The 115,343-nt window shown below is 37.3% G+C and carries 105 protein-coding genes and 1 rRNA gene (2 of these 106 cut by a window edge); 56 read left to right on the top strand and 50 right to left on the bottom strand.

The window, feature by feature from the left end; all coding sequences use genetic code 11:
* From H7A25_24900 to H7A25_24865, 8 genes are all read right to left on the bottom strand, one after another.
* A protein-coding gene (locus H7A25_24900; GenBank protein ID MCP5503161.1) for an FAD-binding oxidoreductase crosses the window boundary here: on the bottom strand, positions 1-26 show its 5' portion. The gene continues 1,408 nt to the left of window position 1, outside the view; the window shows 26 of its 1,434 coding nt (coding positions 1-26); the start codon lies at positions 24-26; its stop codon lies off the left edge, out of view.
* Between the two features lie 3 nt (positions 27-29).
* On the bottom strand, positions 30-773 hold the full coding sequence (locus H7A25_24895) for an SDR family NAD(P)-dependent oxidoreductase (protein MCP5503160.1): 744 nt from the start codon (positions 771-773) through the stop codon (positions 30-32).
* Between the two features lies 1 nt (position 774).
* Complete coding sequence (locus H7A25_24890; GenBank protein MCP5503159.1) at positions 775-1,980, bottom strand: thioredoxin domain-containing protein; 1,206 nt, start codon at positions 1,978-1,980, stop codon at positions 775-777.
* A 37-nt stretch (positions 1,981-2,017) separates the two neighbouring features.
* A complete protein-coding gene (hisA, locus tag H7A25_24885; protein ID MCP5503158.1) occupies positions 2,018-2,761 on the bottom strand; it encodes a 1-(5-phosphoribosyl)-5-[(5-phosphoribosylamino)methylideneamino]imidazole-4-carboxamide isomerase in 744 nt (247 codons plus the stop codon).
* Complete coding sequence (gene hisH, locus H7A25_24880; GenBank protein ID MCP5503157.1) at positions 2,758-3,390, bottom strand: imidazole glycerol phosphate synthase subunit HisH; 633 nt, start codon at positions 3,388-3,390, stop codon at positions 2,758-2,760. Before hisH ends, hisA begins: the two co-directional genes overlap by 4 nt.
* Positions 3,387-3,971, bottom strand: a complete 585-nt coding sequence (gene hisB, locus H7A25_24875) for an imidazoleglycerol-phosphate dehydratase HisB (GenBank protein MCP5503156.1) — start codon at positions 3,969-3,971, stop codon at positions 3,387-3,389. Before hisB ends, hisH begins: the two co-directional genes overlap by 4 nt.
* 104 nt (positions 3,972-4,075) lie before the next feature.
* A 5S ribosomal RNA gene (gene rrf / locus H7A25_24870) occupies positions 4,076-4,192 on the bottom strand.
* 66 nt (positions 4,193-4,258) lie between these two features.
* Positions 4,259-5,224 (bottom strand): hypothetical protein, encoded by a 966-nt coding sequence (locus H7A25_24865; GenBank protein ID MCP5503155.1) that lies wholly within the window; start codon positions 5,222-5,224, stop codon positions 4,259-4,261.
* A 160-nt stretch (positions 5,225-5,384) separates the two neighbouring features.
* On the opposite strand from H7A25_24865, the gene thrS reads away from it, so the two are divergent.
* The 7 genes from thrS (at position 5,385) to H7A25_24830 (ending at position 12,125) form a co-directional block, all read left to right on the top strand.
* Positions 5,385-7,301: a threonine--tRNA ligase gene (gene thrS / locus H7A25_24860; protein MCP5503154.1), complete on the top strand. Its 1,917-nt coding sequence runs from the start codon at positions 5,385-5,387 to the stop codon at positions 7,299-7,301.
* Positions 7,302-7,317: 16 nt separating this feature from the next.
* A complete protein-coding gene (locus H7A25_24855; protein ID MCP5503153.1) occupies positions 7,318-8,364 on the top strand; it encodes an alpha/beta fold hydrolase in 1,047 nt (348 codons plus the stop codon).
* A 128-nt stretch (positions 8,365-8,492) separates the two neighbouring features.
* Positions 8,493-9,134, top strand: coding sequence for a YceI family protein (locus H7A25_24850; GenBank protein ID MCP5503152.1), 642 nt, complete (start codon positions 8,493-8,495; stop codon positions 9,132-9,134).
* Positions 9,135-9,175: 41 nt separating this feature from the next.
* The gene (locus tag H7A25_24845) at positions 9,176-9,757 is read left to right on the top strand and encodes a CDP-alcohol phosphatidyltransferase family protein (GenBank protein MCP5503151.1); all 582 of its coding nucleotides are present in this window, start codon (positions 9,176-9,178) and stop codon (positions 9,755-9,757) included.
* A gap of 21 nt (positions 9,758-9,778) precedes the next feature.
* Positions 9,779-11,164, top strand: a complete 1,386-nt coding sequence (locus H7A25_24840; GenBank protein MCP5503150.1) for a sodium:solute symporter family protein — start codon at positions 9,779-9,781, stop codon at positions 11,162-11,164.
* Positions 11,165-11,419: 255 nt separating this feature from the next.
* Positions 11,420-11,680 carry a hypothetical protein gene (locus H7A25_24835; protein ID MCP5503149.1) on the top strand — a complete coding sequence of 87 codons (261 nt, stop codon included), beginning with the start codon at positions 11,420-11,422 and terminating at the stop codon, positions 11,678-11,680.
* Position 11,681: 1 nt separating this feature from the next.
* Positions 11,682-12,125 (top strand): PIN domain-containing protein, encoded by a 444-nt coding sequence (locus tag H7A25_24830; GenBank protein ID MCP5503148.1) that lies wholly within the window; start codon positions 11,682-11,684, stop codon positions 12,123-12,125.
* 161 nt (positions 12,126-12,286) lie between these two features.
* On the opposite strand, the gene H7A25_24825 is transcribed toward H7A25_24830, so the two are convergent.
* Together H7A25_24825 and H7A25_24820 are read right to left on the bottom strand one after the other, a co-directional pair.
* Positions 12,287-15,346: an efflux RND transporter permease subunit gene (locus H7A25_24825; protein MCP5503147.1), complete on the bottom strand. Its 3,060-nt coding sequence runs from the start codon at positions 15,344-15,346 to the stop codon at positions 12,287-12,289.
* A 110-nt stretch (positions 15,347-15,456) separates the two neighbouring features.
* Positions 15,457-20,043 (bottom strand): hypothetical protein, encoded by a 4,587-nt coding sequence (locus tag H7A25_24820; GenBank protein MCP5503146.1) that lies wholly within the window; start codon positions 20,041-20,043, stop codon positions 15,457-15,459.
* A gap of 168 nt (positions 20,044-20,211) precedes the next feature.
* Here H7A25_24820 and H7A25_24815 point away from each other — a divergent pair, with 168 nt between their 5' ends.
* The 6 genes from H7A25_24815 (at position 20,212) to H7A25_24790 (ending at position 27,423) form a co-directional block, all read left to right on the top strand.
* Positions 20,212-21,732 carry a hypothetical protein gene (locus tag H7A25_24815; GenBank protein ID MCP5503145.1) on the top strand — a complete coding sequence of 507 codons (1,521 nt, stop codon included), beginning with the start codon at positions 20,212-20,214 and terminating at the stop codon, positions 21,730-21,732.
* A gap of 92 nt (positions 21,733-21,824) precedes the next feature.
* A complete protein-coding gene (locus H7A25_24810) occupies positions 21,825-22,715 on the top strand; it encodes a hypothetical protein (protein ID MCP5503144.1) in 891 nt (296 codons plus the stop codon).
* Between the two features lie 69 nt (positions 22,716-22,784).
* Positions 22,785-24,194 carry a von Willebrand factor type A domain-containing protein gene (locus H7A25_24805; GenBank protein MCP5503143.1) on the top strand — a complete coding sequence of 470 codons (1,410 nt, stop codon included), beginning with the start codon at positions 22,785-22,787 and terminating at the stop codon, positions 24,192-24,194.
* Between the two features lie 23 nt (positions 24,195-24,217).
* Positions 24,218-25,639, top strand: a complete 1,422-nt coding sequence (locus H7A25_24800; GenBank protein MCP5503142.1) for a hypothetical protein — start codon at positions 24,218-24,220, stop codon at positions 25,637-25,639.
* A 120-nt stretch (positions 25,640-25,759) separates the two neighbouring features.
* Entirely contained in the window at positions 25,760-26,716 is a 957-nt protein-coding gene (locus H7A25_24795; protein ID MCP5503141.1) for a patatin-like phospholipase family protein, read from the top strand.
* A complete protein-coding gene (locus H7A25_24790) occupies positions 26,713-27,423 on the top strand; it encodes a polyphenol oxidase family protein (protein MCP5503140.1) in 711 nt (236 codons plus the stop codon). Before H7A25_24795 ends, H7A25_24790 begins: the two co-directional genes overlap by 4 nt.
* Positions 27,424-27,533: 110 nt before the next feature.
* Here H7A25_24790 and H7A25_24785 read toward each other — a convergent pair whose 3' ends face one another.
* From H7A25_24785 to H7A25_24770, 4 genes are read right to left on the bottom strand one after another with little or no spacing between them, the layout of a single operon-like run.
* Positions 27,534-27,956: a response regulator gene (locus tag H7A25_24785; GenBank protein ID MCP5503139.1), complete on the bottom strand. Its 423-nt coding sequence runs from the start codon at positions 27,954-27,956 to the stop codon at positions 27,534-27,536.
* 12 nt (positions 27,957-27,968) lie between these two features.
* Positions 27,969-29,045: a 3-isopropylmalate dehydrogenase gene (leuB, locus tag H7A25_24780; protein ID MCP5503138.1), complete on the bottom strand. Its 1,077-nt coding sequence runs from the start codon at positions 29,043-29,045 to the stop codon at positions 27,969-27,971.
* A 16-nt stretch (positions 29,046-29,061) separates the two neighbouring features.
* On the bottom strand, positions 29,062-30,282 hold the full coding sequence (locus tag H7A25_24775; protein ID MCP5503137.1) for an acetylornithine transaminase: 1,221 nt from the start codon (positions 30,280-30,282) through the stop codon (positions 29,062-29,064).
* 9 nt (positions 30,283-30,291) lie between these two features.
* Entirely contained in the window at positions 30,292-32,055 is a 1,764-nt protein-coding gene (locus H7A25_24770) for a phospho-sugar mutase (GenBank protein ID MCP5503136.1), read from the bottom strand.
* Positions 32,056-32,263: 208 nt separating this feature from the next.
* Between H7A25_24770 and H7A25_24765 the strand changes: the two genes are divergently transcribed.
* Positions 32,264-33,121, top strand: a complete 858-nt coding sequence (locus H7A25_24765; GenBank protein ID MCP5503135.1) for a hypothetical protein — start codon at positions 32,264-32,266, stop codon at positions 33,119-33,121.
* 69 nt (positions 33,122-33,190) lie between these two features.
* Here the strand turns inward: H7A25_24765 and H7A25_24760 are convergent, their stop codons facing one another.
* Positions 33,191-34,723: a hypothetical protein gene (locus H7A25_24760; protein ID MCP5503134.1), complete on the bottom strand. Its 1,533-nt coding sequence runs from the start codon at positions 34,721-34,723 to the stop codon at positions 33,191-33,193.
* A gap of 281 nt (positions 34,724-35,004) precedes the next feature.
* Here H7A25_24760 and H7A25_24755 point away from each other — a divergent pair, with 281 nt between their 5' ends.
* Positions 35,005-35,262 carry a hypothetical protein gene (locus H7A25_24755; protein ID MCP5503133.1) on the top strand — a complete coding sequence of 86 codons (258 nt, stop codon included), beginning with the start codon at positions 35,005-35,007 and terminating at the stop codon, positions 35,260-35,262.
* 175 nt (positions 35,263-35,437) lie between these two features.
* Here H7A25_24755 and H7A25_24750 read toward each other — a convergent pair whose 3' ends face one another.
* Positions 35,438-36,352, bottom strand: coding sequence for a mechanosensitive ion channel family protein (locus tag H7A25_24750; protein MCP5503132.1), 915 nt, complete (start codon positions 36,350-36,352; stop codon positions 35,438-35,440).
* 122 nt (positions 36,353-36,474) lie between these two features.
* Here H7A25_24750 and H7A25_24745 point away from each other — a divergent pair, with 122 nt between their 5' ends.
* The 5 genes from H7A25_24745 to H7A25_24725 all read left to right on the top strand — a co-directional run bounded on the left by H7A25_24745 (position 36,475) and on the right by H7A25_24725 (position 42,153).
* Positions 36,475-37,110: a class I SAM-dependent methyltransferase gene (locus H7A25_24745; protein ID MCP5503131.1), complete on the top strand. Its 636-nt coding sequence runs from the start codon at positions 36,475-36,477 to the stop codon at positions 37,108-37,110.
* Positions 37,111-37,270: 160 nt separating this feature from the next.
* On the top strand, positions 37,271-39,679 hold the full coding sequence (locus tag H7A25_24740; GenBank protein ID MCP5503130.1) for a PAS domain-containing protein: 2,409 nt from the start codon (positions 37,271-37,273) through the stop codon (positions 39,677-39,679).
* A gap of 82 nt (positions 39,680-39,761) precedes the next feature.
* Positions 39,762-41,147, top strand: coding sequence for a 3-isopropylmalate dehydratase large subunit (leuC, locus tag H7A25_24735; GenBank protein MCP5503129.1), 1,386 nt, complete (start codon positions 39,762-39,764; stop codon positions 41,145-41,147).
* A complete protein-coding gene (gene leuD / locus H7A25_24730; protein ID MCP5503128.1) occupies positions 41,147-41,764 on the top strand; it encodes a 3-isopropylmalate dehydratase small subunit in 618 nt (205 codons plus the stop codon). Before leuC ends, leuD begins: the two co-directional genes overlap by 1 nt.
* Before the next feature lie 35 nt (positions 41,765-41,799).
* Entirely contained in the window at positions 41,800-42,153 is a 354-nt protein-coding gene (locus tag H7A25_24725; GenBank protein ID MCP5503127.1) for an FKBP-type peptidyl-prolyl cis-trans isomerase, read from the top strand.
* 87 nt (positions 42,154-42,240) lie between these two features.
* Here the strand turns inward: H7A25_24725 and H7A25_24720 are convergent, their stop codons facing one another.
* The 7 genes from H7A25_24720 to dusA all read right to left on the bottom strand — a co-directional run bounded on the left by H7A25_24720 (position 42,241) and on the right by dusA (position 51,709).
* On the bottom strand, positions 42,241-44,019 hold the full coding sequence (locus tag H7A25_24720) for a VWA domain-containing protein (protein ID MCP5503126.1): 1,779 nt from the start codon (positions 44,017-44,019) through the stop codon (positions 42,241-42,243).
* Complete coding sequence (locus tag H7A25_24715) at positions 44,016-45,062, bottom strand: hypothetical protein (protein ID MCP5503125.1); 1,047 nt, start codon at positions 45,060-45,062, stop codon at positions 44,016-44,018. Before H7A25_24715 ends, H7A25_24720 begins: the two co-directional genes overlap by 4 nt.
* The gene (locus tag H7A25_24710; GenBank protein ID MCP5503124.1) at positions 45,032-46,612 is read right to left on the bottom strand and encodes an AAA family ATPase; all 1,581 of its coding nucleotides are present in this window, start codon (positions 46,610-46,612) and stop codon (positions 45,032-45,034) included. The genes H7A25_24715 and H7A25_24710 overlap by 31 nt, the downstream gene beginning before the upstream one ends.
* A 40-nt stretch (positions 46,613-46,652) precedes the next feature.
* A complete protein-coding gene (locus H7A25_24705) occupies positions 46,653-47,939 on the bottom strand; it encodes an adenylate/guanylate cyclase domain-containing protein (GenBank protein ID MCP5503123.1) in 1,287 nt (428 codons plus the stop codon).
* Positions 47,926-48,675 carry a 1-acyl-sn-glycerol-3-phosphate acyltransferase gene (locus tag H7A25_24700; protein ID MCP5503122.1) on the bottom strand — a complete coding sequence of 250 codons (750 nt, stop codon included), beginning with the start codon at positions 48,673-48,675 and terminating at the stop codon, positions 47,926-47,928. The genes H7A25_24705 and H7A25_24700 overlap by 14 nt, the downstream gene beginning before the upstream one ends.
* Positions 48,676-50,544 (bottom strand): GAF domain-containing protein, encoded by a 1,869-nt coding sequence (locus H7A25_24695; GenBank protein MCP5503121.1) that lies wholly within the window; start codon positions 50,542-50,544, stop codon positions 48,676-48,678. It lies immediately after the preceding gene.
* Positions 50,545-50,725: 181 nt separating this feature from the next.
* Entirely contained in the window at positions 50,726-51,709 is a 984-nt protein-coding gene (gene dusA, locus H7A25_24690; protein ID MCP5503120.1) for a tRNA dihydrouridine(20/20a) synthase DusA, read from the bottom strand.
* Positions 51,710-51,870: 161 nt separating this feature from the next.
* Between dusA and H7A25_24685 the strand changes: the two genes are divergently transcribed.
* A complete protein-coding gene (locus tag H7A25_24685; protein MCP5503119.1) occupies positions 51,871-52,443 on the top strand; it encodes a hypothetical protein in 573 nt (190 codons plus the stop codon).
* 102 nt (positions 52,444-52,545) lie between these two features.
* Positions 52,546-52,842, top strand: coding sequence for a hypothetical protein (locus H7A25_24680; protein ID MCP5503118.1), 297 nt, complete (start codon positions 52,546-52,548; stop codon positions 52,840-52,842).
* A gap of 37 nt (positions 52,843-52,879) precedes the next feature.
* On the opposite strand, the gene H7A25_24675 is transcribed toward H7A25_24680, so the two are convergent.
* From H7A25_24675 to H7A25_24660, 4 genes are all read right to left on the bottom strand, one after another.
* The gene (locus H7A25_24675) at positions 52,880-53,638 is read right to left on the bottom strand and encodes a hypothetical protein (GenBank protein ID MCP5503117.1); all 759 of its coding nucleotides are present in this window, start codon (positions 53,636-53,638) and stop codon (positions 52,880-52,882) included.
* Between the two features lie 2 nt (positions 53,639-53,640).
* Positions 53,641-54,768, bottom strand: coding sequence for an N-acetylmuramoyl-L-alanine amidase (locus H7A25_24670; GenBank protein ID MCP5503116.1), 1,128 nt, complete (start codon positions 54,766-54,768; stop codon positions 53,641-53,643).
* On the bottom strand, positions 54,735-56,360 hold the full coding sequence (locus H7A25_24665) for a DEAD/DEAH box helicase (protein ID MCP5503115.1): 1,626 nt from the start codon (positions 56,358-56,360) through the stop codon (positions 54,735-54,737). Before H7A25_24665 ends, H7A25_24670 begins: the two co-directional genes overlap by 34 nt.
* A gap of 104 nt (positions 56,361-56,464) precedes the next feature.
* Positions 56,465-57,265 carry a class I SAM-dependent methyltransferase gene (locus tag H7A25_24660; GenBank protein ID MCP5503114.1) on the bottom strand — a complete coding sequence of 267 codons (801 nt, stop codon included), beginning with the start codon at positions 57,263-57,265 and terminating at the stop codon, positions 56,465-56,467.
* A 357-nt stretch (positions 57,266-57,622) separates the two neighbouring features.
* Between H7A25_24660 and H7A25_24655 the strand changes: the two genes are divergently transcribed.
* Positions 57,623-58,177, top strand: coding sequence for a hypothetical protein (locus H7A25_24655; GenBank protein ID MCP5503113.1), 555 nt, complete (start codon positions 57,623-57,625; stop codon positions 58,175-58,177).
* Positions 58,178-58,221: 44 nt separating this feature from the next.
* Here H7A25_24655 and H7A25_24650 read toward each other — a convergent pair whose 3' ends face one another.
* Entirely contained in the window at positions 58,222-58,782 is a 561-nt protein-coding gene (locus H7A25_24650) for an isoprenylcysteine carboxylmethyltransferase family protein (protein MCP5503112.1), read from the bottom strand.
* A 558-nt stretch (positions 58,783-59,340) separates the two neighbouring features.
* Between H7A25_24650 and H7A25_24645 the strand changes: the two genes are divergently transcribed.
* Complete coding sequence (locus H7A25_24645) at positions 59,341-59,703, top strand: hypothetical protein (GenBank protein ID MCP5503111.1); 363 nt, start codon at positions 59,341-59,343, stop codon at positions 59,701-59,703.
* A 378-nt stretch (positions 59,704-60,081) separates the two neighbouring features.
* On the opposite strand, the gene H7A25_24640 is transcribed toward H7A25_24645, so the two are convergent.
* Positions 60,082-60,411 (bottom strand): type II toxin-antitoxin system RelE/ParE family toxin, encoded by a 330-nt coding sequence (locus H7A25_24640; GenBank protein ID MCP5503110.1) that lies wholly within the window; start codon positions 60,409-60,411, stop codon positions 60,082-60,084.
* A 68-nt stretch (positions 60,412-60,479) separates the two neighbouring features.
* Entirely contained in the window at positions 60,480-60,722 is a 243-nt protein-coding gene (locus H7A25_24635; GenBank protein MCP5503109.1) for a hypothetical protein, read from the bottom strand.
* A gap of 238 nt (positions 60,723-60,960) precedes the next feature.
* Here H7A25_24635 and H7A25_24630 point away from each other — a divergent pair, with 238 nt between their 5' ends.
* Positions 60,961-61,149, top strand: a complete 189-nt coding sequence (locus H7A25_24630) for a helix-turn-helix transcriptional regulator (protein ID MCP5503108.1) — start codon at positions 60,961-60,963, stop codon at positions 61,147-61,149.
* Positions 61,150-61,381: 232 nt separating this feature from the next.
* Here the strand turns inward: H7A25_24630 and H7A25_24625 are convergent, their stop codons facing one another.
* The gene (locus H7A25_24625; GenBank protein MCP5503107.1) at positions 61,382-61,531 is read right to left on the bottom strand and encodes a hypothetical protein; all 150 of its coding nucleotides are present in this window, start codon (positions 61,529-61,531) and stop codon (positions 61,382-61,384) included.
* A gap of 216 nt (positions 61,532-61,747) precedes the next feature.
* On the opposite strand from H7A25_24625, the gene H7A25_24620 reads away from it, so the two are divergent.
* From H7A25_24620 to H7A25_24585, 8 genes are all read left to right on the top strand, one after another.
* The gene (locus tag H7A25_24620; GenBank protein ID MCP5503106.1) at positions 61,748-64,588 is read left to right on the top strand and encodes a CHAT domain-containing protein; all 2,841 of its coding nucleotides are present in this window, start codon (positions 61,748-61,750) and stop codon (positions 64,586-64,588) included.
* Positions 64,585-65,337 (top strand): hypothetical protein, encoded by a 753-nt coding sequence (locus H7A25_24615; GenBank protein MCP5503105.1) that lies wholly within the window; start codon positions 64,585-64,587, stop codon positions 65,335-65,337. Before H7A25_24620 ends, H7A25_24615 begins: the two co-directional genes overlap by 4 nt.
* 97 nt (positions 65,338-65,434) lie before the next feature.
* Positions 65,435-65,683, top strand: coding sequence for a hypothetical protein (locus H7A25_24610; GenBank protein MCP5503104.1), 249 nt, complete (start codon positions 65,435-65,437; stop codon positions 65,681-65,683).
* Complete coding sequence (locus H7A25_24605) at positions 65,671-66,009, top strand: XisI protein (protein ID MCP5503103.1); 339 nt, start codon at positions 65,671-65,673, stop codon at positions 66,007-66,009. The genes H7A25_24610 and H7A25_24605 overlap by 13 nt, the downstream gene beginning before the upstream one ends.
* Positions 66,010-66,146: 137 nt before the next feature.
* Positions 66,147-66,389, top strand: coding sequence for a nucleotidyltransferase domain-containing protein (locus H7A25_24600; GenBank protein MCP5503102.1), 243 nt, complete (start codon positions 66,147-66,149; stop codon positions 66,387-66,389).
* 213 nt (positions 66,390-66,602) lie between these two features.
* Positions 66,603-66,896: a hypothetical protein gene (locus tag H7A25_24595; GenBank protein ID MCP5503101.1), complete on the top strand. Its 294-nt coding sequence runs from the start codon at positions 66,603-66,605 to the stop codon at positions 66,894-66,896.
* On the top strand, positions 66,893-67,225 hold the full coding sequence (locus H7A25_24590) for an immunity 53 family protein (GenBank protein MCP5503100.1): 333 nt from the start codon (positions 66,893-66,895) through the stop codon (positions 67,223-67,225). The genes H7A25_24595 and H7A25_24590 overlap by 4 nt, the downstream gene beginning before the upstream one ends.
* 180 nt (positions 67,226-67,405) lie before the next feature.
* On the top strand, positions 67,406-67,867 hold the full coding sequence (locus tag H7A25_24585) for a DUF4375 domain-containing protein (GenBank protein MCP5503099.1): 462 nt from the start codon (positions 67,406-67,408) through the stop codon (positions 67,865-67,867).
* 585 nt (positions 67,868-68,452) lie between these two features.
* Here H7A25_24585 and H7A25_24580 read toward each other — a convergent pair.
* The 4 genes from H7A25_24580 to H7A25_24565 all read right to left on the bottom strand — a co-directional run bounded on the left by H7A25_24580 (position 68,453) and on the right by H7A25_24565 (position 73,298).
* On the bottom strand, positions 68,453-69,967 hold the full coding sequence (locus tag H7A25_24580; GenBank protein ID MCP5503098.1) for a hypothetical protein: 1,515 nt from the start codon (positions 69,965-69,967) through the stop codon (positions 68,453-68,455).
* A complete protein-coding gene (gene sucD, locus H7A25_24575; protein ID MCP5503097.1) occupies positions 69,964-70,839 on the bottom strand; it encodes a succinate--CoA ligase subunit alpha in 876 nt (291 codons plus the stop codon). Before sucD ends, H7A25_24580 begins: the two co-directional genes overlap by 4 nt.
* Positions 70,840-70,851: 12 nt before the next feature.
* The gene (gene sucC, locus H7A25_24570; protein ID MCP5503096.1) at positions 70,852-72,018 is read right to left on the bottom strand and encodes an ADP-forming succinate--CoA ligase subunit beta; all 1,167 of its coding nucleotides are present in this window, start codon (positions 72,016-72,018) and stop codon (positions 70,852-70,854) included.
* Between the two features lie 221 nt (positions 72,019-72,239).
* The gene (locus tag H7A25_24565; GenBank protein MCP5503095.1) at positions 72,240-73,298 is read right to left on the bottom strand and encodes a 3-deoxy-7-phosphoheptulonate synthase; all 1,059 of its coding nucleotides are present in this window, start codon (positions 73,296-73,298) and stop codon (positions 72,240-72,242) included.
* Between the two features lie 279 nt (positions 73,299-73,577).
* On the opposite strand from H7A25_24565, the gene fliF reads away from it, so the two are divergent.
* Genes fliF through fliH form a run of 3 tightly spaced genes read left to right on the top strand, consistent with a single transcriptional unit; the run spans position 73,578 to position 77,181 of the window.
* Positions 73,578-75,278 (top strand): flagellar M-ring protein FliF, encoded by a 1,701-nt coding sequence (fliF, locus tag H7A25_24560; protein MCP5503094.1) that lies wholly within the window; start codon positions 73,578-73,580, stop codon positions 75,276-75,278.
* Entirely contained in the window at positions 75,275-76,255 is a 981-nt protein-coding gene (locus H7A25_24555) for a hypothetical protein (GenBank protein ID MCP5503093.1), read from the top strand. Before fliF ends, H7A25_24555 begins: the two co-directional genes overlap by 4 nt.
* Positions 76,256-76,257: 2 nt before the next feature.
* Positions 76,258-77,181: a flagellar assembly protein FliH gene (fliH, locus tag H7A25_24550; protein MCP5503092.1), complete on the top strand. Its 924-nt coding sequence runs from the start codon at positions 76,258-76,260 to the stop codon at positions 77,179-77,181.
* A 53-nt stretch (positions 77,182-77,234) separates the two neighbouring features.
* Here the strand turns inward: fliH and H7A25_24545 are convergent, their stop codons facing one another.
* The 5 genes from H7A25_24545 to H7A25_24525 all read right to left on the bottom strand — a co-directional run bounded on the left by H7A25_24545 (position 77,235) and on the right by H7A25_24525 (position 80,011).
* Positions 77,235-77,375, bottom strand: a complete 141-nt coding sequence (locus H7A25_24545) for a hypothetical protein (GenBank protein MCP5503091.1) — start codon at positions 77,373-77,375, stop codon at positions 77,235-77,237.
* Between the two features lie 6 nt (positions 77,376-77,381).
* Positions 77,382-77,936 (bottom strand): TetR/AcrR family transcriptional regulator, encoded by a 555-nt coding sequence (locus H7A25_24540; protein ID MCP5503090.1) that lies wholly within the window; start codon positions 77,934-77,936, stop codon positions 77,382-77,384.
* 84 nt (positions 77,937-78,020) lie between these two features.
* Positions 78,021-78,377, bottom strand: coding sequence for a Cys-rich protein (locus H7A25_24535; protein MCP5503089.1), 357 nt, complete (start codon positions 78,375-78,377; stop codon positions 78,021-78,023).
* A gap of 6 nt (positions 78,378-78,383) precedes the next feature.
* On the bottom strand, positions 78,384-78,980 hold the full coding sequence (locus tag H7A25_24530) for a hypothetical protein (GenBank protein ID MCP5503088.1): 597 nt from the start codon (positions 78,978-78,980) through the stop codon (positions 78,384-78,386).
* A 23-nt stretch (positions 78,981-79,003) separates the two neighbouring features.
* Positions 79,004-80,011, bottom strand: coding sequence for a glycosyltransferase family 39 protein (locus H7A25_24525; protein MCP5503087.1), 1,008 nt, complete (start codon positions 80,009-80,011; stop codon positions 79,004-79,006).
* Between the two features lie 127 nt (positions 80,012-80,138).
* Between H7A25_24525 and H7A25_24520 the strand changes: the two genes are divergently transcribed.
* Positions 80,139-81,281 (top strand): hypothetical protein, encoded by a 1,143-nt coding sequence (locus tag H7A25_24520; protein ID MCP5503086.1) that lies wholly within the window; start codon positions 80,139-80,141, stop codon positions 81,279-81,281.
* A 45-nt stretch (positions 81,282-81,326) separates the two neighbouring features.
* Entirely contained in the window at positions 81,327-82,277 is a 951-nt protein-coding gene (locus H7A25_24515) for a PEGA domain-containing protein (GenBank protein ID MCP5503085.1), read from the top strand.
* A 4-nt stretch (positions 82,278-82,281) separates the two neighbouring features.
* Here the strand turns inward: H7A25_24515 and H7A25_24510 are convergent, their stop codons facing one another.
* Positions 82,282-87,180 (bottom strand): hypothetical protein, encoded by a 4,899-nt coding sequence (locus H7A25_24510; GenBank protein MCP5503084.1) that lies wholly within the window; start codon positions 87,178-87,180, stop codon positions 82,282-82,284.
* A 134-nt stretch (positions 87,181-87,314) separates the two neighbouring features.
* Positions 87,315-87,923, bottom strand: coding sequence for a hypothetical protein (locus tag H7A25_24505; GenBank protein ID MCP5503083.1), 609 nt, complete (start codon positions 87,921-87,923; stop codon positions 87,315-87,317).
* A 146-nt stretch (positions 87,924-88,069) separates the two neighbouring features.
* Between H7A25_24505 and H7A25_24500 the strand changes: the two genes are divergently transcribed.
* From H7A25_24500 to H7A25_24470, 7 genes are read left to right on the top strand one after another with little or no spacing between them, the layout of a single operon-like run.
* Positions 88,070-90,712, top strand: a complete 2,643-nt coding sequence (locus tag H7A25_24500) for a transglycosylase domain-containing protein (protein ID MCP5503082.1) — start codon at positions 88,070-88,072, stop codon at positions 90,710-90,712.
* Between the two features lie 10 nt (positions 90,713-90,722).
* Positions 90,723-91,697: a hypothetical protein gene (locus H7A25_24495; GenBank protein ID MCP5503081.1), complete on the top strand. Its 975-nt coding sequence runs from the start codon at positions 90,723-90,725 to the stop codon at positions 91,695-91,697.
* Between the two features lie 10 nt (positions 91,698-91,707).
* Positions 91,708-92,226, top strand: coding sequence for a hypothetical protein (locus H7A25_24490; protein MCP5503080.1), 519 nt, complete (start codon positions 91,708-91,710; stop codon positions 92,224-92,226).
* Positions 92,226-93,077: a M50 family metallopeptidase gene (locus H7A25_24485; protein MCP5503079.1), complete on the top strand. Its 852-nt coding sequence runs from the start codon at positions 92,226-92,228 to the stop codon at positions 93,075-93,077. The genes H7A25_24490 and H7A25_24485 overlap by 1 nt, the downstream gene beginning before the upstream one ends.
* Entirely contained in the window at positions 93,067-94,014 is a 948-nt protein-coding gene (locus H7A25_24480) for an SDR family oxidoreductase (GenBank protein MCP5503078.1), read from the top strand. The genes H7A25_24485 and H7A25_24480 overlap by 11 nt, the downstream gene beginning before the upstream one ends.
* Positions 94,015-94,017: 3 nt before the next feature.
* Positions 94,018-94,548 (top strand): hypothetical protein, encoded by a 531-nt coding sequence (locus H7A25_24475; GenBank protein ID MCP5503077.1) that lies wholly within the window; start codon positions 94,018-94,020, stop codon positions 94,546-94,548.
* A 1-nt stretch (position 94,549) separates the two neighbouring features.
* A complete protein-coding gene (locus H7A25_24470) occupies positions 94,550-94,771 on the top strand; it encodes a DUF167 domain-containing protein (GenBank protein MCP5503076.1) in 222 nt (73 codons plus the stop codon).
* Here the strand turns inward: H7A25_24470 and H7A25_24465 are convergent.
* The 3 genes from H7A25_24465 to H7A25_24455 all read right to left on the bottom strand — a co-directional run bounded on the left by H7A25_24465 (position 94,768) and on the right by H7A25_24455 (position 99,009).
* Positions 94,768-95,964, bottom strand: a complete 1,197-nt coding sequence (locus H7A25_24465) for a hypothetical protein (GenBank protein MCP5503075.1) — start codon at positions 95,962-95,964, stop codon at positions 94,768-94,770. The genes H7A25_24470 and H7A25_24465 overlap by 4 nt on opposite strands.
* A gap of 117 nt (positions 95,965-96,081) precedes the next feature.
* Positions 96,082-98,202 (bottom strand): response regulator, encoded by a 2,121-nt coding sequence (locus tag H7A25_24460; GenBank protein MCP5503074.1) that lies wholly within the window; start codon positions 98,200-98,202, stop codon positions 96,082-96,084.
* A gap of 3 nt (positions 98,203-98,205) precedes the next feature.
* Positions 98,206-99,009, bottom strand: coding sequence for an aldolase (locus H7A25_24455; GenBank protein MCP5503073.1), 804 nt, complete (start codon positions 99,007-99,009; stop codon positions 98,206-98,208).
* A 307-nt stretch (positions 99,010-99,316) separates the two neighbouring features.
* Between H7A25_24455 and H7A25_24450 the strand changes: the two genes are divergently transcribed.
* Positions 99,317-100,297 (top strand): SpoIIE family protein phosphatase, encoded by a 981-nt coding sequence (locus H7A25_24450; protein MCP5503072.1) that lies wholly within the window; start codon positions 99,317-99,319, stop codon positions 100,295-100,297.
* On the opposite strand, the gene H7A25_24445 is transcribed toward H7A25_24450, so the two are convergent.
* A complete protein-coding gene (locus H7A25_24445; GenBank protein ID MCP5503071.1) occupies positions 100,286-101,614 on the bottom strand; it encodes a serine hydrolase in 1,329 nt (442 codons plus the stop codon). The two genes, H7A25_24450 and H7A25_24445, sit on opposite strands and share 12 nt — an antisense overlap.
* Here H7A25_24445 and H7A25_24440 point away from each other — a divergent pair.
* The 4 genes from H7A25_24440 (at position 101,587) to H7A25_24425 (ending at position 105,279) form a co-directional block, all read left to right on the top strand.
* Entirely contained in the window at positions 101,587-102,168 is a 582-nt protein-coding gene (locus H7A25_24440; GenBank protein MCP5503070.1) for a hypothetical protein, read from the top strand. The two genes, H7A25_24445 and H7A25_24440, sit on opposite strands and share 28 nt — an antisense overlap.
* A gap of 151 nt (positions 102,169-102,319) precedes the next feature.
* Positions 102,320-103,870: an IS21 family transposase gene (locus H7A25_24435; protein MCP5503069.1), complete on the top strand. Its 1,551-nt coding sequence runs from the start codon at positions 102,320-102,322 to the stop codon at positions 103,868-103,870.
* A gap of 36 nt (positions 103,871-103,906) precedes the next feature.
* Positions 103,907-104,392, top strand: a complete 486-nt coding sequence (locus H7A25_24430; GenBank protein ID MCP5503068.1) for an ATP-binding protein — start codon at positions 103,907-103,909, stop codon at positions 104,390-104,392.
* 101 nt (positions 104,393-104,493) lie between these two features.
* On the top strand, positions 104,494-105,279 hold the full coding sequence (locus tag H7A25_24425) for a transposase (GenBank protein ID MCP5503067.1): 786 nt from the start codon (positions 104,494-104,496) through the stop codon (positions 105,277-105,279).
* Positions 105,280-105,426: 147 nt separating this feature from the next.
* On the opposite strand, the gene H7A25_24420 is transcribed toward H7A25_24425, so the two are convergent.
* Entirely contained in the window at positions 105,427-105,927 is a 501-nt protein-coding gene (locus H7A25_24420) for a hypothetical protein (GenBank protein ID MCP5503066.1), read from the bottom strand.
* A 331-nt stretch (positions 105,928-106,258) separates the two neighbouring features.
* Here H7A25_24420 and H7A25_24415 point away from each other — a divergent pair, with 331 nt between their 5' ends.
* The gene (locus H7A25_24415; GenBank protein ID MCP5503065.1) at positions 106,259-107,773 is read left to right on the top strand and encodes an IS1182 family transposase; all 1,515 of its coding nucleotides are present in this window, start codon (positions 106,259-106,261) and stop codon (positions 107,771-107,773) included.
* A gap of 208 nt (positions 107,774-107,981) precedes the next feature.
* Here the strand turns inward: H7A25_24415 and H7A25_24410 are convergent, their stop codons facing one another.
* Positions 107,982-108,911: a hypothetical protein gene (locus H7A25_24410; GenBank protein MCP5503064.1), complete on the bottom strand. Its 930-nt coding sequence runs from the start codon at positions 108,909-108,911 to the stop codon at positions 107,982-107,984.
* 112 nt (positions 108,912-109,023) lie between these two features.
* Between H7A25_24410 and H7A25_24405 the strand changes: the two genes are divergently transcribed.
* From H7A25_24405 to H7A25_24390, 4 genes are read left to right on the top strand one after another with little or no spacing between them, the layout of a single operon-like run.
* Positions 109,024-110,904 carry an ABC-F family ATP-binding cassette domain-containing protein gene (locus H7A25_24405; GenBank protein ID MCP5503063.1) on the top strand — a complete coding sequence of 627 codons (1,881 nt, stop codon included), beginning with the start codon at positions 109,024-109,026 and terminating at the stop codon, positions 110,902-110,904.
* Positions 110,905-110,960: 56 nt separating this feature from the next.
* Positions 110,961-111,863, top strand: a complete 903-nt coding sequence (locus H7A25_24400) for a hypothetical protein (protein MCP5503062.1) — start codon at positions 110,961-110,963, stop codon at positions 111,861-111,863.
* 3 nt (positions 111,864-111,866) lie between these two features.
* Positions 111,867-113,159 carry an adenosine deaminase gene (locus H7A25_24395; GenBank protein MCP5503061.1) on the top strand — a complete coding sequence of 431 codons (1,293 nt, stop codon included), beginning with the start codon at positions 111,867-111,869 and terminating at the stop codon, positions 113,157-113,159.
* Positions 113,156-113,701 carry a manganese efflux pump gene (locus tag H7A25_24390; GenBank protein ID MCP5503060.1) on the top strand — a complete coding sequence of 182 codons (546 nt, stop codon included), beginning with the start codon at positions 113,156-113,158 and terminating at the stop codon, positions 113,699-113,701. The genes H7A25_24395 and H7A25_24390 overlap by 4 nt, the downstream gene beginning before the upstream one ends.
* Here H7A25_24390 and H7A25_24385 read toward each other — a convergent pair.
* Positions 113,690-114,118, bottom strand: coding sequence for a hypothetical protein (locus H7A25_24385; GenBank protein ID MCP5503059.1), 429 nt, complete (start codon positions 114,116-114,118; stop codon positions 113,690-113,692). The two genes, H7A25_24390 and H7A25_24385, sit on opposite strands and share 12 nt — an antisense overlap.
* A gap of 14 nt (positions 114,119-114,132) precedes the next feature.
* Positions 114,133-114,948, bottom strand: a complete 816-nt coding sequence (locus tag H7A25_24380; GenBank protein ID MCP5503058.1) for an SDR family oxidoreductase — start codon at positions 114,946-114,948, stop codon at positions 114,133-114,135.
* Positions 114,949-115,079: 131 nt separating this feature from the next.
* Here H7A25_24380 and H7A25_24375 point away from each other — a divergent pair, with 131 nt between their 5' ends.
* A protein-coding gene (locus tag H7A25_24375; GenBank protein MCP5503057.1) for a ChaN family lipoprotein crosses the window boundary here: on the top strand, positions 115,080-115,343 show its 5' end (the start). Its footprint extends 588 nt past the window's final position; 264 of the gene's 852 nt are visible here — the first part of the coding sequence; its start codon is at positions 115,080-115,082; its stop codon lies off the right edge, out of view.

Raw genomic sequence — 115,343 nt, 5'->3', positions numbered from 1 at the left:
TGAAAATCACTCTGCCTGACACTCATAAATTATACAGATAACTTTTTAAAGATGAAGGAAGGTATGTTGCGGATAATAAACATGACAAGCCTCCAGCGGGCCGGAACATAAATATCCTCACAATTTTTTTCAGCAGCTTTTATAATAGTTTTTGCGGCTTCGTTTGCAGAAATTAACCAGAAAAGCCCTTCCATTCCCTTTGTCATTTCGGTATCCACAAAACCGGGTCTGACAGTTAAAACGGTGATTTTTCCTTTTTTATTCAGGCGATTCCGTAAAGATTCGAGGTAGGTGGTAAAACCTGCCTTAGCTGCGTGATAGGAAGGGTTTTTTACCCTTCCCCTGTCTCCTGCCACCGAAGAAACTCCGATGATTTTACCCTCACCTTTTCGCTGAAAATAATCGGCAGCCGGATTTAGCCAGGCAAAAGCTCCTCCGAGGTTTACATTCAGGGTGCGAATATCTTTTTCGGTAGAATACTCCTCAATTCTGATAGACTCCATTAGACCGGAACAGTAATAAATTTCATCCAGACCGCCCATGGTATCTACCGCTTTATTAAAGGCTGTTTCTACTGAAGAAAAATTTGTAACATCGTTGATAATGGAAATAGCTTTTATTTCTCCATTTTTATTAAACTCTTCTGCGAGGGCTTTGAGTTTATCCTGACGGCGTGCAACGATACAAACGCTGTCTCCGTTTTTCAGTTTTTCCCTGGCAATTTCGGCTCCCATTCCGCTCGAAGCCCCGACTACAATAATTTTCTTTCCCATTTTATGATTGCTTCATCAACTCTTTGATGAGTTCCCTTAAGAAGTTTGGATCCGGAGTTCCGGGTGTGAGGGGTTTATTGTTAATATAAAGAGATGGAGTGCTCTGAATATTCAGTTTCTCTGCTTCATCTACTTCCCGGTTAATTTGCTCTCTGACTTCTGCTGAATTCAGGCAGGTTTGAAAAGAAGGAATATCCAGCTTAATTGATTTCGCAATTTCCATAGTAGTAGCGGCAGTATGATACCCTCCGGACTCATTTACCCCATAAAGACCTGTGTACATTTCCAAAAATTTACTCTGTTTATTGGCACAGATAGAAGCACTGGCAGCGATACAGGAGCTACCATTGGGGGATTTCCTCTGGACGAGGCGGTTACAATTTCCATCGAGAGGAAAGTTTTTATAATAGACCTTAATGATCCCGCTGAATTCAGACAACATACGTTTTAAAATTTTACTGGCGTGCATACAGTGTCCGCAGTTGTAATCGGCATACTTGACTATCGTAATCCTTGCGTTTGGATCTCCCAGCATGGAGGCTTTATCGGTACTGATATTTACAACAGGAGCCGATTTATAGGCCTGTATAGCAAGTTTAATTTCCTCTTCGTTAGCATCACCGCTGGCTATGGATTCCTTATTCGTTCCCTGTGAAAATTGCCCGATTCCGAGCCCGCAGGCGAAAAAGGCGAGAGATACAATCAGAAAGTTTAAAATATTCATTTTAAGACCGCGGGTAAAATAAGTCATAAGGCTTTCATTCCTTTTTTCTTTTTGGTATTGTATAAAAAATAAGAGAAGAAGCACAAGGCTTACTCCGTAAGTAATGGCACAGAGAGGACAGACGGCTCCTATGATTCCGACCGAAACATAGAGTAGAATCAAATCAATAAATAGGGCTACCGTAGAGAGAAATGTGCCGAATCCTATATAGGAAAGACGTTCATTATCATCATCTACCCGGCTTATCATGAAAAATAGATAGCCAATAAAACCATAAAAGGTGAAACCAAAGAGGGCGACGGGAATTTTACCTAAAAGGGGGATACTGAAACCGGAATAGGCACTTTCCGCTACTTTTTTACAACCGCTTCCATCTCCGGCGGCAGAACAGAGCGAATTTGCCAGGGAACCGGCATTGCCAAAGTATTCCTGTATAAGCAAAACACTCAGTACCAGACCGACAAAAGCGGTAAGTATTCCAATATAAGACAAAAAAGGGCTTCGTTTTTTTTCCAAGGATTTATCCTTCCTCTCTGGTATTCATAGTTAAGGCCTGTTTCAGATCTACGCGACCTTCATAAATAGCTTTTCCGGTGATAACACCGTAGACTTTTTTCTTTCCTTCTAACTGGGAAAGTTCTACAATATCTTTAATCGATGAAATTCCGCCGGAAGCTATAAGGTCAAATGAAAATCTGTCCAGTATTTTTTTATAAGAGTCAACATTGGGACCGGCCAGGGTTCCATCAAGAGAAATATCCGTAAATACAATTCGCTTGACCCCCTGTTTCTCCAGGTTTTCTAAAAACTCCTCGTAGTGAATTTTTGAGTCTTCTTCCCATCCACTGATTCGCACAAGGCCATCCCTTGCGTCTACTCCTACAATAATTCTATCATTGCCCATGAGTTCCAGGGCCTCGTCTATAAATGCAGGATTTCGAACCGCTGCGGTTCCGAGAATAAATCTGTCGATGCCGATGGAATCGTAATATTTCAAGCGATGCATATCCCGAATTCCACCACCCAGTTGGATCTTTACACTACAGGCGTTCCGGATTTTCAAAATGCAATCACGGTTTGCAAAATCAGAAGAATCTCTGGCTGCATTTAAATCCACAATGTGAATGAGACCGGCACCATTCTGGTAAAAGGCTTTTACCAGCTCCCAGGGTTCCTCGCTGTAGACTGTCTTTTGAGAGTAATCCCCTTTATAAAGTCGTACAGCTTCTTTATCATATAAATCAATAGCGGGTATAATTTTCATTCTTCAACCAATCGAATAAAGTTTTCTAAAATTTTCAATCCTTCCGTATCGGATTTTTCGGGGTGAAACTGGGTTCCGAAGATGTTTCCATGCTCGACGACAACCGGAAATCTTTCTTCATAGTAGTTACAACTTGCGGCTACAAATTCATCCTCTACATCGACCGCCCGGTAGGAGTGTATAAAATACATAAATTCTTTATTTTTAATTCTTTTTAAAATCCGACTTTTTCGGTTATCCAGAAAAATCTCATTCCAGCCCATGTGAGGTACTTTGAATGCTTTGTCGCGAAACCGGCGAATACTGCCCGGCACAAAACCCAGCCCTTCGATTATCTGTCCTTTTCCGGAAAGGTCTTCATCGGAATCCTGAAACAGGAGTTGAAAGCCAATGCAAATTCCAAAAAGCTTTCCCCCGTTTTGCAAATATTCCTTCAGGGGTCTAATAAAATTTTGTTCCTGTAGATTAATCATGGCTCGGTCAAAAGCTCCATCCCCGGGAAGAACCACTCCTTCTGCTCCGGACATTTCTTCGGGATTTGTAATTAATTTATAATTCGAGGTATAACGTGAAATAGCTTTCAGGCAGGAGTGTAAGTTTCCCATTCCAAAATCAATTACGGCTATCATTCAAGAACTCCTTTGGTAGAGGGAATATGTTCTGCGTTCTGTGAGTCTATAGCTACTGCCATCCGAATCGCTTTTCCGAGGCATTTAAAAATGGATTCATGGATATGATGACGATTTTCTCCGTAGTGAACCAGAACATGAAGGTTCATCCTGGCGTTCATGGCGAGTTTTTGTAAAAATTCCAGACTGAGTTCTGCATCATAGATTCCGAATTTTCCTTCCAGCACAGGTCCGGTATACCGAAAAGCATATCTGCCTCCAAAATCGAGGGCTACCGTTGTAAGGGTTTCGTCCATAGGAAGGGTAAAATGCCCGTAGCGAAAAATGCCTTTTTTATCCCCCAGGCTTTTGTGAATCATTTCTCCTAAGAGAATGGCTGTGTCTTCTACACTGTGATGACAGTCTATCCCGATGTCTCCCCGCAGGTGGAGCTCCAGATCTATAAGGCCATGTTTGGAAATATGGGAGAGCATATGCTCGAAAAACGGGATTTCTGTATCAAAAGAATACTTTCCAGTTCCCCTGAGATTCAATTTTAAGCGTATGTCTGTTTCTGAGGTTTTCCTCGCGCTTTCTAACATTACCAGTATTCATTTCAAAAAGCACCTTTACTGTCAATCTACTTCTATATTTGAATAGTAAGCTAAGCTTTGGAAAACAGATTGTGGAGGGAAAAATAAAAAGTGCCTGGCGGCGTCCTACTCTCCCATGCAGCGAACCGCATAGTACCATTGGCGATGAAGGGCTTGACTTCTGTGTTCGGGATGGGAACAGGTATTTCCCCTTCTCCATAACTACCAGGCAAGGACAGTATTTTTGAACTATTATCTGAAGTCAAACCCTTTTTATAAAAATTGTGTTCCGCTATTTATTTTTTCTTAAATTTCCATTGGGCACTGAGCCAGCCCGGTTCGATAGGTTCGGCTTCGAGTTCTCCTCTTTCTATATGAATACAATGATTTGCCTTCCATACATTGCAAATATTGTAAAACCCTGTTTCTGCTTTTTCTATTTTCCATTGGGCACTGAGCCAGCCCGGTTCGATAGGTCCGGCTTCAAGATTTCCTTTTTCTATATGAATGCAGTGAGCTAATTTCCAGACGTTACAAATATTAAAAAAACCCGTTTGGGCTTTCTCTATTTTCCATTGAGCACTCAGCCAATCCTCTTTAATCGCAGCGGCTTCGAGTTTTCCTCTTTCCATATGAAGATTCCATTCTTGTTTCCAGACATTGCCTATCTGGTATTTCCCGGTTTTAAAAATAGACTCCTGCTTTTCTGCTATAGGTGAAGTTTTTGTTTCTTTTGGGGTCGGAGGGATTGTAAGCTGCTTTATCTGCTCATCTTTTTTTAGGGCAACCGACATGACAGCTAATATTTCACCATTTTCTGTATTAACGATTCTTCCATTTACATCAATTACTTCTTTCATATCCGTTAAGGTTCCAATAAGTAAAGCATTGGCTCCGGTTAGTCTTCCAACTTCTTTTATGGTTCCTTTATCGATTAAACCGTTTTGATGGAAATTCAATTCCTTCAAAACTTTATTCAACTGGTTTCTCTCGATAACGGTGATTCCTTTAACATCGAACATGGTAAAGATAAGTTTTTCGGATAAGTATTTTCCTAAGTCTACTTTTTTGCCGCTGAGATCTGTGAAGTCAAGAATGGCAATACTTTTCTTATTTCCTTCTTTTAAGGAACGCTCTATCTGTGTTCTCATTTCTATTAAACCATTTTCAAGGTTCTTTTCTTTTACATCTGCACTTTTACAATAGCTGATACCTAAAAATAAAGGTAGTAAAAAAAATATAAGTTTATATAACTTTGGCACAATATACTTCCTTTGTAAAATTATTTATTATAAAGAATTATTCTACGTTAATAATTGTCTATTCATTCTACTTTATTGGAAAAGGCATTTGAGGTATTTAAGGACAGGAATTTTCTATTTGACTTCAAACGAAAGCGGGTAAATCTGAACCTGTTATTCTATGGAAATTTGTAAAATTACTCTACCCGATGGTTCTGTACGTGAAATTGAAAAGGGAAAACCGGTTTTTGAATTTGTAAAAACTCTGGGTAAGTCCCTCGAAAAAGCGGCTCTCGCTGCCAAAGTGGATGGGAAAGAAGTTGACCTGAGCTTCCCTCTTGAAGCTGACCACAGCCTCGAAATTCTCACCTTTGAAACACCGGAAGGTAGAGAAGTTTTCCATCACTCCAGTGCTCACCTTTTAGGTCAGGCCGTTCAGAGGATTTTTAAAGGCGCCCTTTTAACGATTGGCCCCGTAGTTGAATCCGGCCCCGGATTCTTCTATTATGATATTGATTTTGGTGAGACAGTTATCACACCGGAAGACCTTCCTAAAATCGAGAAGGAAATGCAGAAGATCGTGAATGAAAACCTTCCTGTTTTCAGAAAAGTTTTGAGCCGTGAAGAAGCGGTGGAAGAATTCAAGAAAATGGGAGAGAAATATAAGGTAGAGCTTATACAGAGTTTCGATGCCGACACCGTTTCTATTTACGGGCAGGGAGAATGGTCGGATCTCTGCCGGGGACCCCACGTTCCGAACACAGGTAAACTTAAGGCTTTTAAGCTTACCGCTATTTCCGGTGCCTATTGGAAAGGGGATAGAGACAATAAGATGCTACAGAGGATCTACGGAGTCGCTTTTCCTTCTAAGAAAGAACTGGATGATTATATCTTTCAATTAGAAGAGGCGAAGAAACGAGACCACAGAAAACTCGGTAAAGAAATGGATCTCTTTTCTTTCCAGGAAGAAGCTCCCGGTTTTCCTTTCTGGCACCCCAAGGGAACGATTCTCTGGAACGGCCTTGCAGATTATATTCGGCGGGAATGTACCTTAAGAGGATATAGCGAAATCCGTACACCGGCTATTCTGGACTCGAAGCTCTGGAAAAAAAGCGGTCACTGGGATAACTTCCGAGAAAATATGTATTTTACTGAAATCGATGAAACCGAATTTGCAGTGAAGCCCATGAACTGTCCCGGCTGTACTCTTGTTTACAGGCATAATATGCACTCATACAGGGATTTACCCTTACGTTATGCGGAACTCGGAACCGTTCACCGTCATGAGCTTTCCGGGGTTTTACACGGACTTTTCCGGGTGAGAGCCTTTACTCAGGATGATGCCCACATTTTTGTAACAATCGACATGTTGCAGGATGAGATTATAGAACTGATAGATTTTACTTTTAGTGTGTATAAGAAATTTGGCTTCCAGGAGTTTAAAACTTATATCGCTACCCGTCCTGAAAAATCCATAGGAAGTGAAGAAGACTGGTCAAAAGCAACCGAGGCTCTAAAAGAAGCTTTAAATATAAAGAATATTCCTTTTGAAATTAAAGAAGGGGAGGGAGCCTTTTACGGACCGAAGATTGAGTTTAATATCAAGGATAGTATCGGAAGGATGTGGCAGTGCGGAACGATTCAGATTGACTTTTCTATGCCGAACAGGTTCGGTCTGGAATACGCCTCAAGCGAGGGCACAAAAAAACAACCGGTCATGGTTCACAGGGCTATCTATGGTTCTTTAGAGAGATTCATCGGGATCCTGATTGAACACTATGAAGGCAAATTTCCGCTCTGGTTATCCCCTGAACAAATTCGGATTCTTCCCGTTTTAGAAAGCCATATCCCCCGTGCAAAAGAATTACATAAGGAACTGATACAATTAGGGTTTCGTTCAGATATAGACGAGAGAAACGAAAAGATAGGTTTTAAAATACGCGATTCTATTCTTAGAAAAGCTAACTATATGCTCATATTAGGAGATAAAGAAGTTGAATCGGGTAAAGTATCTGTAAGAAAACGCGGAGAAGAAAAAACTCTTACTTATGACTGGCCCGAGTTTCTTGACTTATTAAGAAACGAAGTTAATGAGTGATTTATAATATACGAATATGAGAACCAAGCATAGCTATACAGAAGCCATTGACGGACAACAGACAGTAGAATATTACAGACATCTACATGAAGTAAGAACAAAAGACGGGATGAAGCTGGTCATGACCCAGAAGATTCCTGTTAACCAGAAACCCAAAGCTTCCGTGATGCTGGTTCACGGACTCGGACAGAATCGTTATACCTGGACACAGACAAAACGTAGTTTTGAACATTTCCTCGTAGCCAATGGTTTTCAGACTTTCAATGTAGAGCTACGCGGTCACGGCATGAGCCGTGCCAATGGAAGTGAGCACCCGGAATCTTTCGAGTGTTACCTGAATTGGGATATACCGGCTTTCATAGAAGAAATTACGGAACTCTCCCACGATAAGAAAATTTTTTATATCGGTCATAGCCTCGGAGCAACCATTTCATACTGCATTGGTGCTGATTTTCAGGATAAACTTGCAGGGATTATCGGCATAGCCGGCCCGTATAATATGGGAAAAGGCAACCCGTATATGAAAGCTCTCGGGCAGAGTCTGGAAGGTCTGAAGGGTATTATTCCGTTACACCGCATTCTTCCTGAGACTTTTTATATAGACCTTATCGGTTTGCTTGCATCTCACGGACTTGAACTTATTGACAATGACAGTTTTCCGATACCCGTGCATGTCTGGTATCCGGAGAGTATAGAAAGAGATATTTTGAAAGAAAGAGTTCGCCGGGGTTTTGATAGAACCAGTCTCTCTGTTGTGTCTTTACTCATTGAGTGGACGGCTAAGGGAAGACTTTTTAACTCGGAAAATAATCGAGACTACGAAAAACACATCGAAGATATACAAATTCCTTTTTGTTTTATCGCCGGAAATGATGACTATGTGGTTTCTCCTGAAGATGTAAACGAAGCCTATTTAAAAGCCGGTTCAAATGATAAGGTTTTTAAAATATTCGGAAGTAAAGATACGTTTCCGAAGTTCGGACATATTGACCTGATTAGCGGAAAAGCGGCTCCTGCAAACTCCTGGAAGTATATGCTCGAATGGTTAGATTCGAGAATATAGGTAATTCCCCAACTTTCCCAAAACCCTCCGGTTTGGGAAAAAGTGCTCTTCATATTACTGCATATTTTTTCCTTTACGTAAAAGCAAGGCATAAGAAAGTTGGCAAAATTAGATTTTGGAGATGATGAATGAAGAAATTCTCGATTCTGTTAATACTTTTATTCAGTTTGAGCCTTGTAAATTGCGAAAAAGCACCGGATGCACCTAAAGCCGACACCCAGGCACCTGTTGAAAATACAAAGCCCCAGGCAGATGCAAAACCGCTTAAGTTAGACCTCGCAAAAAGCACGATTAAGTGGATTGGAACCAAGGTTACAGGAAAGCACAATGGAACGATTAAACTGAAGTCCGGTGAGGTTTTGGTTAGCGGACAAAAAGTGGTAGGTGGAAAATTTGTAGTAGATATGACTACTCTAGAAGATCTCGACTTAGAAGGAAATGATAAGTTTAAAGAGAAGTTAGAAACTCACTTGAAAAGCGATGATTTCTTTTCTGTTGAAAAATTCCCTGAAACTAAATTTGAGATTACTTCTGTTAAAGAAGAAGGTAATAACAAAGTAAACATTACCGGAAACCTGACGATTAAAGATGTAACCAAAAGCATTAGCTTTCCGGCAAGTATTGAAGTCGATGCAAACAAGAATCCGGTTGCAGCTAAAGCCAATTTCAACATTGATAGATTTCAATGGGGAGTGGTTTACAAAGGCAAAGCTGACGACTTAATTAAAAGTGAAATCAACTTTGATCTCGATTTAAAAGTCGGTATGTAAATTTTATAAGGGGCTGTATAAAAGCCCCTTTTTACCTCCTCTTGAAAGACCTGCTTTTACTTCCCAACATTCTCACTCTTCTTCGAATTCTCTTAGTAATTCCTTCTATAGCTTTATTCGAATATGGACATATTTATTATGCTCTTCCGCTTGTAGTCTTTCTTTTTTTAACCGATTTTTTGGATGGCTGGATAGCAAGAAACTTCGAGATGAAGTCCTATATAGGTTCGATTTTAGACCCGGTAGCCGATAAGCTGGTTGTTCTCAGCTTTTTTTCTTATTTTTATTACAGGGGAGAAATTATTTTGTGGTATTATCTCTTAATTCTTATCCGGGATATTGCCCAGCTTCTATCTATCCCCATATTATTACTCTGGAAAAAAATAGCCTTTCAGGTGAAACCCAAACAGATTCCGAAATGGGGAACAGCATTTAATTTTATTATATTAGGATTGCTTGCAAGCCGGTTTTACACGGGTTCTGAGTTCTTTAATCAGTTTGTGAAATTTTATCTTTTTTATCCCTTACTCATCCTATCTTCAGTAATAGAGCTTTATATCCTTTTTACTTATATTCCGAGGTTTATACAAATTTACAGGGGAACTCATGATACATTTGAATAAAATTTTTTAGGAGATTCTTATATGCTGGATATATTTGTATTTATTTCTATGATGCTTTTACTTCTCTATATAGGCTGGAGAAATGTAAAGAAAGTCAATTCAGAAACAGCCTACCTTTTAGCCAATCGAAGCACCGGTCTTTTTAGTCTGACGGCTACTCTTGTGATGACGGAATTCAACCCTTCTACTCTTATCGGCTTCTCGGCTGCCGGCTATGTAGCCGGACTCTATGCACTTTTTTTACCCTTTGTCTTCTTTTTCGGTCTGGGTTTTTATACTATCAGTGTTGCCAAAAAATGGAAGCAGTTAAATGGAATGAGTGTTGCAGAACTTTTTACGATGCGCTATGGTAAAGGAGTCGGTCGATTAGCCAGTGTTTTTTTACTTCTGGCAATGCTCGGTTTTAGTGCCAATTATATCAAATCTTTGCTGTTTATCTTTCATCCCATATTTCCCTTTCTTTCAGACACTGTATTTTCTTTGGTTATTGTTCTTACAGTACTTATACTGACTCTCAGGGGAGGACTTTTTTCTATCATTTCAACCGATGTTGTAAGTTTTATAGCTACTCTTATCATAATTCCTTTAATATTCTATTTCTCTTATGAGTCTTCTCAGTCCGGTTTTCAAGGCCTACAGGTGCAATTCCCCCTGGAAAAAAGTAAGGAATTGCTTCCTCCTAAATATATACTTTCTTTGATTCTCCTGACTACTTTTACTTATATAGCCGCTCCCTGGTACGGACAGAAAATTTTCTCAGCAAAAAATGAGAAAACTGCTTTTATGGCAGTCGGTCTTTCTGCTATTCTGGTTTTTTTTCTGTATTCTTTTCCGCTTCTTTCCGTTTCTTTTTTGAAGTTAAAAGGAGTAGTCTTAGCATCTCCTGATTTAGCTTTTCCTTATATTATAAAGAATCTTCTACCGGATGGACTCAGAGGTTTCAGTTATGCACTTCTATTTGCAGCGGGGATTACAACTTTATCCGGTGTCTGGAGTGCTATGGTTACTATGATAATCGCCGATTTCTTGGGGTATCAGGATAAAGAAGCAAGGGCTGAAAAGCGGGGAATCTATCTTACTCTTATTATAGCGGTTTTGACTTACCTCGTTTCTATCACCTTTATAGACAGGATATTAGACAAACTTATCCTTGCCAATATTCCTGTTGCGGCCCTATCCTTTTCTCTTCTGGCCGGATTTTACTGGGATAAGGCTTCGAAGGTCGGTGCTATTAGCAGTATTATTACGGGCTTTATTTGGGGAAGCGGCTGCTATTTATACTTCGGAGAAAAAGGAATGTACACCTGGTATTGGTCTTTTTATGGCATCCCCCTCATTTTTCTTGTAGGAATTGTATTCTCCTATATTATCCCTGATAAGAGTAAGAAACCTCTAAAGAGGAGGTAAGCCACAGGGAGCCATCGCTCACCCACAGCAAGCTCATCCTTTCCCACGACCTGTGCATAAAGAAAGCAAAAGAACTCGGCTTTCATTTATATCTCTAACGGATATAAAGACCATGTTCATCTTCTCATCGCATGAGTGCGGAAGACCGACGACATATCTTTTAAAAACCTATGTCGTTTCAGTTGTAGCCATCAGAAAAACACTTGCATTTTTTATTATCAGATAGTCAGATAGAAGAAAGAAGGAGGGTTTACCATGAAAACAATTACGTTATCCATTGAAAATGATGAGTTTGCTGAAATTCTGGTGAGAATGCTCGAACAAATGCAGTTTGTACAAATTCACGCAAAACAAAAAGAGGAAGCTGAAAACATAGAATTACTTTCTATGACTGAAGAACCTAAATGGGATCATAAAAGCATAGAAAATAATTATTTTTTTAACAGAGCATCAGTTGTTGGACGACTCGATTGTGAGCTTAGTGCTAATGAGTTAGTTTCTATGCTGAGTGTATAAAATGAAATATATTTTCGATACAAATATCATTCTTCACATGATGCGAAACTCAGAAATATGGAAAAGAGTAGAGCGTGAATTTAGTTTTGAAAATCAAAATAATAAGATATATATTTCGATTGTTAGTGAGGCTGAAATATTATCTCTTGCAAGACAATTAGCTTGGAGTGAAAAGAGAGTAAATACATTAATAGACATATTAGATAATATTTATACATTATATATTAATAAAGAAGTCGTAAAACATTATGTAGAAATAGATGTTTATAGTCAGGGAAAACATCCTACAAAAAAGTTACCTGCAAATCTGAGTTCTCGCAATATGGGAAAAAATGATATATGGATTGCAGCAACCGCAATAGCTGCAAAAGCAGAACTTATCACAACCGATAAAGATTTTAATCATTTAAATGGAGAATTTCTAAAGATAAATTATATACAATAATATCTTTTCTATCGCACAAAAAGTTTTCAAATACTACATTTTTCATTGCTGCCTAATCTGTGTGTGTGAATTCGTTCCCGGTCTACAATACAGTCGTTATAGAGTGAACTACCTCAGTCTATGGTTAGTTTATTCGAGTAAATTCAACCATAAAAAGATAGCTAATCTACTTCTTCTTTTCTTCTCCATTTTAGGAAATCGATTAAGATACTCGTAAAGATAGGAATTAAGACCAGAACGATAAAGGTTCCAAAAAGTAGACCGTAAGCGAGGGCAATACACATTTGTTCAAAAAATGGATCACTTCCACCAATCCCATAAGCTGTTGGTAATAAACCCAGAACGGTTGTAATCGTAGTCAGAAGAATCGGTCGCAAACGACTTACAGCTCCTTCCACTATCGTATCACGATTTAAGTTGTTAATTTCATCTTTTGAGAATATTGTATATACCATTACAATTGAATCGTTTACTACTACTCCGGATAAACCCACAATCGCAAGGCCTGCAAAGATAGAAATAGGCATATTATGTAAATATAAAGAATACATAACACCGATAATACTGAAAGGAATAGCCAGCATAATTAGAAAAGGTTTGGCAAAAGAATCGAATATTAGACTTATCACAAGGTAAATTCCGAGTATGGCTATCATAGCAGCAGAACCGAGATTACTAAATATCTTTTGTGACTCTACAGGTTGTCCGCTAAAAGAAATTCGAACTTTTCCCGAAGATGGAAATTCTTTTGCAACTTCTAATAGGACTTTGGATATATTCACTTTTCGTATATCTACACTTCCGAATATAGTAGTCGTTTGAATGCGATTAACATGTACGATTTCACCACGAGAAGGCTTTTCTTCCATCCAGACAAATTCTTGAAGTGGAATCATGTAATCTCGGTTGTTTAACAGGGGCAATTTAGATATAAAGGCTTCATCGGCTCTGGCTTTCTCATTCAATCGAAGTCGAATATCTTTCGTTTTGTTCTCATGATTCATGGAGCTGACTATCATTCCATCAAAGGCAATTCGCAGAGTGGAGAGAACATCCTCAACAGTAAGACCGGCACGAGATAGAAGGTCATGTTTGAATTTTAGATTTATTTCATCTTTCCCTATCACCTTATCATCTTTTATTTCCAGGAGACCTTCCTTTTTGGAAAGATATTCAATAATTTTTTTAACGGTCTCCTCTCTCTCTTTTTCATACTCAGAGCTAACACGGATTTCAAAATCTTTTCCCATAGGAGGGCCGATTCTCATTAGATCCATAAGGAAAGTAACCCTGCCTTCAGGATAAATTCTACGAATATCTTCCCGCATTTGTTTTATTATCTGGAAAGCCTGTCTTTTTCTCTCATTAAAGGGTGTGAGATAAATAAAAGCAGTAGCAATATTGTCAAGACTTCCCCTATCTGTAGTAGGATCCAGGCTATGTGTTCCGAAGCGTAAACTAAATCCTGCCACATCTTCTTTTGGACTGGATATAAGAACTTCTTCAAATTTTGTTAATTCTTTTTCTACCTTATCCATACTATAGCCATGCGGAAAAGTGAATTGAACTGTTATACCTTCTGAGGAGTCCTGCGGAAAAGGATCTTTTCGTATTTTTTCTTTTGCCAGATAAAGCGAAGAAATAAACAGGAGTATAAATAAAACAAGAATTACATAACGAAACTTTAATATTTTAAGTAGAACTGACTGATAAAAGTTTTCAAGAGAATGAACAAATTTTTTCTTTTCTATTTTTTTTACCTTTCCGTGGCTCAAATGTGAGGGAAGTAAAAAATAAGCATCAAATAGAGAAACACTGAGAGCCAGAATCACAATTAAGGGTAGAACCCAGACAAATTTTCCCGGGAGACCTCCGAGAGAAACGAGAGGACTGAAAGCAATCATTGTTGTTGTGGAGGAAGCTAAAACAGGTTTCCATACGTGTTCTACCGCTTTCTTGGCTGCTTCAAAGGAAGACATACCTTCTTCTTTATACGTGCTGATTTCTTCCGCGACAACAATGGCATCATCTACAAGCATACCGATAACGACAATAAAACCTCCGAGAGTGAGTGCATTCAGTGTAATTCCCATATTATACAGAATAATATAAACTCCAAATAGGGAAAAGGGGATACCGAAAGCCGTCCAGAAGGAAGTCTTCATATCAAAGGTAAAAAATAAAATAATAAATACCAGAATAAATCCGGCTATTGCATTGCCTGTGACTAATTGCAACCTTCCTCTTGTAAATCTCGATTGATCGTTAAATAAAGAATAAGATAGACCTTTTGGAATCTCAATTTTTTTTAGCATGGACTGTATGCCATCTATTGTTCTTAATACGTCCTTATCCTTTTTATTTTTTACTAATATAGAAAGCCCCGGCTTCCCATTATTACGCACCCTCAGTTTTTGTTCTTTGTTATTGAGATTCAGAGTCGCTATGTCTCTCAACTTGGTGCCGAGCCCATCCTCCGACATGCGAACATTTGTATCAAGGATTTCGTCAAGGGATTGAAATTTACTAAAAGATACAACTTTTTTCTCAGATAAAAAAGACTCAAGAACACCTCCACTCCCTTCAAGATTTCGTTTTTGAATAGCATACGCAATTCGGCGAAGGTCAACCAGTTTATTCCTCGCTTTAAGCGGATCAACTAAAACTTCAATTTCTTCGTCCGGAAAACCTACAATTTCAACAGAAGCAACACCTTCCACTTCCAAAAGTTTGGCTTTAAAATAGTCTACAAATTTTCTTAGTTCCGGGGTTTTTCCAAAGAGGGCAATTTCTAAAACGGGTAGATCAAAACTGGTAATTTTCTTCAAAGAAGGTCTTCCTTCTATACCGGAAGGCAATGTGGATATCTTACTAATTTCTCTATCCAGATCATCAAAAACTTTGTTAATGCCGACTTCATCTGCATCTTCATCAATAGATACAACTATATTTGAATACCCTTCATTCGAGTACGAGGTAATTTCATCAACTCCGCTCAAACCCTCTATGGATTCCTCAATTTCCCTTGTTACATTTAATTCTACATCCCTCGCGGAAGCACCGGGGTAGATAGTGGTGATAATTACCTTGTTTACCGTTATTGTGGGGAAAGCTTCCTTCCGCATTTTTAAAACAGATTGTAAACCTAAAAAAAAGACCGCGATAATAATGACATTTACCAGGGTAGGACGTTTTAAAAAATAATCTACCAGTGCCTGCATTGATTTCCCCCTTAGAAATTGAATACAACTTAATTCACAAGACTATAGTTTTTAGTAATTTCTGTAAAGAGATAATTTTTATAAGACCTTTATTTTTTAAAACTCCATATTTATTTTCTTTTTATAATTCCAAATCTTGCATTAACTTCGATCCAGGGAAATACATGTCTATCTTTAGGTGTATCATAGATAGCAAGTTCTAAATCTCTCTCTGTGGTTAAAAAGTCCACCTCTTTAAATAGCGGTGCCCAGTGATGAGTTGCCTGTATAAAAGAACCCATATCATTTTTCTTTAATAATCTGGAACTTTTTGTATCAGCATGTGTAAAATAAGGAACTGCATCTTCCACTTCAACCTGCGTATCATGGTTTTTATTTCCGCTTTGGATAGAGAGAAGATTACTCAACATCTCGTTGGCTTCTGGCAGAGTTGATTTGTCTACAACACCTCTTACCGAAGAACTGGGAACTGTATCATCAAATTGCCCGTAAAGGGCCAGATTTATACTGGCCTTACTTGAAACGGAACTCATTCCCCCGGTTATGTGAACAAAACGACGACTGACCATCAGGAGTGATATAGCTTCGAACATAAGCTCCTGCAAATAGGGCGAAAAATTTCGTTTGTAATCCCTGGCTAATAACTCAATCTGTTTGGTAAAACGAAAATATTTTAAATTTGCCGTATCTCCGTGAACTGAACCATTTGTTGCACCGTATAAGAAATTTCTGGATTTCAAATATTCCATTTTTTTTCTTTGATCCGGAGTTCCCCCTCTCATCAAGGCTTCAGCAGTAAGGGCATTGGCACAACCCTGACTGTAGCCCAGAAGGCCAAAAGGTGTTTTTACTTTTTCAATAGTTTTTTCAATCCACCTTGCATTCGAACGCAGAGAACGCATGATTTTTGTATCGGTTCTGTAGGTTTCTATTCCCCGTTTTTTCTTGAGTCTCTCGAAAGTTTCTTCCAACTCAGTTCCTTCCGAACCATAGGTGATAATGCCCATACAACTCACAATACTGAAATCATATTTTCCGGGAGCCGGATCTATTAGTAGACGAACTAAAGGATCATTCTTAAGAGTTTCCTTATCTTTATTCTTTTTATATAATACATCTATAATGGTTTCTAATAAGACTTGCTCGTTATGAAAGCTCGATTTACCTGATTGTACATGCAGCCAGTTTCTTACACTGTCAATATTCTTCTGGTAGTTCCGAACCACAGTTAAAATAACAAGGGCTTCATGGTTTCGATGCCAGAACTTCTTAAACCAGGCTAATTGGAACGCTCTGGGATTCAAGTCGAGAAGTTTTGTACAGGTTTTAAAAGACTTCTCATAAAGCTTTATGGCTGCGCTTTCTTTTTCCTCGCTTCTATGGTTGAATGAAAGTTTAGCGGCATAGGTGTCGGCTTCTGCTATACTATCTATGGCTTCTTTTTCTAAGTTTGCGGCCTCAGGTGAGATAGTGATAGGATACTCAGAATATTTATATATTTGAATATATTTTTTTATTAAATCGTATTCTTCTCGATTTTTAAGAATTTTCGTGGCCAGCTTTGATAACTGTTGATAATAACTTTTACTGATAGTATTTTCAATTTCTTTTTTTATTGGAATCTGTAAACCGAGTCCTCTTTCAAAGATTTCACGGAAATCCAACTTTTCCTTGAGTATATCCTGGCGAAAGTTAAAGAGTCGATAAAGAAGCTGGGTTAGAACCCTTACGCTCTCATCGCTTAATTCAATTAACGTAAACTGCAAAAATTTCTCTTCTTTTCGGCTAATAAGTTCAAATAAATATTTTAGATTTAATTGAACATTTCTTCCTTCAAAAGGAGAGGATAAAATCGCCTGCAAAAGTATGGCTGCTTCCGAAGGACCAATATAGCCTTTACGAATGAATCCTCTTCTTTTATTTTCCGGTCTGAGGTCTTGCAGGCTCAGTATTTCACTTAAATCAGATAAGAAAAAATTAATATAGATTTCCTGAGGTAAATAAGCGAGGCCTCCGAATTGTTCTCTGGCAAGGTGAATCCTTTGTTTTAGATTATATACATTTAAGAGGTGTCGTGCCAGGGTAGATGAAGAACGATAGGGGTTTTGTTTTAGTATCCATTCTAACTGGGAAATGCGTAAATAATGAGCAATGTTCTCCAATTTTTCATGAAATTCTTCAGTCCATCGATCTTCTTCCAGACTTGCATAAATTTCATTTGCAGAAAGATAGGCAGAGAAATCAGATTCTTCTGTTATACTTAGTTTACGTTTTCTTTTTTCTCGATTTAATAAAATTGGTTCGACAAGAGTCGAGAGAATATTAATTATTTTATGAATTTCATTTTTATATTCTTTGTATGTTTCAGGGCGAAGCCTTTTAAAAATACTTTTCGAAAGGGATTTTGAAAGCCCTCTACCGGCCAGAAGTTGCTGAAGCAGGGTCTTAAAATCTTTCTCTAAATCTTTTCTGCCACTAAAACGGGTAAAGACCCTGATAAGATTCTTATAAGGGATGATGTCCCCTGCTTCGGTAACATTTTCTCTTTTAAAGGCTTTTCGTAAAAGGGTAGCTATTTTCCTGAGTTCGTATATAAGTTCTCCGGTTTTTTTAGAAAAGAAAGAGCTGAGCTTGTGAAAATGTTTGCCTACTATTGGATTTTCCAGTGTATCCAGCCACCTATCAAATTTTTCTTCCGGATAGAGAATCGCACTGAATATTTGTCCATCAAACATTCCCTTACTTTCACTTACAATGTCCAGTTTTCCCCCGGTTCCGATTAAAAGGTTTACTCTTCCCTTACGGGGTTTTTTATAAAAGAGAGGTATCGATTCTTTTTCTTTTCTCAGAATTGGGATTTGCTCCTCTAAATCCCAGACCAATTCAAGATTTAAGTTTCCTAAGCCGGTAGAATCCAGTTTTCCTTCTTTCACCATGGCTGTTAAAAGTAGACTGGAAGGAAAATCAATCGTATAACGATTCAGTTGAATATTAACTTTTCGGGCTTCAAAACCAAAACTGGAATTCCTTATATTTCCTTTCATGAAATTGTGCTTATCAAAATTTAAAAGGGTTTCCAGATGATACTGCAATTTACCAAAAACCATAGCCTGAAGCGTATCGCTTTGAATGTCTAATTCCGGGATTGCAGGGTGTTTCCATTTTAGGATAGAATCAATATCTACCATTCCGTCTAATTCTAATTTTAAGAGTTTTGCTGAGCGAAATTGTATTCTTCCGTTCACAAAACCATTTTGTAAACTGGCTTCCAGAGAAGTCTTGTTCTCGTTAAACCCGGCTTTTTTCGCTCCGTATTCACCGGAAAATTCCATACAGGTCTGATAGGATTGAAAGTAGTTTGTTCCCGGATCTGAGACAAGTTTTGCCTGTCCGTGACAGAAAAGCTTTGAAAAATTTAATTCAGCTTCCATTTCACCGAGAAGGTCCGGATGCTGGGCGTTTAAATTTACACTCCATCCATCAAGATAAGATTTCTCTAATATAATGAAAGAAACTTCTGACTCGGCTTCTACTTCTCCCCAGGTCCTGCCCTGCAAAAGAGATAGAATAGCCTCTACGGGTAAACGTTCTTCTTTACCCTTATAAATCAATTTGGCTTCCATTTTACCCTGGATCTGAGAAGTTTTTCCCTGAATCTTTAAATCCTCTACATTCAGACACATTTCCTTCTGCGTATTTTTCCCGACAAAATTACCGGATAGATGATGAGAATCTGTATTAAATAATCTAAGTGTATATTGAGAGTGATCCTGAAGAACAAGACGCAGTAAAGCTCTCGGAATTAAACCTTCTAAAACAAATTCCCCGCTAAAGCTTTCTGTAAATCGGAAAAACTCCCTACAGAGGCCCTCCACATCGATAATGTCAGTTTTTAGCCTGGCGGAAGATAAGGGTTTATGACTGAATAGACCTCCCAGTTCTGCATGTAAGGCCGGGATTATCATATAAGGAAGTTTGACTTCTTTAAAATGCCGAATGGTTGTATCCAGATAGTTTACTTTTCCGCTAAAGCTTAAATCCAGATTCCAGTGTTTATTTTTTTGAATTGGTTTACCTTTTACTTTTTCCAAATATACTAATGGCATGATTGCAGAGCCTTCTTTCTCTTCGAGCCTGTTGCTTACTTCTTTTTTGCGAGAGCTTAAATTCAAATTTTTAAAATTATTACTAATGAAATGTTCAATTCCCGAAATGAAAGTAAATGTGTTTTCTATTTTCTGTGTAATATCTTTACCCAGATGGTCTACGCTTTTGAGAATTTTTTCTCCACCGATAACATGTAAGAAATTCTTAATCTCTTCCACATTATTATCATCAAAGATTTCCGGGAGGGTAGCTAAAATCGGGAGAACCTTATCCAGAATAATAGGTTTTGTAAACTCTAACTCGAAGTCGGTAATAATAGTATTGACTTCTTTTTTTTGTTCGATCTGGGCTGTGCTTATAAACAGATTGCAAACAGTTTCTTCCTTGATTTCAACCAGCAGATGGTTCCCTTCCGTAATGGGTAATTTATAATTACCGGGCTTTAGTTTGAGTGAAGCTTTCGTATGAAAAAAATGAATATCTTTACCGGAAAACTCTTCGAGTCCTCCGCCAATTTGTCTCGTTATTTTAATGGGTCCGAATTTTTGGCTTGCCTTCGGTTGCAAGGTAAATTGAAGTTTAGAATTCATTTTTAAAATACTCCCTGCATAATGATTTTATTTTACAAAAGCTATGTCCACAACATTTTTCAAAAAAAATAATGGTTTAGAAGTATCTTATGTACTATTTTTTTATCTAATGCTCTTCTTAGAATAGATAATTCTTGTTTTCTGGAAAGCTTTCTTTGAACTGGAATTATGCAATTTTTGCGTATGAAAACAGCCCTGTTAGTATGTATATTTTTGTCTTTTTTATTCTCTCTCTATTCTTTTGAAAGTAAAGCTCTCAATGGTATCCCTATTTCTTCGATTCGAATTAGCGGCTTATATAATTACAAAGAATCCTATATAAAAAATAAATTACAAAGCAAGGAAAATAAGCCTTATTCGGCCTCCATTCTAAACCGGGATCTGAAGCGACTCTACAGAACAAAACGATTTTATAATATTGCTGTTTATTCTGAAATAAAAGAAGGACAGCTAAGTCTGAACCTTATTTGCAAAGAGAAACCCTTACTCGGTAGAATTCTCTGGACAGTCCGTGGGAAAGATAATATTTCCTTTCCTTCTCATTTGAAGCAACTTGAAGGAAAAATATTTAAAGATGATATGGTGAATCTTATAAAAGAAGAAACCATACTGGCCCTGAAAAAGCAGGAATATGTAGATACAAAGATTTTTGCAAAAACCTTTTTTAAGAAGGAAAAAAATTTGTATTTCATTGAACTGAGTATTCAAGCGGGAAAGAAATATAAATTTGGTTCCGTGAAAGTAAACGGCTTACACGCAAGTTTTGAAAAGCTTCTATCGGAAGAAATGCAGGAGAGGTTTTTTCGTTTTGAGATGTTTTCATTATATCGTGCAAAGCTTGCGAAGGATTACCTGCAAGATTATTTTATCGAAAAAGGTTTTAAGGATGTAGAAATTTCTCCGCCGGAAAGCTCCTATAAGGTTGCAAAAGCCGGTTTTTTTACACCGGAACAGATAAGTCTGAATTTTCGTGTAAAAACAGGAAAACGATACTTTTTGAATGGATTAAGTTTAAGCTACCCGGAAACCAGGAAAAAAAGTATACATCCTGAATATAATAAAAAAAGAATATACCTCCCTGATTTGAGAGAAACTTATCTTATACAAAAAACTTTTGGGAAACCTTCAATAAATTTAAGGCCCTATAGACAAATTAAAGATAGAATATATTTCAATAATCTAAGAAATCAAATGATCCGGGAAGCAAGACTTCTCAGTAAAATAGAAGAAAATGAGTATATCTTTTCTCTCGAACCTAAAACTATTGAACTTTTTCAAACCTGCAAACATCCGTCTATTCCGAAAGGTTTTTTGAGCTGTACCGAACTGAGAAAAGAGCTAAACCTTAAAAACTTACAGAAGCTTTTACAGCATAGAAAACGATATTATAAGCAAATACTTATACATAAGAGCTACAAACTATCGAATAATGAAATGCAAAAATTAGGTGCATATCATTTTGTCGGCTTTAAAAAGCAGGAGAAGCAAAAACTTTTAAAAGATTTAGACGCTGTAAAAGATTCTCACTCCTTTTTTCGTTTCTTTCGTAAAATGCAGAAACTATCAAGTTCTGATACAAAGTTTCCGAAAGTCGAGATAAAGTTTCTGCCTTCAGACAGCAGGGGAAGGGCGAATATTGTCTTTATACGAAAGGAAATGAACGATAATTTAGAAAAGAGTAATTTATAAACCCTTATGTCTCTTAAACCTCTCTAAAATTGTAAAAAAAAACTCTCCCTGACTCGATACTTGTACTAAGAAATTTTTAAAGAGAGTATGGTATGCGTAGTATAATAAACGGTACAATCCTGTTGCTTGCTGCATCATCATTGTTAGCAAGACCTACGACCCTACAAAAATCAGAGAAACACGAGCTAAGGTACATAGAGAGCCGGAGAACAGAAGGCTTCGGAGACCGTGAAATCGATAGATTGCACACCTCTATTGCTTCCATCCTGGCAAAAACTAAAGTGTTTTTAGATAAAGGGTTTTATGAGAAGTCAAAACTTTATATGGACAGTGAGCCTGTAGAAGGGCATATGGTTTACCTTGCGGATACAGAAAATATGATGTATTACGATAAGTCTATCTTCTTCAAAGATGGTGAGGGCAAGCCCTATGTAGTGATTGATCTCGGACAGGGACTTTCCTGGAACGATTATCCAACTTCTTTTACTTATGAAAGTAAGGCTTTTGTGTATCCTTCCGATGACTTTAAATCTCTCGCGAAAGTTATCATGCAGTTCAAGAGAACCAATGCAGATAAGGTCCCGCATATCAGGGAGATGAGAAGGCTTGTTAATGAAACAGCGGTTTCTGCAAGCCCGGTTCAGTTTGAGGGAGAAGAAGATAAAAATCTCCCCAAAGTTCAGGAAGAGAATGTTGTGGACACAAAAGCAAAAAAAGATAATAATGCAGATATTCGACTGGAATACTATACCAGTAACGATGGGGTAAATTTCTGGCCGGATAAACCAGACATTCAGCAAAAACCGGGGATGGTTGCAAAGCTACACGATCTGGAAGATGTTCTTTCCTATGATAACCAAAAAAATATGTTCGATAACTACAAGACCTCCCTCCAAAAAATAGAAAAAACCTTAAAGAAAAGGTTATATATTATGGAGCTGAACAAGCGTGGTACAAATCGTAAAATGTTGATTAATTATTAATCCCTGAGGGAATAATGATTCAATAAAAATCAATTTGCTATTTTCAAAGGCCTCTGGAGAATAGAATCCATGAAGGCCTTTTTTGTTTTTTTATGCACGGGTTTCCTTTTATTTCATTGTTCCAGTTCAGAAGAATCTTATTCTTCTAATTCCTATAATACCTACTACAATAAACTCTATAATTATTCTTACTACACTACTTCCAAAAATCCGATTTCGGATTTCCCTGTACTAGTAGGTGATAAGGCTTTTTTAGAGTTAAAGCTGATGTCAGAAAGAGATCAAATTCCTTATACTTCAAGCATTGCTACTGAAGAATTGATAAATAGCATTCCCTATCATTACGATTTTGAAGAGGAGGGAGGACCTTTGCAGGTTTATACCGAAACCTCTGCCTCTCCTTTTGATAAGAAAAAAGTGGTAAGTCTCATCGCCCTGAAAACAAAGAGTAAGAACGTGGTGGAAGTTAAAATTCCTCCTCGAAATCTTGTAATTGTAGCCGACACCTCCGGTTCTATGTCGGGAGATCTCCGCATCGGACTATTAAAGAAAACCTTAAAAGACCTGAGTCATACCTTAAATGAAAAAGATGTTTTTAGCCTGATAAGTTTTGAATCGGAAGCTAAAATTCTTATCAAGGAATTAAATGGCAAAGAAAGTATGGTATTACAAAAATCTATAGCTGCTTTAGAAGCCAATGGTGGAACCAATGCCTGGCCTGCTATACAATTAGCCTACAAAATAGCCAGATCACTACATGAGCCGAATCAATACACCAAAATTATTTTTGCTACCGACGGAGACTTCGGGGGTGTGAATGAAAAAGAGTTTTATACATTAATAGCTAAAGAGAAAAAAGCAGGAATCGAGTTTTCCGTTTTAGGCTATGGTGTAGAGAGTAATAACAAGGTTATGGATACGCTTATCGAAAAGGGTCTCGCCACTTGTAATTATATACAAACCGAAACTATAGCAAGAAGTTCTCTATTCAAAGAAGTTTTAAGTCCGTATTCGTTGAGCCTGAAAGATCTGAAAGTAAGCCTTGAGTTTAATCCGAAACTTGTAAAGCTACACAGACTTATTGGTTTTGAAAAAAATTATGTTTATAAAAAACCTGTTCCGAATGAGCTTCCGGGAGATTATACTGTAAGTACATTTTATGAAATGCTTATAGATGAAACCTCTACAGAAAAAGAACTATTCAAAATAAAGCTGAACTATATGGAGAACAATGGGAACTTAGGGAGTATTCAAAAGAATGTATATAAGGATACGAATTCTGCATTTGATAAATCAGCGGATTTTCGTTTTGCTCTTGGGGTAGCCGGTTTCGGAATGTTCTTAAACCGTTATCCGATTACAGATGCAGTTGATTATAACCTTGTAATACATCTCATGCAGGATGCTCTTGATTATGACCCGCAGTCCTATCGTTCAGAATTATTTAAGATTGTTCTAAAATATAGAAATATGCAATAAGGTTCATTGATTATAGGTATAGAATGAAAATTTTACTTATTTTAATTTGTTTTTTGAGTAGTTTTAGTTTGTATGCTGATTCGTATCACTATTATAATAGTCTCTTCGGCGACAGGGCCGCCGGAATGGGAGGAGCCTATTCGGCAATAGCGGACAGTCCTTCCGGAATTTACTATAATCCGGCCGGAACAAGTCTTGCTCCTGATAATTACCTGACTGTTTCATCGAATATGTATACAGAGGTAAGCAAGCGTTATCAAAATGTATTTGGTAGGGGAGAAGATTATGTGCGGAAATCAAAAAGTTTTAATCCAAATTTTATCGGAACCATAAAGAAAATATCTAAATTTTCTATCGGAATTGCCATTATCAACCCTGTAAATGAAAAATTTGACCAGGCAGACCAGTTTAACCTGCCTCCCTATTTTCCTGACTTCACCCGCTCTTTTGTTGATTATACAGAAGAGAATCAGAACCTTCAGGCCGGATTGAGTCTTGCCTATCCGCTTTCCAGGAAATTACAGATAGGAATGACGGCTTTTTATTTTGATGACAGTTCCAAAATTGTTCTCGAACAAATTGTTGAAAAGAAAGATCGTTCTTTTATAAAGGCGACTTATAGAGAAAGAAGAAATACAACTGGCCTTATTCCTGTATTAGGAGTTCTTTATGATTTTACAGAAAAGTTGTCCCTGGGCGCAACCATTCGAAAACCCAAAGTTCTTAAGAATAGCCAAATTATTAGCGGAGACCGAATTAGCGATAAAACAAAAACCGTTGAAAACCTGATTTATAATTATAATACAACCGTACTTTCGAGTACAACACAAAACGAAAAGGTCTATATGAGCGGGGGGCTTCCGGTGAGTATTCCGGAAATTTTTGAATACAGAGTGGGTCTTGCTTATTTTTTATCCAGTTCTTTTATTATGAGTGCTGATTTGATCCAGTATGATTCTTTTCGAAAAAATAGAAATCGTAGTGAATGGGAACCCTTCAGTGGAGAATTAACAATGCGAGATAGAAGAGACCCGGAGCTGGATAGAGAAAAGGTTTTAAATTATGCCTTCGGTTTTGAGTATTTTTTATTACCCACAGTTTCTTTGCGAATTGGAACTTATAGTAATAATGCCAATACGAGTTCCTATAACTGGAAGCGTGCTGTGGGTGAGTTTATCCTTGCGAATCAACAGAAAAACTATATTGATCTCGGCAATAACACGGTTTATTATCCGGAAATACTTCAGAGAAAAACTCGTTATGAAAATGTCGATCTTCGAGGTTATACGATAGGTATTAGTTTCGAATCCAATATTTCAGCTTTATCATTAACCTATGTATATGAATACGGAAAGGGAGCCTCTCAGATCAGTGCTTCTCAACTTCCGCAGTCCCTGATTTATGCGAATAAATCGATTTATATTATTGCCAGCAGTCATAAGTAAAGAAGAAACACCGGAGCCTTTTGCAAGCCGACCTGGGAATTTTCATTTTTCTTCTTTCCCTGAAACTAAGGCAGTCTAAACTGTGACAGAATAGGAAGGAACTTGGATCAACTACCGACCATACAACAATTAAAAGATAAACTTAACGGTTTTGCTTCCCGTTATCTCTATGAAACCTGCCTCGGAATTTCAGGTGGAGGTTGTAAGGCCATTTATGCTTTAGGAGTTGGTTTTCGCATTCGTTCATGGGGAGTGCGTATTAAAGAAATTTCCGGTGTAAGTGCCGGGTCTGCCATGGCCTTTTCGATTCTTTCTGAAACAGAAGAAGAAGTCATTGAATACATGATGGCTCTCACCAGGCGAAACGAAAGTAATATTAACGTTTCCAACCTGTTAAAAGGAGAGAGGCTTTTTCCTCACGAAAATATCTACCGCAGGGCCGTTCGTTACGGTTTAAATCTCGACAAGATTCGCCAATCCGAAACGAAAATTCATATTTTAAGTGTTAAAGCAGTTCCCTATAAAGGAAAATTTCCTCTTTTTAATAAGGCCAAGCTTATTTCCGAAACAGCCCAGGCCTATTTGAAGGACGATGCCGATAGAGAAAAAGGTATTGCCGGTACTCGTGTCGAAAGTATTATGAAGAAGTGGAACATGAAAGAGGTAATTTTCACCAATAAAGACCTGGAAAATCCGGCTGTAATCGAACAGATTATTATGAACTCTTCCACCATACCTCCTGTAGTCTCCTTTAAGGGGGATGATAGGATCTACTACCTTGATGGAGGGCTTACCAATAATCTTTTATTAGAATGCTTTCCGCGAAATTCCAAAATCATCGGTGTTCACTACGACGATACAACCATTTTTGGTAAGGATCCGGATATCTTAAAGCAATGCTACCTGATACGTCCCTCCGGCAATATTCCTGTCAAAAAATTTGATTATACCGACCCTGTAGGCATCAAAGAAGCCTTTGAAATGGGAAAAGAAGATGCTGAAAGGCAAAAAGATAAAATTTTAGATTACTGTAAAAGACGTTTTTCTATCGAAGAAATAAAAAATAGTATAACATGATAGAACTAGAATTTCCAGCAAAAGACAACACCATTATTCACATAAAGGTTCTCGGCAAAGAAGAGCTTTCTTCTTTTGAAAACCAGAATGTTTCTCCGGAAGAGATTTCTCATTTCTATAGGAAAACGATTCAGAAACATACCGGCATCACCCGTGAAAAAATTTTTCTTTTGAACCAGGAACATGGAGATAATTATTATTCCACCCGGGCTCTTAAAGAAGAAGGAATAGACCGGGGAGATGGGATGTTTAGCCTGAATACAGGAGAAGCCCTGGCGATTAAAACAGCCGATTGTATGCCCATTTTTCTCTTTTCTCCCTCTACCGGCCTGATTGCAGCCCTACATTCCGGTTGGAGGGGAACTATGGCGGGGATCAGCGAAAAATTTCTATTCGGTGAATTTCCTGATACCTTTCCCCCCGATTTAAAAATGTATATCGGTCCCTGTATCCGAAAAGATAGTTACGAAATTAAGGAAGATGTAGCCCGCTATTTCATGGGTTATCTCGGTAAGGCTATGGAGGAGAAAAGAGGTTCGTATTACCTCGGTCTGGATGAAGTTTTAAAAATTCGAGTAAGGAAGGTTCATGCCGAGCTGGAAATCCTCGATTCTGAAATTGATACCATGAGCAATTATGAATATTACAGCCACAGGAGAAATGAGAAAGGCAGGAATTTGAATGTTATTTATAGAGAAGCACCCTAGGTTTATTGCCGCCCTTCGATACGGTCGCCGATTGGTGAGTAGGTGAAGCTGTATCGAACCATGGCGACCTACTCAGGGATCGGCTTTTAAACCCACCGGTATGCAACAAATCAACGGAAGGTAGGGTTTACCTTGTCGATGGCTTCCTTCACCCTTTCCAGAATTTTCTCTCTTTTGATGGGTTTTATCATGTAATCTACAGCCCCATTTTCTATCAGGTTTTTAGAAACAGCCGGGGTGTTTTCATCCGTCACAAAGAAGATTTTCGGGAGTATGGCAGAAGCTTCTTTTAGATCCCAGAAGGTAGCATAACCATCCATAACGGGCATATTGAGTTCCATAATAATCAGATCTACCTGTTTGTTGGCACTGTAGGCCTCCATCACTTCTTTTCCATTGGCGGCCATAGACAGCACTTTGTAGCCTTCTGATTCCAGAATTTGCTGTAGCTGTTTGGCCTGAAATTTGGAAGCTTCCCCGATAATAATCGAGTAGGGTCTTCCATTTGGTGATATTCCCTGAGGATTTGACATAGTTAGTATCCTTTAGAGCAGTTTTTCGATTTCACTGGCAATTTCTTCAGTACCTACAAGCTTAGAGCCTTCTTCTGCAATATCACGGGTTCTGAAGCCTTTTTGGATAACAGTACGAACTGCATTTTCTATCTTATTACATTCTTCGTCCAGAGAGAAAGAATATTTAAGCATTAGTGCTGCACTTAAAATTTGTGCGATTGGATTGGCAATTCCCTGGCCTGCGATATCAGGTGCAGAACCTCCAGAGGGTTCATAAAGTCCGAAACCGGAGGAGGAAAGGGAAGCGGATGGCAGCATTCCAATAGAACCGGTGATGATGGAAGCTTCATCAGATAAGATATCTCCGAACATGTTTCCGCAGAGTACTACATCAAACTGGTTCGGTTTCAGAACGAGTTGCATGGCCGCATTATCCACATACATGTGATTCAGTTCTACTTCCGGAAATTCTGCTTTATGCAGGGCTGTAACCACTTCTCTCCAGAATACGGAGGTACTGAGAACATTGGCTTTATCGATGCTGGTAACTTTATTTTTTCTTTTTTTTGCGGCTTGAAAGGCAAGCCTTGCAATTCTCTCAATTTCGCGCCGGGAATACTTCATAGTGTCGTAGCCAAATTCTTCCTCTCCGCTACCTTCTCGACCTTTTGGTTGACCGAAATAGATTCCGCTGGTTAATTCCCGCATAATCAGTACATCGATTCCCTTTCCAATAATGGAAGGTTTAATAGGTGAAGCATTGGTAAGTTCCGGGTATATAATGGCCGGACGCATATTAGCAAAAAGGTCAAAGTGTTTTCGCAGAGGAAGTAAGGCTCCTCGTTCCGGTTGAATTTGCGGAGGGAGGTTTTCCCATTTGGGTCCTCCCACCGAACCGAAAAGAATGGCATCGGAATTTTCGCAGAGTTTCAGGGTACTTTCCGGCAGCGGTTTTCCGGTCAGGTCAATAGCAGCTCCTCCAACGGGTGCTTCTTCAAAATGGAATTCTTCCTTGGAACTTTTTAAAACGGTTTGAAGGATTTTTAAAGTTACCTTCATCACCTCCGGACCGATACCATCACCGGGCAGTACTGCTACTCTTTTCATAAATCTCCTGGTTCTTCTATTTATTTTGAAAACGAGATATGCTATCCTCAAGGATTCCCAGAGCTTCATTGACTCTTTCGAGGGAAACATTCAAAGGAGGCATTATTCTGATCACTGTATTTGCTGTTGAGTTCAAAAGCAAACCATTTTTCATACAATCTTCTACTACCGGGCCGGAAGGAATGCTTAAATCCAGACCGATATGCAAACCTACTCCCCGAACTTCCCGAATGATTGAATACTTGGATTTCATGATATTCAAATGGGTAAACATATAATCTGAAATGGCCGCGGTATGCTTGAGAACATCCCGACTCAGAATCACTTTCAAAGTCTCGTAGGCTACAGCCGCTGCCAGGGGGTTTCCGCCAAAAGTCGAACCATGAGCACCCGGACCCAGGATACCGGCATAAGAATCTGCAATCAAAACAGCTCCAATCGGAAAACCAGAACCCAGTCCTTTGGCAAGAGTCATAATATCGGGAGTAAAACCATAGTGTTCGTAAGCAAAAAGTTTGCCTGTCCGGCCCATACCGGTTTGAATTTCATCGAAAACAAGTAAGGCTCCGGCTTCCTTGCAGAGATTTCTCACAACTTCAGCAAATTCCCTTTCTATGGGAATGATTCCGCCTTCTCCGATAATCGGTTCCATGAAAAAAGCGGCTACCCGACCCTTATATTTTTGAAATTTCTGATGCAAATCGGTTTCATCATTGGGCTGAACATAGTCAACACCGGAGGCCAGCTCTCCAAATCCCTTATGAATTTTTTCCTGACCTGTGATAGACATAGACCCAAAACTTCTACCATGAAACCCGTTTTTCAAGCTCAGTACCACGGGTCTTTCTATGCCTTTTTCTACACCGTATTTTCTGGCGAGTTTAAAGGCGGCTTCATTGGCTTCAGTCCCGGAATTGCAAAAGAAAACCTTCGAGGGAAAAGAATTCACCACCAGAGCCTCAGCCAGAAGGGCTGTCGACCTGGAATAAAACAGGTTGGATGTATGAAAAAGTTTATCGGCCTGTGTACGCAGAGCATCAATGATATCTGCTTCACCGTGGCCGAGATTTGTAACCGAAATCCCGCAGAAAAAATCTATGTACTGCCGGTTTTCCGTGTCAAAAAGAAGCTCTCCTACGCCATATTCGAAAGCGAGATCGTAACGCTTGTAGTTTCCAAGGATATACTGTTCTGTTTTGTCTTTTATCTCATCCAGTTCTGATTTCATTCCGGTCATTTCTTGCATTTAGTTTAATCCTGTAAGCTTAATAAACTCTGTTTCGGCTGCTTTAAGTTCCTTTAATAAACTCTCTTTTAAAGTAGTGATTTCTTCTTTAGAAGAGGGTTTTTGTAATGATTCATAGGAGCCATAAACCTTCACTTTGGGCTCAGTTCCGGAAGGACGAATGGTGATTCGGCCATTCCCTTCCATTTTGAGTTGAATTACGTTGGAAGAAGGCATACCGCTGAAAATGGATTTCTTTGCATCGCCCTTGACTACCTTGTTCTTGTAATCGATGAAAGCACTTACTTTCCGGGTTCCGAGTTGTTTTCCTATTAGATCTGTATTACGCAGGATTTCCATGCTATCCACGATCTTCTTCTGTCCTTCTGATCCTTTCATCGTAATGGATTTCAGGGATTCCATAAAGAGTCCGTATTTCATGTAGACTTCATCGAGATAAGTTAGGATGTCTTTCTTTTCACTCAGGATTTCTAAAATTAGAAGTGCTGAACTTAAAGAGTCCTTGTCACGAACAAACTCAACCGGCAGATAACCATAGGATTCTTCTCCACCGAAAAGAAACTTATCTTCTTTTTTCTCATCGAGGGCTGCCATTTGCTCGGCTATAAATTTGAAGCCGGTCAGAACATTCTTGCAGGCAACACCGTTTTTCTTTGCGATATTTTCCTGCAAGTCAGTAGTGACGATGGTCTTAAAAATATGATACTTGGTTTTAGTTTTTGACTCTTTCACTTTTTCTGCCAGGTAAGCACACATGATACTTCCGACCTGGTTTCCATTCAGAAGCTCATATTCTCCATCAGGTCTTTTGATACCTACACCGAGTCTGTCTGCATCCGGGTCGGTTGCGATGAATATATCTGCTTTCTTTGCTTTCGAGGTTTTAATAGTTAATTCAAGAGCTTCTTTTTCTTCCGGGTTCGGATATTTTACAGTAGGAAATTCTCCATCCGGCTTTTGCTGTTCTTTAACGAAATAAAACTTGGAGTAACCCGCAGCCGTGAGAAGGCCTTTCATGTATTCTCCTCCGGTTCCGTGTAAGGGAGAGTATACAACTTTAACAGATGACCTGTCATTCTCGCTTAATTTTTTGTTATAGATACCGGATTTAAATACAAGGGTCTTGTATTTTTCAAATACTTCCGGTTCTACATCTGAAACCATTTTTTTATAAATTGGATCAGACTTCTTCAGAAGCTTCACTTCTGACCAATCCTGAATTTTATTTACCGAATCAATAATTTTCTTATCATCGGGTGCTACCAACTGCCCTCCATCGGAAAGATAGGCTTTAAACCCATTGTATTCGGGAGGATTATGAGAAGCTGTAATCATTACTCCACCGGTAGCTTTATAATGACGAACGGCAAAAGAAAGAATAGGTGTAGGTGCAAGTTTGGAAAAAAGTTTTACTTTAATGCCCAGAGAAGCAGCAATCCCGGCAGTCACAGAAGCAAACTCGGTAGACTTTCTTCTGGAGTCATAAGAAATCACAAGTACAGGTTTTTTGGACATATTCAAAAGGTAGCGACAAAAACCGAGAGCCACTCTACCTACTGTGTATTCGTTCATGCGACCCATACCATACCCGATAACACCCCGTATGCCACCGGTTCCGAATTCGAGAGGAAGGGTATAGCCTTCGATATCAAGGCTTGACTTTCCGGCACGTAGGTCTTCTAAGATTGCAGAGGCTTCTTTGCGAATATTGGAGGGAAAAGGTTCTACCGTCCAGGGTAGGATGAATTTTTCTTTTTCGGTAATCTCATTGTTTGCCATATTATTACTGTCCTGTAAAAACTATACTAAAACATTAGTTTCCTAAAGCCTTGCAAAAGGGGATAATTATGTCAAGTTAAACTTATATCCTTTCAGATACGAAAATGATGATTTTCTCCTTGCTCCCGGTGATGGGCATTGTAGTTTATTTAACTTGACAGAGCCCTATGAAAAGAATAATCCAAGAATTACGATGAAAAAATATATTAGCTTATCCTTAAACGCCTTTTTTCTCTCTTCTGTTCTTGTTGGTTGCAAAAGTCTGAATAACTTGCTCTATTTACCTAAAACCACACCGGAAGAATGGTGTAAGATGCGACCCTGTGTAGACCTGGGTTCTTTTATCCTGAATGAACCTCTGGGAACCCTTCTTGTATTCCTTCTTGCCTTTTTATGGATAGGTTCCGGGGTTTATTTTCTAAAAGATAGCAGGGGGCAAAAATCAAGGTTCTGGTTTGGTATTTCACTTATTTTAGGTGGTATCGGAGCTGCTCAGGCCGGGATAAGTTACCAGGCTTTTAGTTATGAGCTAAAATGTGCCGGTTTAGAATATTGTAAATTAACCAATGAGTTTGAAATTGGCTATAGTTTAACCCAGGCGGCGAGTGCCAGTGCCATGCTTTCCGCGGTAGCTTTGGCCTGTAGTAAGGGTTGGTTTCGTGTCGGACTCATCTGGTATTGTATACTAAATACAATTATTTACCTTGTTCTTACGATTATCGGGGTAGCCACATTAAACAAGGTTTTACTTTCTTTTGAAGTCCTGATGTTATTTGCTTTACCGGGAGTTTTGTTTGTTCTTCTCATTTCGGGAAGCAAGTATTTTAAAACAAAATCTAAATTAGATGGTTCTCTTTTCTTTGCAGCCGTATATTTTATATTGGTACAGGTAGCCTACTTTGCTTATTATGCAGCCGGTATTACCCAGACTCTATGGAAAAATGGGAGTGGATTTTATTTATCTGAAAATGATGTTTTGCACGTCGGGATGATCTTCTGGCTTATCTATATTATTAAAACTGTAGGAAAAGAACTACGAGATTATGCCTGAAGATACCATGCAGGCGAGAAAGCGCTTTCTCGCCTGCATGAAAATATTTTATGTAAATAAACAGCGGGTTTAAAACCCACTGCGTAAATCTTTTAAAGTTGCATAATATTTCAGGGTTTGTGGAACCTGCTTTGTTACCCAGCGGTTCTGTAAATCTATCATACCACATTTGTGTTTTGCTGTTTGAACGGAAGTGATAGGCGAATCCACATACTTTTTATCTTCGAGACTGGAATTGAAAATTAAGTATTCTGAATTTCCCTGCACAATTACCGTATCTGTTACGGCAGAACTTACCGTCCCTTTTACTCGATATACCTGAGAAGGTTCTAAGATAAAACGTTTGGCATCCACTGCCTGTATACTGGAGGGATACTCGCTGAGTTGACGTAAATCTGAAGGATAAGTGTAACGTGCCTGCAAAGAAGTACTGGCTACGGCTGTACTATTTCCATCATATATATTAGCTGTAGAAGGAAAAGAAAGAGTCTGGGCTAAAAAGAGGGCGTACATCCGCTTGTAGATACTCAGGTTATCCGTGCCCAGAAGACTTGAGTCGTAATTCTCTGTAGTTTTATAGAGTTCAAAGAAGTTTTTGGTGGTATTGGCCCTGTAGCCGAGACTGTTTCCTTTTAAGCTCTCTAAGAAAAACTTGTTTCTACCCGAATCGCTTGTGGAAGAATTATAGTAGAGATACTTCATAAAGGCATAGGCAAAGGAATAATTTAAAATTGAAGAAGACCACTTTAATAAAGGCTTTCCGTTAAAACCTCCGCTGCAACCCCCTGTCGGGTCCCCCATAAAGCATTCCATCCGTGAGTACTGCGGCCCGTAACCGGAAATATCACTGGCTACTTCGCTGGTTCCTTCGTTTATCCAGATTGTATCAAATGTAAGACTCTGAAAATAATAATACTCAGACTGGGTTCTGGGAAGAGGAATGTAAGAAGTAAGCCCTGGCTTTTTAAATTCATAGGGTAAACGTAATAGATGTTGCAATTCATGGGATAGAGTAGAGTAAAAGGAGTCAGGTCGTCCTTCCTGTAAACTTAGCTTTTTGGAATAAAGTAAGTAGAAGCCATCTATATATAAGATTTCTCTCATGTTTGAACGAAGATCTACACCGCTTCCATAGTCTTCGATATAGTTTACCGGGTCAACATAGCCGGCTACATAAGTCCCGGTGTATTCTCCGAGATTGTTGTCCACTATGAAAAGAGTGAGCTTACCATCTTTATTGATGTCTGTAATTTCACCAAAAGTCGAACTTAAAGCAGGGTAAATTTTGGTGGAATAAATATTTAGAACTTCGGTATAATTCACAGGACTTAAGCCATAGCTGGCTTGTTTTTCTTCTAAGCCTGATTGTATATAGATTTCCAGTTTGTCATTGGAAGCTTTTTTGATAGCTGCTACACAATGGTAGAGATTCGTTTGAAAGTCTATGGCCCAGAACCCATTACAGCGATTCGCTGCATCGGCATTGATTAGGGCTGCAAGGAGAAGGGTTTCGGTGTCTTTGTTGTCTTTTTTCTTTTTAACAACATTACAGGAAAAGAGAAAAAGAAGGGAGATTAGGAAAAGAAAAAGTTTTGATTTCATATAGATGTCCGGAATACAGTTTTTTTAATAATTCAGGGAAATGGTATTTTTTGTAAAGTAGATAAGCGATCCGCCTGCTGCTCTATTTCAGGTACTCAGTCCTGAGAAGCCGGAAATCAGCAATTCTCGGTGAAAAACAAAGAGCATTCAAATGGTCGTTTAGCTGTATAAAACATCACCTTCAGGAATATATCAAAAATAATTTCGTAAAGGAATTACAAAATTATTGTACATATAAACGGTTTTTCCATCGTATCCAAAAGCTTATTTAGGGGAAGAGCATGGATACCGGAATAAAAGAAAGAAAACATCTAAACTTTGAATCGTTATTATCTTACATGAAAGAAACTTTTAGCAAAGTAAATGATAGCAGACAAGTTGGAAAAGTAAAATACAGCATGGAGGAAATTCTAACTTCGGCATTCGGCTGTTTTTACTTTCAGGAGCCTTCTTTCCTACAATATCAGCTAAAAATGCAGGAAGGAACTTCTCAAAGAAACTTTAGTTTCGATTGTTGCCGTCTGGCACGACAAACGTAACCAGAAGTCTTTGAAAAAAAGAAAATAAATAATCTACCCACGAAAGCGACCCACCGGTGGGTCGTCTGGTGCGGTGCCTTTTTTCCCAGCCGGATGTTTTAGCGTCCGGCTGAACGGGGGATAGGTAAAAAGCTGATGGCTGCTTAGCTGAACGCTGGTAGCTACATCCAAACCTCTAATTACCATTCCCTTTTTTCTTTTCTTTAGGATTATAATATATTCTTTGTGTAGGGTAGGCAAAGTCAATATCCGGATGCGGAGAAAATTCGGTTAGGATTTCTTCCCATATATGTTCTTCGGAGTTTCGTTTCTTTCGTGGTTCTGTGAGATAGCGAAGACTTAGAAGCACGCCGCTATCTTTTACATTTGTATAAACCTTCGGACTTAAGTTTGAATAATAAATCATGTATTTTTTACTGGCTTCCCGGATCTTTTCGGCGGCATGTTTGTTTACTCCCTCCGCGTGTTTTTCTGCAATCTTTTGTAAAATAGATTTGGCCTTCTTCCAATCACTCTCAAACGTAAGTAATACATCGATTTCGTTCCATATATAAGCAAAACCGCTGGTATAGTTTGCAGTGGATTCGGTAAAAACGATTGCGTTGGGAATGTGGATGACTCTACCGGTACTTTGTTCAGCACCAATGCGGTTTCCGATTTCTAAAAGAGAAAATTGAAACAGGCGAACATCAATCACGTCTCCTTTCATTTTCGCAATTTCAATTCTATCCCCCACGACAAAGGGTCTCCTCCAGAGGATAAATATCCAGCCGGCAATCGATTTGACGAGATCCTGTAAGGCAAAAGCGAGACCCGCAGAAAATAATCCAAGAACAGTAGCAATAGAATCAAATCCCTTGAACCATACTCGACCTACCAATAAAAGAACAATGGTATAAAACAAGTAGGTGGTAATATTCTTCCAGCGATAGCGAACTTGTACATCTTCTACTTTTCGCCATATAATTCTCGTAATTACAAACCTGAGAAACCCGAAAAAAACCAGTATCAGGAAACTGGCTATCAATCTATGCTGATTATCCGGGCTTACACCGGTTAAGAATTCTAACCATTGCTTTATATGATTCATCAATTTATGGAATTTCAAAAATAAATCCGGTTTTTGTAAAGTATTTTAAATACTTTACTGAATAAAATGCTTGCAGACTTTTAATTAAATCGTAACCCTGAAAGAAACGAGAAGGGAAAACTTTGCAAATAAAGAAACAATATTCCAATAAGACCTACAGAACGATAGAGTTTGGTGATTATCAATACAGCGGAACGGATAATAAAGACCGAAGTGTCGATTATATCTTTCGTCTACTTCCCTCGGATGAATTCCGAGGAAAAAAAGTTCTGGATCTGGGTTGTGCTGCCGGAGCGGTGCTATTTCGTTCTTTAGATTTCGGTATCCAAAAAGGACTGGGGGTTGATTTTGAACCCAGGCGAATTGAAATTGGTAATCAAATCATCAGAGATCATAATATTCCATCTTTAAAGCTCATAAATCAGGATCTGGAATCATTTTTACAGGAAAAAGAAGAATTATTTGATATAGTTTTTCTCTTAAATATTCTCCATCATTTTTCCAAACCTCTCGAAATTTTAAAACAAGCTATTAAATGGGCACAGGACTGGCTTATCATCGAATATCCGGATTCTCTACGTTATAAGCCGGTTCGTTATGAAATTAACCCGGAAAAAGAGACTTCTATTTCTATGGAAGAAATAATTTCCGAGTTAGAGAAATCAAGATTCAGGTTAATCAAACAGGAAATCAGCGAGTGCGAAAATTTTGCAGGTGGTAGTAGAAGTTTATACTTGTTTCAAAAGTTTTCGTCTTAGTATCCTATGAGAAAAGATTCGGTGCCCTATGTTATGCCAAATTTTAAATTTAAGCTTTGATGTTTTTTATTAGCTTTGGCCTGGGGGTATTCACGAACGTTTTCAGATTTTTTAATAAAACGTTTCCAAAAAAGCAAGTCCGATATATTAGGTTGTAATTGTGCTAAATTTATTTGATATGCAACTTACACGGTATTCCTTATCTATGATTTTCGATTTTATCTTCGAAATCTCCTGCTTTACTGCCCTTTTCTTAATACCTAATAAAAGAATTTACACGCCTTATCTGTCCTACTACTTTTTATCCGGGGGTATAGCTGCACTGGGCTATTTTCTCAGTCACAGTCTGCTCCATGAAGTAAGTTCTCTGGGCCGCCTGTTTGTTTTATCTGCAATGCCTATTAACTTCCATTTGTTCTTTTTATTTTTACATGTATTTAATCGAAGAAAATTTTCCTATTCGGTTATTATTTATACGACTTTACAAATTATATTTATTATAATAGTATCTGTGTACATAATTAGTCGATACATTTCGAGTGAGGCTTTTTTAGATAAGGAAATGGATTACTATGAATTCCTTCCTATCGGCTTCATTAAGCAATATTTAAATTACACATTGTTTATGGTTTCCACAGCTTTTCTTTACAGTGTCTATGTGTTTTTTTCTACTCGAAAAGTAAGCATTTTACTATTGGGTCTTTCCTTTTTTGTTTCCAATCTTCTTCCGGCTCTTACCTTTCATTTTTCCAATCGCTCTTTATATATGCTCAGTCTTTCAATCTTTCATATCAGTGGTTCCTTTCTCTTGATGATGTTATATGTAAATAATATAAAGGAAAAAACCACTTTTACTCTAAAAGTAGCCGGAACTTCCGCCCTTATTTTTCTTGTAATCTTTAATCTGCTTTCTTTTTTATTAATGGAACAGAGAGAAAATATGTTTTTCTATCCTCACCTATCTTCTCTTACAGAGAAAGCCCGATTATCTCTGTGGGAATATAAGCGGTTTAGAAGCGAAATGCATGGAACTGCTTCTTTGCTTTTGATTTTTGGAGTAGGTGGATTTTTCACTTTTATCTTTGCCATTCCCTTCTTTCTATACAGGACCCTGGTAAGACCCTTAGATTCCCTTATAGGCGGCATAAAGGAAGTGAACAGGGGAAATTATAATACCAAGCTTCCCGTTTTTGTGAATGATGAAATTGGACATCTAACGATATTTTTTAATAAAATGGTTCACTCTATCAACCTGTCCAAAAAGAAACAGGAATTTCTGAATACTAAATTGGAAGAACAAAAACAGGAATATATCTCTTTGTTTAATAACTTACCGGTAGGAGTATACCGACATATAGGCGGAAATCGCGGAAAAATTGTGAAAGCCAATCCGGCGATAATCCAAATTTTTGGATATTCCTATGAATCTGAGGTTTACAGACTTTTTCCGAAAGATATATTTTTAAATATAAAGGAAAGGGTAAGTTTTATCAAACTTTTAAAAGAGAAGAAACAATGTTACAGGCAGGAAGTGATATTAAGGAAAAAAGATAATACTCCTTTTTATGTAGCTATGACTGCCACTTTAAGTTTCGATGAGAAGATACAGAATTTTGTCTTCGATGGAATTCTTGAAGATATTACAGCCTTTAAGGAAGCAAAGGATGACTTAGAGAGAGCTACTCAGGAAATTATGGAAACCAATGCTGCCTACCAAAAATTTGTTCCGGAGCAGTTTCTTAGATATTTAGATAAATCTAAAATTACAGATATTCAATTAGGGGATCATAAGGAAACACAGATGAGTATTCTCTTTTCTGATATCCGTTCTTTTACAAGTCTTTCAGAAAAAATGAGCCCGAAAGAGAATTTTAACTTCATCAATTCTTATCTGAAGAGGATAGGACCCCTGGTTAGAAAATATAATGGTTTTATTGATAAGTATATAGGAGATGCCATTATGGCTTTGTATCCGGATACACCGGATACAGCACTCAATTCAGCTATTGAAATGTTCGAAGAATTGCACTACTATAATTTGCATAGAGAAGAGCAGGCTTACGAAAGAATATCTATCGGAATCGGTATTCACACGGGAAATATGACCTTAGGAATTATAGGAGAAGCAAATCGTTTGGAAGGAACTGTTATTTCTGACGCTGTGAATTTGGCTTCCAGGTTGGAAAGTTTGACTAAGAAGTATAACGCCTCTATTATTATTAGTGAAAATACCCTCGAACTCTTACAAAAGAAAGAAAAATTCTTATACAGAAAAATCGATAGAGTTCAGGTGAAAGGAAAGGAAAAAGCAGTAGGAGTTGTTGAAATTTTGAACGGGAATTCCAGAAGGATTATAGATTTAAAATTAGCTACGAAATCTTTTTTTGAAAAAGGTATAGAACTTTATCTTTCGTGTAGATGGGATGAGGCCCGTTCTTCTTTTCAAAGAGTTTTAGAAAAAGACCCAAAAGATAAAGCTGCTGAAATTTATATCGAGAGGATAGAAAAGTATAGAAAACTCGAAATTCCGGGTGAATGGACGGGGGTAGAGATTTTTGAAAATAAGTAAAATGCTTTAGTGTATCAACAGATGTTTATATAGTTCTTGTGCAAATAAATGCTCAAAAAAAAATGGATCTATGAAACGGACCATGTTTGAAAAAATATGGGAGGAGCATTTAGTTCATGAGAGCGATGGTTCTTCCATAATTTATATTGACCGACACCTCATTCATGAGGTCACAAGCCCTCAGGCGTTTGAAGGTCTGCGTTTGAGTAAGCGTAGCGTGCGCAGACCGGGTGCTACTTTTGCAACCATGGATCATAACGTATCTACCCGCACACGGGATCTGGATGCAGCCGATCCGATTTCTGCTCTACAGATGAAAACTCTTATGCAGAATTGTAAAGAAAACGGGATTACTTTATTCGATCTAAACCATCCCGACCAGGGAATTATTCATGTGATTGCACCTGAAATGGGTTTGACCCACCCCGGCATGACCATTGTTTGTGGAGATTCTCACACTTCAACTCATGGAGCTTTCGGAGCCCTGGCTTTTGGCATCGGTACAAGCGAAGTAGAACATGTCCTGGCTACACAGACCTTAATTCAGCAAAAACCTAAGACAATGGAAATACGGGTTGAGGGAACTCCTTCTCCCTATGTTACTGCTAAGGACATTGTTCTTGCTATTATCGGGAGAATTGGAACCGATGGTGCTACCGGTTACGTGATTGAATATACCGGAGAGGCTATTCGTAAACTATCCATGGAAGGCAGAATGACGGTTTGTAATATGTCGATTGAAGCCGGAGCTAGAGCCGGGTTTATTGCTCCTGATGAAAAAACTTTTGCATATATTCAAGGAAAAGACTATGCTCCCAAAGGAGCAGACTGGGATAAAGCAGTAAGCAAATGGAAAACCTACAGCAGTGATGCAGGGGCCTCCTATGATAAAACCATAATTATTAAAGCGGAAGACATAGCACCTATGGTAACCTGGGGAACTTCTCCCGGCCAGGTAGTTCCTGTTAATGCAAATGTTCCGAAGCCCTCTGAGTTCTCCGATCAGGTTGCAAAAGGAAGTGCAGAAAAAGCCCTGGCTTATATGAACCTTGAAGCCGGTATGAAAATTACAGACATAAAAATTGACCATGTTTTTATTGGTTCTTGTACGAATTCCCGTATTGAGGATTTGCGAGCTGCCGCTAAAATGGTAGAAGGTAAGAAAGTGTCTTCTTCTGTTCAAGCGATAGTTGTTCCGGGTTCCGGTCGTGTTAAAAGACAGGCAGAAGAGGAAAGTCTGGACAGGATTTTTACGGCTGCCGGTTTTGAATGGAGAAATGCAGGTTGTTCTATGTGTCTTGCCATGAATGATGATTTCTTACAGCCGGGTGAGCGTTGTGCTTCTACCAGCAACCGAAACTTTGAAGGAAGACAGGGAAAAGGTGGTAGAACTCACCTTGTTAGCCCTGAAATGGCTGCCGCAGCGGCAATCGAAGGAAGATTTGTAGATATAAGGGGGTGGAAATAATGAAAGCGTTTACTTTACATGAAGGAATTATGGTAGGGCTTGATAGGGCCAATATCGATACCGATGCCATCATCCCCAAACAGTTTTTGAAAAAGATTGAAAGAACCGGCTTTGGTGTTCATCTATTTCACGACTGGCGTTATCTTGACGATGCCGGTACAAAACCAAATCCCGAATTTGAACTGAATCAAGATAAATTTAAAAATGCTTCTATACTGGCTGCTCGTGATAACTTCGGTTGTGGTTCTTCGAGGGAACATGCTCCCTGGGCATTAGAAGATTATGGCTTTCGGGTGATAATCGCTCCTTCTTTCGCAGATATATTTTATAATAACTGCTTTAAGAATGGAATTTTACCTGTAGTGCTTTCTTCTTCCGAGGTAGATGAAATCTTTCAGTTTATTAAGGAAAATAATAAAGCTTCTGCAAAAGTAGATCTTTCTCTCCAAACTATTGTTCTTTCTAATGGAAAGGAATATAAGTTCGAGATAGACCCTTTTCGTAAGGATTGTTTGTATAAGGGACTGGATGACATTGGTTTAACTCTGGTACACGAAGATAAAATACAATCCTTCGAAATCGGGCAGAAGGGAAAAATGCCATGGCTATATTCCTGAAGAGCTTCTTTTACATTTTTCTTATCCTGGGCTTTATGAGCCCGGTTTTATCGGAAACGAATAAACTCATTGTCGAGAATCTTCGTAATGGTAAAGGTAAAGAAGCGAAGAAATTTCGCTGGTTAAAGGTTCATTATACCGGCTGGTTAAAAGATGGAAAAAAATTTGATAGTTCGTATGATAGAAAATCTCCTTTCCGTTTTCAGCTTGGGGTAGGACAGGTAATACGTGGTTGGGATCGAGGACTTCGTGGAATGAAGGTAGGTGGAAAAAGAAAACTTACAATACCTTCGCACCTGGCTTACGGACAGGAAGGAACTCCTTCTATTCCTCCAAACTCTACCTTAGTATTTGAAATAGAATTATTAGATGTTTCAAATATAAAATAATTAATGATGAAGGTATTTGTTCAAATAACCAGGTAGGCATTCCCTTGACTACCGGTTTAAACCGGTAGTCAGTAGGCAAACAAAGCCTCATCTTTTTTTATTTAAGGTATATTTCTTTTTGCTGAACTCTTTTGCAAAAATTAGGAGTTCTTCCCATTTTCTAACAATGTGTATATCCCAACCCATTTCGTGAGCTTGAACCAATAATTTATCTTTTTTCCAATCATTCCAGAGGTTTAAAACAAAGGTTCCACCGGCTCTTGCGTTTTGTAAAGCCATTTCGGCTATATTTTTTCCCGAATTTCCCTTCTCGTCTACATTAAACATGGTTGTAATTCCATCATCGGAAATTTGGAGAATGTGCACGTTTTTATTTTTTTTGGTCCTAAGAGCATAGGTATCGCGCATTATGTGAATAGGAAAAGCGGTAGCCCCGCCGATGTAACCGCAGACAATTTCCAGTATTTTTTTTTCATCACGGATAAAACCATCGGTAGTTTTAAATTGTTTCGTTCCGCTCCATAAAGTAGCCTGAACCGAAGCACCGGTTCTTAAGGCAGACAGGGCGATTATCGTTCCGGCCAGAGCCAGGTAGGATACTTTGTAAGAAGGATTTGGCATAGAGCCGGAACAGTCTATATAAATATCCAGATCTACAGGCTCAATTTGAGGAGTATCTCCTTCTGCGGTTCCATAGGTCTGCTCGACGGTAGTATAACCGGGGATTACTACAGGACTTCGAATAACTGTTTCTACCCAGTTGATATTTTCTAAAGGCGAGCCGATATCCCAGGTATCGAGTCCCTCCGGTAAAGGTTCAGTAACACGTTCATTTTTTTGCACAGGGAATGGAACCAGGTAGGATAAAGCTCTTTCTTTATAATATTTAATGGTTATGTCAGAGTTAGGTAATTTTATACCGAGGCTTTTAAGAATTTCACCATATTCGAAAGGTTGTCTATATTGTCCCTTTGTTTCACCTTTAGAGTCTACAGGCTCCAGTTTCTTTTGAATCTCGGTCTTTTCGCCGCTGACTTGATCGCTTCCCTCTAAAGCAGGATGAATGCAGCCTTCTAATTCATCTTCATCGATTTCTGTTAAACCATCGGGCAAGACCTCTCCGGCTGCACAGTCTCGAGTATCGTTCCAGGAAGCGAGAGATTTAAGGGAAATTGCATATTCGTTTTCCATTAAATAGGGTAAGCAAAGGGCTGCAAACCTTCCACTACCTAATAGCCAGTCACGGCCGTAATTTCGAATTAATCTGTTAGCTAGCTGGGCATCTCCTTCCATGCTATCCTGTATCTTATCAACAGCTAAACTACGTCGGGGTAAGGAAAACAGTATTTCATAGATTCTCATATAAAACAGCCAGAGTTTGTCGAATTTCTCAGGATTAATAATTTTATATACAGAGGCTATATCAAGGTTAAAGTCTCTTTGTAATTTATAATTTATGAGTAAATCAGAATATAGGTTAGAAATAAAAGGTGCCATATTTTCTTTATAAGGTAAACCGAGACGCATTCGGGCAAGCATCTTTGCCTGGTCATTCAAATCTCCCGGACAATAAACGTGATGCCCGATTTCATGAGCCAGAATTTCTTTTGCAAAATTATTCAGTCCGAGCTTATGTATTTTATGCAGGCTAATAATTACTCTGTGTTCGCTTAGTCGGATCATGGCGAAACTATCAGAAAGGTTTTCTTCTTTATCCTGTTTTTCATTCATACACCATATAGGATCTGATATTTTTGTATAACGACTCCAGAGTTCTAATGCTCCCGGCCAGGTTCTTTCCCAATATTCTTTTAATTCAGGAGGAAGAGGCGATATTTCTTCTTCGTCTTTAGTCTCCTTTTTCATATAGCACCAGCAATAAAAACGTAGTAAGAATAACGATTGCAGGCGAGCAGAGTATGAGGATTACTCGCAATTGAATGCACATTTTTTAGCTCTAAAAATCTCTTCTGTACAGAACCCATACTCAGAGTTCCTTCCGGGCTTAAGAAGTGCCCGGGTTCTTCTGTTTCCTGCCAGGGTTCGCTTAAAAGTTCTTCCATTTTTACCCGGAATACAGCCGTTCCATATATATCGGCATAGAGTCTGAAATCCTCTTCTCCGCTCGAAATGATAAATTCCGAGTTTAGCGATTGAACCGTGGGAATACCACGAAACTTCCCTCCATAGCCAATAAAACCACCGGCTTTTTTTAAAACTATATCTCGCTTTTTTAAATTACCTTTGAGTGCCAGCTCGAAACGTAGCCAGGGGTCTTTATACATTTCATAAAAAACTTCTTTTAATATATTATAGGATTCTGTAATCTTCACAGAAAAAATGTCTTCCAATAAGGAAGTTTCTGTTTCCAGGCAAAGTTCCAATGCGGAGTTACGATACTGAGGAAGCCCGACAATCCAGGCTGAAATTTTGCCGGCCTGTAAAATTTCATCTTTCGTGGTATGTTTTTTGGCAATACCCTGAAGTGTCTGTAGCCAATTACCTGCATCCATTTGGTTTAATATACATAAATTATACACAGCATTTCCCAGGGAGGATAGAAGGTCTATAACAGAAACAGAATAGAGTTCTTTTGCCTGTAGAAGCTGTTGCCAGGAGTGAGAAAAATATGGGTATTTGGATTGAGGACCAATAAGTTCCTTTGCTAAAAATTTTAAAGAAGATGAATATAGAAAATTAGCAATTTCTGTAATATTTTCTTTTGTTTCAGTTTCAAGCTCATTAATGATCGGATTGAGTCTGAATAAAACTTCTTTAAACTCCTCCGAACGAAGGGATGGGTAGTATTGTTTCATACTTAAAAACTCGCGGTTTAACCTTTCTCTTTCGGTTTCGAGAAACGATTTATAAAAACCGTCTACAGGATAGAACTTTGTGTCTGTAACCATTGTAAATAATTTGTATACCTCTGGTGAAGGTACTTGAGCTTGATAATATCATCAAACATGTGGCCGTATAGTTTCCTACCTTTACTCATTTTAGATAAAATTCTTTCTATAGCCAGCAGGCGTTTCTTTACTTCTTTTTCACTCACTCCTTCTAAGCCTCTGGAAAATTCTTCTTCTAAGTCAATAAGTGGATCATCTTTATCCATACTAAGCCTGTCATACTCCTGACAGGAAATATCAAAAAGCTTTCGTATCCAGCTTATCTTATCTACCCGGTAAATAACATTAGTGCCCTGTTCAAAAAAAGGAGAATTGGGATTTTGGATCAATTTGTCGTGTAAGACAAAGGGGATGATATTTCGTATATCGTCAAAACTAACCTCTACATTTCCTCTGAAATAAGCCATGGCTTTTACAAACACAAGACTCGTCATAAGGGATCTTACCGAAAGCCCATTTAGAGTCTGACTCCCCAGGTCTTTTAATTTATCTTTTCCCGTTTCTGTCATGGAGAGAAGATTGTAATCTATGCCGGAGAGCTTGATGGTATCCTTTGTTTTATACTCCAGTTGTTCTCCGGCGTATTCGTGGAGTTCAAAATGGCTGGCAAAGAATTCGATTCGTCTAAGAAGAGGAGTGGGAATTTCGATTTCTAAAATTCTTCGATTAATCTCATTGATTTCTTCCTCAGTAAAAATAATTTCAGAAGGAACATTTTCTTCGGGTTTCCAGTCTTCATTGATGCGTCTTAAGAGATCATTTAAAAACCGGGTATTAAAATGCAGAGCTTTTACCACTATATCGATCCTGTCACGCAGGGCTTCGATTACCTGATAAGTTCCTCCTCCCGCATCGTCATTGGCGGTTAAAAACCAGGCTGCTTCCGGGCAGTCATATATTTGATCTAAAATTTCTGCATAATTATCTGCTAATACAGTAAGGAGAGCGGATTGAGTTCGGGTTGGAATGCGGTTATATTCATCAATGATTTTTACTCGCATACCCAGCCACTTTCTCCAGGCAATTTTAATATCATCCATACTTTCTGCTTTCATTAAATCAGAAGGTAAGGGGTTTCCTAATAAATCAGAAACTGTCATCTGGGGCTGACCGTGTTGAATCGAACGCTTGAGTTCTTTCATGCTATAGCCTGCTAAAATTCCCATAAGAATTGCACTGGCTGTTTTTCCTCGACCGGGTCCTCCTACTAACAAACAACGTCTTCTGGCAACAAGGTTTAATAAAGGCATCAGGATGAAGCTTGAGTAACTCTGGGAAGAAGGGAGTTGTACTGAATTTTTGTTATCACCAAATGTATAAGATTGATTGGCTCCATGACTGTATTCTATATCGTAAAACGGGCTGATGATGGCATAGTTTGTTATCCAGAAATAAGCTTTTCTTAATTTTTCATCGAGGCTTATTTTCCCTGCGGAGTTTCGGGAATCGTCGCTCAGGGGACCTTTATAAAGTTCGGCGACATCAAACTTTTCCGAGGAGGCTTTCTTTCGGGGAATAGTGGGGGATTCCGATACTTTACCAATACTCATACCTTAAAGAATTATCCATTGAAAAAAAAAGTCAAGCGACTTATAATTTTAGAGTATAGAGTTCAGTGCTTTTTGTTTTACCTTTCAGTTCTATTGTATCGATATAAACAGTTTCTAATTTATTTTCAATTTCAGTTTTTACCATTTGAGAAAAAAGAATACTCTGTTGATAGGTTTTGCAAGAACTTTCAATTCGGCTGGCGATGTTTACGGTATCTCCTAAAACGGTATATTCCAGTCTATTTTTAGTCCCCATATTACCTACAAGTGCTTCCCCTGAGTGTATACCAATACCATGATGAATAGGGAATAAACCTTTCTTCTCTCTTTCAATATTAATTTCTTTAAGAGCCTTACACATTTCTCTTGCACTTAGGGCTGCTCTAAGGGTATCATTTTCTCCCGGTTCCGGTGTTCCAAAAGTGGCCATGATCGCATCTCCTATAAATTTGTCGAGAGTTCCACCATGTTTAAAGATTATCTCCACCATCTTTTCGTGGTATTCTGAAAGAAAAGAAAGAACTTCTTTTGGGTGCAGGCTTTCACTGATACTTGTAAAATTTCTAATATCACTAAATAGGACAGTAACTTTCTGTATTTTCCCTCCCGGTTGTAAAAATTCGGCGGATTCTTCTGTAATTTTTTTTGCCACCGAAGGAGAAAAATACCTACCTAACTGTTCGTTTGCAATTTCCATTCGGGCAGCCTGCCGAATCATTTTTCTTGCTATATAAGTAATAATAATTATAGCAAAACCTGTAGTGGATAAGGTAAGAAGCCTGGTAAAAAAATCGGCCACATTAACAGAGCTACCTAAAAGTGTTTCTACCCAATCGCTTGTATAAAAAATATTCTCCTGAGAAATAACATACAGATAAGAACCTGAGATAGTAAGTATCATACTGAAGAATACAATCAAAGGATAGGCAGGAAATAAAGTTAAAGAGTTAATCGTAATTAAAAGAAAGCTAATGTCTGAAATTCTGGTTTTTAAGAGGTAAGAGGCTATGATTTCTGTTCCTCCTGCCGAGTTATACCAGATAATTTGCAATAAGGGAATGGCCAGGGCATCCATAGAAGCACCAACATAGCCAATTTGTCGACAAAAAGCCTTCCTGTAGAGTGATTGAATGGAATATAAGGTATAAATAAGTATGCAGAAGATTACAGAAAATGTAAAGATAAATTCATTAGATTCTTTTTCTGCTAAAATGTAGGTAATCGGAAGCATTAAGAGACAGACGAACACCCGCATTCCATTTGCTATTTTTAAACCCCAAATTTCTCTTTTGAAAAGGAGTTCTTCTATAGATTTATTTTCCTGCATGAATCTCTTTTTTTAATTGCTCCAGCTTATCTTTCATCATATTTTGAATTTCTTTTGTTAGGGTTTTTGAATCTTTTCCCTTGAAGGATTCATACGGAATTTCCGGAAGAACTTTTATCTGAATCGAATGTTTTCCGCGTAAAACAAAACCTTTTTTTGGTAGAGCTTTCGAGGTTCCGTTTATCACAATCGGAAGGATAGGAAGCCCGGTTCTGAGGGCAATTTCAAAGGCCCCTTCTTTAAAAGTCTTAATATTTCCATCAACAGAGCGGGTTCCTTCCGGGAAAATAAAAACAGAACTTCCGAGTTTTAGGGCATCCACACAATCCTTGATCATACGTGCATTGCTTTTCATACTTCCCCGTTTAAGTTGTATATATCGGTTTAAATACATGTTCCAACCAATAAAGGGAATTCGAAAATTTTCAATTTTGGATACCCATTTATAGTGACTGAACAGGCGAAATAAAACCAGTACGTCTACGAAAGACTGATGATTGGAAATGTAGACATAGGTTTTCTTGGGATCTATATTTTCTTTGCCATTTATCTTTACTCTCCAGAGAGGGTTGCACCAGGTATATAAGGATGCCCAGAAAGAAGTAAAAAAATGAAGAATTTTTAGATTCTTATCCGGCAAAAACGTGATGAGCCAGATTAATACAGCAAAAGGAAATAAGAAAATCGAGGTAAGCCCTATAAACCCCCAAAAAAAGAGAGATAGAATGAACATCATTTATTTTTTAATCCTTTCATAGACTTTGGCATGAATAAATATATTTAGAAGATCAGAATCTATATGGTTGTCTTTTACTTCCATGTGCAGAATATCTAATGCCCTTTCTAAGGGAACTGCTTTTTTATAGGGCCTGTCTTTATCGGTTAAGGCATCAAAAATATCAGCTATAGTCATCATCTTGGACTGTACCGGGATTTCATAATCCACAAGTCCCCTCGGATAACCGGTGCCGTTTAACTTTTCATGATGGGCATGAGCTATACTCGGAACCATTTTTAATTCACCTGTCCAGGGGATTTTACTTAAGAACTGGTAGGTATGTTCCACATGAGATTCAATTTCTCTCCTTTCTTCAAAGTCGAGAGAACCTTTTTTAATGGAGAGAAAATTAAATTCTTCATCGGTTAATAGTTTTAAATTTTTTCTCTCAGGGAGATCATAGCTTAGTTTTGCAATTTGTTCCAAGATTGCAGAATTCGATTGTTCTAATATAGTGGGTTCGTTGGAAGTATGAATAACATGAAGAAATTTTTCGAGTTTTTCTTTTTCTAAAAAATACTCTAAATCTATTGATTTAGAATAGTCAGCATAAGTCGATTCTCCATGTTTATTCAGATAATCCAATTTCTTTTTTGTGAATCGCAACTCAAGCTCTTTAATGAGGTAGCGAAAGCGCCATTTAATAATCTCCAATTCGGATTCTTCTAATTTTTTAGCTTTTACTAATACTTTTTCTCGAACTCCGACTTTCCCGAAATCATGGAGAAGAGAGGCATAACGAATCTCTTTCATTTGCTCCCGGCTAAATTTTAAATCCTTAAATCTTCCTTCATTTAAGCTATCCACAATCTCTGCCAAACCCACAGTGAGTTCAGCAACACGGAAGGAATGACCGCTGGTGGTAGGGTCCCTTGCTTCAATTGCGCTTACCGAGGCAGTAACGAATCCTTCAAATAAAGATTCTATATCATTAAGTAGATTATTATTTTCAATAGCTACCGTTGCCTGTCCGGCTACACTCATCACCAGGCCCTCTGAATATTTATCAAAGGGTAAAGTTTCGGTTTTCATTTGTTCAAGTGTAAGTTTTTGATGGAAATTTTTCTTGCGGTTTATGAGTTGAATAACACCAACAACTTCATTCCGATAATTCTTCATCGGAACGGTAAGCATACTTTTCGTATAGTACCCTTTTAGTTTATCGTATTCCTTGTTAAAACGAAAGTGCGCATCCGGGGGTAGATGATAAGCGTCTTCAATGTTAAGTTGTTCTCCGGTAGAAGCCACATAGCCAGCTATACTTTCTTTATTAATAGACATGATAAATTCAGTACTATTTAAATCCATAGCTGAAACTTTGAAACGTAAATTGCGAGGATTGCCCATTTCATCTTTTTCTACGAGATAGAGAGAACCTCCATCTGCATGGGAAATTTCCCTGGCGCTGTATAAAATGTCTTTTAGGAGTTTATTAAAATCCCTTTCACTGGCAAGGCTGATTCCGATTTTTGTGAGTTTGGAAATATGATTGGAACTAATATTTACTTTGTATCTGAGCTTAAAGCTTTCTATACGCAGTTCTAAATTAGTGGCTGCATTGATAAAAGTTCTTGCAAGGAAAATGTCGGGAACTGTAGATTCTACATTACTAAAAAATAGATCATTCTCCAGGCCGGTTCCTTCAAGGATATCTTTATCCATTGGAGCATTGATAATGAAAAGGATGAGCAGGGTCAGGTGCTTTTTTAATATGTCTCGAATCCATTTATGCTCTTTTTGAACCGTTTCTTCTTTTATGTAGAAAATTATTTTAATAAACTCCTCTGTGTTCGTATCACTCAGAGTTTCAAAATTCTCAAATGGCATAAACTCTACATTCAGCTTTTTCAAATAAGGAGTCAGTCGTTCCTTTAAGCCATCGTCATCAGTTAAAATAAATTGCTTGGAGTCCAATTGTGTCCTGCGGGTATAACTATTATCTTCTCCAGTATAATCTCTCGGAAATAAATTTCAAGTCAAAAAAAAGGGGAAAAATGGGACAAAAAAATTAAATTTCCTCCGGAAGTTCTTTGAGTAAATCTTTAAAAAACTCTATACCCTGATTCTTATACATATTTTCTGTTAGAAACCTTTTGTACTGTTTTGAACCGGAAACACCCTTATAGAGGTTTAAGCAATGTCGAAGAATGGCAGATGGTTTTTGACCTTTCCCTACCTCTTCTTGAAGGTAAAAGGAAAGCTCTTCTAAAATTTGTTTTCTCTTTTTAGGTTTATATTCCTCTCCAAAAAAAGTAGAATCAGCCTTCTCGAATAGGAATGGATTTTCATAGGCTTCTCTTCCTATCATAACAGAATCTACAAATTTTAGCTGTTTTTTTGCTGTAGTAAAATCTCTGATTCCACCATTTATATCTATCTGTAAATCCGGAAACTCCTTTTTTATTTTATAAACATCTTCATAGCGAAGCGGAGGAATTGTCCGATTTTCAAGAGGAGAAAGGCCTTTTAAAATAGCAACTCTTGCGTGTATTATAAAATGCTTACATCCATAAGAAGAGACAAGGGATACAAAATTCTGCAAGTCTTGGTAGGTTTCATAGCCATCAATACCGATGCGGTGTTTTATGCTTACGGGAATCTTTACGACATTTTGCATGCTTAGTAGGCATTCTCCTACCAGATGCGGATTGGCCATAAGGCAGGCTCCAAAATTACCATTTTGAACCCTATCGCTCGGACAGCCCACATTTAAATTGATCCCGGAATAGCCCCATTCTTCTGCAAGCCTGGCGGCAAACATAAGCTCAGAAGGATTATCTCCTCCTAATTGTAAGACAAGAGGTTTTTCGAATTTATTGAATTGAAGGAAGTTTTTTCTGTTACCGTGCAAAAGAGCAGGTGTTGTTACCATTTCTGTATAGAGAAGGGTTTTTCTTGTAATTAACCTCATCAGGTAACGGTAGTATCTATCTGTCCAATCCATCATAGGTGCTATACTGAGAGGTTGAGTTAAGACAGGAATGGATTGCATATTCGATTTGGCTCTTGGAATGAATAAGATAAGCTTTGCGAGTTTGAAGAAAAAAGTCAAGCTTATATTGATTCTTTAAGTTCCGAATGATTTTTTCTTTACCCGGCTGAAGATATTTTATTAGATGGTTTTAAAAGTTCTATCAGGTATTTTAGAAAACAATGAAATGGTTATGGTTTTATAAAACTCCTCCAATCCTGGTTCCGCTATCCATTCTTAAAAACTATCGGGGGTTTTATATACCTTCTTACTCTGAATATCCTGACCTTATCGTTCCGAGCGGGAAGTATGATATCTGTGATAGCTTTGATTTTGATTTTCCTGAAACTGATTTCGATAGAGCCTGTAGTTTTCAGGATAAGAAAGATTTGCATCTTCTGGATATAGAAGGCGGTCAGGCCCTGGTTTTGTCCAGCCCGTATAGACTCGGAATCCATAAAGAGTCTAATTGCATAATTTCTGAAGAAGGTAATTTTGCTTCCAATAAGAGAAATGACGAACTGGAAAGGCTTCTTTCCGGGCTTTCTTTATTAACTCTTTGTCCTGATGATTCCATGGAATGGAAGATACCGGGTCCTCTTCAATTGATGAGTTCTACCGAGCATGGTGAGAATCCTTACATTAAGGATAGTGACTTTGACATATTTAAATTAGAAGCTGGCCTTTATAGAATTGACTCTTATACTATAAACCGGGAGGACTTTAATCTAAATGTTTATCACTTTCATAAATAGGCTTTTCGGAATAAAGTTCTTGTCGGAAAACAATGAAAGAAAATATTGATAAAACTGTTTATCGCAAGTCTTCACCCTGCATAAAAAGGAGCATTTAAATATATGAATTTTTGGCCCTGGAAAAAAAAAGCACAGGTTCCCGGCCCGGAACAGGAAACGAAAAGGGGCTTTATTCCGTTATTTTGTGTGGGTATGAGTAATATGAGAAATCAAACACATATTGGTTATAAAACCAGGCAGGACGATAAAATGCAATTTTTCTGCGGAGAACCTATTTCTCGAAAACAAATTATGGTTTATACCCAGAACGAAGCAGCGAGAGAATACCTTATAAAAAGTGAACCCTCTGCAAAATACTGTCCATCGTGCCTCGATTCTTTAAAGAAATATAGCCTCTAAGTAAAGTTTTGCTTACAGGCTATTATAAAGCAGGTTCTTAACTTCTTTTTTTGGAACTTGTAAGATCGTAGTCCAGTCCCTCTATTTGTTTCATCTGACCATCCAGTCGAAATTCTATAGACTTAACTTCTGGAAAATTATCAAAGAGGGTTTTTTCTATAGAAAGAAATGTGGACTTTAAGAAGTTATAACGAATTTTCTTTGTTTCTTTTTTTCGTTCTTCTTTCTCTTCTTCAAAATTAGAATCATAAATGCTATCTGCTTTAATACGTCCCACCCGGAATCGCAACCTTGCAAGTTCCTTGTGGATAGTCTTTTCTCTTAGATCCAGAATTAAACGAGAGGAATCCTGTAAATACCAGATCGAGATAATCGCTGTTTCTAAACCGGGAAGTTTTTTTAGATTCTGATTGAGCTGGAGCAAATCAGAGCTATTGTCCATTTCATAGTAAGGGGATTTTCCAATTTCAGAAATCAGGATAAGGATATTGTCCTGTAGCCTTCCTTTTTCAAAATAAACTTTTCTCGAAGATTTAAAAACATTCCCCTGACCATCTGATAGATAGAGAGTTTTATCAGAGCGTTTTTCTGGTACGGGAAAATGGAAATGGGAAAAAGGTAGAAGCAAACTTAAGGGGTTTTTCCCCACGAGGTAGAAGCCCATATAAAACATAAGGGCAAAGAACCAGGAGAAATAAAAAAAGAGAAAGCGTGTATCTTTCTTTGAATAATTTCCGGCGGATATAGATAGAATCCGTTTGCTAACTGTAGTGAATAATCGAAATATTTTTTTCATTTTTAACTCTGCACATCTTTGCTTCGGGCAAACAATCGAATGCCTTCCGCAATCCCTTCCGCGATTTTCATCTGGATTTTCCTATCAAATAACAACTTATTTTCGAGGGGATGAGAAATAAAGCCCATTTCCACGAGTACCGCGGGCATAAGACTTTCTCGTAAAACGTGAAAATTTTCCCGTTTCACTCCCCGGCTGATAATTCTCGGATGAAGCTCGTTTCTAAGTTTGTAGTGAATGGTTTCGGCGAGCCTCAGGCTTCGTCTCTGGATAAGGCTTGACATCATCCCGCTTTGAATCTGTCTTATCTCCATTTTTCTGCCCGGAGGAATGAGGTTTTTCTGGATGATAGAATATTCTCGATAGCTTTCCAATCGCCTTGTCTGGTCGAGATAATAAATTTCCATACCATTGGCTTTATCATTAAAAGCCGCATTACAATGCAGGCTGACAAAAATAGAATTGGTGCTGGTATTGAGTTTTTCGTTTCCAATATGGGTTCGCTCCTTCAGGGGAATGAAGGTATCGTCTTTTCGAGTCAGGATTACTTTCAGTTCAGGAAAGCGTTTTCGAAGGAGCTTTTCTAAGAAGTAAACTACTTTCAGGGTAACATCTTTTTCATAGGTTTTGTCACCGGCGATGGCCCCAGGGTCGGAACCACCGTGTCCTGCATCGAGAATAATATATTTCAACTCGATTTTTTCAGGATGTATGGCTTCTTTTTCGGAAACACTGATTATATTGAGAGACTCTTTATCAGCTTCATATACAACATCCATATCGAGAATATCCAGGAAAATGGTATCTAAAAGAAATACCGGCAGAAATATGTCTCGTTTTCGGTAGCGGATGGGCTCGGGAAGTTTTTTTGTCAGACTTTTATGCTGATAAAAATAGGAATCTATCCGAAATCGCAGGGATTTTCTGGTAGTTTTGGAATAGAGTTTTCCTAAGAGAGTAGGGTTGTGAAGACGAATTTTCAGGCTTTGAAAAATATGGGTTAATTCACTAAACCTGATATACTTCCCCCCGTATTGCAGAGGAATTTTCTCTTCTGCAAAAATAGGGGAAAGTAAACCTAAAAATAATAGGCTGGTTAACGCCCGAAGAAAGAACGTATTTTTTTCCAAATTGAATCGGGTTTCTGGTTTTCTTTGTTCGGTTCATCGTTGATATCAAAAAGATTTCTTTTTGATTTCTCGTATTCGCCCCTATTTTTTTTGGAATAATCGGGGTTATTATTTTTTTGTTGCTTTCTCTTATCTTTAAAATTTTTCTTTTTGGGTTTTGGGAAATCTTTTACCGGTTTATTTATGGGAAGTAAATCCCCGGCTTTTTCTAAAAACATCTCGGCCTGTTCTACATTTTCTTTGTAAGTCGGCTTATCCTGATTAAACTTCTGGAATTTCTTAAGTTTGGATTTTCTATGAAAATGTTTGGGTCCTTCTCCCTGCTGGTTCTGTTTTTTACGGGATTTGTAATTACCGTTATTCTTTTTCCAGTTTCCATTACTATCATTGGAAGAGCGAACATCTCTTCCCCTATCGTTAAATCTTTCGTAATTATCCACTTCGTTAACAGGGAATTTCAGATAGTCTTCCCTTATTTCTCCTATAGGAATTTTGTACTGTAAAAACTTTTCTATTCTTTCCAGTTCCTGGTAGTCAAACTCAGAACAGAAATTTAGCGCTTTACCGCTTCTTCCTGCCCTTGCTGTTCTACCTACCCTGTGTACATAGCTTTCTGTATCACTCGGAAGATCAAAATTATACACTGTATCTATACTTTCTATATCGAGTCCCCTGGAGGCTACATCGGTAGCCACCATGTACCTGTATTTACCCAGCTTAAAATCTTTTAAAAGCTTAATTCGTTTCTTCTGATCCAGCATAGATGAGATTCCTGTAGCCGGGATTCCAAAACGTCTCAGTGTATTTACAATATCTGTTACCATCATTTTCAGGTTGGTAAAGATAATTCCCTGACCGAAATCCTTATCTTTGGCTTCTTCAAGGATCGTATTTACCAGATAAGGAAATTTTTCTTCTCTACCCAGGTGGTATACCCTCTGTTCGATATTATCTGTTGTGATTTTCTCGGATTCGACTTTAATTTCGAGAGGATCTTTGAGGTGGTCTGAGGCCAGGCGAATTACATAATACGACATAGTCGCAGAAAAGAGAAGGGTTTGTTTTTTTTCCGGGCAATGTCTCATTACGTAGCGAATGTCCCGTATAAAACCCATATCAAACATTCTGTCGGCTTCATCCAATACAAAATACTGGATGTTTTTTAAATTCAGTTTGCCGGAACGAATGTGGTCAATTAATCTTCCAGGGGTAGCAATAACAAGAGCAGCATTTTCTTGAAGGGTTTTTTCCTGCTCTTTATAACCTACTCCTCCGATGATGGTAGCTATTTTTTGATCGCTGTATTTCAGAAGCTTTTCAGCTTCTTCACAAATCTGCATAACAAGTTCCCGGGTTGGTGCGAGGATAAGCGCAAGGTGTCCTTCAGTATGTGTTTGTGTATACAGATTTTGAATAATAGGAAGTAGAAAGCAAATTGTCTTGCCTGTACCGGTCTGGGCAAGCCCGCTTAAATCTCTTCCCTGTAAAATATGAGGTATTGCTTTTTCTTGAATAGGAGTAAGGGCTTCGAAACCCTGATCCGCGATAGCTTTATGCAAATTCTCATGTAAGTCTAATTCAGTAAATTTCATTTATTATACTCCCAAAAACAGTTTTGTTTTTGTTTTGAACTGTTTGTGTAAATCGTGATTGAGCGTTTTGTTTTCTTTTCTGCTCGTGCAATCCTCCTCCTCTCTCATTTGTTTTTGCGAAATAAAACCTGCATTGTGTCTCCATAACAGTCCCACCCGGCCAGTTGCCTGTAAAAATGTTTGAGCGGAAACATACCCCGAACTCCCTTATCTCTTGCAGGATGGTAAGACATGGGCTCTTTGTAGACAAGCTCCATCCCGTAGGCTAAAAAAACCTTTCGAATTGAGTCCGGTGAGTAATCTATAAAATGGTCCTCCGGGTGTGTTTTAAACCACTCTTCCGGATTTGTTGTATATGTAGGTCCTTTCAAAGAGGGAAGGGCCAAGAATATAAACCCACCCTTTTCCAGACTTCCAACCATTTTTTCCAGGACTTCCTGTTGCCTGTCGAAGTGCTCCAGTACAAAGAAGGCACAGATAACATGATACAGTTCGGGGCTTTCAAAGTCAAGATAAGAAGTACAGAAAATGTTCAGACCTAAATTTCTTGCATAAGCGGTTTCGGTTTGGGAAAGTTCAATTCCCGTGGTTTTAAACCCGGTTTTTTGGGCTTCATGTAGGAAAAAACCGGCTGCACAGCCAATTTCCAGTAAACTTTTTCCCTCAGGGTTTATAAAGTTTGATAATATAGCAAGTCTTCTTTGAGCCAGTTTACGAAGAGCGGATTCATCCTCGTAATAGGTTTTTTTATACTGATTTTTGTATTCTTCAGAAAAATAAGTATCACTGTATTCCCGGCTCCTGGCTTTTAAATAGCGGCAGGCTCCTGTTTTTTGGCAAATTTCGTATTCTTCAGGAAAACGGGGATGGGGAATAAATGAAAAAAAGTTATTCTGGTTTGGCATACGTATGTTCCAAGTAAATTGGAGGAATCGAAAATCGGGCAAGCAGAAAATATAATCATGTAAAAAAGCGGTAGGTTTCCCTGTTAACTTCAAGGACTTTTAAAATAAAATTTTACAAACCAAAACCTTTCCCGAGGGCCCGGGGTTAGAAATTAGGGCCTGGCAAAAGAATACAGGTTTTATATCTTCTTTTAATCTTTTATAATGCTTGCTATTTTTTCCTTCATTTTAGTTTTATCTTTCGGGTTTAATTCCTCGAAACTCTACTTCGGAGAGTTTCAAGTAAAGCATATCATGAACCACCCCTGGCAGTGCTGAAGCCGGAGGTCAAATTTAAGTTGTTGAGGATTTTAATAAATGAAATTACTTATTTATATGTTTATTATATTGACTCTTTTGCAATGCAATAATGAACATTCAAAACATAAAGAAAAAATTGATTCCCAAAATCAATTTTTAAACAGTATCGATCGTGAAATAGTTTCAGAAGAGATCAATCTAAAAAGTGAATTTCCTAAATTTATAAAAACTGAATATTATGCTTCTTCAAAAAGAGGTCTCACCGTAATATCCGACATTGATTCTGAAAAAAAACTAAGAATACTGGGTCACCTGCAATACGCAGAGAAAGTAATCCATGGAGGAAGTGAATCAAGTGAGTGGTTTAAGATTAAATACAATAAAGATATAGGTACTGTTAGAACCAAGGGTGTTCGCAAAAAATTATGGACTCTAAGTAAAAAATACAGCCCTCAAAAGTTAAAATTTTATGAATTGATAAGCACAGATAAACAATGTGAATGTATACAAGATGCTATATCAAAGCATGAATGTTACTTGCGAGTAACTGACTCAAAATCAAGAAATATTATCAAAGTTCAAAAACTTAGCACTTTTTTAGATTTTTTTTAATCCATCCAAAAAATGCCCTTTAACGTTCGCTGTTGTGCGACCATTCAGATATATCTTCTTGTTTCCTTTTTGTATTTTTTGTAATCATCACCATGAACACTATCTAAATATTTTTCTTCCTTGAGAATCAACAAGTGAAACAAAATTATCGTCGCCAGAGAAAATGTTGTAACAATCATTGAAAATGATGATAATGAAAGACCAATAAGTACGATATCATAAAAGAAAAAGTATGGATTACGTGATATTTTGTAAATTCCGGTTGTGACCAAAGATGTCTTTTCCTGTTCATGAACACCAACTCTCCAAGAATTTCCAAGGTTTAATGATGCTATCGTACTAAAAATTAAGCCAATTGCAATAAGGATAGTTCCTGCAATTTCAATGTAGTAAATGTGGGGTATGGTAAATATATATTTCCCGAAGGATGGCACAGTCATTTGGAGAATGAAAAGGAAACTTGAAATTCCCGCACAAAGAATGGCGATATTTAAAACTAAATCATTTGCTTTTATACTTCTACCAATCTTATTTTTTAAAATAAGTGCTCTTAAGAAGAAAAAAATATAGAAAAGAATTATTAAACCTATAGAAACGTATCTCATTCAAAATTCCTTTGTTTGGTCATGTTGTTCAACATCCAGAGAGAAGTGATTTGCACAGCACCCTTCCTCTTTCATCCTGTTCTCGCATAATAAAATAGTCATAACTATCCAGTTCGTCTTTTGTCCAGTTTTTGTAACTGTGTAGTTATATCATTCTTAATATGTTTTTTTAAAATCCTTTTTTAAAGTAAGCAAGCCAGAAGCAAGCTTGGAGTAAGTCAGAAGTAGCCAGATACAAGCCAGATACAAGCCAGATACAAGCCAGATGCAAGCCAGATGCAAGCCAGATGCAAGCCAGATGCAGGCTGCCAGCGATCAGCTAAACAGCCGTCAGCTTTTGAAAAAAAATCTCAGAAATTATCCCAAAAGTCCAGTTCGGCTTCCTATTTCATAGAAAATTTTTGTTCCATTTTTGCATTTTCAAACCCTTTATAGTAGGAGATCATAAAATGAAACAGAAAGATATGGAAAAACAGAACGGGCTTTTACCTTTATATAGCGATATCGTATTTAAGATATTTTGCATAAAGAAACCTCATCTCTTAGCAAAACTTTTAGATGCCGTACTCGGATTTAAGGGAAGCGATAGAAGCTTTGAAAGATATTTCCCTCGACGATAAGACCAGAGCTTATTACGAGATGCGCCTGAAGTCCGAACGGGATTTTATGGCGATGAGGCATTATGCCTATCATGAAGGACTCAAAAAAGGAAAGGAAGAAGAACGCCTGCTGGCAGAGAAAAAAATTGAGAAGACACAGCGCCTTGTTAGTATTCGTGAAAAAAGAGCCGAGCATAAAAAAGCCCTTCGAACCGCGATAAAAATGAAACATGCAGGTTCCTCTCTTGATTTCATTTCAGAAATGACTGAACTTCCGAAAGCCTATCTTGAAAAGTTTTTCAAAAAAGTGCTTAGGGATTAGAGGTTTGGTTTTAGCTGTCAGCGGTCAGCTTTTGTGATAGATAAGCTTTTTCTTATAAAAGGAATACTTAACTATTAAAGAGCTGATAGCTTAAAATTAGTGGTTTTACTTGAAAGTATGGATTTCCAAAAGGAAAACAAGCACTCAGTGGAATGGTCTGACATGGAACGGTCGCGACCGTTCCTTACCAATCCATAATATCCAAACACTAATGAAGAGAGGCCTTATTTGGTGGACTTTGTTTTCCCGGCTGGGAAAAAGGGTGTTTGGCTTCGGCTCGTTCCACTCTCTCAGCCGGCAACACCCTTGAAGATAGATTATGTTTATTTTCACCGCTGTAGGCGACCCATCGGTGGGTCGCTTTCGTGGGTAGATTATTTATTTTCTGTTTTTCAAAGATTCCGGATTTCTCCTGTCATGCCAGACGGCAACTATTGAAATCAGGGTTTCTTTGAGAACGTAATAGAGGGAGAAAGGGAAACGCTTTAGCTTCGTTTTCTTCACCGAAGATATAGATGGATTGCTATGCATCTCTACAGTGCTTCTCCTCTTTTTTCCAAGCTCTTCCGCAGTATCAAAAACCTCATTAGCAAACTCTAAACCCAAACCTTTCTTCTGCTTCTCATACCAGAGAAAGGAATCTTCCAGGTCTTTCCTGGCCTCCGGTTCAAAGCGATAGCTCTCTCCCTTTTTGTTTTCATTTTCCATGAGAACCCCCCTGAAGACTCCCAGTTTTAAAACGCTGTCCGCTGATAGCTGACGGCTGTAAGCTGCTTTTAAGCATTTAGTGCCTCCAAATCCCTTTCTACTTCTTCCCTTGTAAAACCGGGGTGAGGGTTTTCTTCCATACGTTTGAGGCGTAAGGATAGCTCGTGTTGTAGGGACAGATCATGCGAAGCGACGGTGATTTCATCGAAAACCACGACAATCCTGTAAGTTCCGGGTTCTACGGCCTGCGGTAGCTTTGCGGAAAGGGTTCCATCTTCGGCGACCGTGGCTTCTACTTCATAGTGTTGCATATAGGCTCCTTTTATTTACCAAACCAAGCTTTCATCGACTTTCTCGGCCACTGAGTGAGTGCTGGCTTCTGCCCTTCGGATGCTGAGTGAAATTTATTGCTTCTGCAATAAATTTAGTATCGAAGCACCGAAGTGACTTGACGGCATGACCGAAGAAGGGAAATGCTTGGTTAGTTGGTGTTTACCAGAATGTTATACTATATCGCACAAATCAATAAAAAAGCGAAAAAATATAATTATGAATAAAGAAAAATACAAAGAGCTATTTACATACCTTGGCATGAAGCAGAAAGATTTTGCTCAAAAGTATGGTGTCCAAGCTTCCAATTTAAGTGATATTGTTAATGGTAGAGCTAAACATCTCCCAATCGATGTTATTCTTAAACTAAATGAAGAGCATGGGTTTAGTATTAAATGGCTAATATAGGGAACCGGACAAATGCTGGATGTGAAAAGCAGTAATTCTCTTAGTGAAGAAGAAGAAATCATCCTTAATGAAGTCCGAAAAGATCCGAAACTATTGCGTATTTTAAAAGATTTGATTGTTTCCCTTAAAAAAAATCTGTAAGTATCTCTTCCTTTCGTTACGATTCGGTTTAAACCGAGGCCTGATAGAGTGTAGGACAGCAAAAATACCAATTCATTAATGACAAAATCTTTTAAAATAAGGAATTCCTGAGAAGAAGGAAAAAATGATTTTTCTCCAAAAAGAAACGAATCTCCTGATTGGAAACAAAACGCGGTTCCTTCGGAAATGCCCTTAAAAAAGCAGAAACTACCCTTTCCTTAAAATCTCTACTTTCATTCATATCCTATATACTAATTTTATGCATAGTATTTCGTAAGGCAATTTTTCATTTTCGCCTTTCAATTTTTTGTTGGAAGAGCTTTTATAATGTAATATAATGGTTTATTTATTATATCTCTAATTTGTAGTGGAAGGGAAATATAGATATGTGAGCACCTATTTATATCATACTTCTATATTGTCAATTGCATTATAAATTTATATAAAAGGATTGCTGGTGGAAAAAAGTTATAATTTAGATATAGGTGATTACGAAAGTGATTTTATTCAAGAAACTGAATATGATTGGGGCATACATTTTTATCTTAAGGCTATAAAAGAAATTCTTAATACAGAACTGAATATTATCCATTCTTTTTTCCATTATGAAAAGCATAACAAGAAAGAAATCAATAGAAATATTAGCAATTATTTTTATAACCATATTCCTGAGCTCTTATTAAATGAACTTTTAAAAGATTTTTCTGAAAATGAATCATTCTTTCTTTGCTATTTTGCTATACCCATAGATATTTACAATAATTTAATAAATACCAGAATTGATGAATGGGACTTTGAACTAATATTATCGAAATTACTTAGAGGAAAAAGTGTATTTCGAAATGGATCTTTTAGAGAAATAAAAAATTTTGAAAAAATAGTAGTTTATGATTTTGCTATTTCAAGAGATGATTTACTGGAGTTGTCTGACTTTATGTCAATATATGCAATGTCAAAAATTGAAGAAAAGAGAATATTAGAAACGTGTAACAAATATTATGGTATAAAATTATATTATACTACATATCAAAAAATTAAAAATCGAGATATTTATGATTATCTTAACCCCAAACTAGGCCATTTATTAAAAGAATTGGAAGCAGTTAATAAAGAAACAGCAGCTCATTTGTTTGGCAACTCATTTTGGAATCGGTTTAGTTTTAAAATCAAAAATATTTTCAATGAAATATATGACATTTCTATTAAAGCATATCCTATTCGGAATACAGATATTTCACTAGAAAATTTTTTTGATTTCTCTGATTGTAGTAAAATATTAGATAATTTAACGATTGATTGGAATTCTATCGAGACTGAATTTTCTATAGATATGCTATCAGAGCGAGGTCGATATTGTTTTAATTTTATTGAAAACAATGGTGGACTAGATGAATCATGGGATCTCGAAATAACAAAACGTAAACTGCCTAAAGATTTACTCGTTGATGAGTATGGAAATCCTATAGAAATAATATCACACACTCTTCAGCTTATGATGAAATCCTTATCATTAAAAGACAAAGAAATTATATACGAATATTATTTTCGTCAAGGCGAATTAAAAAGAATTAGGTTATATGATGTTTTTTCTTGGACATTGTTTTGCAACGGAAAACCAGAAAAAGCAGTTTTTTTTGACTATATTTTTTTTCTTCGTTCAGGACAATTCAATTTACATAAGATAATCAGATATATACTATCTGTAAAATCAGAAAAAAAATATAAAAAAATAGATTATTGGAATTTAAGTAAAGGGAAATATTCTAAAGAAGAAACTAAAGACTTTCATATCATTCGGCATTTGGAAGGGTATCATTTTAATTTCCATGATGACCTTGATAATAAGTTAAAAAAATTTAGTAACGCCATCACTACTGATATAAGTAATCAAGATGAAATTAATTCGATCATTGAAAGTGCTAATTACACTATAAATCATATGATTGATGATCATGAATCTGTAAATATTTTAAAAAATTTTATTCATCGAATATCTACTTTTCATGAAGAAGTTGTAATTTACTATTTAAAAATATCTAATATACTAAAAGCACTTGATTATTTGGAAATACATCGTAATACAATGTTTAATCTCATGGTGTCCTCTATAGATATTAATTTGGATTATGTAAAAAATATCGTAACTAAAATGGTTTTTGTAAATAAGAATAAAATAAGAAGTTCAGTGAAAGATTATAATTTATTTAATGATCTTTCAACTGTTATTACCCAAAAGAAATTAATAGTTAATACACCTAAGCATCCTGAAAATGAGTTTACTAAAGTTTCTGAAACATTAATAAAGATGTTGTCTGAAATAGATACAGTGCTTGTATTTTTTGAACACAACAATCGTCTCATGGTTTTTGAATGTACTAATCAAGGAATTAAAAATATTCCGATAGAAATTAAAGCTAATAATTTAAAACGAAAAATTGAAACTTATAAAGTTATTATTAAAAAGCATATTATCACTCAAGAATCTCAAAAGCAAGCACTAGAATTAAGCAAGTCCTTCCACGAATTAATCTTGAAAAATTGTGAATCCTTAGAGAAATGTAAAAATTTATATCTTATTCCATACGGTATTTTTCACGAGTTGCCTTTTGAAAGTATTATAGTTAATGGACAGCTTTTTTCAGTTTTATATAGAATATCATATGAAATTAACTTATCTAGAATTATTAATAATATAGATAAGAAGTTATTACTAAGTCATATTGGATATATTGTTAATCCAACAAAAGATTTACCAAAAAGTGTTGATGATATAAAAAATATCAATAACCCAATTATAGAATATTCTAATATATTCATTGATAGAGATAAAATTTTTACTATTTTTGATAGTCTTGATATTCTTCATTTAGGAACCCATGGAATCTTTTATAAGGATGAGGTTTTATTATCTGGTTTGCTTTTAGGAAAAAATGTTTTGTATACTTGTTTTGATATACTTTTTAAAAAGTTTAATAAATTAAAAGTTGTAGTCTTAGGGGCTTGCTCTACAGCAAAAGGAGAAATTGTAAAAGGTGGTGATTATATGGGAGTTGTTAGTTCATTTTTAAGTTCAGGAGTTAATGCAGTCATAGCGGCTCGATGGGATATCGATGATACTGCATCGTCCATTTTTTTTTCAAATTTTTATAAATATTTTTTAAATGGTAAAAGCTTGCAAGAATCACTAGAACAATCTAGAAGCGATATTATGAAAGATAAAAATTTTTCCAGCCCTTTGTATTGGGCTGGATGGTCTTTGTATGGAAATGGAAATATATTTTATAAGGATGTTTTATGATTAATGATGGTTATTCATATCAAGAAGAATATGAATTAGAACAAAAAATTAGGGATCTAATAGAATCAAAACTATATAGTATTCAAAACACGAGAAGCATTATAGATGGAAGTAAATTGGATTTGTTAAATTTAGAAAGAAACATATCAAATACTTTTAAAGAAACTTATCTAAATTATAAAAAATTAAAAACTTTAATAAAACATGAAGCATTTTGTGATGAAGAGGATGATTATAGCATTATATTATTAGGATTCATTAGTCAAATAGAGTATGAATTTAATAATCGATTTTATTTGAGTTTAAGAGATTATTCTGATATTGTTTTACAATCATTGGAATTAGAAAGAAAATATAAGTGGAGAATTGAAATAGAAAAATGTCTTTCAGGCCATCGTCCACTTACTATGGGCGTGTTATCAATGTGGATTTATGGAATAGAAATTTCGGTTAAAGCAGAGAATGATTTAAAAAATTGTTTATTTCATTTATTAGGAGAGGATTATGTAACAAATAAATATACAGATATATACAAGTTTACTTCAAAGTATCGAATAGTAAGAAACAACATAGCTCACAATTCTCGTATTATTTTTTATAATGAATATACTAAGTTTTGTTTGAATTTAATAGGAAGAGAACGATTCTTTCAATGGATAAAAGATCTAATTTATAAAGGTATTTTCGGTGATTATTTATCGGTAATTTCTAATTGCAATCAATCTTACAAAGGAAAGAAAATATGGTGAATCGTATTGAACTCCTGAAAATAGATATCAAAAGTGATTCAACCTTCCGCTTCGTTGCGATAACCTACGGAGTCAAATTTTTATTCGGTAAAGGTTCATGATACGCTTACGTACATCCGAAGAGTCGCTAATACAGGGTTTTTATATTGCTCTGGGACAATATCTTTCCTATCTAAAAATGTTAATAGGTACAAAGTCAGATAGAATACTATATCTTGCAGTTCCAGAGGATAAACACAAAAAAATGCAAAAAAGCGATTTTTATAAAGAGATGCTTGAAGATTATAAAATGAAATTGGTAATATATCATCCGATTATGGAAATTATTGAACAATGGATAAATTAGAATCTTATAGAGACATAATAATAAATATTCTTAAAGAGGAAGCAAAAGTAAAACCTTCCAATTTACCAGACATTGATATTCAAGTTATAACAGATAAAGAAAATGATCATTATTTCTTATATCATGTTGGCTGGAATGAACTGGATAGAATTCATGATTGTATATTTCATTTGGACATTATTGACGATAAAATTTGGATTCAAGAAAATAATACAGATGAAGAACTATCTACTTTATTTTTAGAAAAAGGAGTTCCTAAGTCCGACATTGTTCTTGGATTACAACCACCTTATAATAGAAAATATACCGAATTTGCTATTGCTTGATAGTGATACTTCAAAAAACAGCCCTCAAACAGAGCGTATGAAAAATTTCCACCAAGTTATGAAGCTGCGGAAACTTCTCATCACGCTCGTGACGTTAGGTGAAATTCAAGTATTTAAAACATATGGGGTGATTTTTGTTGAGAAATATAATAAAAACTTTAAAGTTAAAACTAAAGGATAATCCTTATTTTATATCAGAGAAAGTTTATATTCGTGGTTCCTGTGCTTTGGGTAAAGAAACTGACCGTTCAGACGTAGATTTACTAATAGTTTCAGAAGATTTTGAAGGAGTAAATATTCTTAAAAGAAAATTACTTGTTTCTAAAGCTATGGATAAAGCTTTAGAAAGAGAATTAGATGTAATGTGTTTAAGATATTAAAAGTAGAGAAATTATTTGACTATTATAGTATTTGTTAAAATGAAAAGTGTTTAGTTGTTAGAATTTATATTCCTAATACATCTACTCTTTTGTATAGTTCTTGTCTTGACAAAAAGCAAACTCGATCTGATCTTGCTTAAATGGCAAAAGATTTATTTTACGAGATAGTGGGGATAGGTTTTATCTGCTTATGGAATCTAAGGGTATATAGATATGTCTAAACTTAACAAATTAAAACCTGATCCCAATGCTGAAGGAAACCATACAACCTTTATTGAGGATATTTATGGATATATTCTCAAATATGCAACATATATTAGAAATATTCTAAACCCAACCGGTTATGATGAAGTAAAAAGGGTTGATTTATTTGGAGATGAGCATTTTAATAAGAAAATAAATGAGATGATAGATACTCCACATGTCCATGAAAAAGGGATTCCGGGAAATATACGGAAAGCAAATGAGGAGGAAATACCGAAAAGGAATAGAAGGGAAAATCAATGAATACTTTACAATTTATACAAGACTGGTACTATTCCCAATGTAATGGTGACAGAGAGCACAGCTATGGTATTTTAATAAAAACCATAGACAATCCCGGATGGCATGTAGAAATTGATTTACAGGAAACGGAAATAGAAACTCTAAATATTCCCTATGAATTGCATGAACAATCAGAAGAAGATTGGTATACATTTGAAGTTAAAGATAAAACTTTCAAAGCAAACGGTGACCCTACAAAATTAGAATTCCTTTTAGAAAAATTTAAAGAACTCACTGAAAAAGCAGTCCTATTGGATAATCAAAAAACAGCCCTCAAACTGAGCGTATAATACATTTCCGCCAAATAGGATTTAGCGAAAACGTCTTATGACGCTCGGGACGTTGTCTGAAATTAAAAGAAAGATGCAACGCAACGATTAACAATAATAATTTTTGTGATTATGATATTTTCAATTTCTTGTAACTCTCAAAATCAAAGCTTGATAGAATTGTCAAAACAAGAGTATGATATGTTTCCTGATACTTTTGATATTCAACAAAAAGTATTTAGTCATTACTATGATTTTGGATTTGCTAAAAACAAAGCAAAAGGATTAAATGATGCTCAGAAGGTAATATGTTATTATTTTGTTTGCGATGGTTTAATTGATAATGGTGGATTTATTTCAATTCTTCAAGAGACCTCTGGAGGATATAATGATGGATTTTTAATCGCTCTTAAGGATATTAAAGATGAGAATGGATATAATATTTTTTTAGATATTGTCTCAATTTATAAGGATTATAGAAAATACTTTAATAACCAGGAGATTCCGCCTCAGTTGGATGAGGAATCTGATAAGTTTGATAAGGATTTGGAAAGTAAATTAAATACTTTAGAGGATAATTGGTATAAGGATTCTTCAGAACGAGAAAAAAATTTTAAAGAATATTTAAAGGTACATAAAAACGAGTTAATAAAAATAAAATAACTTCAGCCAACACGCGGTCATAAAATATTGGGGTTTAAGTGGTTTGTCAAGTGTGCCGCCAACAGGCAGCGGTTCTTATCGGTTGATAAGTTCGCAGTCACGCAATCCCCAACATTTCATGTCACCAAACGTTATGCGATATATATTATTTTTATACTAAATGAAAAGTGCTTTTCGGATAAACAGTAAAGAAAGCGTGGGGTATATACGATAATTCTAATATGGAACTCCCACTCAACGATGCAGACAGAATTATAATAAAGAAGATTCACAGGACAACGAAGGATAAGAGAATAGCGGATCGTATAAAGATCGTTAATCTCCTCGACAGAGGGTAGGACTCATTACACCTCCTTATAGAGAAGAAGTAGATTCATATATCAAAGTTCTACAGGAAGAGTGGGATTCATGAAATATTATTTGGATGCCTGTGTGATTTTTTTCAGCAATTCTATAGAAATATAAAAAAATTCGGCAGCAGTGATAGACAGAACAACAGAAATTCGTTCAAATTATAATTTAAAAACTCCGGATTCCACTTACACATTTACCTTGAAAAGAGAAAGCTTCTATCTATTACAAGTTTCAATATTTAATAGTAGCGGCTAATATAATCGTCCAGCTTTTTAATCTACTGTTGAGAGGAGGAAGCTCTCTTAGAAGCTCAATCTGGCCTTTTCCTTTTCCTTCTTCATGCACAAAACTTAAACTGGTCGAAGCCTGACCTGTATCAAAGCTCAGGGCCAGGGTATAGCCTTCTGTGTTCATCCAATCCTGAGAAGGACTTGTGTTGGGAGAGGAGGGCAGGTTGTAGATAAGTCCTCCACGATCATTTAAAGAATAATTGAGTCTGGCACTGCTGTCTACCAAAGAAAATGTGCTTACGAGATAGTCATAGACTTTGAATTTTTTAACTACACTTCGGTTCGTGAAGTAACCGACTCGAAGTGCAAGGTTATCCAGGAAAAAATATTCCATTCCGAATGCAAAGTTTATGGTTTCTTTTTGCCGGACCTCTTTTTGTTCGTAATCATATAAGTATACTATATTATTCTTATAATCACTCAGGTAATACTTTTTCTTTTTACTATAAGAAGACGTGTGAATTATATCTGTGGAAAGGGTAAGAAAGCGATCCGGAAAAAAGGCGATGCCGAATCTTGTTTCTATCGGTTCCGGTATACTTCCTGTAAAGTTCGAATCTCCGCTAAACGCATAGGGTTTAGAAACAGGATCATAGGAGCGAATCAGGTTTCCTCCGGCAGTGACCGAACTCTGAGTATCAGTGGCTTCGATGAAGAAATGGTCTTTTCCTAATATACTCCTGGAGGAATACCTCCTGTTTTTATCGGTAGCAAATTTTTTCTTTACAGATAAACCCAGACTCATGTTATTCAAAAGTTGAGTTTGGATCCCGAAAATCGGTTCCATTCCATTTGTCACCCGGTTATCATTGATAGAAACAATTCCGTAGGTTCCATCTTTTACACTGACTTCTCCATAAATATTTCTTCGCCTTCTGTCGTTAAAGCCATAGAGCGTGAAGCCAATAGCCGAATTTTTGCTAATTTTTATTGATATACTGGGGCCGAACAAAAATTGAAAGGCATTTTCCGAGTAGTCAGCGCGCATCTCAGAAAAGTCAGGAAAGTATCCCGGATCTCGAAATTGATCCCCCTGATTATAGTCTTCTGAAATGGTATTTACAATGGTAAAAGCGAAGGCCCAATTATCAAAAAGTTTTAAAGCTCCTATAAAATTAGGATTATATGTATTAGATTCTCGTTTATAATCCTGCCAGAGTCCTACTATATTCGAATATACTTTTTCTGTCTGGTTATAGCTACTGGCCGTTACAGAAATATAATTATGGGTTGCGAATGAAAGTCCGGCAGGGTTGTAGTAGGCACCCGAGGGGTCGTCAGATAAAGCCGTAAAGGCTCCGGCAAAACCGGTAGCACGTTCTCCGTATAAGCCTTTGACATTATTCAGGCCGGTGGCTTGTAGGAAGTTTAGATGAAAAAAAAAAGAGCTGAGAATAAGTGCTTTGAAAGCGAGGTTTAAAAACCCCGCTTTTCTTTTTAGGAAAAAAGCTATCATTTACCGAGAGCTTTTTTCATGGTTACACCGAGATCGGCAGGTGATTTACAAACATGAACCCCGGCTTCTGCCATAGCCTTCATTTTGGATTCCGCAGTTCCCATTCCACCGCTGATGATAGCACCTGCGTGTCCCATACGTTTTCCGGGAGGAGCTGTTTGGCCGGCGATAAAACCTACAACCGGTTTTTTTACATGGTTCTTGATGTATTCGGCTGCTTCTTCTTCTGCCGTTCCACCGATTTCACCTATCATTACGATTCCATCTGTATCCGGATCACTGTTCAAGAACTTCAGTGCATCGGTATGGGTGGTTCCGATAATAGGGTCTCCCCCGATTCCGATACAGGTAGACTGTCCCATTCCTAAATTACTTAACTGTCCTACAGCTTCATAGGTTAAGGTTCCGGAACGAGATACTACACCGATTCTTCCTTCTTTGTGAATAAAGCCCGGCATAATCCCTATCTTGCATTTTCCCGGTGAGATAACCCCCGGACAGTTCGGCCCGATTAATACTGTTTTAGAATGGCGTAATACGCTATTTACCTTCAGCATATCGTGTGCGGGAATTCCTTCTGTAATACAAACAATCAGAGGTAATTCATTATAAATTCCCTCTAATATAGCATCTGCTGCAAAAGGAGGAGGAACGAAAATAACCGCTGCATTTGCCCCTTCTTTGGCAATAGCATCTTTTACACTATTAAAAACCGGAACTCCGTGTTCGCTTTTTTGTCCGCCTTTACCGGGAGTTACTCCGGCCACTACATTGGTTCCGTATTCAATCATCTGGGAAGTGTGGAAGGCACCTTCTTTCCCGGTGATCCCCTGTACTACAAGCCTTGTATTCTTATCTACTAAAACTGCCATGTTCTACCTATCCTATTTAATCAGGTTGGGAATTTTTTCCGCTGCATCGGAAAGCTCATCTGCGGTAATCAGTTCAAGACCGCTTTCTCTCAGGATTTTTTTTCCTTCTTCCGCATTGGTTCCTTTTAAACGAACCATCAGAGGAACTTTAATATCCACTGCTTTCGCTGCTTCTACGATACCCTGGGCTACTCTATCACAACGAACGATTCCACCGAAAATGTTTACAAAAATGGCTTTTACGTGTGGATCGCCTAAGATAATCTTAAACCCGTTTGTAACAGTTTCCACATTGGCACCGCCCCCTACGTCAAGGAAGTTAGCCGGCTCGGCTCCTGCGTGTTTGATAATATCCATGGTGGCCATGGCAAGTCCGGCCCCGTTTACCATACAGCCAATATTTCCATCTAATTTTACGTAGTTCAGGTTGTATTCGCTGGCTTTGAGTTCTAAGGGGTCTTCTTCTGATTTATCCCGGAAAGCTGCATTCACAGGGCTTCTGTAAAGAGCGTTATCATCAAAGGTAATTTTACAGTCACCGGCGATGATTTCGTTTTGTTTGGTAAGAATTAAAGGGTTTATTTCTAAGAGAGAACAATCTTCTTTAATATAGGCATCATGAAGAGCTAAAAAGAACGGAACGGCTGATTTTAGCGCTTCGTTCGGAAGTCCTAAACTAAATGCCAGCTCTCTTGCCTGGTTTGCCTGAAGGCCGATTCCCGGATCAACAGAAATTTTAATGATTTTTTCCGGATTACTCGCAGCTACTTCTTCTATCTCCATTCCACCCTCTGAAGAGGCCATGATGATAGTTTTCTTGGTAGCACGGTCTAAAAGAAGACTGATGTAGTATTCCTTTGCGATTTCAATTCCCTGTTCAAGATAGACTTTCAGTACTTTTTTGCCTTCCGGTCCGGTCTGGTGGGTAATTAATTGCATTCCCAGAATTTTCTCTGCTGCTGTTCTTGCGTCTTCCTTGGTTTTGGTGACTTTTACACCTCCCCCTTTTCCTCTTCCTCCGGCGTGGATCTGTGCTTTGACCACGACAACAGGGGATTTTGCAGAGACTTCTGTATATGCGGCATTGAAACCATCAAGGCTATCAATGACCTTTCCAAAAGGAACATTTACCTTATGCCTTCTTATAACTTCCTTCGCCTGATATTCATGAATTTTCATAGATATTTCCCATCTCAGTTTTTAGGTTTGCCGGCCCGGAAGCCGGACAAAATTTGTGGCAGATTTCTTCCTAACGAAACGCTACGAAAAAACTCCGGATTCCTGCCGGATAGGGAAAGTCTCCCGCTTTTGCCACTCACCTTGCTTGTATTCTGGATTCTTTAGCTTTATACTGTCATTTAAAAAAAAGAGTGAAATGACAAAATAGAGGCTAACATTTATCAAGTCCGATTTCTGCGGGTTTCTACAGCTTCAGCCAGTTCTTCGAGCATAGGAACGGTTATTTCCCAGGAAACGCAGGCATCGGTAATGCTTTTTCCGTATTCTAAAGGTTTATTGTCTATGGACTGACTTCCTTCTTTTAAATGACTTTCTATCATGGCTCCAACAATATTCCTGGAACCACCGGCAATCTGTTCGCAGAGGCTATGCATAACAAGAACCTGTTTGTTGAAATCTTTTTTACTGTTTCCATGGCTGCAATCTACCATAACCCCGCTCGGAAGTTTGTTTTTCTTTAATAGCTCCGAGGTTTTTTCTATGTGTTCAGCATAATAATTCGGACCTGAGTTTCCGCCCCTGAGGATGACATGTGTATCCTTATTCCCGGAAGTTTTGAAGATTGCGGTATTCCCATATTTTGTAATGGAAAGGAAATGGTGAGTGGAGTGAGAAGCTTTGATGGCATCTACAGCTATTTGCACATTTCCATCGGTTCCATTTTTGAAACCTACCGGACAGGATAGACCGGAAGCGAGTTCTCTGTGCACCTGACTTTCGGTGGTACGGGCCCCTATGGCACCCCAGGCAACCAGGTCAGCAATGTACTGCGGACTAACTACATCTAAAAACTCGGTTCCGCAGGGAATTCCGCTGTCGGTCAGATCCACAAGGAGTTTCCTGGCTAATTGCAGTCCTTTATTGATTTTAAAGCTGCCATCCAGATCTGGATCATTGATAAAACCTTTCCAACCCACTGTAGTTCTGGGTTTCTCGAAATAAACGCGCATGACTATGAAAAGCTGTCTTTCAAAATGTGGCATGATTCCTTTTAAGCGATGGCCGTATTCCATAACCGCATTTATATCATGAACGGAACAGGGACCTAAAACCACAATTACTCTATCATCATTTCCCTGAAGGATATTGGATATATCATTCCTGGCCTTAGACACCGTATCGGCAGCCTTATCGGAGACGGGTATATCTTCCACAATTACTCCCGGTGGAATCAGGGAGTGGGTTTCCAAAATTCTTAAATTATCTGTTTGGATCGTCATAACTACTTACAAAAAAAAATTTAAGCTGTAAATAATCAAAAGAATTATCTCTTAACACGCAAAAATATGTCGACAAACTTTGCTCTTTATAGTAGCCTAACAGCAGTGAAATAGCATAAAACGAATGCAGGTTTTTTCCTCTTTTCATGAGTTATTCTTTTATTAACAACTTAATCAGTTTGTTTTGTTTCTGAGGAAAAAAAGAAAAAATAAATTGTACATTTATACCGAAATTGAATTATGTCACTGTAAACTTTTTAATGTCTAGAGGTACCTTTCATGCCCGAACAGGTTCAGAAACTCCTGAATCAACTCAAAGAGTTATCGTCTAAACTGGATAAAACCAAGAAGGCTATTCTTGCTGCGATCCTCGGGGTCGTAGTGATAGCTTTTGTTGTCTTATCTAATTTTTCTCTTCAAAAGAATTATGTCATCTTATTCCACGATCTGGATAGTAAAAACTTCGCAGAAATTACTAAAAAACTGGATGCAATGGGCTATTCCTATAACACCTCAGACACTTCAGTGATTTCTGTGGAACCTGAGAAGAGGCAGCAAATTGTAACAAAACTGGCCCAGGAGAATCTAATTCCTCCCGGAGTTCCCGGTTGGGAAATTTTTGATGTGGAAAAGTTTACAGAAACCCAGTTTGATAAAGATATTAAAAAATTTAGGGCTCTGAAAGGAGCTATAGAAAAATCTTTACAGACTTTGAAGCCCATCAACAAAGCCTATGTGAATATTGCGCTTCCTGATTCGGAGTTATTTGAGACTACCCGTTCCCCCGTAAAGGCTTCTGTAATTTTGCATTATGCCCCCGGTATCGAATCTATCAGTAAGAAAGAAGTGAAGGGGATTGTGAATCTTGTTTCCAGAGCGGTTCCCCGTTTAAAACCGGAGTATGTAACTGTAGCCGATGATACAGGCCGGGTAATTTCTGACTTCGAAGAAGATCTCGAAAAAGAAAAACTGGAACTCAGGCTCATTCAGGAAAAACTCAGGATTCAGGATGAAGAAAGGGTAAAACGTCTGCTTGATATTCGAAAAACCCTTCGCTGGACTTTAGGTGGTGAGGACAGGGTGGATATTACCCGTTTCGAATACCTCGTAAACTGGGATAAGGAATCCTATAAATCAAATGAAGTTTCTCCTGTAGTGAAAATTCCGGATAATCCGGATACACCGTATAGTGAATTGGAGTTAGTAGAAGGGAACTCCTTAAAAGTTTCTTCCAAAGAAACCACGGAAAGTTTTACCGGTCGCGGTTTTACTCCGGATGGACCTGCCGGAACGGAACCCAATCTACCTCCCGGATACAAGGATACAGACTATCAGAAAGCTAATTATCAGAAAAAAGAGAATATAACCAATTATGAATTTAACCGGAAGGTTCGGGATGTTCAAAAGCAGCCCTGGAAGGTAGAAAAAATTACCCTTTCTGTAGTGGTGGATGGAATCTGGACTAAGAAAATTACGGATGATGGTTTTAAATACGAAAGAAAATACACCCCTGTTTCAGAAGAAGAGATTCGAAATATTACAAAAAACTTAAAAGCTGCCGTTGGTTTTGACCCGGCCAGAGGGGATCAGTTAAACGTAGTGACCCTGCAAAGAGACCGTTCCGAGCAATTTGCGAAAGAAGATGCCGAGTTAGAAAGGCAGAAAACGATTCGAAATGCGATTATTGTTTCTCTGGCTTTACTTACAGCATTCATACTCATCATCCTGATATACAGAGCGGTTAAAAAGGAAATTGCCAGAAGAAGAAGACTCAAAGAAGAAGAGCTGGCTGCTCAACAGCAGATGATGCGCGAGGCTGCTTTACGGGTTATGGAAGAAGGTTCTGCTGAAGTGGAACTTTCTCCGGATGAAAAACTCAGGAAGGAACTTCTGGATAATGCAGTGAAAATGGCCAAGGAAAAGCCGGAAGAGGTGGCTCAGCTCCTCAGAACCTGGCTTTCGGAAGAGGATAGCGGTTGACAGATTTTTCTTCCAATAGCAAAGCTGCCATTTTGTTTAATCTCATTGGCGATTATCTTCCGAGGGATACCCTTGAAAAATTAAACGCCAGGGATATAGAAAAACTCATGGACAAACTAAATGGCGTGTCTGCGACCAGTGTTTCCGAAGAAAACAGGGTTTTGGAAGAGTTTGTACGGTATATAAAGAAAAATAGTCCGAGTTCCGGTCTTAAAGCACCCGGTCGTCAACCGGGTGATACGGCTATTTATAGAAAAATTGAAAGTATAATACAGGAAGGTATTCAGGAAGTTTCGGAAATCAACCTCCTAAAAGAAAAAAATCGAGACGAATTAAACCTGATAATACAGGACGAATCGCCCCGCATTATAGCTATGGTCATGTGTTTTGCCGATCCGGGTGAGTCCTCTACGCTGGTAGAAGAGCTTCCTGAGAATACACGGGAGAAAATTCTTATAGAAATTAATAAAATCGATTTTCATTCGGAAGAAATTCGAGATGAACTGGAACGTTTTCTCCGTTTTAAAAAAGATATTATAGAATCCAACCTGATGGTTTCTAAAATTAAAAATAAGGGTGGAAGAAAAGCTGCTGAAATTCTGGCCCGTTTAAATCCCAACCTTTCTGTAAAATTATTTTCAAAAATAAAAGAGATCAACCCCGAATATGCCGAACATATAAACGAGCACTTTTATACGTTTGATGATTTGTTGCGGGTAGACCGAACAAATTTATCAAAATTTCTTGCCACGTTTAACCCTATCGTGGTAGCCTTTTCTTTGAAAGGTGTAGAACTTTCAGTCGCGGAAAAAATACTGGAAAAGTGCGAACCCTGGTTAGCAAAAGCCATACGACTTGAAATGGATTGTATGGGTCCGGTTACCCTGGCGGAAATTGAAGAAGCACAAAAAGGAATTATGGATCATCTACATAAATCTATTGATTCTGGCGAAATCAAACTGTGGAAGGATAAATAAATATGTCCAAGTTAGTCTTTAAACCCATTGAAATTGCAGATTCTCACGAGCAGATTGATTTAAACCTGCCCGATAAGTATAAGAAATATCACCCTACGGAGGAAGAAGAAGATTTTGAAGTCGACCAGGAAGGGAATGTTATTGAGCAATATCAGGGGCCTTCGATCGATGAAATTGAAGCCGAGCTTGACCGCTATCGTCAGGAAACGGAAGCCCAGGTTCGGGAGCTTTTAGAAGAGGCCAGGGCCAAGGCGGATAAAATTGTAGAGGAAGGTAGAACCCGTGCCTTCCAGATGATTCAGGAATCCAAAGAAAAAATCAAAGCCGAAGAAGACCAGGGAAGGGCTCGTGCCGCCCAGGTTGAAGACAGGGCCAAACTCGAAGCCGAGAGGATGATCAAAGAAGCCGAAATGAAGGTGAATGAGATCGAACACGAGGCCTATCAAAAAGGTTATGATGCCGGTCGCGAAGTAGGTTTCAAGAAAGGTCAGAGTGAAGTCCGAAGGTTGATTGACCGTCTGGGAACGATTGTAGGAAAGGCTATTGATATTCGGGAAGATATTATCCAGGCCTCCGAAAAACAGATGGTTGAGATGATTTTGATTATCGCCAGAAAAGTTATCAAAGATGAAATTATAGAGCGTAAAGAGATTGTATTGAATAATATTCGAGAAGCCCTCAAACGTATTAAAGACAGAGACCGTGTGGATATCCGGGTTAACTTCTCCGATCTGGAAATTACTACCGCGCACAAAGACGAACTTATCAAGCTCATGGAATCTCTGCGGAAAGTCAATATCTACGAAGACTCTCGCGTGGATAGAGGTGGAGTGATTATCGAAACCGATGTGGGTGCTATCGACGCCAGGATTTCTACACAACTTAAAGAAATCGAAGAAGCCATTCGAAACGCAGAACCGATTTAGTGTGGGTCAGTGTAAGGAAAGGTTCGAGAAGCAGGGGCTCATCCCTGCTTTTTTTATACTCGAAGTTCAGGATTGCTATATAAATTCTGTAGCTCTTCTTCCAGATTTTCAGCAAAACTTAAGGTATCGGGTTCAATTCCTAAAATTTTCTCAACTAATTCCTGAATATATTCTACAGCCCTTTGAATTTTCACTTTTCGCTATTTATCATCTTTTTCTTTTTTGATTTTTTTTTCCAGGGAAGCTTTTTGATGGATCATGTTGTAGAGTAGTGCCCTGGTAGTTTTGGACGCAGAAGTTGTCTTCATACTTCCTTCTTGAATGCCCTGCTTGATAATTTGTATATAACTTGTTTTGGCTTCTCTAAAAAAATACTTTGTATACTTGAAAAAAAGAGATATATTCTCTTCATCTAATAGAATCGAGCTGATTCGAGATTTTAATTGTAATCGCTTGTATTCACATTTTTCATGACTGTGAGAGAATAGAGTATTGATTTTTTCAATGGCACTCAGGGAATTATCTTCAGCCAATTTTTTCAGGGATTGGAATTCACTCAGGAAACAATTCCGGACAATGGTATCCAGAATTTCTTCCTTGGATTTAAAATAGTAGTAAAAAGTTCCCTTTCCTATTCCTACTTCATTCAGTATAACCTGAATAGTCGTTTTATTGTATCCTGTTGTTTCAAATAGCTGAAGAGAAGTGTCGAGAATTTCCTGTTTTCGAACTTCTCCTTCTTTGTTCTTTTTCAATGTCATCACCCTGGATATATTGGGGATAGCATTTATGTTTTTAGTAATGCGTCCACCACATTATTAAAGAAAAATCTAAAGACTCTACATTTTCTTTACATTAAAAGTAGATGTATTTTGCAGACAGTTACTTAAGTCTTTACAGGACAAATTGTCTTTTATTAAACAGGAAGGAAGCATCTTTGCCTGTTTTTTGCAACCCATAAAGCAACCCGAATCAAAGCCCGGATAACGCTTCATATCAAGTCCGGGTGCGAATTGAGTTGCGCAACTTTTTAAGGTTTGGCAGAGTTCTGTACAGCTATGGTCACTAATCGCTTCATTTTGTGTGAACCCGGAAATTTTTTTTGCGTTTATATCCTTATAGATCAAAAAGGTTAGTGTAAAACCGATAGCCAGTAGCATAGGAGAATACTGAAATAGTTTTTTTATATTTAACATGGAATTTTACCTCGAAAAAAAGAAAACTTTTTGAAATGCTTTTGTTTTAATGGAACGAAGGGCTTCCTTATTGATTTGCCTTTTCCAAATTTCATAGGAAAAGGTTTTCTTAAAGCCGGATATTTCCTGTAAGTTTTCAGGAGCTCGAAATACAAGTATATGCTGACTATTGATTTTGCAGGTTTCTAAGTTTTGAGGAACCGCATGTACTACATTCACTCCGGGTAGAGAATTCTTAAATAGATAGGCATCCCAGGGCTCCGGGCTTACCACACAAACCTGACCGGATATCTGCTTCTTTACTTCTGCGGGAAGTAAAGGATGGTTTAAAGCCGGTAGGAGTATAAACTGGGTGCTCAGAGTAAAGAGAGAAATGTTTACAACAAAAGAGAATTGGATAAGGCTTTTGTTTTTGGGGTAGTATTCTTTCCATATCTTATAAAACAGTAAAGATAGAACAATAGAAAGAATAATTCCTATTTTATAATATAGAGATTCTGCAAATACAAATATAGGAACACTGAATAAGCTCAATATAATGATATTTAGAAGTAGATTCCATTTTAATACTTTTTGAATTTTTTCTAAGGAAATGTAGTTCATAAAATGGGCTGTTCCTATAAACATCAGGGGTAGAGCCGGAAGAATATATAATAGCCATCTTTTCTGTTGGGCAAGAGATGTAAAAGCGTAAGCAAGAAAGATGTGTTAATGATGACCCTTGCAAATAAGCTATTTCTGGATTTTATTTTTAATTTCAGAGAGTAGAAGGCAAAGTATAGTAAGGCAAAGCCAATGGGCTGAGCGTAAAAAATCCATCCGGAAAAGATGCGAAATAGGTTCTGATTTTCGGAGAAGAATTTTCCATAATTTTCTACAACGAAAAAGTAATATAAGATTCCGCTACCCTTTAAATAGACGAGAAAAGAAAGCCAGGCCAGGATAGGCACAAGCTCAATGAGGTGGAATAGAACTAAAGTCGAAACTAAACTTCTGATATATCGTTTTCCTTTCCAGGCAAAAGGGGAAAACTTAAAATGCGATAGGAAGACTCCGGCCCAGGATAAAAGTAGAATGGCTGTATAAACCTGGAATAAAGGACCCTTATAGAGATAGGATACACCGGCAGTGAGCGAAGATAAAATAATAAAGGCTTTCTTTCTCGTTTTGTAATATTTATAGAATAAGTACGTAGTGAGTAATAAGGAGAAAACCATCCCCTGTTCCATCATGAGAAGTCTTCCAAACTTGAAATTTCCAAGGGTGAAAAGGTAAATAAGCGATGAAAAAAAGGAAAGCCGGATTTTTTTAGTAATATCCAGAAGAAAAAGGAATAGGACACTTACCGTAAAAGAAGCCAGCAGGATAGCAGGGAGTCTTGCTGATAGAAGACTCGTACCAAAGACTTTTTCTGAAGCCATTCCTAACCAGAAAAGAAGGGGAGGTTTGAAATAATTGGCCTCTCCATTCAAGCGGGGAAGTATGTATTCTCCATGTGCCAGACTCTCTCGAATGGTAGCAATGTGCATAACCTCATCTCCCTGTAAAAGGAGAGCATCCCCTGAACTTCCCGGCAAAAGTGCAGTAAGACTTACAGCAAAAAGAAATGCAAGCAGTATCCACTTATTTTTCACAAATTACCCTCATGTTTATTTTATATATAGACCGACGGTCGGTACAAAAGTTTTTAGAAACCCCGATTCTGTCAAGTTTTTATTAAAAATCCCTTGCCTTGCCGGGAAAAACACCGAGTGTATAAAAATGAAGCTGCGACTAATCTTCTTTTCCTTTATGATTTCAGGCCTATTTTGGAAAATTTGTCCAAAAGAACCTGTTTCTCAATCCCGTGTTGAAATTTTAAAAAAAGAGCGTAAAATACACGGTAACCTGTTTCCTGCGGGAAGTAGTCTATTTTATGACTCAAAAAAAAGGCTTAAATCCGTTCGGGTTTCGGGGGATGTGAAATTGAAAAAGTTCACTGCACTTTCAGGTACTCTGGTTTTATTCCACCCGAACTCTCGTTTGAAAGGACTTACCCTGGGAAAAGATTTATCTTCCAAAGGAAAAGCGTTTCATCGAGGCGATGTGTTGCGTTTTAACAATAAGGCGAAATTGGAGAGGGCCAGAATTTTTACTCCTATAGAAATGCAGGGCTTTTCTTTGCAGACCTGGTCAAAGGAGAACACACAGAAGAACTGGCTGCATTTTTATCCGGGTGGTAATTTGCGTTCCTTCCCGGTTTTTATTCCTTATATTCAAAAAGGCTTTCATTTTGAAAAAGAGCAGGAAGTTTTACTTCATGAGAATGGAAGTATGTACAGGTTTCGCTTGAACAAGGAAAAACAATACGGAGAGATTTTATTACATAAGGGAGTGGACATATATTTACTTCCGGATGGAAAATTAAACTGGGAAGCCCTGGCAGAAGCCAGACAACAGAACATCTGGTCCAAAGAAGGTAGAGAAAAGATTCCTTCCGAGGCTGAGACGTATTCCGATCCCCTGCAACCCGGTTCTGTGTTTCGGGTGAAAAAAATAAACTATTTAAAGAGAGAAGAATTTACCTTTAAAGAAAAGAAATATGAATTCAGCCTGTATTGGAACCGCTCTTTAAAAATTAAAGGAAATCGAATTCATGCCCGGATTAAACTTTTAGCTGATCCCAAAAAAGAAGAGAAAGAAAAGCAAAAGAAGGATAAAAAAAAGAAAGAAGAAGAGTGGATAAGTGGATATATTCTTGGCGATCATAAGAAAACAGCCTTTGTAATTAACGAGGTTTTAAAAAATCCGGTACCCCATAAGGATATATTTCGACTGGAGATGAAGTTGAAACTCTACTCTCGTAATGATACGGAGTATATACAATATCAGCTTCAGACATTCTTTCGCAAAGCTCAGGAATAAAAATCTTTATCTTGCTTTTTAAAGAAAGGATTACAGATCTGGATTATGAGATTTATTTTTCTATTCTTGATCCTTTTTTTTCTTTCTTGCAAACAGGAAATGTTGTACAGGTTACAATCGGAACCTTCCGGGGTGAATGTAGTTGATATTGTTCAAAACCGAGTAATTGGAACAACACCACTTATCATCAGACTCCAAGAAAAAGAAGAGAAGAAGTTTCTTCTTGAAATGGAAGGTTATAAAGTAAAAGAGCTTGATTTAAGTTTTAAGAAAGAAGCAAAAGAAGAAAACCTGAAGATTAAATTAGAAAAAAATCTAAACGTAAGTCTTGAGTCGAAACCGGAAGGAGCAGAAGTTAGTGTTGATGGAAAAGTATACGGCATAACACCTATTCGATTTGAACTCAAGCAGGGTGAGCATAAAATCCAGGTCGCCAGACAGGGTTTTAAAGCCGAAATCTTTACTGTAAATATTCAATTTCCGGAACAGGAAATTATAAAAACACTTACTCTTCTTTCCTTGAAGGATTTGGAAGATTTAAAAAAGAGAGAAGAGGAAGAAAAAAGAAAAGCAGAAGAGGAATCCTTTACTGAATTCAAAGAAGGCGGAGTCACCTATCACCGCTTAAAAGGTTATTCGGATTCCCTGGTTCCGATTGCCCTTATCGGAACTAACGAAGATGCTCAAATTGTTCGTGAGAAACGACTTTACTGGGGACCTTACGAGGGAGAGATGGGGTGGAAAGAAGCGGTGGAAAGATGTAAGACAAAAAGAATGCAGCTTCCATCGAGGAAAGAGTTAAACCTGGTAGCCAAATCCAATCTCGGTAAAATTAAAACACCCTGTTGCAAGTATTGGTCTTCGGAATCCCATCCTGATTCAGAAGATGCCAAATATTATGTGTCAGTTAGTGATGGACAGTCCGTACTTCATCCTGCCAGTTACTCCCATAATGTTCGTTGTATCGTTTATCGATGGATACGTGTTTCTCACTAAGGGACTAGGTTTCCCAGGAGGATAAGCTTTTTTGAATAGACCTTAAGTGCTTCAGTACGAGTTCTTTTTTTAAGGTATAAAAAATGAGACCGGAAATAATACTTAAACCGCTGATAGAGAGTAGGAAAAATCCCATTCGTTGATCTCGAAGGCCGATTTGCACCAGATTGGCCGCGAGATTCAAGACAAAGAAAGAAAGCCCCATGAAAAGATAAGAGCGGATTTGAAATAGCATTCCTGCAGCAATTCCCAAAAGACAGATAAGACCGAAGATAATGGCATAAATCGCTTCACTTGCCCTTCCTGCTTCAAAGCTAATATTAATCGCAGCCGGTAGATATAGGAAGAGTCCGCCCACAATGCGTAAAATTTTCTTTGCCAATTCGCTGAGGTTTTCACGAAATATATGGCCCAGTAAGATGGTAAAAAGACCCACCGGTGCCAGATAAGTTTCCGGTCCCCGGAAATTAGAGGCACTTATCGCCAGGTATAAGGCGAGGTTTCCGGCTATAGCCGAGAGGACAGCATAAATTCGTTTGGAAGATACTACTCCTAAGGCTGCATATAGCATGGCTGAAAAACCAAGCATACCCGCATTTTTGTAGCTGGCTTCTGCCGGTAATACAAATAAGGCGATGAGGGGCATAAAAGCCGCAAACCTTCGGGTAGCTTCGGAAAGAGAAGGAATGCCGAGTTTGTAAGCTACGCTTGTCACTCCTACGAGTATAAAACCAAAGAGTAGTGCTACAATCGAATCTACTTCAGAAGTTAAGACAGTAGGAAAGGCCGGTTTCAGTCCTAAATATAAGCCCCCTATAGCTGTCTGTAGAAAGTAGAGGTGTCTTGCTTTTTTTTCAGAAAAGGAGGCGAAGAAAGAAGTAATGACAACGAAAGTAATGGCCAGAAGTCCTGAATAATTAGAATATACTAAATTATTTATGGGTTGTTTGATATGGAAAGCTAAAAATATTGCGGTAAGAATAATTTGAGTATCGCTGCTATAGAAAAGACCTTTTGAAAAATCATCTTTATATACCTGCATCTGTCGGAAAGAATAGTAAGATGCCAGGGCCGTTGCGGAACTGAGTAAGGCAAAGAAGGGCAACATGGCCTGAGGGAAAAGATCCAATACCGCGTTGTTTGGTTTACAGAAATAATATGGGCAGGAAGCCGGAAAGGCAGAGAGCAGGCTAAAGGTAAAAAGGATACTCCCGGTAAAGGAAAATATAAGACTCAAAGATTTTTCCCACTGAAGAGCTATACTGAAAAATAAAGCAGAGCTTAAGAAAAAGGTAATACCCGGTGAAAAATGAAATAGCCAGTTGCCGGCCAGACCATTTAGCATTCCATTTAATAAGCCCGGCACTGCATTGTTATTGAAGGATGGATAGTTGGTAGCAAAGGCGTAAATAAATGCGATACCGAGATATAGAAGGGATAGAAAATGTGCTTTTTCTTTGAGATTCCCTGTTTGTTTTTTTAGGATAAGACTTAAAGGCTTTAAGGACAGGGTGATGCTTAATGCTATGAAGGCATGCAGGGGACCCGACCAGAAGGGATACAGATTACCCGTATGAGAAATTCCTTCTAAGATGAGAATTCCGCTTAAACCAAACATAACAATTCCTGCATGTTTTGTCTCTATTGAACTCATCAGCACAAGTCCTGAGAGTAAAAGAATTAGTCCAGGGCTGATAAATGCATACGAAAACGCAATGAAAAATAAGAGGAAAGTTGTAAGAAAAGACCAGCTACTGAAACCCGCTTGTAAATTAGAAAAAGGTGATTCTTCCTGAAAAATAGAGCGATATAGTCTCTGTAAAATTCCATAGGGAATAAGAATGGCAAGTATTGCAAAAAATAAACCGGAAAAAGCGATTCCTTTAGCAGCTTTTCTTATTACTAAAGCTTCATCCCAACCTGAAGGTAAATATAGGTTGGATAAAAGCCAATCTGTATTTACAAGGACTCTGTGTCCTGATGGTAACCATTTTCCTCCCGGAGGCTCCAGGGCTATCAAATCCTGTCCTATAAATGTGTGTTGTGAAAAGCTCAGGGCAAATACGGGAATGAGTAGAAAAAGAGAAATATGCAGAGAGATTGTGCGCTTTAAGAAGCAGGAATATAAGAAAAAGGCTAAGAAGGCACCGAAGAAAAAACTCGGCGGTGTTATGTATAGAAAACGAATCGTTCCCGGTAGTCCTACAAGGAAGGCATCCAGAATAAGGACGATACCTAAGAGAAGCATAGAATAAAGAGGAACGAATTTATAATAGAGACCGTGTACGGGTTTTCCCAGTAAGCTGCCAATAAATTCTCCCTTACGTTTTAAAAATACAGAAAAGAGATAGAGTAAGACAATAATAACAGACAAATTTCTTCCGACTATAGCCGGTGGTAGAGGTCTTCCGATTCGGTTAATTACCGCTGTGAGGCCTACAAATACAAAAATTCCGATAAGACCCAAAACAGAGCCTTTTAGATTTAAAAAGGAATAGCCGGGTAGTATAAAGACAGAAAGCATATTCAAGCTCAATAAGACTCCTGAAAGAATGAGGAGATTTCTGTCGGGGTAGTCTGCAAGGGAAAACCAGGGTACGATTTGGGAAAGGCTATAGAAGAGAAAAACGAGGGAGACGCTACTCAAACCATCTCGGAGTAATAAGGTGTTATTTGCATAAAAAGGAAATCGGAAGGTCTTTAAAACTCTTCTGGCCCTACTGTTTTTAATTTCTGCATCCGGGAAGATAGGAATCAGGCCGGCTAATAAACCGGAGAGAAAACAAAAGGCGGAAGAAACTAAAGCCGTGTTGGGTATATTAGAAATATAATATTTGGAAAAAAGTAGGTTCCAGAAAGTAAGAGCGAGTATCAAAAAGCCTGCAAAACTTACTACGCGGGTTTTATCCCGAAAAGACCGGAGGATGGTAAAGGCTCCGGTTAGAAGTAAAAACAAATTGGCCAGGTTGGAGCTTTCCCGGTTAAAAGATAGAAAAGATAAAGAAAAAAATATGGAGACTAAGGCCACATCGTCAAAGGGTTTAAAATCGTCTTCTTTGCTTCCCCATTTTAAAAGTTTATCAAAGCCCAGACCGAATAGACTATAGGAGATGGCCAGTAATCCCGAAAGAAGGGCTATTCTGAATGCCAAATTCTGTGTGGGATAGAGAGCAGAAAAGGCTTGCAAAATAGCAAAGCCACCCAGACCGGCTATAAAATGAAAGAAGCTGTTTTGTTTGTACCCTGCGTAATGGTTGAAGCCAAAGAAGAGAATTCCATAAATCAATAAGGGAGATATTAAATAGGGAAGTATTGGACTAAATTGTAATATAGCAAAAAGGAATATACCGGATAACCCCCCCCAAAAAGCCAGGGAAGTTTGTAAACTGTCTTTTACATGTCGATAAAAAACAATTCCGAGCATAGGAATAAACGCAGCAGAGACGAATGGCCAGAAGTTTTGAGGGGCAAATTCCTTTCCTAAAAGATAAGATGTAAAAATGGAGAGTAGCATAAAAGGATGAATCGCTCTTGTATGCCTTGCTGTAGTATGCAGAAAAATTAGTGTCGCAAGAGTCGGGTGCAGGAAATAGATTAGCCTTTCAAAAACAGTATTGAAGGGTACAGGAAGAATATATAGGAAGATTAAGCTGCCGCTTCCTATGCTTAAAACAATGGCTAAAAAGATAATTTCAAAAACCGAATAGATAAAAGGATAAGCTGAGGGTTTCGAATGTCTGTAAAAGGCATGAGCTAAAGCATAGCTAAATGCTAAGATCCAGAGAAGGAAAACCGCCGGTAAAAGCAAATTGTTACCGGTAAAAATAAGCTCTTTCGATAGATTGAAAAATACGAGCAGGATAGAAATATTCGCATAAAAGGGAAGAAGTAAAAGTCCTTTTTGTTGTATTTGTTTCTGTCTGTATATCCATTCCGATTGCAGACTGAAGAATAAAATGGGTAAGAAGATAAGATAATTTGCGAGGCCTTTTTGGGTGGCATACGGAACGAGAGCCAGAATAAACATGGAAGGAAGAATAGTAAGAGAAAATGTAGTTCCACTCAGGTTGAACTGCGGGCTGATGACTTTTAAGAGACCGAAGCTTGCGAGTCCTAAAAGAAACAGGGAGATAAAACCGAAGCTAAGATTTTGGGATACTATATCCGAGCAGAGAGAAAATGTAACGGGAAATAATAGTAAGGAAATGCCCGAAAGAATTCTTCCCGTCATGATAGACTTTCTTTGTAAGAATAAGCCCAGTCCGGAAAATAAAACCTGGTAGATAAACAAAGCAAAGAGAACCAGGCCGAGACGGGAAAGGCCGCTCAGTGTCATCCAGGCTTCCCGGATTCCCATAATAGAACCGGCAAGAACGAGAAGAGAACCAATAAACCACCAGATGTACTCATTTAATAGAGGACGAATGCCGGCCCAGAGAAGAGAGTTGCTTCTATCCAGTTCTGCAAAAACAGAGACACCGGCGAATTCCCCGGCTTCGGAAAGATCATCCCCGGAAACACTTTCTTTTCTCAGGTTTCTTTTTTGCGGAAAACCCTTTTCTCTCCAGAAGGGATCAATTATGCCCGAGAGTCCGGAAAAGAAACTTTGAATCCATTCAAAAAAAGAAGCAAGTAAAAGTCCTAGAAGGTTTTGTTCTTCTGCTTTTGTTATCGGTTCCGGAAGGGGAGCTGTAGTTTCTGCATCTATAGCCAGGTTAATCTCTGTGTAAGTTTCCTTACTAATTTTGCCTTTCTTCTTCCAGCTCTGGATATAATCTTTCATTTTTCCGAGGACAAGCCTGTCGAGGTTCTTCTGGCTCTCCGACTCCAGGGGCAGGGAACAAACCGGACAGTTTCTTCCGGGAAAACCGGGATGAAAGGTTTTGCAGGATGGGCATATCATAGATGAGTAACTCCGTGAGGAACGAAAGTTTAATTGAAAACCAGTATAAGTGCCCGTTCAAAAGCTGTAAAGCCGGATCTTCCATCTGCAAAAAATGTTTATTCCTCGATGGGAAAAACCGGCCTTATGTTGTTTTATCCGAATAGGTTTTTTACTTTTCCACCCAGGTCTGTCAGTTTTTCCGAAACTGCTTTTTTAGAATTTTCCCATTTTTCGCTGGCGTCTTTGCTCAGGTTTTCCATTTCTCCCTGAAGTTCTGTAAGCTTTTTCTTTAATTCTTTTTTCTCTTCTTCAATTCCATCTCTTAGTTCTTTTGTTCCGAGATTAAAGTGTAAGCGAAATGTATCCAGATGAGTTTTGAAATTCTCTGCTTTAGTTTCCATTAAGGCTTTTATGGATTTAACTTCTTCTTCCCCTTTCTGACTCAGTTCCTTGATTTTGAGATTCAGATTTTCCAGGGCTTTATCAAGATTCGCTTTTTGTTTCTCGAATTCTTCTTTGGTTTCTGCCCGTTTTATTTCTAATTGAGTTTGTAAATCTAAAAGGGCGGCCTGAAGTTTTTGAGAAGATTCATCTTTTACATTTTCCAGGGTTTTAAGGGCTTCTTGAATGGAATGTAAAAACTCTGTTTTTAGTTCTTCAAACTTATCTACTGCTTCTTTCTTTCCGAGGCTTAGTTGAAGTTGTATTTGCTCATATTTGCCTTTCAATTCTTCTATATAGGACTTTTTTTCTTGTTCCATGGTTTCTCTTTTTCCGTGTTATTCGGGACTCAGTTCCCAGCTTCCCTAATGTCCATACCGGTATAAAAAATAAAGAACGTCAACTGAAATTAATTTAAGCTTTCTTCCCGGTCATTTTTCTATCCTTTCTTTCGGAATTCGACATAATGCAAAATAGACGCCCTGCCGATAGAAATAAGGTGAAAACCGTCTTAGGCAAAGAGGAAGTAGAAAAGGGCAGTTTTACCTGTTCTAATTGTGGTAGTTTATCAAGACTCTCCCGGATCCCGCAGAGACCGGGCCTATACAAAATCACCTGCTTTCATTGCAAGGAACCAACCTATCTCAGAGTTAGCCCACCTTCTCCTCCACCGGAAATACCGGCAGAAGAGCCAAAAGCTTCAAAACACTCCAATATCTTAGAAGAGGCCATCCGAAAGAAAAAAGAAGAAAAAAAACACCGGACAGTTCAGGAAACGGAAGCGGTAAACGTTCCGAAAGAAAAGGGAAAGGGGATTTTTGAAGAGACTCCTGTAGAAAGAAAACCTCTTTACGAAACTGAAGCCCTTGAAAGTGAGGAGGAACCGGTTCTTAAGCCTACACCTGAGATAAAAAAAGAAAAAGAAAGGGATTTTATTCCCAAACGTCCGGTTTTACGAGATTTTCTCTGGGAAAAAAATGTACCCCTGATTCTTCGTTCCAGGGGGCTTTTGATTTTTTCTATCCTCTTTGCTATTGCGATGATATTCGGTCTTACTTTTCTTGTTATGAGTTTTAATAAGGCTACCGAAAACCTTGATGGTCTTCTAACTGAGCTTTCTAAGAATAAACCCAGTATGGTCTATGATCGTAGCGGGAACTTACTCTCAGAAATTTATCAAAAAAAAGTAGGAACCAGTAATTTGGAAGATTTTCCCAAAGGGCTGGTTCAAATGATTCTGGCAGTTGAAGATCGAAATTTTTACGACCATGGTGGAATCGACTATATTGCTATTTTTCGAGCCTTATTTCGAAACATCTCCCATTTTGGCTATTCTCAGGGGGCCTCCACTATAACCATGCAGCTTTCCCGCATTCTCATTAAAGACCGACAAAAAAGCCTGTCGCGAAAGTTCCGGGAAGCTGAAATTGCTTTCGCCCTGGAAACAAGGCTGAAAAAAGACGAAATCCTCAAAGCCTACTTGAACCAGGTCTATCTCGGACATGGCGCCTATGGGTTTGAGAACGCTGCTATGTACTATTTTAACCGAGAATTAAAGGATTTGAAGGTTAAGGAAATGATCCTTTTAGCCTCCCTGGCTTCAGCACCGGAACGGTATTCTCCTTTTAAACACAGGGAGCTTTCTAAGAAAAGAGTAAAAATTATAGTTGAGCAGTTGATTCGTTATAATATCATCCAGCCTTCGATTCGCGCAGAAATCGATGACTTCTATGCCGGTTTAAAACCTCCTCCTTATAAATCGGTTTTTAAAGGCCGGTACGATGAGGCACCCTATGTCACCGAGCATGTTCGATCTATTCTTAAAGCAGTAAACCCGGATAAAAACATTTACTATGAAGGGGGATTTAAAATAGAGACGACTATTCAACTGGATCTACAGAAGCAAGCCATTTTGGACACTCAGAAACATGTCGATTACCTTACCGGTAAAAAGGGTGGAATTAAAAAGGTCTGGTTAAAGAAAGACGAAAAACCCCCGGTTTCTGATGATTCCACTCTACAGGCAGCAGTTATAGGCCTTGATCCCCAGACCGGCGAAATTCTCTTTATGCACGGAGGAGGGGACAGATTTCATCAGGATAACCAGCTCAACCGGGCTATCCAGATACGCAGGCAGACCGGGAGTTCGATAAAACCCGTTCTTTATGCGGCAGCCATAGATTCCGGAAAGGTGCATACAGGCATGAGAGTTATGGATGCCAAGGTTTTTTACAGGGGAAAGAATGGAGAGAAGGATTGGACACCCAATAACTTTGATAAGGAATATCTTGGAGAAATTTCTCTCCGTACAGCCCTGGAGAAGTCTAAGAATACAGTAGCAGTCCAAATTGCAGAAAAAATTGGTCTTTCGACGGTAGCGAGATACTACCAGCAGTTTTTCTTTCCGGATCCTCAGGAATATAAAAAGCGTTACCGGGATGATTTGTCTGTAGCTCTGGGTTCCCTGGAATTTTCTCCTCTGGAGATGGCCACCGTGTTTTCTTCTTTTGCCAATGATGGTAAAATACAGAGACCCTATCTGATACGTAGAATTACATCTTCCACCGGGAAGGTAATTTATGAATATGATCTGAATGATGAATTTAATATGAAAATTCCTTTTGAGAGAAGGGTGGTAAACCCGGATACAGCCGAAGTTATGATTAGTCTCATGACCAGCAGTGCCCGCTACAGTAGTGTAAGGAAAACCGGTTATAAAGGAATCGTCGCCGGAAAGACCGGCACTACTAACGATTATAAAGATGCCTGGTTTGTAGGTCTCAAACCCAACCTGTCTCTTGCTGTCTGGATAGGTTATGATGATTCCGCATACGGAATGGGACCCAAAGGAGTGGGTTCTCTGGCAGCAGCTCCCCTCTGGGGAACAATAGCCGCTCATGCAGATACTCTGGCTGTTTTACCGAAAAGAAGCTTTACATTCAGTAAGAATGCTGAGCAAATAGAAATATGCAAAGAGACAGGGCTTGATGCCAGTGCCTGTCCCTGTGAAGCAAAGGAGAAAGAGTTTTTTACAAGCAAGGCAAAGCCTTCTAAAGAATGCATTGCTCCTGCTGTAGATAAATCGAATTCAATCCAATCTCTTTTCTAAAGGAGGGAAGATGGGGTATCTAAAAATTTTTTTGTTCTATATAGTATGTTTACTAATCCCGTTAGTAGTTCAGGCAAAAGATGCAGCCTCTTATTTTGAAGAAGCCTATGAAATAGAAAAAAGCTCTCCACTTTTTGCAATTCCATTATATGAGAATATTTTAAATAATATAAAGAATAAAGATATAAATAAAACTGCCATCAGTCGCTTATTTTACTTATATGTGAAATATAATATGTATGAGGAAGTATTCTTATTCAATAAAAAGCATAGTCCGAATAAGAGTCGGAAGAAAAATACATCTAAAATTATAGAAAAACTATCCAAAAGATTGGGTTTAAGTCCCTTAGAACTTTCATCTATTATTAGTCTTGCTGTAAGTGCTGATAAAAGTACACATCCTTTATTAGTGGAGAAATATAAGTTAAAACCCAGTATAGAACTGTTTCACCTGATTTTTTCTATTAAAATGAAAGTACCGGATACGGAGGGAATTGCTTATCTTCTTTCTGAATCACCCAATGCAAACCCCATATTTCGCCTGGCTTATTTTCTTAAAGCGAAACCGGAAAGTCTAAGAAAAGCCTTTTTTGATATGGCTTCCATTTCAGCTCTTTCTACCCAGCAAAAGATGGATATGTTATACCTCTATGGTTTACACCTGCGAAACCAGAGAAGGTATAAACTCTCTGCGAGGTATCTCTGGATGAGCTCCTCTTACAATCCTTATAAACGTAAGAACTATATTGATATTAGTACAGTAGAACTGGCTAAAACTTTGATTATTTCCGGACGTTCCAGTGAAGCCTGTTCCTTTTTGAAGCCGGGAAAAATTCTTATAAGAAACGAAGGAGATGAACTATTAGATTTATATTGTAAACAAAAAAATACCCTTAAAATTAAGAAGTTAAAACCCTCCTTGCAGATTTTAGCTCAAAGAGAAAACGGACTTTTCTTTAAAAAAATATTAAGGATTATTAATTAAGGTATTTACCATGAAATATATTATATTTATCTTATTAACAGTATCTTTGTTTGCAACAGAAGAGAAAAGTAAATATCCTTTTTTCTATTTAAAACCCCTGCGATTGAATCTCGACTTAAATCCCGAATTAGTAAAAGTTTGCAGAATTGTTTCTAAGGATGTTTTAAAGTATCGGAAATTGTCCTTAAAAAATTGTTATAAACCCGGTTATTCTTTTAAAGGAGTTCTGGATTCCGCTTTGAAAGATTATCCCGACAAGAAGGAATTGGTTTTTAAGATAGTAGATACCCTTGATAAACCTGTTGAGATTGAAATCGAGATAGATGAGAATAAATTTAGTTTAATGGGTTTTGTGTATATGCAAAAAGAACAGACCTTTCATATTGAATTAAAAGATAAAAAAGGAAATTTCTTTTTCTATACAAGTGAGCCGGTACTGGTTCATCTAATTGCTAATTCCGAAGAAGGGTCAAAAGAAGATACAGAACCAATTCAGATAGAAAAGAAGAAGGAAGAGGAATTGGAATAATGACAAAAACCGGTAAACTTTCTCTACTTATATCCATACTGCTTTTACTTCTGGCATTCTGGGATAATGAATATATGAAACATATCCGGGGATTGGTGGTTCTGATTCACGAAGTCTCTCATGCCCTGGCAGCACTTTTTACCGGCGGTCTGGTAGAAAAGATAAGTATTCATAGCAATAATTCGGGAGAAACCATAGCTGTAGCCGGCAAAGGTTCTTTTTTATTTATCGTTTCTGCCGGCTATTTGGGTTCTTCTTTTGCCGGTGGTTTTTTATTAAACCGGGGTTTAAAAGATGAACATGTAAAACCTCTCCTCTTAGGACTGGGGTTAATTCTTGCGTTTTTAAGTTTTTTCTATTCGAGTATGGAAGATTTGGCCTTTATCACAGGTATTGCCTGGGGAACTTTCTTTTTTCTTTCTGGTTTATTCGGAGGGAAATATGGTCGTTATCTTTTGATATTTATCGGAACCTGTCTCGGACTTTACAGCGTTTATGATCTTTTTGATTTTATAGGAAATATACACCTGACCGATGCCGGCATTTTAGCATCCTATCTACTCGGCAAACCTCCCATGTCAGAAGAAATTCGGGACTTAGGTTATATTATTGCCCTTTTATGGTCTTTTATTAGTTGTTTTCTCTTATATGCGTTTATTAGTAATGCCATGAATATTGAAGATGACAAAGATTTGGGTTTAGAAGAAATGTTAGAGCAGGTAAATAGGGGGAATGTTCAACCGGAAGTTGCTGACTGGTTTTTGAACAAGGGATTGGATTTAGATGGTAAGCCCTTAACGAATGAAACGATTAAAAAAATTTATGAGGTAAAAAACAAACATCATGTCTAAGAGAATTTTAGTTACAGGGGGAGCCGGTTTTATAGGGTCTCATCTATGTGAAAGATTATTAGAAGAGAATAATGAAGTAATTTGTATAGATAATTTCTTTACAGGGCGAAAAAAGAATCTGTATCACCTTATGGATAAACGTCGATTTGAATTAATCCGACACGATATCATTGAACCCTTTCAAATTGAAGTTGACCAAATTTTTAACTTTGCCTGTCCGGCATCTCCCGTCCATTATCAGTATAACCCGATAAAAACAGTCAAGACAAATGTTCTCGGAACCACCAATATGCTGGGACTGGCCAGGAGAACAGGAGCCAGAATTTTGCAGGCTTCTACCAGTGAAGTTTATGGTAATCCCCTCGAACATCCGCAAAAGGAAACTTACTGGGGTAATGTCAATCCTATCGGTATTCGGAGTTGCTATGATGAAGGTAAGAGAATTGCCGAGACTCTTTGCTTTGATTATCACAGACAGAACAAGGTAGATATTCGTGTAATCCGTATATTTAATACTTATGGACCCCGGATGTTAGAGAATGATGGAAGGGTCGTGAGTAATTTTATTGTACAGGCACTACGCGGAGAGGATATTACGATCTATGGTGATGGCTCTCAAACCCGTTCCTTTTGCTATGTAGATGACCTGGTGGAAGGCATTCTTCGCATGATGAACAATCCCGATTTCATCGGACCGGTAAACCTCGGAAATAATAAGGAGTTTACCGTGAAAGAACTGGCCGAAGAAATAATCGCTTTAACCGGCTCCAAATCTCAATTGGTATTCAAGCCTTTACCGCAGGATGACCCGGTTCGCAGGCAGCCGGATTTAAGTCTTGCAAAAGAAAAATTGTCTTATGAACCCAAGGTGCCGCTTACGGAAGGATTAAAAAAGACAATCGCATATTTCGAAAAAGAAATACAAGAGGGAGGATAAATTTTGCGTAGTATAATTCTATTTGTCTGTAGTCTGTATCTTATTTCCTGCTCTTTAAAGACAAAGGTGTATAACCCGGAAGGGAAAAATGTGGATTCAAAAACTCTATCCCGCATTTTTACAGATGAGCGTCTGCGTATCATTTCTATTAATGGAAAGGAACTTTCGGATTCTTATACACATTATCGGTCTTCCTGGAATGATTTTTATATACCGGAAGGTGAATATACTTTTCTTCTTAGTTTTGCTTCTCAGAAGAAGGATGGGACTAAGGTTAAATACAGTTCTTCAGAGAATCCGAAAAATAACAGGACATTAAAAATGAAAGTAGAAAAAGGGATCCTCACCTTTATCTGTGCAGGGCTTTCTGCAAAAGATGAAAGTCAGTATCAGGAAAAGAAAGGTGGAGAAGTTAAGTGGCAACCTTTCAGTGTAGAATTAGAGTATTCGAGTGATCTAAAAGATAAAACCTTACAAGCTGCTTCAGTAACAAAGAAGTGCCGGGATAGAAACCAGCTTTTTCACAAGGATTAAAATGAAAGTCTCGGTTACGGTTAAGCCGGGTTCTAAAAAGCCCGGAATTGAAGAATTGGACCCGGAAAACTGGATTGTTCGGGTTCAAGAACCTGCCACAGACGGAAAAGCCAATGCAGCGGTGATAAAAGCCATCGCTGCCTATAAGAATATTGCAAAGTCCAAAGTGAAAATCATCCTTGGAGAAAAGTCAAAAAAGAAGTTAATTGAAATATCTTCTTAAGATAACTGTTCTTTCACCGGATCATTCTTCATTATAACTCTTTCCAGCCTGTCTCTGTCCCTATCATTGAAGTTACTATAACGGAAAAGATAGGTTCCCGAATTAAAAATAAGTTTCCCTATACAGCGTATTTTATGTGTTTCATCTAATTCCAGTTCCAGTTCCCAGAGCTCCTGACTGTTTACATCCCTGCTATCGGGTTCTTCAGCAGGATTGAAAACCAGGCCCCGTATAGAAACCTTCGTAGTAACTCCTCGAATTACCAGGGGTTTAACGTTTAACATAAGTTCGGGTTCTATAGGTCGCTCTTCACTTGCTTCTTCTCTGTCCGGAATGAATGTTTTTTTCACAGATCCATCTAACTGCAACTCTTCTATATAATGACCCTTCTTCTCCGGTGTCACTTTATTCTTTTTCGCTTCTCTTTGTTTCTCGGCCAGTATGCTTTTATAGTAGTAGGGTTCAGGAAATGCAGTCAATACTAGTTTTAAAGCAATTTGTGCCATGAGTTTTTGTGTATTCTTATAATCTAAAGCTCCGGTATGTTGGAATATTAGAGTATCCTTACCTATTGCCTTAACTTCACCGTGAAAAGTAAAGGAACCGAATTCAGGTCGAAAGATATAAAGTTCTATTTGCTCTTTAGCTTTCAGTCCTGTAGGATTTAGATCCGGATGAGCTAATAAGACTTCGTTCTGAACGGTTTTCATCACGGTACACATAAATTCTTTTTGATTATACAGAATATTACAGGCTTCTCCAGGGTATAAGTCCTGTATTGAAGAGAGTTTTTCATGAAGCATATTTCCGGGTATAAACAACCTGGCTAAAATGCTTACATTGGCTTTCGGATGATCTGACCTAAATTTTCTTAGATATTGAAGGAGCAAAAAGTGAAACATCTTTTTACTCATAGAACTTGCCAGTTCTTCCTGCTTATCACGACTCAAACTTGTGAAGAAGGTTTTAATAATCGCAATTTCCTGTGCATCGAGGCCGTGCTTCAGACTATAATGTAAAATTATATTCCAGTATTTGGATTTTTCCTGCTTGCTTCGAGTTGTTTTTCCGAAGAAATACGACAGACCGGCTCCTGCAAGAAAAAAGAGAAGGATAATGATAACTCCACCAATACCCAGCTTGGGCCATTCCAGAACTTTTTCTTGAGCTAATAATATGAAAATGGATTCCATAAAAATTCTCCTATTCTTAACACCCTGGTATTATTTTACCATTTTGGATGGAATACGCAAGTAATTTATCTTTTTGGCTATTGTATTTAGTAAAAAGGGCTAAACGGGGTAGGAAATTTATTCATTTTTTATAAGTTGATCTGATTCCAGTATTTCCATTACACGGGGAAGGATAATATCTTTAGAGGCCGGTTTGGGTAAAACGTGCTGTACTCCAATTTCATTTGCTAATTGTACATATTTCTTATAAGATTTTCCTTTCGGAATAATTACAGAAGTAAGAATAATCACCGGTATAGATTCAAATTGAGGACGTATTTTAATATTTCCTAAAAATTCAAATCCATCCATTTCGGGCATTGAAATATCAGTAATGATGAGAGCGGGTTGGAAGTGTCTTAAAAGCTCAAGGGCAATCAGGCCATTTTCAGCCTCGATAATAATGGTATCGGTGGCTCTTAAGATTTCTTTCAACTGTTCTCTTACGATTTCTTGATCTTCTACAATAAGAATAATTTTTTTATTCATCGGAAGACTCAGGAAAAAACTGGTTCCTTTTCCTTCCTGAGATTGTACCTGAATATCGCCGGAATGGGCTTCCATAATATCTTTACAAAAAGGTAGACCCAGCCCCGTTCCTATTTCTCCGAGAGTGCCGATAGTAGTTGTTTTTATCTCCTCCTTGAAAAGATCCGGCAAAAACTCTTCCGGTATACCTTTTCCGCTATCTTTAATTTCTAAGAACCTATCACCTTCATGAGGAATGATTTCTATAGTATCTTTCGCGGAACAAAACTTGACCGCATTGGATAGAAGATTGGTAAGTACTTCACGAAAAAGATTTGGATCTATAAAAATCTTAGTTTGTTTTTTTACCTGATTGACGAGGGTAATATCTTTTCGTTGTATCAGGGGATGGAATTGAGGAATGATATCATCCAAAATTGCTTTTAACTCTATAAATTCAGGTTGAAGGGTTAGTCTACCGGATTGTAGACGGTTCAGGTTGAGAAGTTTATCGATCATCCCTAAAAGGCTCTGTATGGAATTATAGAAATTCAGATACATTTCTTTTCTGTCTTTCGGACGAAACTCGTCTTCATCCTCGATCATCATCTCAAAGAAAGCGAGCATTCCACTTAAAGGAGAGCGAAGATCATGGGAAACAAGGGAGATAAACTTATCTTTCAAGCGGGTTGCTTCTTCAGCTTTTTCTTTTTCTTCTCTCAGGTCTTCTTCAGCTTTTTTTCTTTTTCGTATATCCTGTATTATCGAAAGACAATATTCTTTCGAATGAGAAGAAATGTAGTTATCTGTGATTTCTACAGGAATCAGGATGTTTTCTTTTGTTTGGTTTAAAGAAATATAAGTAAAAGAAGTTTGTTCTTTGAGCGTTTGCCAGTGTTCTTCCCAGCTTTTAGGGTTAAAATCCGGGTTAATATCGAGGTAACTCATTTGGAGTAGTTCTTCTCTTGTAAATCCGATGATTTCAGCAGCAGCTTTATTGGCATAGCAAATGGAAGCGTCCTTATTAACCACAAAGTAGGAGATGACAGAGATTTCAGCTGCTAATTGTATAATCGGATAATATTCGTTTTCAACCTGAGTTTGTATGGTTTCCAATTCATTTTTTAAGATTACATTGCTCTGACTTGTCTCAGGAGAAGATAAAAGTTTGATTCTATAATAAGAAAATGAAAGCAGGAAGATAAACATCCCGTAAGAGGATAACAAAGAAAAAGTATAAACGCCTGAAAGTATAAGAAAATCATTGAATACTGATAAACACCAAAGAATATAAGAGGGTAAAAATATCTTTCTTATTTCCGGTTTTAACTCCTTTGCCAGTAGTCTCAAGCTGAGAAGACTTAATAATAAAACAATAAACCTTGCATTATGATAAATAAAGTCATTACCCCTGCTAACAGGAAAATAAAGTCCTACAGAAAGAAAGAGAAGAAGTATAAAGGCTATTTTATATATAACATTTATCCTGTTCTCAAAGAAGTGATAGAGGATAGAATAAGCTAATGTGATAGAAGAAAGTTGAAAGAAAAGGAATTCCAAACCTTTTCCGCTTATAAGAGGTTCTGAAAAATAAATATAATAGCTGGTACTGACAGCAAAAAGGATTAAAATGTAATGACTTATTTTTTTAAAAAAGGGAGCGGTAAGAAAGAAAAGGGCCTGTGTAAGACCCATTCCTATAAATAAAAATTTGAGACTTTCTACTTTCATCCTTTAGGGCAGGGAATAAAGAACCTTCTTTTTTCCGAGCCTTTCACGATTCAATTCAATTCGATTATTGTAATAATAGTGTTTTTCAGGTTTGAGAAGTCCGAGAACTGAGAATAAATCCATTTCGAACTCCAGCATGGCCTCCGGAACCTCGTTTAATCCAACTTTTTTAGCTTTTTCTACATTTACAATAATGTGTCTGGAGTTAATCATATCCGGTACGATTCCCTCAGCTATAGCAGCAAAATTTTGTCGGGTGATAGTTCCTCCAACGCAGGTTCCCTTGCCTTTTGACCTGGAAATTTTTACTATTTGTGAGGTTACACGCATTACTTCCGGATCATCAGGAACCAGATTCATAGACGCAGAAAGGTCGGAACGGGCGGCTGTAATGTCATCGAGCTCTTCAAAAAACTTCGAATCCACAATTTCCATGATGTTTCTGTAGCCTGTAATGGTCTCAAGATTGATGGATTTGCGAATTTTTTCGTAGTCTGCTCTGGGGATCAGGGCTTTCAGGGTTTGAACGAAGTTTCGTAAGGCATACTCGGATTCTACCATAGGGGCTAAAATCGAATTTACATGTACAGAATGGCAAAAACGAATGTCCGTTCGGGCTTCTACGCCACCTATTTTTACTTTCAGGGGCATTATGTCCTTACTCAGGGCTTTGAGAAAACTCAGCTCTTCGTAATCCATGTCCTCGGTTTCTGTTCCACCTTTAAGGCCGTAAAAGCCATAAGTGTTTTTATAGTATTCGAGGTCTTTTTTGAGCTTTACAAGCTCTGATTCGATTTCTGGCCTCATTGGAATTACCTGTTGCATAGTCTTAATCAGACTATCGGCAATTTGTAATAAGTCAAACAAAATAATCCTATTTTATTTATGAAGGATAGGTTCCGGAATTCAGTCTGAAAATAATATTTTCCTTGTATCCGCTCTAAAAATCAGGGAATTACTGATGCTTCGCTCGCAGACTCTGTGAGAAATGAGGTCTTACCGAGGAGCGGTCTTTTTCAAGGAGGAATAATTTTTGTGTAGACACTTGCTTTTTAACTTTGAGCATATTACAAAACAGCGGGATTTTCTTCCTGCGTTTCTTGGAAACAAATTGATGGAAAATGATTTATTTAATGAGGAAGAAAAGGTTCTAGAATCCTGTGAATGTGCCCTAAAAGAGGAAGGTTCTCTTGATTTCAAAGATGAATTTAAGTCCTTGTTTAGCAATTATGAAAAACTATTAAAAGTAGCCCGAAAACTTACACGAACCAGTGATATAACCTCCAAGAAACTAAAGGAGGTAAATACTAAAGTAATCGAACAACGAGCAGAATTAAAGAAAGCCCATGATCTTATTCAGGAAGAACTGAAAGAAGCCGCGAAATATGTCCAGGCCTTATTTCCAAAACCTATAAGCGAACAGGATTATGCGGTTGATTGGCGGTTCATACCCTGTAGTTCATTGGGTGGTGATTCATTTGGCTATCATTGGATTGATAAGAATCATTTTGCATTTTATCTAATTGATGTCACCGGTCATGGAGTAAGAGCAGCTCTTCTTTCTGCTTCTGTTATTAATACACTTCGAAGTCAAACATTACCTAATACGAACTTTTTCGAGCCGGGAGATGTTCTTACTTCCCTAAATATAGCTTTCCCCCAGGAAACCCAGAACTATATGAATTTTACAATATGGTATGGTGTTTATCGGAAAGATACAAGAACTCTTACTTATTCCAGCGGAGGTCATCCTCCCACATTGATGTTTCCGGCAAATAGATATGAGTTTGATGAAGCAATCGAATTATCTACCAGGAATACCATGATTGGTTTACTTCCCGGTATAAAGTTTATTCAAGATAGTATTGTATTAAAAGAAGAATCCCGTCTTTATGTTTTTTCAGATGGAGCCTATGAAGTCCGACTGAGCAATGATAAAGTATTACAATATCCGCAATTTACATCTATCCTGAAGGAACTCCATTCGAGTCAAAAGCTAAATTTGGAGAATCTGCTTATCCATACCAAATCTTTATGTCAAACACCTGAATTTGAAGATGACTATACCATAATGGAAATTCGATTAGGGGTTTGATCCGCGAACAGGGGAAGGTTTTCTTTTATCAAGTGAATACTTCTCAGCGACTGCTCTAAAAAAAGCAATGGCCTGGTTTGAGCTTTGAAAATTATTGTTTGCAAAGTTGTAATTAGCTGAATTTTTAACAATGACAACGTTGGATTTTTTGTTTATGTAGATCATCTGATCATAGATTCCAACAGCAAGAAACTCCTTATCAAAATCTTCAGGAATCCACCATTGATAACCATAACCATGAACTGTACTGGCTGTATCTCTTTTACCGGGGAAAAGATATTTTTCCTGAGGGTAGGTTGATTCTTGTATCCAGGCTTTTGGAATGACTTGTCTGCCATTCAGAAAGCCATCCTGTAAATACAATATTCCAAAGCGAGCCATATCTCTGCTACGTAAGCATAAGCCACCTAAAGCCATAGCTTCCCCTGTATCATCAGCTAAAAAGTATGCGTTTGCTTCAGCTCCTAAATGAGACCACAAGTTTTTTACAAAAAGATTCTGAATTTTCTCTCCTGTTACATTACGTAAGACCATTCCCAATACATGAGTATCTATACTTACATAATGAAGAAAGGTTCCCGGTTTTCTTTGACTTCGCAGACTTAGTGCAAATTTATCAAAAGAGCCTCCTAAAGCGAGTATTCTTCCCAGACGATTAATGTCTGAGGATAGCTTAGTATAGTTTTCATCGAAATAAACTCCGCTCGACATTTGTAAAACATTTTTTACAGAAGCATCTTTATAGCCACTTTCCTTTAACTCTGGAACATATTTTGTTATTTTATCTGTAATCTTAATCTGTCCAGTTGCTACAGGTGGTCCGAATAGTGCAGAAATAAACGATTTTGTAACTGACCAGGATATTCTTAAATCCGTATCCTTTGTTCCTAAATAATAATCTTCATATATTATTGTATTATCTTGAACAATAATAAGAGCAGTTGTTATGGATTCCTCAAGAAACTTCTTACTATTATATGTCTTATTTTTATATAAAAATGTTTCAGGAATCGGGGATATGTTCTTTTGGAATTTGTGAACTTTGCCACTTCTTCTCAGATAAATAATAGGCATTCCTATTTTATCCATATTAGAAAAGTTATATACAATTTTATCTGGTGAAAACAGAGTCAATATATTATATAGGCGTAATACTTCATCCAGCAATTCCCGCTTTGCTTGTAACAGGCAGATAAGGCTAAGATTTTTGGGTTTGCAGGGAATGCTTTCGTAAACTTTTTCATCAAAAATCGCTTGTACCTGTACAGGGATATAGTCTTTTTGACTATATGTCAGGCAAAAACGAGTTACACGCACGGGTAGATTTATCAGCAGATGGACTTTATCAAGCAATTCGGGAGGAATTTTCTAAAATTCCAGACCACAGGGTCAATCCTTCGATTTCTCTAACAGATGCTTTGATGTCAGCCTTTGCTATCTTTTCTCAAAAGAACGCATCACTTCTTGAGTTTGAAAGAGAAAAAGTGAAGAATAAAAATCTTCAAAGTATATACAAGATTCAAGAGATACCTTCTGACACTCAAATGAGAGAAATTGTTGATGAAGTTTCAACAGGAGCTTTCAGGAAAATATATAAAAACCTTTTTTCAAAACTTCAGCGTGGCAAGGTTCTCGAATCTTATCGTGTCCTTGATGATTATTATATTCTTTCCGGAGACGGAACCGGATTCTTCTCTTCAGGAAAAATTCATTGTAAATCCTGTCTTGTAAAGAATAAGAAAAGTGAAACTCTCTACCAGCATATGATGTATGGTGCCTGTATTGTGCATCCGGATAAGAAAGAAGTTATCCCTCTTATTGTGTATTCCGGTTCAACCCTGCCAGTCATTCCGGTGAAAGTTGCCACCTGACTTAATGAAATAGAATTGCATTCCGTTTTTAGCTTTACCAGGCTTCTGGTTGAAACTTTACCACACGGAAAATAAGTAATTCGGGACAAAGGTTAAAAGTTTCCTCAATCATCGCAACGAAAAAGTCTTTCAACTAAGAGGGGAAAGACTGATGAATCAGAGGATAAAAATGAATAAAATTGTTGAAATAGTAAGACTCTACGAACTGGGTTTGAGTAAACGGAGTATTAGTCGAAACTTAAGTATTTCTCGTCCAGTAGTATCAGAGTATCTCCAAATATTCCGCAAGTCAAATATGACATATAAAGACCTCTCTCTTATGAAGGAAAGTGAGGTTCTGGATATATTAGATTCCAGAAATCTTTCCCGAAAAGAAAGGTATCAGCAGCTATCCATTAGGTTTCCTGACTATGCTGTTCAGTTGAAAAGAGTTGGAGTTACCCTGCAAATATTGTGGGAAGAATATACAAAAGAAGTTTCAGAACCCTATAGCTATACCCAGTTTTGTTATCACTATCAGACATGGAAAAACAGCAAAGAAGTCAGTATGCATATAGAGCATAAATATGGTGATAAACTGTTTGTGGACTTTACCGGAAAAAAGCTAAAAATAAAAGATCCCAAAACAAATGAAGAAAGAGAAGTTGAAGTATTTGTTTCTGTATTAGGTGCGAGTCAATTAACTTATGTAGAAGCGGTATATTCTCAGAAGAAAGAAGATTTTATTCGTGCCTGTGAGAATAGTTTACAATATCTTGGAGGGGTTGTGAATGCGATTGTTCCGGATTGCTTAAAAGCTGCGGTAACAAAAAGTGATAGGTATGAACCTGAAATCAATCCTGAGCTTTTGGATTTTGCCAGACATTATGATACGGTTATTTTCCCGGCAAGGCCCTATAAGCCCAAAGATAAAGCACTCGTAGAAAATGCGGTGAACATAGTATATACTAGAATATTTGCTCCTCTTAGAGATCAAACATTCCTGAGCCTCTCAGAATTGAATGAGGCAATACAGAAACTATTAGATAAACATAATAATCTAAAAATGCAGAGATTAAATCATTCAAGAAGAGAAGATTTTGAAAGAAACGAAAAACAGTTACTAAAGCCTCTACCTGCAGAAAAATACATGTTCAAGAAATTTGCAATGTCTACAGTAGCTGTAAATTATCATGTCTACCTTCCTGAAGATAAAAACTATTACAGCGTGCCTTATCGCCTAAAAGGTCGTAAAACCACGATAATCTATACTCAGGATATAGTTGAGGTATTCTACAATAATGAGAGAGTGGCTTTGCATAAACGTGATAGAGCACAGGGTAAATATAGCACAAATATAGACCATATGCCTCCCTCTCACAAGTCTTATGCGGAATGGAATTCTGAAATGATATTAAGCAGAGCATCTCTTCTGGGAGTAAGTGTAAGGGAGCTATCCTCAAATATTCTAAATACTTACAAATATCCCGAACAGGGATATAAAGTATGCATAGGGATTATTAACCTTGGAAAGAAATATGGGGGAAAGCGAGTTAATAGAGCCTGTGAAATCGCATTAGAATACAAGCAAATAGGCTACAGATTTATAAAAAATATTTTGCTAAATGGAATGGATGCATACGAGCAAGAAAACTTATCTTCCAATGACATCAAACATGAAAACCTGAGAGGAAAAGTATATTACAATAAGGAAGAATACTGATATGACTAATGAAGATACACTTGAAAAAATAAAAATATGGTTCTAAAATTAAGCTCCTTTGAATGGATCAAAAGGAAATATAACCTTATTATATCCGGCCCGACCGGAACTGGGAAAAGTTATTTAGCATGTGCTTTTGGAAATAATGCCTGCCTGGAAGGATACTCTGTGCTATATTACAATAGCAGTAAATTATTCAATTCTTTAAGAATGAAAAAAGTCGATGGAAGTTACAATAGAGAAATTGATAAGATAAAAAAAACGGATCTACTTATCCTTGATGATTTTGGACTGGAACCGTTTGATAAGAAAACAGCATTGTTTCTTATGGAAATAATTGAAGATAGACATGGACAAAAGTCAACAATTATTACTTCTCAATACCCTATTTCATCCTGGCATGATGTGGTAAATAACCAGACAATTGCTGATGCAGTTTGTGACAGAATATTACACTCTTCTTACACATTCACGTTGAAAGGAGATTCCATGAGAAAATTAATTACAAAAGGTTTGACTTAATCTATGTTAGGCTTTCATCTGTCATTAGGATGATTTTGAAAACATTTGAGTGGTAAAGTTTCAACCGGAATGACTGGCAGATTTCACCGAAATATACACTTATGTTTGAACCTATTACAAACGAAGATGGGAAAACAAAAAATGACTGTGAGTTAAACGCCTCTAAACGATTTATTGAAGATTTTAGAAGAGAGCATCCTCATTTAAAAACAATATTTGTAGAGGATTCTCTGTTTTCAAATGCTCCCCACATTGAATTATTGAAAGAAAAGAATCTATCCTTTATCATAGGTGTAAAAGAAAAAAATCACAAACACCTTTACAATCAATTTGATAAGCTACAGGAATTGAAAAAGACAGAGCAACTCTGTATAGAGAAAGATGGAGTTTCTCATTACTTTTCTTTTACAAACCAAATCTTTTTAAATGAGACTTCAGAACTCAAAGTCAATATCCTTGAGTATAAGCAGGTGGATAAAAAAGAGCATATGATTGTTTTTTGCTGGGTTACAGATATTGAAATTACAAAAGAAAATGCTTATGAATTGATGCGAATCGCGAGATCACGATGGAAGATAGAAAATGAAACCTTTAATACTCTAAAAAATCAGGGTTATCACTTTGAACATAATTATGGACATGGCAGTAAGAATTTGTCTAATAACTTTGCAACTCTTATGGTACTTGCTTTTCTTGTAGATCAAATCCAACAATCGAGCTGTGCATTATTCCGAAAAGCACTTGGGACTTTTCATGCAAAAAGATTATTCTGGCAAAAGATAAGAAACTTGTTTGAAATATTTGAATTTTCATCTATGGAGCAACTATTCCAGGCTATTGCTTATGGATTTAAAGCAAATATTTCTATAGGAGAAAATTCATCATAGCGAGATTTTTAAAAACAGTGAAAAATTTTCTGAAGGAGCTATTCATTCATTTTTCCTTGTACTAATTTTACTATGATTTTAGCTCAATTTTTACTATACATAAGTATTTTGGGTTCTTTTCCTCGAAGAAAACCCGTAAGTTATGGGTTAAAAAACAGGCTTTAAGAAGCCTTGTACTCTAAAGCGGGAATTGCTGACTCCAGCTTGATTAGTAATAATCTTTATATTGGAGCTTATTACACTTATTTCGAAAAAAGAACTATTACAATCATTATTAATACAAAACTTATATTTATATCCAATTTCTAGTTTTTTAATAATACTACCTTTTATAACCTTATAGAATTCAAAAAAAGTAAAATTATCCAAACTTCTTAGAAGACTCGAAGTATTTTCATTGGAATTATTGGGTTTTCTATAAATTCCAAAGTTGGCATCTATTAAAATATTATTTAAATCCGTTACCGTACCACTTACAAGTGTTGTATTATCAGAATTTTGATTACTAGTATTACTTATAATACCATACATAATTAAAAAATCTTGCAGTTTGTTATTTTTTTTATTTGAACAACCTGTTATAATAAACATAGATAAGATTACTAAAACAATTATAAAAACTATTTTTTTATAATTTCTTGATTTCATATATTCTCCTTTCGAAAATAATTTTGCAATGGCACTTAACGTTAGAGCGTAGCCGACGTGCCGCTTCGGCATGTCACCGAGCCAAAGAGCTTTTGCCAATGCAAGTGTCGTGACTGAGTGACTTCCGATCTTACGAAGGCACTACACTTGCTTGGAGAACCAAGGCTCTCTCGGTGCAAGGAAACAAGCGATTTCCTATTCTGGCTTGTTTCCGCAGTGGCTACGCTCACAGACTGTGTGAAAAGTCTCGTTATTGAATATTTTTTGTTTGTCAGGAATGTAATGTATATAGAAAATTTCCTTATAACGATAAAGAGTTATAGGTGCAGCTATGAATTATATACAAGGAACTTCTCGAGAACAGATAGTATTATACAGTGAATGTTTGGATAACGTCATAAAAGAAGATAGTCCGGTAAGGGTTATTGATGCCTATGTTGATAATCTCGATCTTAAAAAATTAGGTTTTAAAATTCCAAAGTTAGAAACAGGTAAACCACCATATAATCCACATGATTTACTAAAAATATATTTATACGGATATATAGAACGAATCCGAAGTAGCAGAAAATTAGAGAAGGAATGTAATAGAAACCAGGAACTTAGGTGGTTAACAAAGAATCTCGCCCCGGATTTTAAGACAATAGCTGATTTTCGAAAAAATAATAAAGATGGAATAAAAAATATCTTCAAAGAGTTTTTATTCTTTTGCAAGAAAATGAATCTACTAACTCTTTCAATAGTTGGAATTGATGGAACGAAGCTAAGAGCACAGAACGGACAAAATAATGTATTTAAAAGAGAGCGTATTGAAAATATCGAGCAAAATATAAAATCCAAAATACAGGAATATTTGGAGGAATTAGAATTGAATGATATTTCCGAAGCAAATGAACTAAATCTTAAAGATGGAGATGAAGCCAGGGATGTATTAAATAAACTAAAAAGACTAACGAAATACAATGATAAAGTGAAAGGGATTCGGGAATTATTTGAAAACGACCCGGAACTACAGGTCTATTTTGCTAACGACACAGATTCAAGATTTCAAAGTGACAAAGGAAAAATTCGTCCTGGATATAATGCCCAAACTGCAGTGGATAATACAAATAAGTTGATTATTGCAAATGATGTATCGCAAAAGTCAAATGACCTGGAACAAATGACTCCTATGATTGAAAAAGTCCAGTCGATAAAAGAAGAACTTAAAATAGAAAATGAGACAAATGCAGTAATGGATTCCGGATATTTTAGTGAAAAAGAAATAATGAATAATAAAGATAAATCGGGGATAAATATTATAGTACCAGATACCAAATCTGCACTGGATAGTAATAATAAGCGTGAATGTAAAAGTAATCCTGATAAACTTCCTGCAAAAGGATATGAAATCCAGGATTTTGTTTATGATAAAGAGCGGGATATATACGTATGTCCGGCAGGAAAAGAATTAAATAGACAAAATGAAAATCCAAGACAGACGTCATACGGGATTTATGTAAATGAGTATAAATGTAAGGAATGTAAAGATTGTTTTCATAGAGCAAAATGTACCAATAGTAAAACTGGACGAACTATTCGGGTCTCGATAAACCGAGAGACAATGGATGATTTTAAAAAAGAGATGGGGAACGAGGAAAATAAAAAGCTAATTCGTAAACGTAAGGAGATTGTGGAACACCCATTTGGCACTATAAAGAGAAATTTGGGGTTCACTTACTTTATACAAAAAGGAATTAGAAGCGTTCAGGCCGAATTTAGTTTCATATGTTTTGCTTATAATTTTAAAAGAGTCATAAATATTCTGGGAATAAGGGCTTTTATAGATGCTGTAAATGCAAAATAGTAGGAATAATAGATTTTTATTTGATGGATAGCAATGAATTTTCTCTCTTTTATGACTTATAGTAAATTTATTTACTAAAAACCAATTTGGAATGATTGGTTTTTAGTTTTTTTAGTAAGAACCGAGTTCGTCAATATCTACAGGTTTTTTTTTGCTCACTTTTCACACAGTCTGTCAGCAACCACATCTGTCTGAGTCGAAGCCAGGCTCATAATCCGTGTAAAATATGTACTACAACCTCCGGTGGACAGGAATAACGCACCGGCAGTACGGATGTCCCGATTCCCCTTGAGGTATAGCCGTGCATATTATCTCTCTTCCAGGCACCGGAAAAAATATCATTGGGCAGGTTTATATTCTTCCAAATAGGTCTTCCTCCGGGAAAGCAAATCTGTCCACCGTGTGTTTGGCCACAAAGATACAGGTTTATATTTTCTTCACTGGCGATTTTCCAGAGCGAAGGAGAATGATTTAGTAGAATACTAAATAAATTTGGTTCAGCTTTTTTTCTTAAGTTCTTCAATTCTGAAGAGTGAGATAAGGTCACTTCATCTACACCAATAATTTGTAGGCTATATTTTCCGCTAATAATTCTCTGGATTTCATTCAAAAGAACCCGTATTCCTAATTTCTCTAATATAGGAACAATTTCAAGAGAATCATAGTTTCCCAGTACGCTGGAAATACCATATCGGCACTGTAGAACACCTACCAGACTTTCCATCCTCTCACGGAAAAGTTCCATATCTACATTTTTACTCAGTCGAAAATCCCCGGTAATCACGCATAGATCAAACTCAAGTCCGTCAATTAAAGTTAGTAAGCGCTCCCCACCGTCTCTGATACATTCAATATGCAAATCACTCAGGTGAAGAATGCGAAACTCTCTAAACTCCACAGGTAGGTCAGGAACGAAAATTATATTTTCATGTAAGGAATAGTCGAGGGCATTTTTCAGGCCCCTGGAGTATAAAAAACTCACTTTCAGAAAAAAAGCAAGGAGGTAATTGAAAAACCTGGAGCTTTCCGGGCGGTACTGAAAAAAACTACGATGGGTTTGAAAAACAGTAAGATTCTGCTGTGCTTCTTCCCTTTTTTTAATGTAGCTTTCATCCAAGCGGTATTTAAAATACTCCATAAATCCTTTCTCACCTGCTTTAAGACTATATTATTTTTATACTAGGAAAAAGCTATTTTTTCTTTTTAATTACTGCGAAAGAGTTCCACTCTAAATATACGGTAAAAGTAGAATGAATCTTCTGTCTGCAAATAAAATAACCAAGCGTATCGCCAGTAATCTCCTGTTTGAAGACATATCCTTCGGAATTAACGAGGGTGAAAAAATCGGACTTATCGGTGTAAATGGTTCGGGAAAAAGTAGCCTGATTCGCATGATTCTCGGAAAAGAAGAACCGGATTCCGGAGAAATCACAAGAAACCGGGAACTCAAAATCAGTCATCTCGGTCAAAACCCGGAACCCGAAGAAGGCATGGATATACTTGAATATATTTTCCGCTCCCAAACTCCCATTATTAAAACCATCCGGGAATATGAGAGGGCCTGTGCGCAATTAGAAAAAAAAGCAGGCGAAGCGCAAACTGAAAGTTTTGAAAAAGCTCATGCAGAAATGGACAGACAGAATGCCTGGGAATACGAAGCAAATATCAAATCGATTCTGAAAGAGCTAGGGATAGCCGAGCTTTCGACACCTGTAAACCAGCTTTCGGGTGGAATGTTTAAAAAAGTAAATTTGGTACATGCCTTAATAGAAGAATCCAATCTTCTTATTTTAGATGAACCTACGAATCACCTCGATATAGATACGATTCTGTACCTACAAAATCATCTGCAAACCATGAACAAAGCCCTATTTCTCGTAACTCACGACCGTTATTTTTTAGAGGAAGTCGTAGGGAAAATCTTTGAAATTGACAAGAAAACCCTATTTACTTTCCCGGGAAATTATGATTATTACCTTGAAAAGAAAGTTGAACTGGAGGAGAGTCTCTCCAAAACAGAAGATAAAGCTAAATCTTTTTTGCGTAGGGAATTGGAGTGGCTCAAGCGTCAACCCAAAGCGAGAGGGACCAAGCAAAAAGCCCGTATAGACAGAATTGAAGAGGTAAGAAATAGGGAAAAACACGTAAAAGAAAAAGATATAGAACTCAGTTCAAGCGGAAGAAGGCTCGGAAAGAAAATCATCGAAATAAAAAATCTCAGGCTCGGTTACGGAGACAAATGTGTTTTAGATAACTTTTCCCACGTTTTTAAACTAAATGAAAGATTGGGGATAGTAGGAGCAAACGGAGCGGGAAAATCCAGCCTTTTAAATGCAATTACCGAGAGATTAGAACCTATAAGCGGCCATATAGATCGAGGTATAAATACTCATATTGCTTATTTTGATCAAACATCTAAAAATTTGGAACCTCAACTCAGAGTCATTGATTTTATTAAGAAAAATTCGGGTGAATATATTTATCTGGATAACGGAGACAAGATCACTGCCTCCAAAATGCTTGAGCGCTTTCTTTTTGACTCTCGCCTGCAATATACCCAGATAGAGGATCTATCCGGCGGTGAAAAAAGAAGGTTATATCTGGTTTATCTGCTTATGAAGAATCCGAATTTTCTCATTCTGGATGAACCTACAAATGATCTGGATATAAAAACTCTTTCTATTTTAGAAAATTATCTTTTAGAATTTAAGGGTTGTTTACTTCTGGTTTCTCATGATCGCTATTTCATGAACCGACTCGTAGATTCTCTACTTATATTTGAGGGAGAGGGAATCGTGTCCTCTTTTCCCGGAAATTATTTTGAATACTTAGAAAATAAAAAAGAGCAGGAACAAAAAGGAAAAAAAGAAAAGCAGCAGGAAAATACGAAACCTGAACCCAAAAAAGATAATACAAAAAAAATTCCGTTCAAAGTTCAAAAACAAATTGATTCTCTTGAAAAAGAGATAGAATCCTTAGAAAAAGAAAAGTCAGACTTAGAAGAATTCATGACAAAGAATGCCAGTGATTTTCAAATTATCCAGGAAAAAAATCAGCGTCTCAATGTACTGGAAACAGAACTAAAAGAAAAGTTAGAAACCTGGGAAACTCTACTTATAGAATATTCCTGAGCCGGAAAAAAAGAATTGTACTTGAAAGTTTTCTGCCTTCTGTAAGCCATAAACTTATGAAGCAGAAATTTTTCATCAGTTTATTTTTTCTATTTATTTCCGTAATTTTCGCTGAAGAAAAAACAGGCGAAAACTCTGAAGTCAACTCCGGACCAAAAAAAGAATGGTCAGCTTATATTGTGAATACAGAGACCACCTTAAAAAAGGATGATAAAGAGCATAAATTAATATTCCGAGAAAAAGACAGCGGTAAAGTAGTCTTAGAAGACTCACTCTATTTCACTCCCCTTCAAGATGCTTCTTCTATCATGGATGGAAAAGCTGTTTACTATAGCATTTCTCATAGCGGTGGAGAAAGCGGAGGGAGCTATGCCGTTCGGGTTTACTTCGAAGGAGAATATGGCTTAACAAAAGCTAATAGGGATGGGATAAGTGGCTATGTAAACCCGGAAGTCAAAGATGTGAATAATGATAAGGATTTTGAGTTGGTATATTTATCTGAAAAATTTAATGATTATTACGTCCGCCATAAAAGGCTGGGTAATTGCCCGCTCACGGAAGGAACTTATATAGGACATCCGGGCCCCTATCCTGAAATTCATAGTCTACGTTTTGAGAAGCTTAAAAATGTTAGCTACGAAACACAATATTACAATGTTATAAAACCCTATCTTTATTCTTCTCAGAAAGAGATGAAAACATACGAGTCCAAAACCTTGAAAGTGTCTCCTTCATACACTAACAACAACGATGTATTTAAAAGTATATTATATTATTACTATTATATGAGTCGATACGGAAAAGAAGAAGAAGCTTTGAAGAATGTGAGGGATTCTAAAATTAAGATTTCTTTCAGTTGTGAAGTAAAAAAAGGCGAAGACGAAACTATGGAAAAAAACTACACTATTGGACTTTATAAGTTCATCCGAATTTTTCGCCAAAGGATTCTCTGGGAATAAAAGATGTATGCAGATCTTCATTGCCATCTCTATGGTTGTCTCGATGCAAAGACTCTTTATCAAATAGGAAAAAATAATCCGATTCCCAGATGGCATCTTTTTGTAAATGTATATGAAAAGATTTTTCAAGAAAGAATTTCAATAGAAACATTTTTTGAAGATTACAAAAAAGAAGATAAATTTAAAGAGTTATATTACTTTAAACAAAAAGCTCCTTTTTCTCATTTTCAAGCGAAATTTAACCTGATCTTAGCCCTTATTTCCTTAAAATACGAGGATATTCAGGAGGTAGCTTCTTTAGTTTCATATAATCATTCGAAACAAAATATCTCTTATGCAGAGTACCGGGTACTTTTTCCACCCGGACTTCCGATGGAGGAAAAAAAACAAAGAATCCTGGTTCTTTGCAAAGGTTTTCAGGAGGGAGAAGATAAATCTAACGGGAAAATCCGGGCTCGCCTCGCCATGTCTTTACAAAGAGAAAGTGGTTATGAAGAAGATTATAATTTGCTAAAATACTTACAAAAAGAGAACCCCCTAATTCAGAAATACCTTGTAGCAATAGACTTCTGCCACGTGGAAGAAGGCTATCCTCCTTCCGATAAAAAAGATTTCTTCCGAATAGTCCTTGATGATAACAAGAAGAATCCGGCTTCAGCTCTTGCAATTCTTTATCATGTTGCAGAGAGTTTTACCGATAAAACTCCTTCTTCAGCAGTGCGCTGGGTCATAGAAGCAGCAGAATACGGTGCACATCGTTTAGGGCATTGTCTGGCACTCGGCCTGGAAGCCCAATCCTTTCACAATATCACTTTTCAAGAGTCAGTCAAAGAGCGACTGGCTCAACTGGAATTTCTTTTATCCAGACATGAAGATATAGCTAAATTTGGTTATATTCCGACTGAGGAAAATTTAGAAAAAGAAATACAAGAATTACAAAAGCATAAACCGGAAGAAAAACTCAGTCTATATTTTAATGAAGAAAGGGTGAGCGAATTGCACAGTATTCAGGAATATGGTATGCGGGTTTTAAAAGATAGAAAAACAGTGATTGAGTCCTGTCCTACGTCTAATCTTTTCATCGGAATGATTGATAATGTGGAAAAACTTCCGCTAAAGCGTTTTTTAGAAAACAGTCTCTCGGTTAGTATCGGTACAGATGATCCGGGTATCTTTGATACAAATATTGAAAACGAGTTTACATACTTAAAACAAATAGGTTTTTCTGAGAAACATCAAGAGTTACGCAAGTGCTCTTTTGCATACCGCTCAGAAGTTCTTTCAGGAAGAATATGACAAATCTGGAATTATTCTCTATAGCCGTGGGTCTTTCTATGGATGTTTTTGCTGTTTCTCTCTCACTGGGCTTAACAAATAAAGATAATAAGTTAAGAAAAGCACTTATGATTTCTATAATATTTGGATTGTTTCATATATTTATGCCTTTATCGGCCTATCTTTTTGCTTCTGTTTTTTTGGATTACATAAAAGCCTTCGATCACTGGATAGCATTTTTCCTGTTGGGCTTTATAGGAATCAAGATGCTCAGAGAGTCTTTTTCAAATGAAGAATCAGAAACTTTGAATATTATCTCTATAAGTTCTATCTTATTTCTGTCAGTTGCAACCAGCATTGATTCTCTGGCTGCCGGAGTAAGCTTTGCTGTATTGTCATTGAACTTAATAAAGACTTTACTTACTTTAGGAATCGTTTGTTCCTTATTTACGTTCTTTGGTTTTTTGCTGGGAGATAGGTTGGGAAAAACCGCCGGAAAAAGAAGTGAAGCTCTCGGCGGTATAGTTCTAATTATCATCGGGTTTAAAATTTTACTTACATAAAAGTAACTTCTTTCTTGCTTTCTCTAACTCGTAGGATAAATATTCCATGATGGAAGCTCGGAAATACAAAAATTGGTTTCCACTTTCATACTGAGTATCTTCTGCATTTTTTAGAATCAGCTCATGTACTTCAGAATTTCCGAGATGAAACATATTTTCTCCCTGTATACCGGTTCGTTTATAAAAGATATCCTTATGCTTCAGCATATATAGAACCGCTTTTTCTAATTCCTGTTTATATTTCTCTCTGTAACCAAGTTCTTTGATGATACGAAAGGTATTCATCCGTTTATCAAAGGAAGTATTATAGAGATCCTTGATATTAAAAGATTTTATCTCCTCATCACTTAAAGGGTCTGCCCCTAAAGAGATATAAAACAAAAGTGAAGAAATTACCAATATTTTTAGTTTACTCATTTAGTCTCCATTTCTTATTGATTACGTCCCTTAAATTCTTCTATATTTTCATTCACACCCAGAAAATCAGCAGCCCAATCCATAAGAGCAGTAGGTATCAAACGAAACATGGGGATTGCATTAATCATCCAGGGCATTTTTAAATAAGCCTGATCATTTTTCACTGCTTTTACAATTTCCTTAGCCACATCTTCTTCTTTTAAGACTGGAAGTAAAAAGTCAAACTTTGTTCTCAATCCTTCAAACATCCCGGTATCAATAAAGAAAGGAGTAACGCAGGTAGTTTTCATGCCACTCAGCCCTTTCTTTAGAAACTCCATCCTCAAAGCTTCATCAAAACCCACTATGGCAAATTTACTCGCACAGTAGTCTGCCAGACCCGCCACACCGATCCAGCCTGCTGAAGAAGCAATTGTAACAATATGACCGCTATTTTCTTCGATCATTTCTGGTAAAAAAGCCCTTGTAGTCCAGAAGTGAGAAATCGCATTTACATTCATGGTATTCAAGATTTCTTCATCTGAACTTTCTAAAAATGTTTTATGATTAACAATTCCGGCATTGTTGACGAGAACATCTACTTTTCCGATTTCTTTCTTTACCATACCGGCGAGTTTGTAAACTTCTTCTCTGTTGGTTACATTGCATTCGAGGGCAAAACCATGTCCCCCGCTGAGTTTAATTTGATCGACAACCTGTTCAGCCGCTTCCCGGTTAATATCCCAGATAACAACCCGGCTGCCTTCTCTTGCAAAGTGTAAGGCCATTAACTTGCCCAGACCTTCCCCTCCACCGGTTATGAGTACGATTTTATTTTGCAAGTCTTTCATATATATACATCTTTTCTATTAAGCGGTATTTTTATCAAATACTGTTTATAAGGGGAACAAAAATATTTCTTACTTTCTTAGACTCTAAATTTTTCACTTGCATTTTTATTTATCGTCTTACTCCATAAAATATGAAACTTTTTATCCTTCTCTTTTTTTTCACTTTCCCGGTTTTTTCACAAAGTGTATCTTCTTTTCCTGCTATATTCGATGGGAAAAGTTTTAGAACATTGAATACTACTGATATTTCTAAAATGCTTGAGAAATATGACGTTCTTCTTATAGGTGAAGAACATGATGACAAAGAAGGTCATAAAGAAAAATTAAAATTATTTCAAGCTTTAGCGGAAGACTATAAAGGTAAGCTAAGTCTTTCTATGGAAATGTTCTCAGCC

This window comes from Leptospiraceae bacterium, from assembly GCA_024233835.1.
In the GTDB taxonomy this organism is placed as follows: domain Bacteria; phylum Spirochaetota; class Leptospiria; order Leptospirales; family Leptospiraceae; genus JACKPC01.
Note: the sequence above shows the minus strand (reverse complement) of the source record. Positions and strands in the feature narration are given on the sequence as shown.

Coding starts and splice junctions, on each gene's coding strand:
- H7A25_24895 (MCP5503160.1), bottom strand. CDS start 773: ATGGGAAAGAAAATTATTGTAGTCGGGGCTTCGAGCGGAATGGGAGCC.
- hisA (MCP5503158.1), bottom strand. CDS start 2,761: ATGAAAATTATACCCGCTATTGATTTATATGATAAAGAAGCTGTACGA.
- hisH (MCP5503157.1), bottom strand. CDS start 3,390: ATGATAGCCGTAATTGATTTTGGAATGGGAAACTTACACTCCTGCCTG.
- hisB (MCP5503156.1), bottom strand. CDS start 3,971: ATGTTAGAAAGCGCGAGGAAAACCTCAGAAACAGACATACGCTTAAAA.
- thrS (MCP5503154.1), top strand. CDS start 5,385: ATGGAAATTTGTAAAATTACTCTACCCGATGGTTCTGTACGTGAAATT.
- H7A25_24855 (MCP5503153.1), top strand. CDS start 7,318: ATGAGAACCAAGCATAGCTATACAGAAGCCATTGACGGACAACAGACA.
- H7A25_24850 (MCP5503152.1), top strand. CDS start 8,493: ATGAAGAAATTCTCGATTCTGTTAATACTTTTATTCAGTTTGAGCCTT.
- H7A25_24840 (MCP5503150.1), top strand. CDS start 9,779: ATGCTGGATATATTTGTATTTATTTCTATGATGCTTTTACTTCTCTAT.
- H7A25_24835 (MCP5503149.1), top strand. CDS start 11,420: ATGAAAACAATTACGTTATCCATTGAAAATGATGAGTTTGCTGAAATT.
- H7A25_24830 (MCP5503148.1), top strand. CDS start 11,682: ATGAAATATATTTTCGATACAAATATCATTCTTCACATGATGCGAAAC.
- H7A25_24825 (MCP5503147.1), bottom strand. CDS start 15,346: ATGCAGGCACTGGTAGATTATTTTTTAAAACGTCCTACCCTGGTAAAT.
- H7A25_24820 (MCP5503146.1), bottom strand. CDS start 20,043: ATGAATTCTAAACTTCAATTTACCTTGCAACCGAAGGCAAGCCAAAAA.
- H7A25_24815 (MCP5503145.1), top strand. CDS start 20,212: ATGCAATTTTTGCGTATGAAAACAGCCCTGTTAGTATGTATATTTTTG.
- H7A25_24810 (MCP5503144.1), top strand. CDS start 21,825: ATGCGTAGTATAATAAACGGTACAATCCTGTTGCTTGCTGCATCATCA.
- H7A25_24805 (MCP5503143.1), top strand. CDS start 22,785: ATGAAGGCCTTTTTTGTTTTTTTATGCACGGGTTTCCTTTTATTTCAT.
- H7A25_24800 (MCP5503142.1), top strand. CDS start 24,218: ATGAAAATTTTACTTATTTTAATTTGTTTTTTGAGTAGTTTTAGTTTG.
- H7A25_24790 (MCP5503140.1), top strand. CDS start 26,713: ATGATAGAACTAGAATTTCCAGCAAAAGACAACACCATTATTCACATA.
- H7A25_24785 (MCP5503139.1), bottom strand. CDS start 27,956: ATGTCAAATCCTCAGGGAATATCACCAAATGGAAGACCCTACTCGATT.
- leuB (MCP5503138.1), bottom strand. CDS start 29,045: ATGAAAAGAGTAGCAGTACTGCCCGGTGATGGTATCGGTCCGGAGGTG.
- H7A25_24775 (MCP5503137.1), bottom strand. CDS start 30,282: ATGACCGGAATGAAATCAGAACTGGATGAGATAAAAGACAAAACAGAA.
- H7A25_24765 (MCP5503135.1), top strand. CDS start 32,264: ATGAAAAAATATATTAGCTTATCCTTAAACGCCTTTTTTCTCTCTTCT.
- H7A25_24760 (MCP5503134.1), bottom strand. CDS start 34,723: ATGAAATCAAAACTTTTTCTTTTCCTAATCTCCCTTCTTTTTCTCTTT.
- H7A25_24755 (MCP5503133.1), top strand. CDS start 35,005: ATGGATACCGGAATAAAAGAAAGAAAACATCTAAACTTTGAATCGTTA.
- H7A25_24750 (MCP5503132.1), bottom strand. CDS start 36,352: ATGAATCATATAAAGCAATGGTTAGAATTCTTAACCGGTGTAAGCCCG.
- leuC (MCP5503129.1), top strand. CDS start 39,762: ATGTTTGAAAAAATATGGGAGGAGCATTTAGTTCATGAGAGCGATGGT.
- leuD (MCP5503128.1), top strand. CDS start 41,147: ATGAAAGCGTTTACTTTACATGAAGGAATTATGGTAGGGCTTGATAGG.
- H7A25_24725 (MCP5503127.1), top strand. CDS start 41,800: ATGAGCCCGGTTTTATCGGAAACGAATAAACTCATTGTCGAGAATCTT.
- H7A25_24720 (MCP5503126.1), bottom strand. CDS start 44,019: ATGAAAAAGGAGACTAAAGACGAAGAAGAAATATCGCCTCTTCCTCCT.
- H7A25_24715 (MCP5503125.1), bottom strand. CDS start 45,062: ATGGTTACAGACACAAAGTTCTATCCTGTAGACGGTTTTTATAAATCG.
- H7A25_24710 (MCP5503124.1), bottom strand. CDS start 46,612: ATGAGTATTGGTAAAGTATCGGAATCCCCCACTATTCCCCGAAAGAAA.
- H7A25_24705 (MCP5503123.1), bottom strand. CDS start 47,939: ATGCAGGAAAATAAATCTATAGAAGAACTCCTTTTCAAAAGAGAAATT.
- H7A25_24700 (MCP5503122.1), bottom strand. CDS start 48,675: ATGATGTTCATTCTATCTCTCTTTTTTTGGGGGTTTATAGGGCTTACC.
- H7A25_24695 (MCP5503121.1), bottom strand. CDS start 50,544: ATGCCATTTGAGAATTTTGAAACTCTGAGTGATACGAACACAGAGGAG.
- dusA (MCP5503120.1), bottom strand. CDS start 51,709: ATGCAATCCATTCCTGTCTTAACTCAACCTCTCAGTATAGCACCTATG.
- H7A25_24685 (MCP5503119.1), top strand. CDS start 51,871: ATGAAATGGTTATGGTTTTATAAAACTCCTCCAATCCTGGTTCCGCTA.
- H7A25_24680 (MCP5503118.1), top strand. CDS start 52,546: ATGAATTTTTGGCCCTGGAAAAAAAAAGCACAGGTTCCCGGCCCGGAA.
- H7A25_24675 (MCP5503117.1), bottom strand. CDS start 53,638: ATGAAAAAAATATTTCGATTATTCACTACAGTTAGCAAACGGATTCTA.
- H7A25_24665 (MCP5503115.1), bottom strand. CDS start 56,360: ATGAAATTTACTGAATTAGACTTACATGAGAATTTGCATAAAGCTATC.
- H7A25_24660 (MCP5503114.1), bottom strand. CDS start 57,265: ATGCCAAACCAGAATAACTTTTTTTCATTTATTCCCCATCCCCGTTTT.
- H7A25_24655 (MCP5503113.1), top strand. CDS start 57,623: ATGAAATTACTTATTTATATGTTTATTATATTGACTCTTTTGCAATGC.
- H7A25_24650 (MCP5503112.1), bottom strand. CDS start 58,782: ATGAGATACGTTTCTATAGGTTTAATAATTCTTTTCTATATTTTTTTC.
- H7A25_24645 (MCP5503111.1), top strand. CDS start 59,341: ATGCCGTACTCGGATTTAAGGGAAGCGATAGAAGCTTTGAAAGATATT.
- H7A25_24640 (MCP5503110.1), bottom strand. CDS start 60,411: ATGGAAAATGAAAACAAAAAGGGAGAGAGCTATCGCTTTGAACCGGAG.
- H7A25_24635 (MCP5503109.1), bottom strand. CDS start 60,722: ATGCAACACTATGAAGTAGAAGCCACGGTCGCCGAAGATGGAACCCTT.
- H7A25_24630 (MCP5503108.1), top strand. CDS start 60,961: ATGAATAAAGAAAAATACAAAGAGCTATTTACATACCTTGGCATGAAG.
- H7A25_24625 (MCP5503107.1), bottom strand. CDS start 61,531: ATGAATGAAAGTAGAGATTTTAAGGAAAGGGTAGTTTCTGCTTTTTTA.
- H7A25_24615 (MCP5503105.1), top strand. CDS start 64,585: ATGATTAATGATGGTTATTCATATCAAGAAGAATATGAATTAGAACAA.
- H7A25_24610 (MCP5503104.1), top strand. CDS start 65,435: ATGATACGCTTACGTACATCCGAAGAGTCGCTAATACAGGGTTTTTAT.
- H7A25_24605 (MCP5503103.1), top strand. CDS start 65,671: ATGGATAAATTAGAATCTTATAGAGACATAATAATAAATATTCTTAAA.
- H7A25_24595 (MCP5503101.1), top strand. CDS start 66,603: ATGTCTAAACTTAACAAATTAAAACCTGATCCCAATGCTGAAGGAAAC.
- H7A25_24590 (MCP5503100.1), top strand. CDS start 66,893: ATGAATACTTTACAATTTATACAAGACTGGTACTATTCCCAATGTAAT.
- H7A25_24585 (MCP5503099.1), top strand. CDS start 67,406: ATGTTTCCTGATACTTTTGATATTCAACAAAAAGTATTTAGTCATTAC.
- H7A25_24580 (MCP5503098.1), bottom strand. CDS start 69,967: ATGATAGCTTTTTTCCTAAAAAGAAAAGCGGGGTTTTTAAACCTCGCT.
- sucD (MCP5503097.1), bottom strand. CDS start 70,839: ATGGCAGTTTTAGTAGATAAGAATACAAGGCTTGTAGTACAGGGGATC.
- sucC (MCP5503096.1), bottom strand. CDS start 72,018: ATGAAAATTCATGAATATCAGGCGAAGGAAGTTATAAGAAGGCATAAG.
- H7A25_24565 (MCP5503095.1), bottom strand. CDS start 73,298: ATGACGATCCAAACAGATAATTTAAGAATTTTGGAAACCCACTCCCTG.
- fliF (MCP5503094.1), top strand. CDS start 73,578: ATGCCCGAACAGGTTCAGAAACTCCTGAATCAACTCAAAGAGTTATCG.
- fliH (MCP5503092.1), top strand. CDS start 76,258: ATGTCCAAGTTAGTCTTTAAACCCATTGAAATTGCAGATTCTCACGAG.
- H7A25_24535 (MCP5503089.1), bottom strand. CDS start 78,377: ATGTTAAATATAAAAAAACTATTTCAGTATTCTCCTATGCTACTGGCT.
- H7A25_24530 (MCP5503088.1), bottom strand. CDS start 78,980: ATGAACTACATTTCCTTAGAAAAAATTCAAAAAGTATTAAAATGGAAT.
- H7A25_24520 (MCP5503086.1), top strand. CDS start 80,139: ATGAAGCTGCGACTAATCTTCTTTTCCTTTATGATTTCAGGCCTATTT.
- H7A25_24515 (MCP5503085.1), top strand. CDS start 81,327: ATGAGATTTATTTTTCTATTCTTGATCCTTTTTTTTCTTTCTTGCAAA.
- H7A25_24510 (MCP5503084.1), bottom strand. CDS start 87,180: ATGATATGCCCATCCTGCAAAACCTTTCATCCCGGTTTTCCCGGAAGA.
- H7A25_24505 (MCP5503083.1), bottom strand. CDS start 87,923: ATGGAACAAGAAAAAAAGTCCTATATAGAAGAATTGAAAGGCAAATAT.
- H7A25_24500 (MCP5503082.1), top strand. CDS start 88,070: ATGCAAAATAGACGCCCTGCCGATAGAAATAAGGTGAAAACCGTCTTA.
- H7A25_24495 (MCP5503081.1), top strand. CDS start 90,723: ATGGGGTATCTAAAAATTTTTTTGTTCTATATAGTATGTTTACTAATC.
- H7A25_24490 (MCP5503080.1), top strand. CDS start 91,708: ATGAAATATATTATATTTATCTTATTAACAGTATCTTTGTTTGCAACA.
- H7A25_24485 (MCP5503079.1), top strand. CDS start 92,226: ATGACAAAAACCGGTAAACTTTCTCTACTTATATCCATACTGCTTTTA.
- H7A25_24470 (MCP5503076.1), top strand. CDS start 94,550: ATGAAAGTCTCGGTTACGGTTAAGCCGGGTTCTAAAAAGCCCGGAATT.
- H7A25_24465 (MCP5503075.1), bottom strand. CDS start 95,964: ATGGAATCCATTTTCATATTATTAGCTCAAGAAAAAGTTCTGGAATGG.
- H7A25_24460 (MCP5503074.1), bottom strand. CDS start 98,202: ATGAAAGTAGAAAGTCTCAAATTTTTATTTATAGGAATGGGTCTTACA.
- H7A25_24455 (MCP5503073.1), bottom strand. CDS start 99,009: ATGAGGCCAGAAATCGAATCAGAGCTTGTAAAGCTCAAAAAAGACCTC.
- H7A25_24450 (MCP5503072.1), top strand. CDS start 99,317: ATGGAAAATGATTTATTTAATGAGGAAGAAAAGGTTCTAGAATCCTGT.
- H7A25_24440 (MCP5503070.1), top strand. CDS start 101,587: ATGTCAGGCAAAAACGAGTTACACGCACGGGTAGATTTATCAGCAGAT.
- H7A25_24435 (MCP5503069.1), top strand. CDS start 102,320: ATGAATCAGAGGATAAAAATGAATAAAATTGTTGAAATAGTAAGACTC.
- H7A25_24430 (MCP5503068.1), top strand. CDS start 103,907: ATGGTTCTAAAATTAAGCTCCTTTGAATGGATCAAAAGGAAATATAAC.
- H7A25_24425 (MCP5503067.1), top strand. CDS start 104,494: ATGTTTGAACCTATTACAAACGAAGATGGGAAAACAAAAAATGACTGT.
- H7A25_24420 (MCP5503066.1), bottom strand. CDS start 105,927: ATGAAATCAAGAAATTATAAAAAAATAGTTTTTATAATTGTTTTAGTA.
- H7A25_24415 (MCP5503065.1), top strand. CDS start 106,259: ATGAATTATATACAAGGAACTTCTCGAGAACAGATAGTATTATACAGT.
- H7A25_24410 (MCP5503064.1), bottom strand. CDS start 108,911: ATGGAGTATTTTAAATACCGCTTGGATGAAAGCTACATTAAAAAAAGG.
- H7A25_24405 (MCP5503063.1), top strand. CDS start 109,024: ATGAATCTTCTGTCTGCAAATAAAATAACCAAGCGTATCGCCAGTAAT.
- H7A25_24400 (MCP5503062.1), top strand. CDS start 110,961: ATGAAGCAGAAATTTTTCATCAGTTTATTTTTTCTATTTATTTCCGTA.
- H7A25_24395 (MCP5503061.1), top strand. CDS start 111,867: ATGTATGCAGATCTTCATTGCCATCTCTATGGTTGTCTCGATGCAAAG.
- H7A25_24390 (MCP5503060.1), top strand. CDS start 113,156: ATGACAAATCTGGAATTATTCTCTATAGCCGTGGGTCTTTCTATGGAT.
- H7A25_24385 (MCP5503059.1), bottom strand. CDS start 114,118: ATGAGTAAACTAAAAATATTGGTAATTTCTTCACTTTTGTTTTATATC.
- H7A25_24380 (MCP5503058.1), bottom strand. CDS start 114,948: ATGAAAGACTTGCAAAATAAAATCGTACTCATAACCGGTGGAGGGGAA.